At 57.3% G+C, this 102,517-nt stretch carries 84 protein-coding genes; 35 read left to right on the top strand and 49 right to left on the bottom strand.

Features of this window, described 5'->3' with window-relative positions; genetic code table 11:
• The 9 genes from AC1RDJ_RS15200 to tssB all read right to left on the bottom strand — a co-directional run.
• A partial coding sequence (locus tag AC1RDJ_RS15200; protein ID WP_493027927.1) for a type VI secretion system baseplate subunit TssG occupies positions 1 to 389 on the bottom strand: 389 nt, incomplete at its 3' end.
• Positions 377 to 2,140 (bottom strand): type VI secretion system baseplate subunit TssF, encoded by a 1,764-nt coding sequence (gene tssF / locus AC1RDJ_RS15195; RefSeq protein WP_493027936.1) that lies wholly within the window; start codon positions 2,138 to 2,140, stop codon positions 377 to 379. The genes tssF and AC1RDJ_RS15200, both read right to left, overlap by 13 nt.
• On the bottom strand, positions 2,137 to 2,598 hold the full coding sequence (gene tssE / locus AC1RDJ_RS15190) for a type VI secretion system baseplate subunit TssE (protein WP_071323908.1): 462 nt from the start codon (positions 2,596 to 2,598) through the stop codon (positions 2,137 to 2,139). Before tssE ends, tssF begins: the two co-directional genes overlap by 4 nt.
• Positions 2,599 to 2,775: 177 nt before the next feature.
• Positions 2,776 to 3,984 carry a hypothetical protein gene (locus tag AC1RDJ_RS15185; RefSeq protein ID WP_493027926.1) on the bottom strand — a complete coding sequence of 403 codons (1,209 nt, stop codon included), beginning with the start codon at positions 3,982 to 3,984 and terminating at the stop codon, positions 2,776 to 2,778.
• A gap of 125 nt (positions 3,985 to 4,109) precedes the next feature.
• Positions 4,110 to 4,634, bottom strand: coding sequence for a hypothetical protein (locus AC1RDJ_RS15180; RefSeq protein WP_493027925.1), 525 nt, complete (start codon positions 4,632 to 4,634; stop codon positions 4,110 to 4,112).
• 180 nt (positions 4,635 to 4,814) lie between these two features.
• Entirely contained in the window at positions 4,815 to 5,495 is a 681-nt protein-coding gene (locus AC1RDJ_RS15175) for a GIY-YIG nuclease family protein (RefSeq protein WP_493027924.1), read from the bottom strand.
• 186 nt (positions 5,496 to 5,681) lie between these two features.
• A complete protein-coding gene (locus AC1RDJ_RS15170) occupies positions 5,682 to 6,167 on the bottom strand; it encodes an Hcp family type VI secretion system effector (protein ID WP_071323912.1) in 486 nt (161 codons plus the stop codon).
• A gap of 76 nt (positions 6,168 to 6,243) precedes the next feature.
• Positions 6,244 to 7,731, bottom strand: a complete 1,488-nt coding sequence (tssC, locus tag AC1RDJ_RS15165; protein WP_071323913.1) for a type VI secretion system contractile sheath large subunit — start codon at positions 7,729 to 7,731, stop codon at positions 6,244 to 6,246.
• A 47-nt stretch (positions 7,732 to 7,778) separates the two neighbouring features.
• The gene (gene tssB, locus AC1RDJ_RS15160; RefSeq protein WP_071323914.1) at positions 7,779 to 8,336 is read right to left on the bottom strand and encodes a type VI secretion system contractile sheath small subunit; all 558 of its coding nucleotides are present in this window, start codon (positions 8,334 to 8,336) and stop codon (positions 7,779 to 7,781) included.
• A 381-nt stretch (positions 8,337 to 8,717) separates the two neighbouring features.
• Between tssB and AC1RDJ_RS15155 the strand changes: the two genes are divergently transcribed.
• Positions 8,718 to 11,987, top strand: coding sequence for an nSTAND1 domain-containing NTPase (locus tag AC1RDJ_RS15155; RefSeq protein WP_493027923.1), 3,270 nt, complete (start codon positions 8,718 to 8,720; stop codon positions 11,985 to 11,987).
• An 11-nt stretch (positions 11,988 to 11,998) separates the two neighbouring features.
• A complete protein-coding gene (locus tag AC1RDJ_RS15150) occupies positions 11,999 to 12,400 on the top strand; it encodes a hypothetical protein (RefSeq protein ID WP_071323916.1) in 402 nt (133 codons plus the stop codon).
• On the opposite strand, the gene AC1RDJ_RS15145 is transcribed toward AC1RDJ_RS15150, so the two are convergent.
• A complete protein-coding gene (locus tag AC1RDJ_RS15145; protein ID WP_493027921.1) occupies positions 12,361 to 13,101 on the bottom strand; it encodes a hypothetical protein in 741 nt (246 codons plus the stop codon). The genes AC1RDJ_RS15150 and AC1RDJ_RS15145 overlap by 40 nt on opposite strands.
• A 357-nt stretch (positions 13,102 to 13,458) precedes the next feature.
• Between AC1RDJ_RS15145 and AC1RDJ_RS15140 the strand changes: the two genes are divergently transcribed.
• Together AC1RDJ_RS15140 and AC1RDJ_RS15135 are read left to right on the top strand one after the other, a co-directional pair.
• A complete protein-coding gene (locus AC1RDJ_RS15140; RefSeq protein ID WP_071323917.1) occupies positions 13,459 to 15,336 on the top strand; it encodes a LodA/GoxA family CTQ-dependent oxidase in 1,878 nt (625 codons plus the stop codon).
• On the top strand, positions 15,333 to 16,433 hold the full coding sequence (locus AC1RDJ_RS15135) for a tryptophan 7-halogenase (protein ID WP_493027920.1): 1,101 nt from the start codon (positions 15,333 to 15,335) through the stop codon (positions 16,431 to 16,433). The genes AC1RDJ_RS15140 and AC1RDJ_RS15135 overlap by 4 nt, the downstream gene beginning before the upstream one ends.
• A gap of 18 nt (positions 16,434 to 16,451) precedes the next feature.
• Here the strand turns inward: AC1RDJ_RS15135 and AC1RDJ_RS15130 are convergent, their stop codons facing one another.
• The gene (locus AC1RDJ_RS15130) at positions 16,452 to 17,030 is read right to left on the bottom strand and encodes a TetR/AcrR family transcriptional regulator (protein ID WP_493027919.1); all 579 of its coding nucleotides are present in this window, start codon (positions 17,028 to 17,030) and stop codon (positions 16,452 to 16,454) included.
• Positions 17,031 to 17,141: 111 nt separating this feature from the next.
• Between AC1RDJ_RS15130 and AC1RDJ_RS15125 the strand changes: the two genes are divergently transcribed.
• Complete coding sequence (locus tag AC1RDJ_RS15125) at positions 17,142 to 17,990, top strand: siderophore-interacting protein (RefSeq protein WP_289887035.1); 849 nt, start codon at positions 17,142 to 17,144, stop codon at positions 17,988 to 17,990.
• A 22-nt stretch (positions 17,991 to 18,012) separates the two neighbouring features.
• Here the strand turns inward: AC1RDJ_RS15125 and AC1RDJ_RS15120 are convergent, their stop codons facing one another.
• Positions 18,013 to 18,642, bottom strand: coding sequence for a hypothetical protein (locus AC1RDJ_RS15120; protein ID WP_493027918.1), 630 nt, complete (start codon positions 18,640 to 18,642; stop codon positions 18,013 to 18,015).
• A gap of 453 nt (positions 18,643 to 19,095) precedes the next feature.
• Between AC1RDJ_RS15120 and AC1RDJ_RS15115 the strand changes: the two genes are divergently transcribed.
• On the top strand, positions 19,096 to 20,295 hold the full coding sequence (locus AC1RDJ_RS15115) for a YbfB/YjiJ family MFS transporter (protein WP_493027917.1): 1,200 nt from the start codon (positions 19,096 to 19,098) through the stop codon (positions 20,293 to 20,295).
• Between the two features lie 712 nt (positions 20,296 to 21,007).
• On the opposite strand, the gene AC1RDJ_RS15110 is transcribed toward AC1RDJ_RS15115, so the two are convergent.
• From AC1RDJ_RS15110 to AC1RDJ_RS15095, 4 genes are all read right to left on the bottom strand, one after another.
• Complete coding sequence (locus tag AC1RDJ_RS15110) at positions 21,008 to 24,853, bottom strand: P-loop NTPase family protein (protein ID WP_493027916.1); 3,846 nt, start codon at positions 24,851 to 24,853, stop codon at positions 21,008 to 21,010.
• A gap of 177 nt (positions 24,854 to 25,030) precedes the next feature.
• Complete coding sequence (locus AC1RDJ_RS15105) at positions 25,031 to 25,498, bottom strand: hypothetical protein (RefSeq protein WP_493027915.1); 468 nt, start codon at positions 25,496 to 25,498, stop codon at positions 25,031 to 25,033.
• A gap of 515 nt (positions 25,499 to 26,013) precedes the next feature.
• On the bottom strand, positions 26,014 to 26,538 hold the full coding sequence (locus AC1RDJ_RS15100; protein ID WP_493027914.1) for a hypothetical protein: 525 nt from the start codon (positions 26,536 to 26,538) through the stop codon (positions 26,014 to 26,016).
• Positions 26,539 to 26,684: 146 nt separating this feature from the next.
• Complete coding sequence (locus tag AC1RDJ_RS15095; RefSeq protein ID WP_493027913.1) at positions 26,685 to 27,005, bottom strand: H-NS histone family protein; 321 nt, start codon at positions 27,003 to 27,005, stop codon at positions 26,685 to 26,687.
• A 221-nt stretch (positions 27,006 to 27,226) separates the two neighbouring features.
• On the opposite strand from AC1RDJ_RS15095, the gene AC1RDJ_RS15090 reads away from it, so the two are divergent.
• From AC1RDJ_RS15090 to AC1RDJ_RS15075, 4 genes are all read left to right on the top strand, one after another.
• Entirely contained in the window at positions 27,227 to 28,120 is an 894-nt protein-coding gene (locus tag AC1RDJ_RS15090) for a site-specific integrase (protein WP_493027912.1), read from the top strand.
• A gap of 162 nt (positions 28,121 to 28,282) precedes the next feature.
• Positions 28,283 to 29,686, top strand: a complete 1,404-nt coding sequence (locus AC1RDJ_RS15085; protein WP_493027911.1) for a recombination directionality factor — start codon at positions 28,283 to 28,285, stop codon at positions 29,684 to 29,686.
• A gap of 2 nt (positions 29,687 to 29,688) precedes the next feature.
• The gene (locus AC1RDJ_RS15080; RefSeq protein ID WP_493027910.1) at positions 29,689 to 30,972 is read left to right on the top strand and encodes a metallophosphoesterase family protein; all 1,284 of its coding nucleotides are present in this window, start codon (positions 29,689 to 29,691) and stop codon (positions 30,970 to 30,972) included.
• Positions 30,973 to 31,032: 60 nt separating this feature from the next.
• Entirely contained in the window at positions 31,033 to 33,450 is a 2,418-nt protein-coding gene (locus tag AC1RDJ_RS15075) for a sbcc family protein (RefSeq protein WP_493027909.1), read from the top strand.
• 151 nt (positions 33,451 to 33,601) lie between these two features.
• On the opposite strand, the gene AC1RDJ_RS15070 is transcribed toward AC1RDJ_RS15075, so the two are convergent.
• The 3 genes from AC1RDJ_RS15070 to AC1RDJ_RS15060 all read right to left on the bottom strand — a co-directional run bounded on the left by AC1RDJ_RS15070 (position 33,602) and on the right by AC1RDJ_RS15060 (position 35,712).
• The gene (locus AC1RDJ_RS15070) at positions 33,602 to 34,006 is read right to left on the bottom strand and encodes a hypothetical protein (protein WP_493027908.1); all 405 of its coding nucleotides are present in this window, start codon (positions 34,004 to 34,006) and stop codon (positions 33,602 to 33,604) included.
• Positions 33,981 to 34,313 (bottom strand): hypothetical protein, encoded by a 333-nt coding sequence (locus AC1RDJ_RS15065; protein WP_493027906.1) that lies wholly within the window; start codon positions 34,311 to 34,313, stop codon positions 33,981 to 33,983. The genes AC1RDJ_RS15070 and AC1RDJ_RS15065 overlap by 26 nt, the downstream gene beginning before the upstream one ends.
• Positions 34,314 to 35,133: 820 nt before the next feature.
• The gene (locus AC1RDJ_RS15060) at positions 35,134 to 35,712 is read right to left on the bottom strand and encodes a hypothetical protein (protein WP_493027904.1); all 579 of its coding nucleotides are present in this window, start codon (positions 35,710 to 35,712) and stop codon (positions 35,134 to 35,136) included.
• 2,818 nt (positions 35,713 to 38,530) lie between these two features.
• On the opposite strand from AC1RDJ_RS15060, the gene AC1RDJ_RS15055 reads away from it, so the two are divergent.
• The 3 genes from AC1RDJ_RS15055 to AC1RDJ_RS15045 all read left to right on the top strand — a co-directional run bounded on the left by AC1RDJ_RS15055 (position 38,531) and on the right by AC1RDJ_RS15045 (position 47,845).
• Positions 38,531 to 45,406 carry an RHS repeat-associated core domain-containing protein gene (locus AC1RDJ_RS15055; protein ID WP_493027903.1) on the top strand — a complete coding sequence of 2,292 codons (6,876 nt, stop codon included), beginning with the start codon at positions 38,531 to 38,533 and terminating at the stop codon, positions 45,404 to 45,406.
• A 2-nt stretch (positions 45,407 to 45,408) separates the two neighbouring features.
• On the top strand, positions 45,409 to 45,882 hold the full coding sequence (locus AC1RDJ_RS15050; protein WP_493027902.1) for an Imm26 family immunity protein: 474 nt from the start codon (positions 45,409 to 45,411) through the stop codon (positions 45,880 to 45,882).
• Positions 45,883 to 47,296: 1,414 nt separating this feature from the next.
• Complete coding sequence (locus AC1RDJ_RS15045) at positions 47,297 to 47,845, top strand: hypothetical protein (RefSeq protein ID WP_493027901.1); 549 nt, start codon at positions 47,297 to 47,299, stop codon at positions 47,843 to 47,845.
• A gap of 18 nt (positions 47,846 to 47,863) precedes the next feature.
• On the opposite strand, the gene AC1RDJ_RS15040 is transcribed toward AC1RDJ_RS15045, so the two are convergent.
• The 14 genes from AC1RDJ_RS15040 to AC1RDJ_RS14975 all read right to left on the bottom strand — a co-directional run bounded on the left by AC1RDJ_RS15040 (position 47,864) and on the right by AC1RDJ_RS14975 (position 60,325).
• Entirely contained in the window at positions 47,864 to 48,304 is a 441-nt protein-coding gene (locus AC1RDJ_RS15040) for a hypothetical protein (RefSeq protein WP_493027900.1), read from the bottom strand.
• 83 nt (positions 48,305 to 48,387) lie between these two features.
• Entirely contained in the window at positions 48,388 to 49,188 is an 801-nt protein-coding gene (locus AC1RDJ_RS15035; protein WP_493027899.1) for a hypothetical protein, read from the bottom strand.
• Between the two features lie 10 nt (positions 49,189 to 49,198).
• Positions 49,199 to 50,893: a GspE/PulE family protein gene (locus AC1RDJ_RS15030; protein WP_493027898.1), complete on the bottom strand. Its 1,695-nt coding sequence runs from the start codon at positions 50,891 to 50,893 to the stop codon at positions 49,199 to 49,201.
• A gap of 3 nt (positions 50,894 to 50,896) precedes the next feature.
• Complete coding sequence (locus AC1RDJ_RS15025) at positions 50,897 to 52,093, bottom strand: type II secretion system F family protein (RefSeq protein ID WP_071323939.1); 1,197 nt, start codon at positions 52,091 to 52,093, stop codon at positions 50,897 to 50,899.
• A gap of 51 nt (positions 52,094 to 52,144) precedes the next feature.
• Positions 52,145 to 52,621, bottom strand: a complete 477-nt coding sequence (locus AC1RDJ_RS15020; protein WP_493027897.1) for a type II secretion system protein — start codon at positions 52,619 to 52,621, stop codon at positions 52,145 to 52,147.
• Positions 52,608 to 52,991 (bottom strand): type II secretion system protein, encoded by a 384-nt coding sequence (locus AC1RDJ_RS15015; RefSeq protein WP_493027896.1) that lies wholly within the window; start codon positions 52,989 to 52,991, stop codon positions 52,608 to 52,610. Before AC1RDJ_RS15015 ends, AC1RDJ_RS15020 begins: the two co-directional genes overlap by 14 nt.
• Positions 52,985 to 53,476, bottom strand: a complete 492-nt coding sequence (locus tag AC1RDJ_RS15010) for a type II secretion system protein (protein WP_493027895.1) — start codon at positions 53,474 to 53,476, stop codon at positions 52,985 to 52,987. The genes AC1RDJ_RS15015 and AC1RDJ_RS15010 overlap by 7 nt, the downstream gene beginning before the upstream one ends.
• A gap of 9 nt (positions 53,477 to 53,485) precedes the next feature.
• The gene (locus AC1RDJ_RS15005) at positions 53,486 to 55,810 is read right to left on the bottom strand and encodes a secretin GspD/PilQ domain-containing protein (RefSeq protein ID WP_493027894.1); all 2,325 of its coding nucleotides are present in this window, start codon (positions 55,808 to 55,810) and stop codon (positions 53,486 to 53,488) included.
• Between the two features lie 47 nt (positions 55,811 to 55,857).
• A complete protein-coding gene (locus tag AC1RDJ_RS15000) occupies positions 55,858 to 56,403 on the bottom strand; it encodes a hypothetical protein (protein ID WP_493027893.1) in 546 nt (181 codons plus the stop codon).
• Positions 56,400 to 56,918, bottom strand: a complete 519-nt coding sequence (locus AC1RDJ_RS14995) for a hypothetical protein (protein WP_493027892.1) — start codon at positions 56,916 to 56,918, stop codon at positions 56,400 to 56,402. The genes AC1RDJ_RS15000 and AC1RDJ_RS14995 overlap by 4 nt, the downstream gene beginning before the upstream one ends.
• 800 nt (positions 56,919 to 57,718) lie before the next feature.
• A complete protein-coding gene (locus AC1RDJ_RS14990; RefSeq protein WP_493027891.1) occupies positions 57,719 to 58,021 on the bottom strand; it encodes a hypothetical protein in 303 nt (100 codons plus the stop codon).
• Between the two features lie 170 nt (positions 58,022 to 58,191).
• On the bottom strand, positions 58,192 to 58,551 hold the full coding sequence (locus tag AC1RDJ_RS14985; protein WP_493027890.1) for a hypothetical protein: 360 nt from the start codon (positions 58,549 to 58,551) through the stop codon (positions 58,192 to 58,194).
• Positions 58,542 to 59,063 carry a restriction endonuclease gene (locus AC1RDJ_RS14980; RefSeq protein WP_493027935.1) on the bottom strand — a complete coding sequence of 174 codons (522 nt, stop codon included), beginning with the start codon at positions 59,061 to 59,063 and terminating at the stop codon, positions 58,542 to 58,544. Before AC1RDJ_RS14980 ends, AC1RDJ_RS14985 begins: the two co-directional genes overlap by 10 nt.
• 182 nt (positions 59,064 to 59,245) lie before the next feature.
• Positions 59,246 to 60,325: an integrase domain-containing protein gene (locus AC1RDJ_RS14975; RefSeq protein WP_493027889.1), complete on the bottom strand. Its 1,080-nt coding sequence runs from the start codon at positions 60,323 to 60,325 to the stop codon at positions 59,246 to 59,248.
• Between the two features lie 1,203 nt (positions 60,326 to 61,528).
• Between AC1RDJ_RS14975 and AC1RDJ_RS14970 the strand changes: the two genes are divergently transcribed.
• The 8 genes from AC1RDJ_RS14970 (at position 61,529) to AC1RDJ_RS14935 (ending at position 72,674) form a co-directional block, all read left to right on the top strand.
• Positions 61,529 to 62,581, top strand: coding sequence for a PRTRC system protein D (locus AC1RDJ_RS14970; protein WP_493027888.1), 1,053 nt, complete (start codon positions 61,529 to 61,531; stop codon positions 62,579 to 62,581).
• A 743-nt stretch (positions 62,582 to 63,324) separates the two neighbouring features.
• Positions 63,325 to 63,882 (top strand): PD-(D/E)XK nuclease family protein, encoded by a 558-nt coding sequence (locus tag AC1RDJ_RS14965; protein WP_493027887.1) that lies wholly within the window; start codon positions 63,325 to 63,327, stop codon positions 63,880 to 63,882.
• Between the two features lie 382 nt (positions 63,883 to 64,264).
• Complete coding sequence (locus tag AC1RDJ_RS14960) at positions 64,265 to 65,590, top strand: serine hydrolase domain-containing protein (RefSeq protein WP_493027886.1); 1,326 nt, start codon at positions 64,265 to 64,267, stop codon at positions 65,588 to 65,590.
• Between the two features lie 784 nt (positions 65,591 to 66,374).
• A complete protein-coding gene (imuA, locus tag AC1RDJ_RS14955) occupies positions 66,375 to 67,064 on the top strand; it encodes a translesion DNA synthesis-associated protein ImuA (RefSeq protein ID WP_493027885.1) in 690 nt (229 codons plus the stop codon).
• 16 nt (positions 67,065 to 67,080) lie between these two features.
• On the top strand, positions 67,081 to 68,466 hold the full coding sequence (locus tag AC1RDJ_RS14950; RefSeq protein ID WP_493027884.1) for a Y-family DNA polymerase: 1,386 nt from the start codon (positions 67,081 to 67,083) through the stop codon (positions 68,464 to 68,466).
• Between the two features lie 2 nt (positions 68,467 to 68,468).
• Complete coding sequence (locus AC1RDJ_RS14945; protein ID WP_493027883.1) at positions 68,469 to 71,618, top strand: error-prone DNA polymerase; 3,150 nt, start codon at positions 68,469 to 68,471, stop codon at positions 71,616 to 71,618.
• 238 nt (positions 71,619 to 71,856) lie between these two features.
• On the top strand, positions 71,857 to 72,087 hold the full coding sequence (locus tag AC1RDJ_RS14940; RefSeq protein ID WP_139248315.1) for a hypothetical protein: 231 nt from the start codon (positions 71,857 to 71,859) through the stop codon (positions 72,085 to 72,087).
• 8 nt (positions 72,088 to 72,095) lie between these two features.
• Positions 72,096 to 72,674, top strand: a complete 579-nt coding sequence (locus tag AC1RDJ_RS14935; RefSeq protein ID WP_493027882.1) for a hypothetical protein — start codon at positions 72,096 to 72,098, stop codon at positions 72,672 to 72,674.
• Between the two features lie 614 nt (positions 72,675 to 73,288).
• Here the strand turns inward: AC1RDJ_RS14935 and AC1RDJ_RS14930 are convergent.
• On the bottom strand, positions 73,289 to 73,810 hold the full coding sequence (locus tag AC1RDJ_RS14930; protein ID WP_493027881.1) for a hypothetical protein: 522 nt from the start codon (positions 73,808 to 73,810) through the stop codon (positions 73,289 to 73,291).
• Between the two features lie 648 nt (positions 73,811 to 74,458).
• On the opposite strand from AC1RDJ_RS14930, the gene AC1RDJ_RS14925 reads away from it, so the two are divergent.
• The 10 genes from AC1RDJ_RS14925 to AC1RDJ_RS14880 all read left to right on the top strand — a co-directional run bounded on the left by AC1RDJ_RS14925 (position 74,459) and on the right by AC1RDJ_RS14880 (position 80,199).
• On the top strand, positions 74,459 to 74,815 hold the full coding sequence (locus AC1RDJ_RS14925) for a hypothetical protein (protein WP_493027880.1): 357 nt from the start codon (positions 74,459 to 74,461) through the stop codon (positions 74,813 to 74,815).
• Positions 74,816 to 74,965: 150 nt separating this feature from the next.
• Positions 74,966 to 75,229: a hypothetical protein gene (locus AC1RDJ_RS14920; protein WP_099411750.1), complete on the top strand. Its 264-nt coding sequence runs from the start codon at positions 74,966 to 74,968 to the stop codon at positions 75,227 to 75,229.
• Between the two features lie 747 nt (positions 75,230 to 75,976).
• Complete coding sequence (locus AC1RDJ_RS14915) at positions 75,977 to 76,282, top strand: hypothetical protein (protein WP_493027879.1); 306 nt, start codon at positions 75,977 to 75,979, stop codon at positions 76,280 to 76,282.
• A gap of 74 nt (positions 76,283 to 76,356) precedes the next feature.
• Complete coding sequence (locus tag AC1RDJ_RS14910; protein ID WP_493027878.1) at positions 76,357 to 76,665, top strand: MafI2 family immunity protein; 309 nt, start codon at positions 76,357 to 76,359, stop codon at positions 76,663 to 76,665.
• 175 nt (positions 76,666 to 76,840) lie between these two features.
• On the top strand, positions 76,841 to 77,263 hold the full coding sequence (locus AC1RDJ_RS14905) for a hypothetical protein (RefSeq protein ID WP_070259160.1): 423 nt from the start codon (positions 76,841 to 76,843) through the stop codon (positions 77,261 to 77,263).
• A 115-nt stretch (positions 77,264 to 77,378) separates the two neighbouring features.
• Positions 77,379 to 77,600 carry a hypothetical protein gene (locus tag AC1RDJ_RS14900; RefSeq protein ID WP_493027877.1) on the top strand — a complete coding sequence of 74 codons (222 nt, stop codon included), beginning with the start codon at positions 77,379 to 77,381 and terminating at the stop codon, positions 77,598 to 77,600.
• Between the two features lie 838 nt (positions 77,601 to 78,438).
• Positions 78,439 to 79,056 (top strand): hypothetical protein, encoded by a 618-nt coding sequence (locus tag AC1RDJ_RS14895; RefSeq protein ID WP_086144832.1) that lies wholly within the window; start codon positions 78,439 to 78,441, stop codon positions 79,054 to 79,056.
• A gap of 40 nt (positions 79,057 to 79,096) precedes the next feature.
• The gene (locus AC1RDJ_RS14890; RefSeq protein ID WP_493027876.1) at positions 79,097 to 79,252 is read left to right on the top strand and encodes a hypothetical protein; all 156 of its coding nucleotides are present in this window, start codon (positions 79,097 to 79,099) and stop codon (positions 79,250 to 79,252) included.
• Between the two features lie 13 nt (positions 79,253 to 79,265).
• A complete protein-coding gene (locus AC1RDJ_RS14885) occupies positions 79,266 to 79,742 on the top strand; it encodes a hypothetical protein (protein WP_493027875.1) in 477 nt (158 codons plus the stop codon).
• Positions 79,743 to 79,794: 52 nt separating this feature from the next.
• Positions 79,795 to 80,199 (top strand): hypothetical protein, encoded by a 405-nt coding sequence (locus AC1RDJ_RS14880; RefSeq protein ID WP_493027874.1) that lies wholly within the window; start codon positions 79,795 to 79,797, stop codon positions 80,197 to 80,199.
• A gap of 242 nt (positions 80,200 to 80,441) precedes the next feature.
• Here AC1RDJ_RS14880 and AC1RDJ_RS14875 read toward each other — a convergent pair whose 3' ends face one another.
• The 4 genes from AC1RDJ_RS14875 to AC1RDJ_RS14860 form a co-directional block, all read right to left on the bottom strand.
• Complete coding sequence (locus AC1RDJ_RS14875) at positions 80,442 to 81,170, bottom strand: carboxymuconolactone decarboxylase family protein (RefSeq protein ID WP_493027872.1); 729 nt, start codon at positions 81,168 to 81,170, stop codon at positions 80,442 to 80,444.
• Between the two features lie 21 nt (positions 81,171 to 81,191).
• Positions 81,192 to 81,503, bottom strand: coding sequence for a putative quinol monooxygenase (locus AC1RDJ_RS14870; RefSeq protein ID WP_493027871.1), 312 nt, complete (start codon positions 81,501 to 81,503; stop codon positions 81,192 to 81,194).
• A 10-nt stretch (positions 81,504 to 81,513) separates the two neighbouring features.
• Entirely contained in the window at positions 81,514 to 82,287 is a 774-nt protein-coding gene (locus tag AC1RDJ_RS14865) for an SDR family oxidoreductase (RefSeq protein WP_092797981.1), read from the bottom strand.
• Between the two features lie 80 nt (positions 82,288 to 82,367).
• The gene (locus AC1RDJ_RS14860) at positions 82,368 to 83,348 is read right to left on the bottom strand and encodes an aldo/keto reductase (RefSeq protein WP_493027870.1); all 981 of its coding nucleotides are present in this window, start codon (positions 83,346 to 83,348) and stop codon (positions 82,368 to 82,370) included.
• Positions 83,349 to 83,478: 130 nt separating this feature from the next.
• Here AC1RDJ_RS14860 and AC1RDJ_RS14855 point away from each other — a divergent pair, with 130 nt between their 5' ends.
• Together AC1RDJ_RS14855 and AC1RDJ_RS14850 are read left to right on the top strand one after the other, a co-directional pair.
• Positions 83,479 to 84,375 (top strand): LysR family transcriptional regulator, encoded by an 897-nt coding sequence (locus AC1RDJ_RS14855; RefSeq protein WP_092797983.1) that lies wholly within the window; start codon positions 83,479 to 83,481, stop codon positions 84,373 to 84,375.
• A gap of 625 nt (positions 84,376 to 85,000) precedes the next feature.
• Entirely contained in the window at positions 85,001 to 85,396 is a 396-nt protein-coding gene (locus tag AC1RDJ_RS14850; RefSeq protein ID WP_092797984.1) for an ACT domain-containing protein, read from the top strand.
• Positions 85,397 to 85,693: 297 nt separating this feature from the next.
• On the opposite strand, the gene AC1RDJ_RS14845 is transcribed toward AC1RDJ_RS14850, so the two are convergent.
• From AC1RDJ_RS14845 to AC1RDJ_RS14820, 6 genes are all read right to left on the bottom strand, one after another.
• Entirely contained in the window at positions 85,694 to 85,957 is a 264-nt protein-coding gene (locus AC1RDJ_RS14845; RefSeq protein ID WP_493027934.1) for an HNH endonuclease, read from the bottom strand.
• A 346-nt stretch (positions 85,958 to 86,303) separates the two neighbouring features.
• Positions 86,304 to 86,708, bottom strand: a complete 405-nt coding sequence (locus AC1RDJ_RS14840; protein ID WP_493027869.1) for a copper-binding protein — start codon at positions 86,706 to 86,708, stop codon at positions 86,304 to 86,306.
• A 75-nt stretch (positions 86,709 to 86,783) separates the two neighbouring features.
• A complete protein-coding gene (locus AC1RDJ_RS14835; RefSeq protein WP_493027868.1) occupies positions 86,784 to 89,948 on the bottom strand; it encodes an efflux RND transporter permease subunit in 3,165 nt (1,054 codons plus the stop codon).
• Complete coding sequence (locus AC1RDJ_RS14830) at positions 89,945 to 91,465, bottom strand: efflux RND transporter periplasmic adaptor subunit (protein WP_493027867.1); 1,521 nt, start codon at positions 91,463 to 91,465, stop codon at positions 89,945 to 89,947. Before AC1RDJ_RS14830 ends, AC1RDJ_RS14835 begins: the two co-directional genes overlap by 4 nt.
• A complete protein-coding gene (locus AC1RDJ_RS14825) occupies positions 91,462 to 92,682 on the bottom strand; it encodes a TolC family protein (RefSeq protein ID WP_493027866.1) in 1,221 nt (406 codons plus the stop codon). Before AC1RDJ_RS14825 ends, AC1RDJ_RS14830 begins: the two co-directional genes overlap by 4 nt.
• Positions 92,683 to 92,852: 170 nt before the next feature.
• Entirely contained in the window at positions 92,853 to 93,242 is a 390-nt protein-coding gene (locus AC1RDJ_RS14820; RefSeq protein ID WP_493027865.1) for a hypothetical protein, read from the bottom strand.
• An 854-nt stretch (positions 93,243 to 94,096) separates the two neighbouring features.
• On the opposite strand from AC1RDJ_RS14820, the gene AC1RDJ_RS14815 reads away from it, so the two are divergent.
• Positions 94,097 to 94,483 carry a zinc-ribbon domain-containing protein gene (locus AC1RDJ_RS14815; RefSeq protein ID WP_493027864.1) on the top strand — a complete coding sequence of 129 codons (387 nt, stop codon included), beginning with the start codon at positions 94,097 to 94,099 and terminating at the stop codon, positions 94,481 to 94,483.
• 535 nt (positions 94,484 to 95,018) lie between these two features.
• The gene (locus AC1RDJ_RS14810; RefSeq protein ID WP_493027863.1) at positions 95,019 to 95,933 is read left to right on the top strand and encodes a hypothetical protein; all 915 of its coding nucleotides are present in this window, start codon (positions 95,019 to 95,021) and stop codon (positions 95,931 to 95,933) included.
• Positions 95,934 to 97,206: 1,273 nt separating this feature from the next.
• On the opposite strand, the gene AC1RDJ_RS14805 is transcribed toward AC1RDJ_RS14810, so the two are convergent.
• The 5 genes from AC1RDJ_RS14805 to AC1RDJ_RS14785 form a co-directional block, all read right to left on the bottom strand.
• The gene (locus AC1RDJ_RS14805; protein ID WP_493027862.1) at positions 97,207 to 98,145 is read right to left on the bottom strand and encodes a bacteriophage abortive infection AbiH family protein; all 939 of its coding nucleotides are present in this window, start codon (positions 98,143 to 98,145) and stop codon (positions 97,207 to 97,209) included.
• Positions 98,146 to 98,247: 102 nt separating this feature from the next.
• The gene (locus AC1RDJ_RS14800; RefSeq protein WP_493027861.1) at positions 98,248 to 99,474 is read right to left on the bottom strand and encodes an argonaute/piwi family protein; all 1,227 of its coding nucleotides are present in this window, start codon (positions 99,472 to 99,474) and stop codon (positions 98,248 to 98,250) included.
• Between the two features lie 221 nt (positions 99,475 to 99,695).
• Complete coding sequence (locus AC1RDJ_RS14795; protein WP_493027860.1) at positions 99,696 to 101,585, bottom strand: SIR2 family protein; 1,890 nt, start codon at positions 101,583 to 101,585, stop codon at positions 99,696 to 99,698.
• A gap of 237 nt (positions 101,586 to 101,822) precedes the next feature.
• A complete protein-coding gene (locus AC1RDJ_RS14790; protein ID WP_493027933.1) occupies positions 101,823 to 102,353 on the bottom strand; it encodes a transposase in 531 nt (176 codons plus the stop codon).
• On the bottom strand, positions 102,241 to 102,507 hold the full coding sequence (locus tag AC1RDJ_RS14785; protein WP_493027932.1) for a transposase: 267 nt from the start codon (positions 102,505 to 102,507) through the stop codon (positions 102,241 to 102,243). Before AC1RDJ_RS14785 ends, AC1RDJ_RS14790 begins: the two co-directional genes overlap by 113 nt.
• Between the last annotated feature and the right edge of the window lie 10 nt (positions 102,508 to 102,517).

The following is a 102,517-nucleotide window of genomic DNA, read 5'->3' as shown; positions in this document are numbered from 1 at the left end:
TGGTGCTTGCCGCGCCCCCGGTACCAGAAGCCCAGCAGGCGCTGGTTGAAGATGTCGAGGAAATCGAGGCCGGCGCCGTCGCGCTGGCGGCGCCCTGCCAGCAGCAGTTCCGTGAATGGCGCGGCCAGCGGGCCCTGCGCGCCGGCCAGCGACAGCGCCGCCGTGCGCAGGGTCAGGGCCGGTCCCGGGCGCGCGCTGTCGCCCAGGCTGGCGATGTCGCTGGGGGCAAACGCCATGTCCACGTGGGCGCCCAGGCGCAGCGCCTCGTCCAGGCCCTGGCCGTGGCCAACCTGTGCGCGCGCGGGCGCACTGCGTTCGAGCAGGCTGATGGCCTGGAACAGGTTGAAAGTGTGCGGCGCGCGGCGCAGCAGTGCGATCAGATCAGGCATTGTCGTCCCGTCATGGCAGGCCATTGCATCCAGGGTTCGCCGTGGCGCACGACGGACAGGCGCACGAAGGAATTGGCGGTCGTGTACAGGGCGAAGAAGCGCGCCAGCACGCCGGCCAGCACCAGCGGCGACGTGCCGGCGAAGGCGTCCGTGTCGAATTCGAGCACGATATCGGTGCCGCGGCAGTGGCCGCGCCAGCCCTCGCTGCCGACGCGGGCCGTACCGGCGCGGGCCGCCAGGCGCTTGATGCCGCGGATCTGCACCTGGTCGCGCGCGCTGCCGCCGGCAAACAGCAGCAACATGTCGCGCAGCGTATCGGCGCCCGTGCTGCCATCGACGAGCGAACGGTGGTTCAGGCGCAGCAGCGACACGAGCGACCACAGGGCGTGGTTGGCCATGGTGGGCGGGCGCTGCACGCTGGGCTGGTACAGCGCGCGGATGGTCGTCGAGGCGGCCACGCCGTCGCCGTAAAAGCGCGTGCCGGGACCGATCTGCTCGGCCAGCAGGCGGTTCGTGCACAGCAGGCGCGCATACGCGACCGGCTCGCTCAAGGCTTCCCGCACGTCGCCCCGGTCGACAAAGCCCAGGTACACATCGGTGCCGCTGATGCCCTTGCGCAGACTCGTTTCGCGGCGCATGGTCCAGGATAGCGCTGGCGCCTCCGCGTCAGCGCCCTCGCCGCCCGCCTGCGCAAACGCGCTGGGGATGTCCACGCTGCGTTCGCCGCGCGGGTCGGACACCGTCACGCCGAGGACCGAGTGCACTTCCATGACGGCGTCGCGCCGGCGGTCGGGCACGAGCAGGTATTCATAGTGGCGCCGGTCGAAGACGACGGGCTCGCTGGTGACGGGGAACAGATTGAGGGCCGGCACGCAGCCAAGCAGCACGTTGCCGGCGTCGAGCAGCGCCAGCACGGGCGCGCTGTGGCCGAACACGAGGCGCAGCGCGAAGCCGGCGCCGCTGCCCAGGCGCCCGCGCAGGCCGCTGACGTCGAAAAACTGGAACTTGCGGGGAAAGGCGAAATACTCCTGCAGCAGGCCGTACGCAGGATGCGCGTGGGCCGGGCCGCCCAGCATGGCCTCGTCCTCGGCGAAGCCCACCTCGGCCAGGTGGCGCGCCGCCAGCCGCTGCACGCCGCCGCTGGACACCACTTCCAGGTGATCGAGGCTGCTGATCAGCATTTCATGCAGCGGCATGGTGGTCAGCAGATCGCCCGACAGGTGCAGGCGCACGGTGTCGAGTTCCAGCTCGGCCACGTCGACGCCCTCGTCGCAGCGCACCTCGAGGCGCAGGGTGCGCGGATCTTCCTGCACGATGGCATGCACGCGCAACGGCCACAGGGTCGTCGCCCACGCCACCTGGAAGCGGCACTGCTCGCCCGTGGCGGCCGTGGCCGACAGCATGGTGCCGCGCGCCACCCGCGTGCCGGCCGTGACCTTGCCTTCCGTGGGGTCGAGCGTCATCTGCATCACCGTCATGGCCGGCACGGGCTGCGTCAGGCTGGGACACAGGTTATCGAGCATGGCCGCGGCCACGCTGGGGAAATCGCGGTCGAGCTCGCGGTGCACGCGAGCGTTCAGGAAGGCGACGGACTGGATCAGGTGTTCCGTGTGCGGGTCGGCCGTCTCGGCGCCCGTCAGTACCAGGCGCTGCGCCACCTTCGGGTAGCGGGCGGCGAAATCGGCCGACTGCGTGCGCAGGTAGGCCAGTTCGCGCCGGTAGTATTCGAGCAGCTCGTCCTGGGGATTCATGCGCATCGCGTCGCCCCCTGGGCGGCCCGGTCGTCGAGCACGACGTCGAACTGCACCTGGCACAGCTGGCGCCCCAGCATCGCCGTCGCCGCGATGGCCACGCGCGCCGCCGTCGGCTTGCCGGCATCCGGCGCGACCCGCACGCTGACGCGCGACAGCCGCGGCTCGTACAGGGCGATGGCGTGCGCCAGCACCTGCTGCCACAGGGCCAGGTCGGCGGCCGACTGCGGCGACAGCGCCAGGGTGTCGGGCAAGCCGTAGTCGAGCACCGTGGGCGCGTCGCCGAGGAACTGCGCGATGCTCATCCCGTTGCGCACATTGAACAGGCGCGCCAGATCGAGCTGCAGCGAGTGCCGCAAGCCATCCACGTCGAGCACCCTTCCATCGGCGGACGCATCCGGCTCGCCGCCGAGGCGGTCGAACAGGGGAACTAGCGAGCCGGCTGGCGTGGCGTGCATGGAAAACCCATTCAGGTGGTTGCTGGAAAGTCCGGCGCCCTGCCATGGCAAGGCGCGCCCGGGGAAACGGAGAGTGCGGATTGATGGTAGGACCGGGGGATGGCGTAACACAAGTAACAGGTGGGTATCAGGGACGGGAGTCGTTGCCGGGCGGATGGATCAAGGACAGCCGGGCGACTAGTCGAACAGATGCATGACTGCCGCCGCAACTTTCTTCATGTCGGCCAGCTTGAATGCATTCGACATTTTTGATGCAATCTCGGCCATCGCAGTCACCTTGCCCTTGCTGCCAAACGTGGTCTTGAATGCGGTGGGATCACGACGCCGCTGCGCTTCGATCGCCTTGCCCATCGAGGTCGGCATGGCACTGATCGTCACCGGGACAATATTCGGCGTGTGCCAGGCTTCGACCCTGTTGATCGTTACCTGTGGCGACGTCAGGGTATCCATGAAGACCACTTTCTGCCCCCACAATCCCAGCGCGTCCATGCCGCCGCTTTTCATGCCGACGTGCACCACGTCGCAGTCATAGAAGGTGGTCATGTAATTGAAAAAACCGTTCTCCTGGAATCGCCCCATGAAGCCTTCCCGCCGGCTGCGCTTCCAGAATGCGCCGAGATTGAAGACAAAGGGCAATGCCACGGTTTCCTCGTTAAAACCATCGCCCACGAGAAAAATGGCCTTCACGTTACAGAACGCGTACAGCGCGGCGCACAGCTGAAAATTGCCTGTTTCGGAGGAATCATAGTGCGGGTTGGCGCCGCCCAGTGCGCGCGACGGATTCGGCGCGCCGGACGTGCGGCCCCACATGCAGATGAACTTTTCGCGTCCGGTGGACCTGCCGAAACGGTCTATGTATTCCTGCATGAACGACATGCAGATGTCGTTGTAGGCCTTGGACTGCACTTGTTCCCCGCCGCGCACGATATCGGCCCAGACCGGACTCAAAGGCTGGCCCCTGGCCATCTGCTGCACCGCGTCTTTCGCATAGAACGTGGCGTCATACGGTGTGCGGGCATTGTCGAGATTTGCCACCGCCGACATACCCACCATCGCCCAGTTCTTCGTGAGCGGGTCCGTGTGGTACAGGGTAAACCGGTTGCCGACCTTGAGAATCGGCTGTATGGCGAAATGAATATCGTTGAACAGGCCTGCCGCGCCAAATTCTTCCGCCACCACGAGCAGTATCGCAAATGGCCTCGATGGATCGACCGAGAAATGGTGAATCGCCGCCGCGTAGATATGGCAAAAATCACCGGTTTGCCAGCTGCCGATGACGAAAACCGGGCCATCCCTGTGCGCCGCCAGGCAATCCTTGAAACGGTCACAGATGACCGCCCTGTCCTTGCGCTCGTCCGGGGTGAATGTGATGGGGATTTTATACATGGATGCAATTTAATCAATCAATGAGCAACCTGCCTGGGACGCCTGGACGGGAGCAGCACAGGCACCATGAACACATACCGGAACGCTTGCCGTGGCCCGCATCCGCTTGTTTTATCAGCGTGTAATCAGCGCGTAACAAGGCGCTGGCTGCGATGCGCACGCGCAGCACCGCCGTCACTCTCGTACGTGGGGGCACGAACGGCTGCCTTGCCGCCTTCATTGACCTGACTTGCGCCGGCATGGCCTTTGACACTGCAAAGTACCGTGCGCGTTGCCATGGCATATTGAAAGCGCAATACATATTGCAGGCCATGGCCGTTTTCAGATTGACAACCGTTCAATACTATCTTCCCTTGAAACGTGCTCTTCAAACCTTTGGACATGAGCAAATGTGCAAGCTGTTCTGGCGTCACCTGTCCGAAAAATTGCGCTGCCTGTAGCACGTCGGCAGGCACTCCCGCAGCGCCATGCGCATCGATGTACAGCGTGCCATCGTCATCTAGCGTATTGAGCAAGTGTGCTGGCGCCGTCTCCAGCTCAATCGACGTATTTTCTGACGCGTCAGGCAACGGGCATCGTCGCATGCCCTCGGCTGCTTGTTGCATCACGGCGTCTGCATGGCCGGCGACGACGAATAATTTGGCAACCATGTATCATTTCTCCAGTGTATGTCCATGAAGCGGCGAAGCCCGCTTCAGTGAAAGAAAGGGATGGACCGTTACCTCATCGCTTGCCTGCCAGCTTCCACCGCCCCCTTCACCGGGGTCAGACCCGGCATCCGGACATCCAGCCCGGGTCATGTCGGATGTTGGAACTGCGCCCACGAAGATTCAAAACGCGCCATGGGCTGGAATCGCAATACAGTAGTGGGCCGCCGGCACATTCACGACGGGACATGCCGCCCATTCCACCTGAACGATCAATTCATGGTTGGTCGGGTTGGTGAAGGGCCCCATGTAGATACCATTTGTAAACGTGCCGCCGACACCGATTGCCTGGCGAAAGAAGCGAATTAATAATGCTTCGACATTCACGTTGACTCCATCAATCGCAGTGATCACCTGGGGAGCCGCATAATTGATGGCACCGCCCATTGCCCCTATCACGGCGTTTGGCAGCGGTAGCGGTGCGCCGCCGGCATTTCTGATCACCTGGAAACCCATGGCGGCCGGAGCGACAGGTGCCACCAGGGTGTTGATCAAGGGCGCGGGTGCGCCCATGATGGGTGCGGGCGTGTTCCAGGTATCGACTTCCCCCCAGAAGACGCCGATATTCGCCAGATTTCCCTGGCTCAAACCGAATTCATTGACTGTCAGCATCCGGCCGTCAAAGCGCTGGCGCAGGTTCCCGGATTTGCCGATATAGCGGTTATCGTTGGCCTGGTTGTAAATCAGATAGAGTCCGCCATTGCCCGGCACACCCGCCGGCAATGCGCCGGCCAGGCCTGCCCCCGCCGATGCGAGCGTGTGCAGGCTTCCCGCATTGGATAGGTCAAAGTTGATGTAGCCCATGTGCACCCTTCATTATCCTGTCCCGGATAGCCGCGCCTGCCCGGCGCATGCCAAATGGCTGCCCACCCCCTCGGCACACCGGGGCATCTGGCACACGGATGGCGGGCCATGCTGGCCCTGCCGGATTGCCGGCCTGTGGAAAACAGGGTGCCAGCAGCACGATGGCCCTCTGTCGGCGACGCTTGATCAATCCGCCTTCATCGTCTCCAGGTTCCAGTTCCACGTGCCCGTGCCCTTGGACGTCGAATCCGTCTTCTGCTGCGTGAAGTCGGCCTTGATCTTGGTGAAATTGATCGAGAACGAATCGTTCGGGATGCCGCCGCCGCCGCTGCAGCTCATTTGCGAGATCATGGCGTTGTCCATGACGTAGGTCATGAAGTTCATGTAGACGCCGTTTTCCACGCGGCCGATGTTCAGCTTGGCCGGACCGATCTTGGTGCCCTGGGTGCAAGCCTTGAACAGTTCCGTGGTCGACAGGTCGGACGACTTGGAGAACGACATTTCCGACAGCACGGCACGGCCCATGGTGCGTTCCGTGTTGCCGGCGTCGTTGCCCATGGGCAGGTAGGCGTTGTGGGAAAACGAGCTGACGATGATCTTGTCGGCATAACCGGTGATGGTGCAGTTGCCCTTGATGGTGGCGCCCAGATCAAGGATGAGTACGTCTGACATGAATAGCTCCGTAAGGTGAGCGCAGCGGCAGCGGCGTCATGCCGCGGCCGTGCGGAGGTGCGTTAGGAAAGGACCATCAAGCGGCCGAGGCCGGCAATTCCGCCACCAGGCGTATCGAGGTGGTCAGCTCTTCCATCTGGAAGTGCGGCTTGAGGAACACGGTGGCCGAGTAGGCGCCCGGCTTGCCGGCCACTTCGGTCACGTCAACCCGCCCTTCGGACAGCGGGAAACGCGCCTTCTCGCCCTGCGAGGCATTGGAACTGAGCAGCACGTAGTCGCTGAGCCAGTTGTTGAGGAAGTTTTCCACGCTCGAACGCGTCTGGAAGCTGCCCACCTTGTCGCGCATGATCACCTTGATGTAGTGGGCGAAGCGCGAGGCGGCCAGCACATACGGCAGGCGCGAGGACAGCGCCGCGTTGGCATTGGCCGTGTCCAGGTTGTACAGCTTGGGCTTGTTGACGGACTGGCCGCCGAAGAAGGCCGCCATGTCCGACCCCTTGGAATTGACCACCGCGATGAAACCCAGGTCGTTGAGTTCCTTTTCGCGCCGGTCCGTGATCGCCACTTCCGTCGGGCACTTGAGCACCACGTCGCCATCGTCCGTCTTGAACGAGTGCGCCGTCAGGCCCGTGATCTTGCCGCCGCCCTCGACGCCGCGGATGGCCGTCGTCCAGCTGTGCTTGGCGAAGGAATCCGTGATGCGCAAGCCCAGCTGGTAGGCCGCGTTGGCCCACAGGTATTTGCCGTGGTCCTTGCCGTCGACGTCTTCCTCGTAGGCGAACGATTCGACCGGGTTGGTCTTGGCGCCGTACGGCAGGCGTGCCGCGTAACGGGGCAGCACCAGGGCCACGTAGCGCGAATCTTCCGTTTCGCGGAAGCCGCGCCAGGTGGTCAGCTCGGCGCTCTCGAAGATCTTCGACAGGTCGCGCGGCACGCCCAGCTCGGTAAACGAGGCCATGTCGAACAGCGACGGCGACGCGGCGGCGATGAACGGCGCGTGGGCGGCGGCCGCCACTTTCGACAGGCGCTGCAGCAGGGCCATGTCTTGCGGATCGCGGCCAAAATAATAATCGCCGATGAACAGCGAGTACGGGTGGCCGCCGAAGGTGCCGTATTCCTCTTCGTAGACTTTCTTGAAGAGCACGCTCATGTCGTGGTCGACGGCGCCTTCCAGGTCTTTCAGCAGTTCCTTTTTCGACACGTTGAGCAGGCGCAGTTTCAGCTTGCTGCCCGTTTCCGTGCCCATCACCATGTCGCGCAGGCCGCGCCAGGAGCCTTCCAGCGCCTGGAAGCGCTCGTCGTGCAGGATGGCGTTGAGCTGCTCGCTGAGGATGGTGTCGATCTGCGCCACGCGCTCGTTGATCATGGTGACGATGCCCTTGTCGGGCGCTTTTTTCATGCCTTCGTCGAGCACCTGGGTGGCGAATTGCCCCAGGAGCGTGCGCGCGTAGGCGTTTTGCGATGGCTCGACTGCCATTTTTCCTTCCTGGACGATGCGATCCAACAGGCTGAGTTCCTCGTTGGTAGTGCTTGCACCGGCCTGTACCGCTTGCTTGCTGGCCATGATGGTTTCTTTCTCTGAATGTGGGAGAAGACAGCGCGTGGGCGCTATCAGGATGCGGCGGGCTCGGTGCTCTCGGCAGCCGCTTCAGGTGCCGCGGCCGTGGCCGCCGGGGTGGCCGTGCCGCCTTCCGCCTGCAAGGTTTTGAGCTCTTCCGTGTTCTGCACGATATTTTCCAGCAAGGAATCGAGCTCGTCGTTGCCATCGAGCTTGCCCAGCAGGTCGCGCAGTTGCTGGCGCACTTCCAGCAGCTTGGCCAGCCGCGGGATTTGCCTGGTGATGGCTTCGGGATGGAAATCGTCGAATTGCTTGAAGTTCAGTTCGATCTTCAGGTTGCCATCCTTCTTGTAGGTATCGGGCACGGACAGGTCGAGGCGGGGCGCGATCTTCGCCATCACCTCGTTGAAATTGTCGCGGTCGATTTCCACCAGGCGGCGCGCCTTGAGTTTCGGTGGCGCCACCAGAGGCTGCCCGGACAGGTCGGCCAGCAGGCCCACCACCAGCGGCAATTCCTTTTTCTCGATGGCGCCCCCCACTTCCACGTCGTAGGTAATCTGGACGCGCGGCGGACGGTTCCGTCCCACCCATTTTTGCAAGCTGTCTGACATCACACCCTCACTAGAAATTTTATGCAGCGGAGAGACGGCCAGGTGGGTGGGTGAAGCGCCGCACAGCTTGCGCAAGCCCGGGCCAACCGTTGAAAACACCGTCCACACATGTTGTAAATCGGGTAGTTCGGAAATGATGGTAGGACTGCGCCGCGGCGTAACACAAGTATCAACGTGGTATCAGGCTCGGACCCATGTGTCGCCTGGGCGCCGTGTTACGCGCCGCTGTTACGCGAAACAGACAGCCGTCAAAAGACGTCCATTTCGCTGTTGCGGCCAAGAAAAATCGTGCTAAGATAGTAAAATTGCATTACAGAAACACATCATCATGTCTGCTTTGCGTGCCTCCGCCCTGCTTCCTTCACCGCACCCGGCCGCCGCATGAAAAACCGGTTTCGCTTTGGTGCCTGGTTCGTCCATCCCTCCACCAACAGCATCGAGAACGCGGACGAGCGGCGCCAGATGGAACCGCGCACGATGGATGTGCTGCTGGCGCTGTGCATGGCGAAGGGCGATATCGTCAGCGCGGACGAACTGCTGGAGCGGTGCTGGGGCAGCACCCTGTACGGCGACAGTCCCGTCCACAAGAATATCGCGCAACTGCGCCGCCTTCTCGGCGATCACGCCACGTCTCCCGTCTACATCGAGACGATACGCAAGCGCGGCTACCGTGCCCTGGCGCCGCTGGACTTCGACTTGCCGGGCAATACCGCGCGCAAGAGCTGGGGCGCCGGCTCGCCGTTTCGCGGCTTGCTGGCCTTCGATGAAAGCCACGCCGACGTGTTTTTCGGGCGCGACGAAAGCATCCGCCAGCTCAGCGACGCCGTGCAGGCACAGGTCAGCAGCGGCTTTGCCCTGATGCTGGTGCTGGGCCCCAGCGGCTCGGGCAAGACCTCGCTGATCCAGGCCGGCCTGCTGCCCGCCCTGTCGGGCGAACGCGCGGGCGCCGAGCTGCGCCTGCTGGCCAGCACTACCTTCGACTTGATCGACCAGGGCGAACAGACCCTGTTTACAGCGCTGGCGGGCGCGCTGCTGGATCTGCAATGGGAAGACCGCTGGGCGTTTCCTGGCGACAATGCCGTTTCCCTCGGCACGCGCCTGGAGCACGGCTGTGCCAGCGTCATCGCCGAGCTGGACGCCGCGCTGGCCGAACGGAAGCTGCCCGGCACGCGCTTCGCCATCTTCATCGACCGTTTCGAGGCCCTGTTCAATGTCACGCGCATCGGCGAGCCGGAGCGGCGCGCCTTCCTGCACACGCTGGAACAGCTGGCCCGCAGCAGCGCCGCCGTGCTGGTGCTGGCCTGCCGCAATGATTTCTATCCCAGCCTCGCCAGATACACCCTGCTGACGGAAGGCAAGCGCCACGGCGGCCATTTCGACCTGGGCCCGCCCGGCGTCAGCGATTTTGCGGAAATCATCCGCAAGCCGGCCGCGGCGGCCAAGCTGACGTTCGGCATCGACCTCGTCTCGCTGGCGCGGCTCGACGATGTGCTGTGCAAATGCGCGGCCGACAGTCCCGACGCCCTGCCCCTGCTGCAATATTGTTTGCAGGAACTGTATCGCATGCGCACGCAGGATGGCGAACTGAGCTTCGAAGCCTTCCATCAACTGGGCGACCTCGAAGGCGCCATCGGACTGCGCGCGGAACAGGTCGTGCTGGCCATGAGCGAGGCCCAGCAAGCGTTCCTGCCGCATATCATGTCCCTCGTCAGCGTGCTGTCGATCGATGAAGAGAACGTCACCAGCCAGCGCGCGCCGTGGTCGGCCCTGCGCGGCGAGGCGGCGCGCCAGGCGATGGACGCGCTGGTCGAGTCGCGCCTGTTCGTCAGCGACCTGGTCGGTGGCGTGCCCGTGTTCGGCATCGCCCACGATGCCATCCTGCGGCGCTGGCCGCGCATGACGGACTGGATCACGGCCCACCGCGGCGCGCTGCGGGCGCGCGGACGCCTGGCGCAGCAGGCGGGCCGCTGGCGCGACGAAGGCCGGCCCGTGGATTTTTTGTTGCCACAAGGGAAATTGCTCGACGAAGCGAAGGAATTGCGGCAAGCCGGCGTGCTGACGCTGACGGAACCGGAAAGCGAATTCATCCGCAGTTCCGAGCGGCGCGCGCGCCAGCGCGACCGCGTGCGCGTGCTGGCCCTGGCACTGATCGTCGTGCTGGCCTTGCTGGCGTCCATCCTCGGCCTGAGCGCGCTGGCGGCCAAGCGCACGGCGGAATTGCGCCGCAGCGAGGCCGAAAGCCTGATGGATTTCATGCTGGGCGACTTCGCCGACAAGCTCCGGCCACTGGGCCGGCTGGAGTTCCTCGAGTCGGTCAGCCTGAAGGCATTGCGCTACCTGAGCGGTTCGCAGGACGACGACCTGAGCCCGAACGCGCTGACCTTGCGCGCCAGAGGCTTGCAAGTGATTGGTGAAGTGAGCCGTTCACGCGGCGACTCGAAACACGCCATCGATGCTTTGCAACAAGCCAACACCATCCTGATGCGCCAGCACCGCATGGCGCCGCAAGATACGCAGGTGCTGAAGAACCTGGGCGCGAACGCCTACTGGGTGGGACAGATGCACAAGGACCAGAACAATTGGCAGGCGGCCGAAGACGCCTGGCGCGAATACCAGAAGTTCGCCGACCTGCTGCACCGGCTGGAGCCCGACAATGTCGAATGGTGGGTGGAACAGTCATATGCCCACAACAACCTGGGCGCGCTGGCGCAGACGCGCGGCATGCCGCAGCAGGCCGTGCCGCAGTTCCTGCAATCGATCGCCCTGAAGCGGCGCGCGCTGGAACACGCGCCCGATTCGCATAGCGTCGCCGCCGAGCTGGCCGACAGCTATTCCTGGCTGGCGTCGGCCAAGGAATCGCTGGGCGAGCTGGACGAGGCGCAACAGCTGTACGCGCACGAAATGCAGCTGGCGCTGGACTTGCGCGAGCGTTTCCCTGGCGAATCGATGTGGATCTACCGCCTGGTGCGCGCCTTGCAGCATCGGGCCATGCTGGGCGTGGCGCGCGGCATGGATGCCGATGCCCTGCGCGACTACGATGAAGCGAAACAGTTGTTTACGCAGATCGTGGGACAGGACCGCAACAACCGGGCCTGGCAGGGAGAGCTGACGAACCTGGAGCAGGAGCAACTGCGCGTGATCGCCCGCGGCACGCCGGCGGCCAAGGTATTGCCCAGGCTGACGGCCGTGCATGGACGGCTGCAAACGATGCTGGCCCTGGACCCGAAGAACGCCTCCTGGGCGCGCCGCGAGGCGCTGGCGCGCGCGCGCATGGGTGCGGCGCTGCGGGCGACGGGCAAGGCGGAAGCGGCGCGGCAGGAAATCGACAGGGCCAGCGCGGCGCTGCAGCAGCTATACGCCGGCAACCCATCCAGCCTGAGCGGCAGGCTGGCCCTGATCGAAACCTTGCTGCTGCTGGCGACGCTTCAGCAGGAACAAAAAGATTTCATATCATTAATGATGACATGTAAACAAGCGTATGGCATGATCGAAGAGGAAGGCGCCTTAACGATGAACCATCAAATCCTCGATCCCTGGGTACGCGTCAATGCCTGCCTGCAGAACGAGGAGGCAGTCCAGCTGGCGGCCGACCGTTTGAAGCAGATCGGTTATCGCGAACACTCGTATGTCCAATTCATCTCCACTCGTTAAGAAGGAATCGTATGGCATTTACTACACCGCAGCGTACCATCACCATCTCCATCATAGGCAACGATCAGAATGCGCAAGTGCGGTACAGCTACTGGTCGCCCATCACCGGCCTGACCTATCAGCAATCCCCGATTTGCGACCTGACCAGCAAGCAGGCGACCTATTGCCTGTTCCTCCTGGACTACGAGTCCACGCGCAATGGCTGGACCATTGTCAACACTTCGCCAAACGGCACGTCGCCCGTGCTGGCGCAGGTGGCGGGCGCGTACAACCTGTCGGTGATGACCATCAACCCCTACACCACGCTCGACACATACAACTTCTATATTAACTACCGCAACGCCTTGACCGGCATCGAAGTATCGTTCGATCCTCAGGAAGGCAACATCCCGCCTGGCCGTCCGGAAATGTAATGCTGCAGCTGGCCGCAAATTGCCGTGGCCAGCTCTTCCTGCATGGCCATGCCCAGCTCGCCCCGGCTGTCGAACTGCGATAGCCAGGCAATATGGCCGGCCGCCGCGTCGACCAGGCGCATGCACGCGCGCACGCGGCCCTGCTCGACGCGGATGCTGCCTTCGAGCCGCTGCGCGGGACGCAAGGCACCGGCCCCGGGCCAGGCCGGCGCCATGTCCGGCAACAGCACGCCACTGCCGAAAGCCTGGAACAAGCGGCAACCCAACTCTTCCTCCAGACCGCTGACAAAGACACTGCTGCTGCCATCGCAGGTAAGATTGCGTAACGACAACATTTGCAGCGGAGGTGGCTGGTCCAGGGACTGGAACGACGCCCTCCTTTGCGTGACTTGCGGGACATACTTTCCCAGCGGGATACTAATCTGCACCTCGGGCACGGCCGCCAGACTCTTGTAATAGGCCGCCAGCCGGCCGCGCAAGCGCCCTACCTGCACCCTGACGACGGGATCCAGGCTGGTGTCGTACAGATGCGCGTCGCGGCGAAACACTTCCAGGCCAATCGCATACTCGCTGATCTGATGCTCGAGCCCGCCGAGTTTTTTCTCCACCAGGAACGACAGCAAGCGGCACATGCGCGGCGCCTTGACGAACGTGGGACTGGCCAGCAATTGCCGTACCGACTGCCATACAGCATCTTGCATAAAAGAAACATCGCTGGCGTCTGCCGCCAGTTGGAGTCGAGCATTCATGAGAGATTCCGATGAGAAGTATTTTCCGCGATGCACTTGTTGCGTGCTGGAAATTACTCTAATGGAAGCCTGGAATTCTTACCTTACGATCACCTTACGGTGGGATTTCCCCGGGCCAGGCGCTTCGCAGATGCTGCAAAAAAACATTTTCCGCCGATCCAGTCCCTGCCCGGACAAGTTCAGGGGCTTGCGCCACGGGCGTGAAAATGTTCCGCGCGAAATGCCCGATGCGGTGACTATGTGCGTATTTGGACGAGATTTTATGCGGTATATTTTCCTTCCCTGTAATGCCACCTGGAAAGGAATATCATGTCCGGCCCCTCGCTTACTCCCCCTCAAGATACCCGCATCGTCAAGGCAGCCATCTATCCGCCCATCGGCATCGCGCGCGTCGGCAATAGCCCGACGGAATACTTTCTGGGACCGGAAGTACCGGAGCCGGCCCCCAGGCCGGCCGGCTATTACCGCGATGCGGCCGGAGCGATCAAGCGCCAGGCGGCGGGCTTCCGTATCTACGGCCTGAACGCGGCGGGCGTCGCGGTGGCCGAATTAAACGCCAGCAATGCCGACATCGAATGGTCGGTGACGCTGGCCAACACCAAGGCCGCCTGGTACCAGTTCCAGATCGCGCTCGACATTCCGGAAGCCAATGCCACCCAGCCCTCCTTCCTGCGCAACATGGCCGTCACCGACCGCGCGCTGCTGGCCATCACGCCGGGCGAGCGCAAGATCAGCGGCAGCGAACAGCCGGCCGTGGCCTTCGACAGCGGCAGCTTCATGGGCCAGCGCGTCTACCTGGGCGAATTGCGCACGGATGCCATGGGACGGCTGATCGTGCTGGGCGGCCACGGCAAGTCGGCTTCGTGGAATGGCGCGCGCGCCATCACCTTTGCCAACAATGAAGGCTGGCATGACGACACGGCAGACGGCCCCGTCTGCGCCAGCGTGCGTTACCAGGGCAGCGCCTTGCCCGTCGACATGGCCTGGGTGGTCGTCGCGCCGCCCGATTATGCGCCGCAGCAAAAATCGGTCCGCACGATGTGGGATTTGATGCGCGACCTGTTCGTTTCCGAAGGAAAGCTGGCGGCGCCCGCCGTTCCCTCATTCCAGGATGATATCCGCCCCATTTTCGAGCGCCTGTCCAACCTGCAATGGGTCAACGCCGGCTTCGCCGCCGCCTTCGGCTGGGATGGCAGCACGCCGTTCAGCCGCGACGAGTGGATGGCGCGCCTGGCCAGTCCGTCCGAGAACCGCAAGGAATGGCGCACGGTCATCTATAACCAGTTCCGCCAGTTTGAGCGCGACGCCTGGGCGCCATCGCCATGGCCGTGGCTGTATGGCGACGCGATGGCCATCCCGCCGGCAGACACGCCGCGCCAGAACTGCGCGCTGAGCAACTTGCAATTGCGTTTCCTTAAACAGTGGGCGGCCGGCGAGTTCACGGCCGACTATGCGCCCGGCAAGCTTCCGCCGCAAAGCCTGGCCGAGGTGGAACTGTCCCTGCAACCGGACACGCTGCTGCGCGCGGCCATGGAATTCTGCCTGGCCGACGCCTTCCACCCCGGTTGCGAAATGACCTGGCCCATGCGTCAGGCCAGCATGTACAGCGCCCCCTTCCGCCTGGCGCACCGTCCGCCTGGCTGGGTGGAGCCGGATTACGGCGCCGTCTTGACTCCAGACAATATCAGCAGCCCCTGCTCGGCACAGATCGCCGGCGGCGTCACGCGCTGGATGGCCGTGCCATGGCAGACCGACACGGCCAGCTGCCGCTCCGGCTACCAGTCCGACTACGATCCATACGTGCCCACGTTCTGGCCCGCGCGCGTGCCCAACCAGGTGATGAGCAAGCTGGCCTACGATACGCTGATGAACCGCGAAGTGCCCGCCGAGGAACGCCTGGCCGCGTTCGCCCGGCGCGCCGCGTGGATACGCCCGCTGGGCAACATCAGCTATGAAGAGCAGATCAACAACATGATCGCCGACCTGGCCCAGGTGGGCGTGGTGGAAGTGCGTCCCGGCCCCACGGACGTGAGCGGCTTCCCGGCCAGCGTGCAGGTCGAGAACTTGCCGCAGCCCATAGCCGGCAGGCACCAGCTGCGCGCCGCCGCGGCCATACCGGACGAGTTCGTCGACGTCGACCTGGAAGGGACGGAAAAAGCGCGCCACCTGCAGCGGCACCGTTTGTGACGGTGCTGCAGGCCGACGTGCTCGTCGTTGGCGCCGGCCCTGCCGGCGCCACGGCCGCGCTCAACCTGGCGGGCCGGCACAGGGTCTTGCTGGTCGACCGGCTGGCCGCGCCGTTGCCGCGCATCGGCGAATCGCTGCCGCCGGCCGCCGCGCGCCTGCTGCGGGACATGGGGTTGCTCGAACCCTTCCTGCGCCAGGGCCATGCGCCCTACCACGGCAACCGTGCCTGGTGGAACGGTGCGCAGACGGAGCACCACTTCCTCAGCGACCCTGACGGCCATGGCTGGCACCTGGCGCGCGGCACCTTCGATCTGTGGCTGCGCGAGGAGGCGCGCCAGCGCGGCGCCGCACTGCTGGCCTCGGCCAGTGTCGCGGCGATGACCGCCGGGGACGATGGCTGGCGCGTGCGGCTGAACACGCAAGGCGGCACGTGCGAGGCCATCGCGCGCATCGTCATCGACGCCACGGGGCGCAATGCACAGCTGGCGCGCAAGGCCGGCGCGCGGCGCCAGCGCAGCGACCGCTTAATATCCGTCTGGCAATATGGGCGCGACCTGGCGCCGTCGCAGCGCGGTTTTTCGCACATCGAGGCATGCGAGCACGGCTGGTGGTACAGCGCCCCCCTGCCCGGCCAGCGGCGCGTGCTGGCCCTGCATACGGACGCCGACTTGCTGCCGCGCGCAGCATTGCGCGACACCGGCTGGCTGGAAACGGCGGCGCGGCGCCTGCCGGGCTTGCAGGCGCTGCTGGCACAGCAAGACTATGCCTCCGATACGCGAGCCATGGCGACACCGGCCCACTCGGCAAGCCTCGACGCTGGCGCCGGACCAGGCTGGTTCGCCGTCGGCGACGCCGCCCTGAGCTTCGACCCCTTGTCGTCGCAGGGCATCTTCAACGCCCTGTACACGGGCCTGGCCGCCGCCGAGGCCGCTGACCGCACGCTGCATGGCGATGCCGGTGCTTTCCACCACTACAATGGGGAACTCGCGGCCATCGGCGCGGCTTACCGGCGCCACCTGGCATTCTGCTATGGCCAGGAAACACGCTGGCCCTCAGCGCCGTTCTGGAACCGGCGCCGGCAAGCGCGGACCGCCTGACATCCCGGCGCCAGTCGTTCAAGGCCATGCAATCGGCAGGGCAAGCGCGCCCACGATCAGCGCGCGCATGCCCAGGTCAAATTCGGCCTCGATCCCGGCCTCCTCCCCGTCCCATTCCTCGCCCGCCTGCGCATACACGGTGTCGGCCAGGGCCACGCAGTGCAAGGCCACCGTCGACAGCAGCCAGCGGGCGCGGGCCTTGGGCAGTGCGTAGGCATGCGCGACGTGTTCGTGGTGGGCATCGATCCTGGCCAGCATGGCGGGCGGCGTTGCCTTGCGGCGCAGCAGATACGGCGCCAGGCCCGGGTGCGCCTTGACAAGTGTCCGCAGCGAAGCACTGAAGCGCACCAGGTAGGCGTCCAGCCCATCGTCGCCGGCAGCCGGCATTTCCCAACGAACAAAAATTTCCTCGGCAACCAGCAGCTTGAGCGCCGCCAGATTCGCCACATGCTTGTAGAGCGCCATATGACTGACGCCGAGCAAGGCGGCGATGCCGACAAAAGTCAGGCTGGGCAAGCCCATCGCGATACCGGCGTCGGCGATGCGCTCGCGCGTGATGGTGCGGGGACGCCCGGGGCGCGGTCCGGGGCGTGTCACAGGCGTTGCAGTATTCATATGTATTTTTACGTGGCGGCAGCTGCGTTGTCGGTTTTGGATAATTAGTTTAGCATGATGAAACTAATTACCCAAGACTAAGGAGTCAGTACCATGGCAGAAATGTCGGAACAGCAACCCAGCGGCCAGCTGCGCAGCGCCGAGCATGACCGCAGCCTGCATGAAGTCACCGCCGCCGTCAGCGCCATCGCGCGCCCCGTTCCCAGCGTGCTGCGCGTCACGGCCAGCCTGGCCCGCTCGGGCGACGACGCCAACTGGTCGCTGCCCAACGTGGCCTTCCGCATCCATCTGGACGGCGCCGACCATGGTGGCGCATCGCGCATCTATACCGTGCGCAGCTATGACGCAGCCACGGCCGCGCTTACCTTCGATATCGTGCTGCATGCCCACACCAGCCCGATGATGCGCTGGGGCGCCGGCCTGCGCGTGGGCGACACCTTCCGGCTCACCGGGCCGCGCCCGCAGTTCACCGTGGCCGATGGCAACGGGCGCAAGGTCGCCCTCTTCCTCGACGAGACGGGCATACCCGCGCTGTACGCGATGCTGGAACAATGGCCCGCCAACGTTGCCGGCATCGGCTGGGTGGTGACGGATGATGCGGCGGCGTTTGACGAACTACCCGCCGTGCCCGGTCTGCAGCTGCAGCGCCTCGGCAGCGCGCATGTGGCGCCGGACGGCCCGCTGGCGGCCCAGGCAAGCAAGCTCGCCAACCCGCACGATTATGTGATCTGGGGCGCCGGCGAACGCGACGAAATGCGCGCGCTGCGCCAGCATTTCCGCATCAAGGCCGGCCTGGCCAAGGAACAGGTACTGGTGGCCGGCTACTGGAAGCGCGGCGTCAGCAATACCGAAATCGACGCGCGCCGGCGGGCGAGTTTCGACCGCCTGATCGCCAATGGCGGCACCCTGGCCGACTTCGACGACCTGGCGGTCGAGGTCTAAGCCGCCCCGGGGTGCCGGCGCCTTAGCTGGCGGCGAAGTCGAAGGTCCACAGGCCCTGGTTGCGGCTCAGCGCGACGTCCACTTCGGTGGCCGTGTCCGGCATCACGTACTGCGTCATGTCCGAGAAATTCTGCACGATGTAAGTCTGGCCCACCATGGGCGGCGTGGCCACCATGAAATAAAAATTGGGCAGGTACTCGAAGCTCACCGTCATGTTCGTATCGACATACGGCATGCTCACGACGGGCCTGCCGCTGACATACCAGTTGCTGTCGAACTGGATGTAGGGATTGGTCTGGTTGATCACACCGCACTGCTGCGGCGTCAGCTTGGTTTGTGCCAGCGACGTGGCGGCGGGCTGCAGCTGCGGCGACAAGCCGTTCGGGCTCACGACCGACAGCAGCTGCCCCGGCAAAACGTTCTTGCGGCCCGAGAAGATCTTGCTGTCGTTGACGTCGAGGCTGCTCACGTCGGTCGAGATCTGCGTCTCGTAATCGAACGATTCGGTAGCGCCGGCCGATCCCGTCAATACTTGCCAGGCGTGGATCTGGTAATTGCGCTGCGGCTGCTGCGGTTTCAAAAAGACCAGCACGGTCTTGCCTTGCAGCTCGTCCGCTGACACGTTGAAGTTGACGTTGAATCGGGTAGCCATCAATTGCTCCTTGCTCAGGACCTGCGCGGACTCGGGAAAAACAGCGCCGGAGGGACGAGTCCGCGATTTCCTCCAGCGCCGGTGCCTGCTGCATGCACATGCCCATGGAGCTGGCGTTCATGCGATGTCAGCCAGGGCGGGAATGTCACTGCCTTTAATTTCTCATTTGCAAGTATATGTTATTGCATGGCTTCAAAAGCAACAATATACAAGCGCATGAGCACCCGCCTGTCCCCGGCATAAAGTGCTCCATGGCGGCGCTACAACAGTCGAAAAGGCCAGCGGAGAGGCAGCCGGCAAATACTTGACTTCTAAATCAATATTCATTAACTTGATAGTAAAAAGGCATGCGCTGAACGTCGCACCGCGCTGCCCCATAGCCCCCCGCCTGCCGACATGCCGCACCTCGGCTTCGATTCCACCGCACGCGTACACACTGACAGGTCTCCAGGCATGCCGACACACGATCATTCCCCGGCCCATCCGCTGGCCACGGCGCTGGCACTCTCGCTGGGCGCGGCCGTCGCCCTCGGCCTGTCGCGCTTTTCCTATGGCTTGCTGCTGCCGCCCATGCGCGCCGACCTCGGCTGGTCCTACCTGCTGGCGGGCGCCATGAACACCTTCAATGCGCTCGGCTACTTTCTCGGCGCCCTGGCGACGCCCGCCCTGATGCGCCGCCTCGGAGTCTGGCGCTTGCTGGTCGCCGGTTCCGTGCTGGCCAGCATCTTCATGCTGCTGTCGGGCCTGGTCAGCGATACCACGGTCCTGTTCCTGCAGCGCGTGTGCGCGGGCGTGGCCAGCGCCTTCATGTTCATCGCCGGCGGCGTGCTGGCGGCGCGCCTCGGCTCCATGCATAGCCAGCATGCCGGCTTCTATATCGGTCTGTATTACGGCGGCACGGGCTTCGGCATCGCGCTATCGGCCCTGCTGGTGCCGGCTGCGCTGGCTGCCGCGCACGAGCATGGCGCCGCGCATGCCTGGCAATGGCCATGGCTGGCGCTCGGCATCGCCTGCCTGGCCGCCACCGCCATCATGGCCTTGCCAGCCAGGGCCATCGGCGAAGCGCCACGCACCCTGGACGCGAAGCAGCGCTTCGCCTGGCGCGATTTCGCCCCCAGCCTGGCCGGCTACTTCATGTTTGGCGTCGGCTACATCGGCTACATGACCTTCGTCATCGCCCTGCTCAAGCAGCAAGGCATGACACCCACCTTGATCACCGTGTTCTACACTGTATTGGGCCTGGCGGTGGTGGCGTCATCGCGCATCTGGGCGCGCATGCTGGACCGCTACCAGGGCGGCGAATCGCTGGCGATCTTGAATGGTGTGCTGGGCACGGTCACCATCCTGCCCGCATTGACGAGCTTTGTGCCCGTCGTGTTCATCTCCGGCCTGGTCTTCGGCGCCGTGTTCCTGTCGGTGGTGGCGTCGACCACGGCCCTGGTGCGGCATAATTTGCCGCAAGCATCCTGGACGGCAGGCATCAGCGCCTACACGACGGTGTTCGCGCTGGGCCAGATCGTCGGCCCCATCGTCGTCGGCTGGATCGCCGACGGCCCTGCCGGCCTGGAGCGCGGCCTGATCGCCTCGGCCATCGCCCTCTTCATCGGCGCGGCGCTGGCAGCGCGCCAGAAGGCGCTGGCAACGGCTGCATAAGCGACTTTTGCCTTATCTCGTGCTGGCGTAAAAAAACCCCTGATGAATCAGGGGCTTGGCAGGCACTTTGATCTGGCGTCACCTTATGATGCCGGATAAGAAATTATCCCCATTCAATTGTCAACGAGCTGGCTAAGCGCTTGATTTTTCAGTGTTTTCCAAACCATTCAGTTACCAATACCCTCAAAAATACCCTCAGCGGATCTATCTGCCATTGCCGGTTCGTCGCAGACGGAACGGAAGAGGAAAATCCGCTTGCTCAAACCGGTCACCAGATTCTTATGGGCGACGCCGCTTTCGTTTCAACACATCAGCAATCGCAGCGTTCCGATGCATGCAAAGCCCCCCCTGAGGCAGCAGCGCCGCGCGATCACACGCCCCTCACGCAACATCAGGCACCTTATACCGACAGGGGCGAGGCAATGGCACACGCTATTTTACCTAACGCTTTACCATGCCCCTCATCGCCGCCGCTTTTCACTTATCGAGCAGGACAGTCAACTAGGCCGTATCGGCATCGAATAAAGCGCAACTTGCTGCTGATCGAGACGGCCAACGCTGAGATCGTGTACGAATGGCGGACCGCCCCCTCCGGCCAAGCACATCGCAGCGACTTTTCATTAATATAAAAACAATAACAAAAGTTAATGATCGTTTTCATCATCAACGGCCCTCGGTTTTTTAAATAATCAGTCATTAAAGCAGACTTACTTCATTCGAACCGCTGTTCGCGCCCCTTATGCTCTCGTTGTTCACGCTCTTTTTCACGCTCGATTCGATTAGCAAGTTTTTCAGATATTGATTTTGCCGCTGCAGCAATCTTCACGTTCTTATGTTCAACCAACATGCCAATTGCAGCAGCTCTAGGTTTCATTGCGTTCGCCAAACCACCTGACCAAATTGAAGGTAATACGCGGTCAGCAATAGCATCCAAAACAGCCTCTGGATCGCTTGAAGCCTCCAACAGTTTCAGCGCTGAATCGGACAACTTAACCATCTCCATATCTCCCTGGTTAGACCAAACGGTGATACCTGCCGCAACAGATGCCCAAACGCTGCTATCGTTTCGGGCAATACACCATTCAATCAGCTCTTCGACATTAATTTGAGTGAGCGGTGGCTTATCAAGGCTGCCATTGCTAATAAACAACAATCGTAGATCTTGTTGCTTTTCAGTACCTTGGAAAGCGCGATCGAGGAACGCCTTTGGCATCAGTGCGATAGTCGCCTGAATGGCATTTTCAAACGCATAGACATAACCATAGCTCTCATCAATAACCGCGAAAATTGTATCAAGCCACAACAACTTTTCGGCCTCATTGCCATCGAAGCGCAACGCGGCACTTACGACGTTCTCCATGGCATAATCCACACTTCCGCCAAAATCATTTTGATCCCTTCTTAGCCTTTGGATCGCAGCTCGCAGTCCAACCAGCCGCAATTCGGGACCAAGAGTGTCCAATGCGGCATCTTTGTCATGCAACTTCATACTCAGCGCATCCAAAACCACATCATCGCCATTCGTTTTAGTCAGGAGTCGCTGCGCGAGATTGAGTACACGGCGCGCGGGCAAATTGGCATACCCGTCTTGCCAAAAAATTGGCCCGAACATCCCAAGGTAAGTGGCAGGATGATCTAGAAGCACCTCGCAACGGCTTAGGTCAGATTCTTTGAAATCGCGCTGCGGGTGCAAGCCGACCAATACCTGTCGAAGTTCTGGATGCTGTAAGCATTGGTCGAGCAACTCCTGTGCTAGAGCAGGATCGACAGAATTAGTCTCCTCGATAAAGCCGCCAAGGACCGCAAAATTCTTGCTGGCTTCGGTCTGCTGTTCCAGATGTTCAACGAGTTTTCGCCATCCCGCGCGCAGATCAAGTGCCCCCTTCGCCACCCCCCTCCCAAACGTGGCACGATAGGGCATCCAATCATTGGAAAACAAGTTGGATCCCAATTCATCAAGTTCATGGGCCGATATAGCAAAGTCTTCACCCAAGCGCAGTGACTTGGCTTGGAGCCGCCTCTCAGCTTCATCATAATTATTACCTCCATGACAAAAATCGGTATCCAGCGACCCGTAGCTGCCCTTAGTTAGCACATATGTCTTTATTGCCGATACCAAGTCGGTGGGTTTCAATTCTTTATCCAAGGCGGCGAGCTCTTCTGGTAAGCGATGGAAATTTTCCTTGCCTTGGCGATTGGAATAGTCGAAATTAATCGTTGATCGAACGGCTCTCCAACCCTCGCCAAATGGTTGGTAAGCATGCAATGTTCTGGCTGCATCGACGAGTTTCCCCCTCATTGCTTCTTGGCGCCACATCACCCGAAACGCATTCGCCAAAGTCCGCCGTGCGGGCCCCTCAAGATCAGTATCACCACATGTGCCCAATTTCACTGTGACGTCGACGAAGGCACTACGCCACTCCACGAGTTCTTTATGGTTTGGATGAAATCCAAAGTTTCTGGGACGAGCACCGAATTCGCTCATAACGCTTCCCGTCCACCGCGGCCCTCCTAAGGCCGCTGAAAGCATAGTGAAACCTAGCGACTTCCGTCCCGCCACTTCTGATGAAAAACACTCGTTTATGATCGTGATCCGCTGTCTTAATGAAGCATGTGTGCCAGATAAGTATGCTTGAAAAAAAGTACTGATCTTGGCTCGAACCGCGTCAAAGTTGTTGCTCTCATCTTCATAATCCGCCGCACGGATCAGCAGTCTAAGGCAACGGTCAAAAGCTTCTGCTTCGTATGCCAACAATCGCAATAAATTAAGAATCGTAGTCCGCTGCAACTTGTAACGGGGATGCATACCGTTGAAATCAGGCGCAGAAAGTTCTGCTTCTATCCTGTCAAGGAGAGCTTCAGGCGCAACTGGGCTGATATAGTCCAGAATTCGTAGTGACATCTCGTCCAACTCCGATATCTGCCCTAGCAGTCCATCAGACTGGAGCCAAGTCTCAACGATCTCCTTTGCTACCGGATGGTCGTGCAACAGACCTAACCTGTGTGCAAATGACATTAGTAATCGTTGATGACCCGGTCTTTCAAAGACTGCCCTGAGTTTATCAATCGGGATACTATCGAGTGCCGACGCCGCCAGTTTGTTCGCAATAGCATGCGGCAGGATGGCTCTCCAATGTCCCCGTTTTTGTACCACATGGCGTTCCGATAGCTTGTTTACGGATCTAAACAACTGGGTACGAGAATGGCCAGAGATCGAACCAAGTGTGTCCAGCTCCTGGTCACCAACCTCCCCGTTTGAAATCGAAAACGAATATACCAGCGACAATATCTCAGCCTGTTCCCGCAACTCGTTGTCCGGCTGATTGCGCTGTTCGAATAAGCGGTTGAACAACTGAGTGTCAGAAAGCTGAGCCAAGCTCTCGCCTGCCTCTACCCTCTCGGCGATTGCCAAGGATACTCTCGCGTTCCCATCTGCAAACTCTGCTATACGGCGAGCATTGTTCTGGCCAATACCCGGGAAGCGGCGGATCAGAAGCTGCTCCGCCATCTCGGGCCCGACTGCTTCAATGTGGATTACCTCGGTTGTCTGAGGCTTATCATCTCTGATGTCATACTCAACGGTGATAAGTCTCACTTCACCGCCTGCGGCTGATACCCTACTGGCAAGTAAAGAGTGCAATTCTGATGGGCAGTTATCCAGTATCAGAACGGCACGCCGGCGCTCGGCAACAAGCCTGTCCAGCATCGCCGTAGCCGAAGGGTCCGGATTCGCACCAGTATCGACGTAGACTGCCAATGTCCGATCGAGTGCGTTTTTGCCAACCGCCTCATCGAACAGTGCCTGCACGATCCTGGTCTTTCCTACGCCGGATAACCCAGTGATGCGAACCGCTTTAGCCGTAGTCCGGATGAGGTCTCTCATCGGTTCGATGGCATTTTCGAGGCTAAGCTTTTCATGCCTTTGCGAAGGCAACGTGACTGAGACGCCTGATGCCGAAATCAGTGTATCGTCAACACCTCGAGGCGGATTACTCCAAGCTCCGTATGCCTGCCAACCCGAGTTTCCTTGACCAAGTTGCCCCTTTAACCACAGCATAACTGAAGGGTGTTGTCGCACCCATTGAACTAGTTTCGAGCGGTCGTAAAAGTCCAAATGGATATTGACTTTGTTGGGATCGTCCTTCAAAGCATTGCGCATCGCTAAGATCCGTGCATTTTTCATCGGGGGAGAGCAATCATCGGCCAAACTAACAATGATGTAACTACCACCTTTCGCACCCTGCTCACTGATCGTTGATGACAAAACTCCACGCTTAACCATTTCGTTCGTCACGTCCCCCTTTGGCATCGAATGTTTCTTGGCCTGAAGGATAGTATCCGCCCTTTCAAGGAACCCTGTATTGAGTTTGTCCACAGGAAGCTGGACGCGAATATCAATTCCTTCATCCGGAGCATTGATCGAGCCTGACCAACTTACCCAAGCAGGGCTATGCCCGTGCGCTGCCACTTCTGCTTCGGCAAGGCGAGCAATGAAATTTTCCAGCTGTGTCTCCGACAAACGCAGTAGGTCGTCTTTTTCGATGTCAAAAATTGCCACTAATTCACCTCAATAAAACGGTTTATGAAGCAAACGTAGCCCCTGTAGTCCAAAAAGTACTGGAACGAGCAACCGATGCCGTAACTATTTCTTGCGAGACGTTATCACGAAGTTTAAGCATTGTTTTCATTTGTAATCTTGGTAGTTTGTCGTTCTGCCGTTCCACACTCCTTGCTGTCACCACCATACTCCCCTCAAACTGAAACGTGTCGCAATCGCCAGCGCAAAGTGGTCTGGCCCCGTCCGCTGAATGGAACGCGTATTCTGCCGCAGGCCCATTGCGGACAGATCAAGAACAATGGAGCGCAGCAGCTTGTGGCTGGCAGCCCCGCCTCGAGGCAAGAGCTCTACGAGATCTTCCTGATTCGTCTGTCCGAACGCGAGACAATAGATCATACGCTGCTCCCTGAGCTGGGTGAAACGCAACTCATCGCAGCCGAACGGGCGCTCAAACACATAGCACAGGATATCAGCACCATCGAGCACCCACCAGGATTGGAGCCCACTTAGACATTCGGCATGTCTCTCCAGGCTCATCCAAGGCGATCCGCGAGCAATTGCTGAGGCTTTAAATACAGGCTCGCGCAATCGCGGCGACAACTGACGCCGCTCCCAGCCAGGCAGACCGGTGAATTCAGCCGGCACGTTGCTCAAGTCCGAACGGGTTGGAAGTAATATCCCAATGCGCCACTCGGGAACATCAGGGGTGAAAATCAGGCCCCTCCTGGCCAACCGAAGTAGTGGTCAAGACGTGCAGCCCGAATGGTGTGTGTGTTGGAATTGCTACGAATTTCATCAGGACGTACCGGAGCAGCCTGGTGGATGTTCCTTGTCGCGTTGCTTACTGGCTCGGGCTCCGGCTCAGCACTACCAAACGGTATAGCAACGTCGCAACGCACGGTGATCTAGTGCGGATATCCTCCCGCGCGGTGAATTTCGATTATTGAGCTTTACTAGGGATATCAATAAACATTTGTCAGTGGTACCAGCAGCGAACTTATAAATAAGATCGATGAACACATCTCAAGGCGCCGACGATACAACTAAACTGTCGATATCTAGAGCGATAGTATCGCGTTAGCACAACAGTCAGGAAATTGAACGCGTACCAGCTTGAGATATACAGTTGCGCCGCACAGAAAGAATATCGAGCCACATAGTCAATTCATCAGTTTCGACTTATCACCATACAACGATTCGTACTCTAAGGTATAATTTAAAATAAGCAATTTTTCCATGACTATTAATTGCTCCGGACCTATTCCGGGGAATTCAATCGACGCAACAATATATTCTTGCCCTGGTGCAATAGCGGTACCAATCCCGGGTAGCCCGTGACGACGCACTGTGTGCTGGAAGGCTTGGCCAAGCATCCGCCTAATTAATTGGGGGACTATCTCATCGCCTTGCAGTTCGAATTTCTCTCCTTGATAAGTACAGGTCTGCCGCTTGACGATTGCCGGGCCAATACCAACGTTCGTAATCCTGAAATCAAGGGTGATCGAATTATCGTTCAATGATCGCCTACGCGACCATATTAGTAAAGGCGTGACACTGAGGCGGTTGTGATGACGTGTTACTTTTCCTTGCCAAATTGCGGTAATGAATGAACACAAGGCAATAACCGTCGCGGCACAAGCGATGATGTCAGCTGACTGTAAACTTGGCTCCATTGGCATTTGCATTTTCTCATTACATGACAAACCATAAATATTTAGCCGTACCAAACGGCTTCCTCACTCACGTCTGAGATATCTAATCCCAACAACTAATCTTCAGAATGACGAGGACCAATGAGACGGACTAAAGTCATGACAATCGGGAACTCAAACTAGATACGGATCCCATCAAGCGATTGATGCTTCCCCAGCCAAGACTTAACCCACAAAGGTTGGCGTCCGCGCCCACTCCACTGCTGTAGATGATTGTCGGGGTTGCGATACAAAGCAGCCACTGATTTTTTCTCCGCCTTCGCTGCATTTTTTGGTGCGCCAGCTATCAACTGTGTCAGCGGCACGCCGACACGCCGGGCAATCGCCAGCATTTCCGCACGGGCTTTTTCCAACTCGTCTTTTTGGCGGGACTGGATTTCTTGGATTGCTTGCGCTTCGAGCTTTTTTAACTCGGCCAGTGATAATGATGAGATATCCATATGAACTCCTTGAAAGTAGTACAAATATTGGGTGTCGCCTGTATGTGACTTGAGCACGCATGCCAAGTGCAAACCATTCTAAAACATTTCGTTCGTGCTTTAGCAGTCTTCTTTCTCCTTGTACCATCGAAACACCTTGTTTAAAGGGGCCATTTCGACTGGAGCCATGCAGCTAGCCCGACAACAATAGCAAAGATGTCCGTTGCCACGAAGGCAGAAACATGGAACCGCGTCCCCCGTCTTTCGCATCGACCTGGCTTCTGGCCATGCTCCAAGGACAGACCTATGACCAGATCGCAGCGCGGTTTCGTGTCACGAAGTCGACGGTGTCCAAATCGGTTGCTGATTTAGCGCGAGATCTACAATCCGTCGTAGGCGTGATCGGCATCGACGAACACAGTGCTCCCACTGCCCAGGTCATCCGCGCGCATGGGAAAGATTATCTGGAGGCATTGGAACATTTCGTGCCGCTGGCGAAACCTTCGGCCACAACCTCACCGCCGATCATTGCCCATACGCAGATTGAGCAGCTAGTGCTGCACACGGCACGGCATAGCCGCTGCAAACAGCGCGATATCGCCCTTCTCCTCATGCTTATCCATACCGGTGCACGCCCGAATGAGATCGCCAGGATGACCGTTGCCGACTACATCGATGCGCCGGGCCGGTGCCGCTCGCCACCATGGCTGCCAGCGCATGCCGCGTCGAATGGCATAGCACGCCCGCTTCTGCTTTGCGACCCAACAGCGTTGTACTGGCTTGACGCGTATTTGGCGTGGCGCGTGGCCGCTGGATACGGTGTCAGCGATCCGAGCGAATATCGGGGACTGCAGGGCGACAGTAGCCTATTTCTCAGCCGGACCGGTGAGTCGTTCACCTCGCCATGCGCGAAAGCCTCCTCCGAAAAGGGTTTACATGATGTCCTGCAACGTATCTTCCGCTACGCCAATCTGCCTGGTCTTGGTGTGCTGGGCGCGCGCCGCTCCGTCGCGCATCGCCTGCACGCCGACGGCTGCACTGCCAGGGAGATCGCGTTTTATCTTGGGACGCGAGCCGGTACGGTGCGCCGCCTGTTGTCGAAGAGTACCCAGAAACCACCACATCCGCGTATGTAGTCCCTACCTTCCCGCCCCTGAACGCATTCAGTCTTGCCGTTGCTCGGACCTCCCACGTGCGCTCGCGCCACGGGAAAGAGTCGGGACACGATAGCCGGGTTGACTCACTACAGACCAATGAGAGGATGGTTCATCGCTCATTTTCACGTAAAGGAGACCATCATGGACAAGGAAATCGTCAATCGCTCGCTTGCGCAAGGCGCTCCGCCAACGGTCCTTGGCGAACGGCCAGCCCGCATTCCCACCGGCGGCACGATCCGCGCCGGCATCAAAGTGCTCACCAAGGCGGCCGCAAGTAACCCGCAAGCCAAGGCGATCTACGAGCAAGGGCTGGCCTCAAACTCCTCGTTTGAAGAGATTGGACAAAAGATTGCCGAGGCTTTCCCAGATATCAAAACACCACTTGTTCCCAAAAATGTGGCCTGGTTCACCGTACGGCCGAATGACTTTCCCAACCCAGCCCTGGCAGCGCAGATTTTGGCGGCCTTTGGCGAGGATCGCGGCGACGGCGTCATCCGGCTGTATCGTTTTCCAGTCATTTTTCCGGCCGACACCTGGCAATTGGTCATGCCACATGAACTGGCCGCCTGGGCACGCAATGACAAACGCTACTGGAGCGAATATGCGTCGGATGGCCATACGCGCTACTGCAAAATGTATGCGCCAGTCCGTTTCGACGAGCGCAACCAACGCGTGGTGCGTACCTTCGGCGGGCGGCCAGTGCAACTACGGCCAGAAAACAATGGCGTCTGCGATCCAGAAAACTGCCCGGAATTTCAGAACCGGCAATGCAACCTGACCGGTAAATTCATTTTCTATATTCCCGGCATTGCCTCGATCGATGCTTTCGTCCTGCACACCAACAGTTTTTATGCCATGAGCCGCGCCATCGAGCGCTTTGAAACCATCTCGTTCATGCGCGGTGGCCGCCTGGCCGGTTTCCTCGATCAGCACCGCACACCCTTCTATTTCAGTAAAAAGCTGCGCGATGTCTCCCATATCGATCCGAAAACCGGGCAATCCGTGCGCAGCGCACACTGGATCATCGAACTGGAAGCACCAATCGATGTCTCTTCCCTCCTGATCCAGCATGACGATGAAAGCGCTCTGCACCTGGCGGATCAGGCCGCCCATATCCTGCAGGGCCAAAACGAACAACAAGACATTACCGCAGTGCAGCTCCGCCCCGATGAGGCACTTGACGTGCCATTGGAGCAACCCGCACAGAGTGAAGCATCCATGCAGCAGAAAGCGGCCTCTGGCTCCACGCCATTGACGCCACCTCAGCAGGGCAGCAACTGCGGCGAAGATGAAGCGATCAGCACCCTGTTTGACCTGGCCACGGCCTATGGCGTAGACCGGGATCGCTTTGGCCTCTTTGCTGACCGCCAGTGGGGAGCCGGCTGGCGGCGCAATCCGAACGGCCGTCAGCGCGTGCTGGAGGAACTGGAACGCTATCAGAATGATCCGGAAGGCTTCTGTGAAAAGGTCAACGCCCGCCTGCGCGCCTCGGACACGCCATCATCAGTGTCACGCGCGCCAACGGCGCCAGCCAAGGGAAAATAATCATGCGCATCGCTCATTTCTCCGATTTGCACTATGCAGTATCGACCTTACCCGAGGTCGATACGTGCTTCACCTATGCCGTGGACCAGGCGATCGCAAGACAGGCCGAGGTCGCCGTCATTACCGGCGATACCACCGATCATGCCCTGGATGCCCATTCGCCGGCATTGATGGCACTTGCGCGCCAGATCCGACGCCTGGCCGATCATTGCCCAGTCCTCATGCTGCAAGGTACGTTTTCACACGAACCACCCGGTACGCTGGATCTGTTTTCCCTGCTAGGGGGCCGTTATCCCATACACGTGGCCAACCGCCTGCAGCAGGTCATCCTCAACAGCCGGCGTGAATGGACGGCCTCCACACACTCGCGCTTCGATCCCGATGAATGGCGCGACGAAGACTGCACCCTCCTCTGCTCGTGCGTTCCGACCATGAACAAGGCTAATTTGGCCGCTAGTGTCGGTGTGGAACAAGCCGGACAGGCCATGGGGCACTATCTGGCCGACCTCCTGGCCGGTTACGCGCCGGGCAATCTGCTGGCGCGCCGGCGGGGCATACCCACGATCGGGCTCTCTCACGGTACCGTGAATGGCTGCATGACAGAACATGGGGTGCCGATGGCGGGACTAGACCATGAATTTACCGCAGGCGCGTTGTTTCAGGCACAGGCCAATGCCTTTATGTTGGGGCATATTCACCTGCATCAGGCGTGGGACCACAACGGACAGCTGATCGCCTACCCCGGCTCCATTGGACGCTTGCATTACGGCGAACAAGGCAATAAGGGTTTCCTGATGTGGGAAGTCACCGCGGACAGCGCTAGCTACGAACTCGTCGCGACGCCGGCTCGCCGCACGCTGGAGCTGGCGTTTGCCGGGCCGCCGGATATGCATGCACTGCACCAATACGTCGCTAGCCACGCCATCGAAGGTGCCTGGGTACGTATCCGCTGGCAGTGCCTTGAAGAGGAACGCGCCACCATCGACCGCGAAGCGATCACGGCACTGTTTCGTGGCGCGGCAGGCATCAAGTTCGAAGGCCGTGTGATCCCGATCACCCGTGCCAGAGCGGAGGGAATGGCACGCTGCCATCAACTTGAAGAACAAGTACGTACCTGGGCACACCAGGTCGATACGCCAGCAGCACCTCTATTGGCTTGTTTGGCCCAGTTAGCTACTCACTCACCCGCCGACATTGCTATGGCTGCGCTGTCACCAGAAACAGTTGCTGGCGACGCTTGGACAAGCCGATGCAATGCTGTGCGAAGCGGGGCTGTGCAGCCTTGAGGTGCGCGTACTCCGCGTCATGCTAAAGATCAACAGACACTTTGATCAGGAGAGATCACCATGCGCCCTCTTTCCCTCACCTTGACGGGTTTCATCGGCATTCGCGATGGGATGAACAGAGAAACATTGACGCTCGATTTCGAGCGCCTCACGGCCGGCGCCCAGCTAGTGGCCATCGTCGGCCCTAATGGACGGGGCAAAACCACCGTGTTAGACAATATGACGCCCTATGCAACCATGCCGTCCAAGGCAGGGGCCGACGGCCTTGGCAGCTTTTCCTACTATGACGAGGTGTATTTGCCGGTCAACCGCAAGGAACTCCTCTGGGAAATGGGGGAACAAAGATACCGTACACAGATCATCATTCGGCTCAACGGCAAACGCAGGAGCGAGGCCTACCTGCATCAGCTCCGCGCTGGCGCATGGCAACCCGTGCAACTGCCGGACGGCACCCTGTCCGATGGCCGGATGGAATCCTACCAACGCTGCATCGAAGATATCGTCGGGCCGGCAGCTACTTTCTTTACCACGGCATTTTCCGCGCAGAACAGGCGCCAACTGGCTCACTACCGCAACGCGGAAATCAAAGTGCTATTGGGTGACCTGCTCGGACTGGAGCGCGTGCGTACCAAGGGGCTACAGGCTGCGGAGACGGCCAAACTGCTGCGCTGCGGGCTTTTCGGATTGCAACAGGAACGGCGACTGTTACAGCAACAGATCGATGACAATCACGAGGTATCACGGCAATTGAGCATGCCCGACGGCGCGCTGGAGGCCTTACAACGCGGCAGGCAGGCAGCACTGGCAGCACTGGATGCGAAAAAAAACGCACTGGCCTCCCTCAAAGCCGAACAAACCGTCTCCGCAACCTACGTGAACCAGCGCCAGCAGCTCAACCATACACTGCAGCACCTGCGCGATCGCATGCTCACACGCAATCAGCAAATCGACGAACGAGAACACAACCTCATCGCTGTAGGCCAGGCCATGATCCAACAGATCTTGCAGTGGCGGCACGAGCATGCGCAGGAATATCAAGCTGCAGTCAGCCGGCATGCGAACCTGCGGTTGCTCAACGCCGATCACCGACGCGTGACCCGCGCCGTTCGCCGGCTGCCGATCCTGACACGCCTGCAGGAATACCGCAGCAATCATGCCGCAACCTGCCGTCAGTTGCATGATCGGCATACGGAGGCAACGTCCCAGCGCGCTGTAGCCCTGCAAAAGATCGATGGGTTCAACCGGGAAATCGGTGAGACGGTATGTCAAATCCGAACACTGCACCAGCGCCTCTCACTCATCTCCCTCGTTCCCTGCACGGGGACCGCGCTCCAGGGACAATGCCAGCTACTCGAACATGCCCGCTCAGCCCGTCCCATCATTCCCCAGCACGAACAATCGCTGCGCCGCCTGGAACACGCCCAGCGCCATCAAACCGAGGTGCTGTCACAGCTGAACGCGCAAATCGCAGCAATGCCGGACACGGCAGAGCGCTTGGCGCGCGCGCTACACCGCCTGGAACGCGCTAGGGAAAGATGCTCAGTCAGTCAGCAGCTTGCCGCACGCACCGGCGAGATGGCGCAAGCACGCGCCAGCATCGACGATGTGGCCCGCCGCATTAACCTGCTCGCACAGGCCGTCGACCATGAGACGGATACCGAAAAGCAGGAAAAAGCACGCATCGACAGGGAACTGGCGGCCATTGCCGATGAACGCGCCCGGGCCACACAGGATGCGCGCATAGAACGTGAACATATTGAACAGCAACTCTCCGCTCTTCCATTGCCGTTCGATCCGGCTCGCCTCGCGCAGGCCGATCGGGAAATCGGTCATTTCGCGATTAAGCTCGCAGAGTGTGAAGCACAACTGCACGGAGAGATCGGGCGCCAGCATCGCCTGACTGAGCTTCAACGCCAGCAACTGGGTCAACGTCAAGCGCTAACCGCCCTGGATGCCCGCATCGCTCATATTGAAGAACAAACTGCAACCTGGTCTTTGTTAGCCACATGCATGGGGAACAATGGAGTTATCGCCTTGGCCATTGACGACGCCGGTCCCACCCTGTCGATGCTCACGAACGATTTATTGCTGGCCTGCTATGGGGCACGCTTTACGGTATCCATTCGCACGCTGATCGACTCGAGTAAAGGGGAATCCAAGGAAGGGTTTGACATCATCGTGCACGACGCCAATACCGGCTTCGCAAAGAGCGTATCCAAAATGAGCGGAGGCGAACGCGTCTGGATCAACGAATGCCTCACGCGTGCCATGGCCTTGTATCTGGCCCAATCGAACGGCCGGCGCAGCGAAACGCTCTTCTCGGACGAGGCCGACGGGGCCTTTGATGCCGAGCACAAACGCATGTTCCTGGCGATGAAGCGTCAGGTCATGCAACTGGGTGGCTATCAACAAGAGTTTTTTATTTCCCATACGCCAGAATTATGTGATTTGGCTGACGCTACGCTCAACCTCATGTGAAGTGAACCACATGGTGGGAATAAGTCACTGTGCCAGATTTACCTGCGCTGGGCCAGCGCTCAGTCACTGAGATGCGAAATTGCGACGCGATCACCCCACTCGCAAAAAAAAAGCGCCTCTGATAGAGGCGCTAACTGTTTCCAGACAGGTATCAAGCACTGCCTTCACCAAGCGCAGCAAGGCTGGCCGCCCTACTTTGCCTTTCGCTCACAATGCATTGACGTCGCCCATCTCTCCAACAAACCCCGTCAATCCGTTGAGCACATGTACATTTCCAGCCACCGTGAGCACGACATAAGCGCATTTCTACTGCACTCCTGGCCAGTTGGTGCCCTTCCAGCCACAGCTGTTGCAAAAACTCGTTGAACAGAAATGTCATTGGCATGACTTGACGTCCTGCGAAGTAATCTTCGTAACCTAAGTGCAGAGCGGCCTGAAATGCTTCCCAATGTAGTAATTCGTTGCTATCCGGACGCCACCGCTCGGTCTCCTCCATGTATTGCTGAACCACGGCTAGGCCGTGCACCTCATCAGCGCCGTCCATCATCGCCTCCATGGCGTTCTGCCGCTTCGGCTGGCTCCAGCTGACGCTTCCTCCGCAACTCCATCAACTGCTCAACACTGTCACTGATCGCTGCCTGCGCAAAACCCATCAGCCAAGCATCCCGCAATCCGACCTCCTTATTAAACAAACGCGGCACTTGCTCATTTCCGCGCTTGTAATCGTCATACCCCATCTCCTCAGCGCGATATAACATCACGCTCATCAGGTCGTGCCGCCGCCGTTCATCGTAACGGATGCCGAGCGCGCGGCAATACTCCTGATAAATCAAGCCAATCGTTATGTTGATCACTTCGTTCATGACAATACTCCTCAATGCAAGTGCCCTGCCCCGTCCACGATGGAGCCTCCGTGTACATAGCAAAGGTCCTTTGCTGAACACAGATGTCCCGTCGCCAGGTCGCAAAAGCAAATGCACGTCCTGTTTGTGCGGATAAACTGTGCGCCGTCCCGGGTCACGACACGTGTACCGGAGGGCAGCGATTCCAGTTGCTCGATGAGCGGATCGACTTCGCCAGCCGGGCTGACGTTTGTCGCGCCTCTCCCCTTCAAGATGAATAAATAGTGTTTCATGGTGTCCTCCGTACTTGATGGGATGAATTCGTCATTGGAAATCTGGGCCGGTGTGTGGCGAAAATGCTGGCCAGCGGCTGACTGATGACTTGAAATCTGCCCGATGGATGCCTATCCTGAGCAACAGACGCATATGCGGAAAACGATCTGTGCTGGATGACGGATCTGATATGGGCTGCGATCGGAAAAATATGTTACAACTTGGTGTACATATCCGACTGACGTCGAGGGACGTCGAACGCTTGCGCTACATCACCGGCTTCGAACCGGTGGGTATCAAAAGGATCGCCGACCTCGACGCTTACATCGACCAATGTAAACAGTATTTACAGGGGCGAGCCGATGAGACACGGCTGCTGCACAGACTGATCGATGAAACGGTAGCCTCGTGCTGCTCGTCAACGCGTGCAGTCCATCACCGATAGATACTGGCGCGGATCGACAAGACGTACCAAGAGGCGCCGTCGGTAAAACATGATCGAAAGCACAAACCACTGACCATGACAAACGATGCGCGTCACCTACCGCTCATACCACCTCGATATGCATCAACGCCCCGTCCTGCCAGCGCGCCTTGTTGAGCGCTTTGCCACATCGGCATTGGCCAATTGAGCATCTGCTGCTACAACCTGCTCAGGTGTTGAATTGGCAGACTCGGACGGCGATACCCTCTGTCCACCATCCGGTTGACTTTCCTGATCAGAAGTCAACTTCCGTAGCTGAATGACTACGTTGTCGTCACGTTCGGGCAGACACGCCAGCAGGATCGTGCCCATTGACCTGAGCAACCGCAGCGTAAAGGCAAAGGGAACGCCAAACACCAGGTGAACCGCCCAACGAAGACTTGCACTGACCTTGCGAAGACGCACCTGACGTGCCTTTTCCCTTCTCAGTACGTGTTTGCATCGCAGATACAAGCCACTATGCTGGGTTCGCGTCTCCCCACTGTGTTCCATGTACGCCACCAGCTCCGCGGCAACTACGGGATCTACCGCGCGTCGATAAAGACCTAGCCAAACACGCTCTTCCTCGAGGTCGACTAACGAGCGACGCCGCTTCCCTGTCCTTATTTCTGAATCGTTGTGCATCATTTCCTCCACAACAAAAACAAAAGGGAACGCCGGCATCCTGTCGGATGCTGGTGCTCCCTCATCTCTACACGTCTCGCCCCTTGAACAAGACGACAAGACAACCTAGTTAGTATTCCCACTCATCTGGTAGCGAATAGCCACAGGCGGGGCAATACATGCTGCAGTGCTGATTAATCGCGCCAGACTCGGCGCTTTCCCAGCTGTGATATCTGGCCCGTTCATGTGAACACGCCGGGCACCCCGCTTCAAAACGCTCATTGTCGAGTTCCATCCCTCCAGGCTCGACACCCCTTCCGAATACCACTGTGCCCATGTTGTCCTCCTCAGCAAGCACCATGTTCAGAGTGTGAATGACGCCGGGCAATCGACTGCATCAGTTGGGCACACCGCAACCAGAGCCCAGTCGCGCAATGTACACTCGGTGCAAACAACGAGCCAGTCCGGGACTTCAAGTACCGGTACACACGACCAAGATAAGATCGGCAGAACACCAACGTGCCCACCGAAGCTGGCGTTACCAGCGCATCACGGGGGCTCGAGCGCAGCAGTGCGCACATGACCGGTACCTCACCGCCCACCTCATATAATCCGGTACCGCCGAGCAAAACGCAAAGCGGGTATTGCTGACCCTGAAGAAATTGTCGTTGGGACATGATAGCTCTCCAAAAAACAAAGGCACCATGGCCCCGTACGGGGACCGCGATGCCCCGCACACGAGAAGATATACCTACCTATCGTCGAAAATCGATAGTCAAGCGCAAGAAGGCCCACTATTCCTGAGAACAGGGGGCCCTAATCTGAGAAGTAGTGAATAAACGGTACTTCCACGACGCAAACGATCCTCTGCTTGCGCAAATCAGCCTGATAAATGACCAGGCAAAGATCGGTTGCCGAAGCAACGTGTCGAGGTCCTACTCGACAGGTAAATGACGGGTGACGACCGCAACGCTTACCACGCGAGTGGCAAGACCCTGTCAGAAACCCGCGATGGGTGAGGCAGGGGCAACGTGAGAGCGATTCTCACAGAAAGCATTCCCATTTTGTACAAAATAGTGAAATCTTCAAGCAAGCGGAAGCGACAAGTTCACCGAATTCTAGCTAGGTAATACACATCGACTCATTTGTAGGACAAAACGAGTGCAGCGGGCCTTGCATCAAAACGACGTTGTTGATGGGTCCGCCAATCGAGATCAATTCTCGCAGTGTGAACGTATGATGGGCTGGCTCTGATATTTGGAACGGCCTCAACTTTATCTGTAAAATCGGTTTTTTGGTTGGAAATCGTGGTAAAGACCGTTCCACAGGCGCCACACCATGCGCACATTATAAATGTGCCCGAAACCAATATGAATCCGAGGTTCACATATATAACAAGTTTACCACCGCTGTATGCCGCCCTCGCGTAAGCACCTGATCTTGCGAGGGAACATCCGTCAAAACTGTCCGATGCCCCGCAGTGTTTGCCTTCCAGTATCCATAATTGGGAAACGCATTCCTGTAAAGCTGAGCATGCTGTGCCACCAAGGCTTCGATAGCGCAGCCTACCCGAGACAGCGGCCTCGTCGCCAATGCGAAAGAAACAAAGCCCATCTCGTTGAGATTGAACAAATCCGTTTGCCCAGTATTTGAGCGCCATCGTCTATGCTCACCTATGACCGAATATCGACCGTTCGCAAATGGGACGGAACCACTGCGCAGCACCTCCCCTGCTCCTGTCAGTTCACCACATCTTTCGGAGATGGGCGTGATAAGGAATCTGCCTCGATTCGCAGCTGCTGACTTGGCTTAGGCGGTATCGTGGAAACCGGAGCTGGACCGCTCCGCATCGTAGCTATGGCTGCTTGGCCACCAAGCATAATTTCCGCGACCTTGCATGTGCTGTCACTGAAGTACAACGCAACCGTGCCACCGTAAAGATAAGCGACCAACAAGTCTGTCTTGATGCGATTAATGCCCGGATGTTCAGGATAAATAGAGGCGAAACTGCTTCCGTAACCGCTATTCGAAATACAGTTTGTCAGGGCGGGCGACAACTCGACGTTGACGCCACCATCCTGGGTTACTATAAGTGTTGTCACGACTGATCTACTGGACCAACCTGGACCTTCGGCCGCTACTGACATGGAAAATGCCAGCCCTGCCACCAAAGCAATTACGCGGCCATGCACCGGCCGAAAAGATGACTTCATGTATTCCTTTTACTTTGAATTTTATTAATGCAAGCCTTAACCACACACAATAGCTTACAAAGGGGCACGATAAATGTAAAATTTGCAGTGGTCAAGTCATTCCGGTACCGACGATATATTTCCGTATCACCACGCCCCTTTAAAGGATAGCCGGCGGCAGATCACCTCATACACCTTGATTCGCTGGGCATTGTAAAAACCGGTCAAATAGGCCCGGATGCAGCTCTTGATCATGGATATATTGGCATCTTGGTGATGCAGACGCGCCCCATCTTGACGTTCAGAATGCAGGGTTCAGGCGTGGCATTGCTCATACAATTGTCTTCGCGATGCATGTCGTCGACAACATCGAGCTTTTTTCCCCTCAGCCAAAAGCTGCTCTACCGACCACCTTGAGCGGTTTTTCTTGACAAATATTGAGAAAATCACTTCAATTTTCCATTCTTAACGACTGATTGCACGTATCAACTCAGAGAAACAGGTCTGTTTGACGCTTGCTCGATAATTATTCTATAAATAAATATCCGATCTTTATCAATATCCTTAAAATTGATATAAAATAATTGGTTAATTCAAACCGCGTGCGCTTGCATGGTACGCCGCAATCTCATTTATCCCCCCCCATTAATATTTACTGCATTCATGTGCATCAGGAGCATCGTTTCGTGTTTTTTGTTAAAAAGATCATTACCTCCCTGATGCACTTGTGTCTGGCGTTATTCCTCCTGTTGGCCATGCCCACCTTGCATGCTGCTCCTCCCGAACGGGAACCCATCGACGGGGCGCAGTTCATTTCGCAGAGCGTTCCGCTATCGATGGTTAGCGGGCAAAGCTATGCCGTGTCGATCACGATGAAAAACGTAGGCAATACCACTTGGACCAATCTTTATCGGCTCGTATCCGTCAATCCCGCAGACAATACAACGTGGCGGACGCATACGGTGGACGTCAATGCCGACGTTGCCCGGCGGGCTCAGTACACATTTACCTTTCATGTCACCGCCCCTCAAATTCCAGGCGACTATCATTTTCAATGGCAAATGCAGGGCGATCTGTCTTTTGGCGAGCCATCAACCGATCTGGTGATCCATGTGGCACCGTCGCAAAATACGCATCCGGACTTCACGAACCCACCCAGTCGAAGCGAGGCGGGGGTACTCCTGACCATGCTGAGTATGATGCTGGATGACGATACGCCGGAAGTGACGCCACCAACAACTCCTCCCCTGCCACCAACTCCGGACGGCTCGCCCGTCTGGATTGGCACCCTGGCACAACTCAATAACGCCGATACCGGCGCCCTGCCGGGTACCATGGGCGTCGGCAATGGCGCTGCCACTTACAACCTGCCAATCGCATTGCCGCCTGGCATGGCAGGTGTACAGCCGAGCTTGAGCCTCAATTACAGCAGCACCGACACTGGCGGCGTGGCGGGCCTGGGCTGGAGTGTGGCAGGCGTATCGAGCATCGACCGCTGCGGCCGTAGTTTCGCCATCAACAACACCACCGACGTGGCGCGTTTCCTGCCGGCCGACCGTTTATGTCTGGATGGCCAGCAATTGATCCTCATTAACGGCAACCACGATAACGACAGTGATTATTGGCGCGATAGCGCCGAGTACCGTACCGAGATCGACAATTTCAGCCGCATCCGCGCGACGCTCGCGAATGGCCACCGCAGCTTCACGGTGGAGACCAAGACTGGCCAGACATGGACCTACGGTGATCGTGCCGACACCTATTTGCTGGGCCAGGGCCGCTCCGACGGGCTGGCGCACCGCTGGTGGCTGTCGGGCAGCACGGACCGCTCGGGCAATACCATTGGCTATTGGTATAACCTCGATGCGGCAAGCGGCGAAAGCCGGCTGGCCCAGATCCGCTGGGGTGGCAACACGCGCTCCGGCCAGGCGATGTTCGTCAAGGCTGAACTGCAGTACGAAGCCCGGCCCGATGCGCAGGTGGCGTATGTGTCGGGCAGCCATTACGACGCACGCCTGCGCCTGAAAAGCATTATCACCAGCACCGAGACGCAAGCCGACGGTAGCGGCGGTACGTCGGCACTGCGCTATAACCTGACGTATGAACTCAGTGCCAGCAGCGGGCGCAGCCTGCTCAAGTCGGTGCAAGCCTGCGATGCCGGTGGCGTATGCTTGCCAGCCACGCAGTTCGACTGGGGCAAGAAAGATCCACGTGCGCCGCGCGCCTTTGTCAGCCTGGGCGGCGTGCGCCAGGGACCGAATTTGACGGCGATGGGCAGCGACGCCGCGTGGTTCAGCAATAGCCCGCAGGGCATGCTGGCGATCGGCGACTTCAACGGTGACGGCAAGACCGACATCATGGAGCGTTACCGCGTCGCCGCCAACGGCTACCAGCAACGCCTGTTCCTGTCGAATGCCGATGGCAACGGCTGGACGGTCTCGACGCCGATGGACAGTATTTCCGGCCATGTGATGGAAACCGGCGATTTCGATGGCGACGGCCAGCTTGACCTGCTCGTTGCCGATCAACCGCTCGGCCAGTACCGTATCAGCAACTGGCGCTTGTGTCATTCTCGCCTGAGTACCGGCGGCGGATTTGTCTGCAGTACCACGCTCAGTTTTCCTTCCGATGCTTTCAACATTTTCTCGCCACCGAAACCATCGCGCATGGTGGGCGACTTTAATGGCGACAACCGTGACGATCTGATGCTCTCGGCCGGTGACGTGTATGGCGACAAAAAATACAAATGCCTGTCGACGGGAGTCGCCTTTGACTGCAGAGCGGTGAACGGCACTAATGAGGACATGCTCCTGGGTGATGGCCTGAATCAAGGTGAAGGGCGCGTGGGTGCGCACCCGAATGCCGACATGGACGGCGACGGACGGACCGAACAGGTCATGCTACAAGGCTGCAGTTCTGAAGTTGATCCCCTGGGGCAGATACCGGTGGCGAAATGGGTTTGTCCAACGGACGGGGTAAATGTGTACACGCGCAGTGCTGTGGGCACGCACAATTATTCGTCTGCCTGGTTGCCGCTTACGCCCCTCAGTCCATCCCGCGTGCTGGAACCGGCGACATCGGGGATCTTGACAAGCGACTTGAACGCCGATGGACTGACCGACATGGTGTTTGCCACGGCACAGCTGAAAAGCAACAGTGAAATTACATCGACCAATGGTTACGTCTGTTATTCGAAAGGTAGCGTTGTAAATCCGAAACCTGACGAGACGGGGGCGGATTGTCGTGTCTTGCCCGCTTCCGGCACTGCTTATTCGCATGAGGTTGTGACGCTGGGAGACTTCGATGGCGATGGCGTGGTCGATGTCTTGCGGCCCGCGCATGACACCTGGAAAACCAACAATATCTCCGCTTACCAGCTGTGTCATCTGGGAGCTGATGCCAGCACGCATACCTGTGAAGCCTGGACGGGGCCCACGTTTTATACCCCTTCTGGCTACACCAAGGCCCATACAGAGTCCGCGAACGCGTATATCGCCAAGGTGGAGTCGCAATTTTTGGGCGACTTCAATGGCGATGGCAAGCAGGATATTGTCAGTTATCTGGGCGGCAGCAGCTGGGAAATCTCCGGCGCCGCCGACCAGGCCATGCCTGGTCAGGCCATCGATAAGCTGATCAGCGCCACGAATGGTCATGGATTCGTTGAAAAAGTGGAGTATGCCACCGTCAACGATGCCGCCGTCTACCAGGACGTGGCCTACGATGTCGGCGGCCAGGCGATCCTGTCGGCGTATCCGGTCAAGCGCGCACCGGTGACGCGCCAGTTGGTGAAAGCGCTCAGCCGCAGCAACGGGCAAGGCGGCTGGCTGACCTCGCACTATCGCTATGCGGGCAATGCCAATGACGGTTCCGGCCGGGGGAATCTCGGCTTCGCACGACAGGATGTGACCAATGCGCAGAGCGGACACGTCACGACCACCTGGTACCGCCAGGATTTCCCGTACAACGGTATGATCAGTGCCAGCCAGACCACCCAGTATGCGCAGGCCGCGCCGGTTGCGCCGGCAAATATCCTCAGCGACGTGCGCCAGACGCTGAGCCAGTACACCGTCACGCAGCCGAACAACAAGATCACCCGCTATCCGTACGTGCAAACGTCAAACGTGTTGCGCCGCGATCTCGATCAGAGCGACATGGGCAGCGTTACCACGACCAATGAGATTGGGGCCTATGGCAACATGCTTGCCACGACCGTGATCGCCACGGCGCCCGGCGGCGAGACGTTCACATCGAAAATCGAGAACACGTACGACAGCAATGAAGCCACCTGGCGCCTGGCCGATCTGAAGAAAACGACCGATACTCGCATCTCGCCGTCTTCGACGGTCACGCGTACCAAAGCATATACCTATGATGCGCAAGGTTTGCTGCTGACGGAAACGCAGCAGGAGAACGATGCCACACTCAAGATGATGACGTCCTATGATCGCCTGAGTAACTTGTCCGGTCTGGTCAACAAGGTGACGCAGAGCTGGTTCGATCCGGCCAGCAACACCGCGCAAACGCGCATTGTCTCGGAAGTGGACTATGACACGCGGCGCCGCTTCCCGATCTCGAAGAAGAATGCGCTGGGACAGGTCGAAACGTACCCATCTTACGATGCCGCCAGCGGCACGCTGAAGCAGCGCATCGATATGAACGGCCTGGTGTACAACCAGACGGTGGATGGTTTCGGGCGCAAGCGCATTGAAACCGCACCAGACGGCAACGAGACGCGCAGCTACGAGAAGGTGTGTGACGCCAGTTGTCCGGCCGGTGCGGTCGCGATCGGCATCACCGACTACATGAAAAATGGCCAGCGCATCGCCTTGCCCAAGCTGGTCTACAGCGATAGCGCCGGCCATGTACTTCGCACGCAAAGCTGGGGTTTCGACGGTACGGCGGTGGTGGCCGACAGTCGTTACGACGCGCGCGGCCGCCTGGCCGAAACGTATTGGCCGCGCGCCATTGGCGCGGCGCAGGTGTCGGCCAGTCAGTTGGCTTACGACGAGCTGGATCGTGTAACGCATACCGTGACCCGCAGCGATGCTGGCCAGGAATTAACGGCCACGACCGAGTACCAGGGGCTGCGCAGCGTACTGACCAACGCCAAGGGCCAGCGCAAGAGCGACACGCGCAATATGCAGGACAAGCTGGCCAGTAGTGTCGATGCGCTCGGTGGTACAACCACGTACGCTTATGATGGTTACGGCAATCTGCTACAGACCCGGGATCCGGCGGGCAATCTGGTCACGGTCAGCTACGATGCGCTGGGACGCCGGATCGCACTGAATGACCCTGACTTGGGCAAGATCGCCTATGGCGTTGACCCGCTGGGCCAGGTCTGGAAACAGGTCAGTCCACTGCAGTCGGCCGCCGGAACGGCGACGACGCTGCGCTACGATGCATTGGGCCGCATGGTGCAACGCAGCGAGCCCGATTTGATCAGTTACTGGGTTTATGATGTCCCCCCCGGCCAGAGCAATTGCGCGGCGCTGAAAAGCTGCGGCCAGCTGGTACAGGCGTATACGACGGATCTCACGGGCAAGGTCGATTATCGGCGCCAGCACAGTTTTGATGCACTGGGCCGGCCTGTCACCACGACGACCCGCCTGGACCAGGTACAGTCCGCGACCTATACCGCCACGACCGGCTATGATACCTGGGGCCGTTTGCTGACCCAGTCCTACCAGCGCGGCAGCGATACGGCGAAGGTGTTTACGCAGCGGTATAACGAACGTGGCTATTTGGAAAGCATCGGGCGCGGCTCGCTGTTGCTGTGGCAGGCGACTGCCCAGGATGCCGCGCACCGCGTGACAGGCGCCTTGCTGGGCAACGGCTTGAAGATGACCCGCGAGTACAACCCGAATACTGGCTACCTGTCGTTTGGCACCTTGAACAATGCGCAGAACCAGGGGCAACTGAGCGAATCATATAACTATGACGCGCTGGGCAACGTGAAGCAGCGCGCGCAATACTGGCCGGGCGCCGGGCTCGTGGGCTTCACGGAAGAGTTCAGTTACGATGGTCTGAACCGTCTGACCAGCGCCACGGTGGCGGGCCAGCCTGTGCAAAGCTTCCGCTACGATGGTATCGGCAACCTGCTAGCTAAGACCGGTGTCGGCACGGGCGACTACGTATATGCGCCGGCGGGTGGCCGTCTGCCACATGCGGTCAAGGCGATTTCCGGCATCGGCACGCTCGATTACGACATCAATGGCAACCTGCTCTCAGGCGCCGGGCGCGCGCTCAGCTGGACCAGCTTTGACATGCCGCGTTCGATCAGCAAGGGCAGTGAGAACAGCATCTTCATGTATGGGCCAGAACACCAGCGTGCGCGCCAGGAGCGCAACGATGGTACGACGACGTACTACGCGGGCGCCATGGAAGTGGAAGTCAAGGACGGCGCGCCAACTGTCAAGACCTACTGGCCGATGGGGCTGGGGGTGGAGATCGACAAGCCAACGGGCAGTACAGAGCTGAACTGGACGCATCTGGATCGCTTGGGCAGCGTGGTGGCGATCAGCAATGCGGCCGGTGTAGTCAAGGAGCAGCTGGCCTATGACAGCTGGGGCAAGCGCCGCAAGGTTACTGGTGACGGGATTCCGGACTGCCTCAATTGCTTGACGGATAACCGCGGCTATACGGGCCATGAAATGCTCGACAAGCTCGACCTGGTGCACATGAACGGGCGCATCTACGATCCCTTGCTGGCGCGCTTCATGAGCGCCGACCCGCTGATCCAAGATCCGACGCATAGCCAGAGCTACAACCGCTATACTTATGTGTGGAACAACCCGACCAATCTGACGGATCCCACCGGGTTTGCGGCAAAAAGTGAGTCGGGGAATAACACTGAGGATATCGCGACCAGACTAATGCGTGAGCGTGCGGAACGATGTGAGAAGGTCGGCGGAAATTGTACGTTAGTTGGAAATCGTGGTAACGACAAGGCATCGAGTAGTAAGGAGAATACAAGTAACGAGGGTGCTGATAAAGTATCGGCAAAAAGTGCAGGTGCGGCGGCGGGAGCGGCCGCTAGACTTGCTGCTGCTGGTGGCGCAACGTTACCTGGTGTTGCTGGGGGAGCACCGGTAGCTGGGGGCCTTGTGGCTGAAGCCGCCGCCCTCGCAGGAGGTGCTGCAATCATTGGCACGGTTATGGTGAGTGGCAGCGAAGCACGTGCTGAAGATAAATATCTTTATGTGACCTACACGCGACTTAACCCGGATACTGGAGAGGTTTATTCTGGTCGTACCAGTGGGATCGGCGACCCGAATACAATTGTGGCGGCACGAGGAAAGCAGCAGGACCATTTGAATAAGGAGGGGTTTGGACCTCCTGTTGTCGATAAATGGTCTGAAAGTCGCATCCCAATTCGGGGACGAGAACAGCAACTCATTGATTTCTATGGGGGAGCAAGAAGCGTTGGCGGCACTGCACGTAACATGATTAACGGCGTTGCCGACTTCAACCCAAATAGAATACTTTATATGGGCGCAGCCATTGGAACGTTTGGCCCAATGCCGGACAATTCTCCTGCGCGCATGAGACTAGGACCATAAAAGTGAATACTAAAACGAGAAGAAGTTTGGTGCCAGGGGATGTCTACGCGATCCATCTGAAGTCTGGTGTGTACGCGTTCGGACTCGTCTGTAATAGGATCGATTTTGCGTTTTTTAATTTCCAATCGGAGTCTCCAGTTCTTCCCGATAAATTGCAAGATCTCCCGTTGGCATTTAGGGTGGCTGTGGCTAAAGACGCCCCCTCCATAGGTGGGTGGAAGATGGTTGGTAGCGTGGATTTGAAAGGCGAATACGCACAGCCAGCTAAATATTTGCATAAGCCTGTGGGCAGCGAGCAGTACTACATTTACAGCGCGGGTGAGGAAGCACCGGCGGACAAGGAGGATTGCCGGGGCTTGGAGATTATGTCGACTTGGTTCTCAAATCATATCGAAGGTCGGCTTGAGGATTACTTTGCCGGACGAGAGAATAAATTTATCGCCGCTATTAAAAAGCAGTTAGGTATTGATGTTTAGGTATTGTATCTCGAGCTCTTGAGTGGTTGCCAAGCCATGCGCGCGTCTTGGGCGCATGGCATAGTTCGGATGGTACCGGCGTTGACTGGCGCCGACGAGCAATACGATGTATTCAAGGTGAAAGCCTCGCAAGTAGCCTTTGACGTGATGGCTATTAAGTCGGGTGCAATGACAAGCCTTGGGATACCGTTAAATAGCGTGATGTATCGAGGACATAGCTTTACAACAGAGCCTGGTGCTGTATGGAGTACAACCAAATTGGTCTCCGCGCTGAAGGCTGCTGGCGTAGGGTTTGACTACACGAGGTCGCCGTTGCCATGATGTTTCAACTGAAAGAGTATGAACATGAGTAATATGGAGTTGCGCGAAATCAGGAATGCGGTGGAGGCGTTAGTAGGACGCAGTAAGAAGCGTATGCACTCAGCGCCAAGATGTCTTGATCACCTGCCACGCCCAATGGGATGGCCAAGTCAAAGTAGTGCGGATGCTGGCAGGCGGATTCCAGCGATACGATGTCAGTGGTGCTAGCCGGTGGCATATCCGGCATGGTGAAATTTTCGGCAATAGTTTGAAATCTGCTGCAATTAAGTGAAATTACCTGCATTCCTTTGCAACTTAATGAAATTGTTCGGTTCGGCATTTCGGAAAAAGTTTAAGAAAGTGAAAGCCTACTGGGTTGGTCCCAATGCTCAAATGCTCCTTGAGGCTGGCACGAGGTTAACAATTGCCGTTCAATCGCCTTCTCACTTTGATTTGGCGCCCGAGTAAGGGCAAATAGTAGTCCGGCAAAGTCGATATAGGCCGGGCCTGACATTCAGGTACCACCGGACAAGGTATTTAGCCGTTGGGCAGCCCACGCAATGATTAGTATTCTGTTCATATTCGGCAAACAATGGGACTGTTGCTCAAACAGTGGCTGCGGCAAGTCGTTCAAACATTCCAGGGGCCAAAGACGCTATTCCAAAAGAAGGTGAGGCGATAAACGTCGGCGTCAACGTGATTTTAGCGGCAGAGGGAGGGGTTGGTATTGCCCGAGCTGCACCGGGCCTTTGGGCCAAGTTTATGGCACTCACAGGCAAAGAGGCAGCGCCAGAGTCTGGGCAGGCCCTGTACCACTAAGTGAAATATTTAATGACAAATAACCCGGCGGCTTTAAAGGCGACACCAACACCGACTTTGCGGGCGGAATTGGCTGAAAATATTTTAGAACTTGGCAGGAAGTGACTTATTTATGAAACATGATCAATGTGAGTCGAGCATATTAATTTGTAATGATAATGGCAATCTTTCGCATATTGCAATTGAGCCGTGGGGGGGGAGAAGTCTCTCTTCAACCAGGTGATCAGCTAAGCTTAGTAGCGCGTGGGCCAAAGGACGCGGGAGTTCTGAAACTGGAATAGGAGTGCCGGCTTAAATGAAATATGAAATCTCTGATCAGATGTGGGTACTTCAAACATTAAGACTTATCCAATCCCTATTGGGCGCTATTTCGTCGAACTTTCGATTGGTAGGTCTGTCACATGATGGGGAAGACTGGATTTTAATTTTCTTTTTATATGATGAAAATGACGAAGATCGGGTTCAAAGCTTCTGGTTTGAGTATTGCCTTATAGCGCTCCGTCGCCCCGTCAAGGTCAACAACCCCAGCCCCGCAGCGTACGGCACCCTATTTGGGTACCGTACCGCTACATCTCGAAATTCCACTTTCGTAATCGGTATCGTTCGCCGAGGTTTTGCGCCAATAACCTTGGCTGCGGCGCGCGGGCTTTTTACATTTGCGGGAGATCCCGCACCCCGTTTGAAGCACACATATGACGCACGCGAAACGTGCCCTGTTTGTCATGCGCAAGCGATTGAATTGACAGGGGAAATTGGTACTTACATGTTCCCCTTGGCTGTGCACAAAATTGATGCGGATGGACAAGACGGATTGGGCCGTATTTTGCTCCCCTTCTTCTCATGAAGTCTGACTGCGACGGACTTACTTATTCAATACAGTTCCCCTCATCGTTTGAGGGGAACTTTGCAGCTGAATTTGATATGTCGTCAAATACCACTGGCCGCGTGCGCTCCCCTCCCCTCCCTCATTGAGCGCATCGACAAAATGTACCAGGCCATGGGTTTCAAGTGCCTCAAGCATGATCTGGGTCTGTCCTGTCGCTTGTTCATGTGAGAGCGTTATTATGGCGACTTCGTTCGAATCGGCCTGTTCTATGGTGGAGAAGACGCGAGTCCATGGATAACGCAATGCTGCAATGATCTTTTCCTGCTCTTTCTGGCGCCGCTGCGTTTCCGGGTCACTTTTGGCCAGCTGCTTCTGCGCGGCCTGGCGCCGCTCATGGAGCCTCTGTTCCAGTTGGCCGACTCGTTGCATATCGCGTAACGCCACTTTCCGCAAGGTGATCGATTCGGCCAGCAGCATAGTCCCCCAGCCAAGCGCGCAGCTCATGCAAAACAAAGCCAGCCAGGGAATGGGGCGACGCCGGATGAATTCGAGCCGCAGCCTCACGCTGCCACCTGGGTAGGTGTCTGGAACAACAAGTCGCGGAAATCGGCATACAGTATCGGTTGCAGGTAATCGTCCCGCTGTAGCACTTTTTCAGCATGTAGCTGCGCCAGCGGCAGGATCTCGCCTGCCACCGCCAGGCGAATAGAATGCTGCGCATTCTCATCCAACGAATATGTCATACGCCTGATTTCACGCTTGATGACATCGGCCTCTCGACGATGTACCATGGTACTCATCGCTTTCATCGTGCCATTCCTTTCAATCACAATCGTGAAAGCATCAGTTTCCACCATCATCAGTGCCCTGTCGCCGTCCGAGATAGTAGCCAGTGAGCCGGGCCGTTGTTGCATGGCATTCCATATGCCAACGACATACGGCCGCAATGACATTAGCCGCAAGCCGCGCTCTCTCGCCAACTGGCGTAGCCGCACTCCGATATCGGCGCGCAATGCGCAGACCACCACCTTGCCACGCGCCGCCGGCAAATGGTCCAAGGTATATTCCCACTGCCCGGGACTCAAGCCCAGTTGATGCTGCATCTGGGCCCGTGCGGCCAACTGCTCCTCTTGCTCATTCTGCAGGCCAGACGGTAGTTCGAGCATCATGAATTTGCTCAGCGCCGAACCGACATGCACGACCAGCGTCGCATACCGGCGCTTGCGCAACACTAAGTTCTCGAAAGTCAGACTATCAGGCAATCCAGCATTCCACTGCCAGCGCGCGAGCTCCTCGACGCGTCGCCAGTGCCCCCATCCTGTTTGCCGGCGTACACGTACCTCACTGGCGGTCAGATACATATGGTATGCATCAATCATGTTCCACCACCCGGTCGATTTCCTCGATGGTCGTAGCGCCGCAAGCCACCAGATCAAGCGCTCGCACATTCAGTGGTCGTACGCCAAGTGATTGCGCATAACGCTTGATTTCGGTGACGTCGGCACGGTTGAGTATCAGGGTGCGTAATTTATCGTCGAATGGTAGCACTTCTGCCAGCGCATGCCGCCCCTTGTATCCAGTGTTGCGGCAGTGATCGCAGCCGCGGCCTCGTGCCGGGGTTATCTGGCTCGGATTCAGATCGGTCACTTTCAACCGCTCGCTCAATTCCTGGCTGACCAACTCCGGTTCGCTGCAGGCAGGACAGTTCGAGCGAATTAGGCGCTGAGCTACCACGCCATTGAGCGCCGACATGAGGCTGTACAAATCGATATCCATGTGCGCAAAGCGGCTGATCACGTCAAACACGCTATTCGCATGCACCGTAGTAAACACCAGGTGACCGGTCAACGCAGCTTGCACGGCAATTTCTGCAGTTTCAGCGTCGCGGATCTCTCCGACCAATATCTTGTCGGGATCATGACGCAAAATTGAACGCAAGCCTTGAGAAAAGGTCAGGCCCTTTTTTTCGTTGACAGGGATTTGCAACACCCCAGGCAATTCATACTCCACCGGATCTTCGATAGTGATAATTTTTTCCTGCCCGGTCTGAATCTCCGTCAGTGCCGCATATAACGTCGTGGTCTTGCCACTGCCAGTGGGGCCCGTCACCAGCAGCATGCCATGTGGTTTCTTGGCCAGGCGACGGATACGCTCGATGGCATCGGCGTCCAGTCCCAGACTGACCAGTGAAATGGCATGGGCATCTCCACGTAGTTGAGTTTTGTCGAGCAGCCGTACGACGGCGTCTTCGCCAAAAATGCTGGGCATAATGGAGACCCGAAAATCGAGCTCACGTGAACCTAGCTCGATACGGAAACGTCCATCCTGCGGCACTCGGCGTTCGGCGATATCGAGCTGCGCCAGCACCTTGATGCGCGAGATGACTTCCTCCGCACGGACCCGGTCCGTCAATTCAGACGCCGGTACCAACACACCATCGAGACGTAGCTTGACCTTCACGCCGTTACGGTCGCACTCGAAATGGATGTCGCTGGCACCGGCTTTCCAGGCATCATAAATAGCGGCATCGACGAAGCGCACGATAGGGCTGGTGCTGCGTTCGATGGTTTCAATCGAAATCACGTTGCCTGCATGATCCTCGAAAGCGCTACGCTGTTCGGGTGCACCGCCGGACAGGCTGCTTGACGCCTTGATGCAATGCTGAGCCTGGTCCAGTGCGGCCAAGATATCTGTCTTATCGCCCCACGCCAGCACAGGGTAGCCTCCAGCTTTGTTGGCCAGCCATTGCAGCGTGTGGTCATCCCATGGATCTGCCACCACGAAACTATCGCCGTCCGCTAGGCGCAGTGGATAAATCACGCGCTTGACACAGTCTGTATAGCTCAGCAGCGAGAAATTAGGAACGCAGGCCAGCATGGCGGCTTGGGGGTAGTATGCAATATCCAGTTGGGCAAGAGCTGCCGCGCCAATATCAGCCACCCCGCACCCCGCCAGGGCAGCTAGTTCCGTTGTCAGTGCCAGGCCGCTTTCACGCGCAAGCACGCGCGCTTGCGCCAGCAAGGTGTTTAACGGCGGCACGCAGGATAAAACAGAATCGCTGTGCATGTATCAAATTCCTCCAGCCAGATCGAATACCGGCATGTACATCAAAATAATAATCGCACCAATCATGATACCGACGGCCATCAGCAGGATCGGCTCCGCGACACGGGTAGCCCGATCAATGAATAAGGTGAATTCCTGCCGGTAAGTCTGCGCAATGATGTCCATAATGCGGGCCAGGTTGCCAGATCTCTCGCCGACCCGTAGCAGGCGCTCAGTCACACTGTCCGTCAAACCGTTCTCGGCAAAGGCTGTCGACAAGCGCTTACCATCCTGGATGACGCTCCGCGCACGCACAATTTGGTCCTGTAATTTTTTTTCAAAGGCCAAGTTTTGCGCCAGCGGTATTGCGTCGCTCAGCGTATAGCCGCCCTTGAGTAGCATGGACATGGTTTGATAGATGCGCGCCAGCTGGTACAGACGCAGGTAATACTGAACGAATTTGAAACGCCCTAGTGCGCGTAAAAGGCAAATCTTCAGCTTGCCGTTGCGGTAACCAATCACCGCCAGCACGACCAGCCCCGCCAGTGCGGCCAGGATCAGGCCCAGATAATCACTGGAAATCTGCCCGATTTTCATCAGTATCACCGTCGAGAAACTCAGTTTCTGCGAAAAATCGTCATATACTTTGCCAAAACGGGGCACCACATATGAGATCATGAATAAACACACCAGCATGCCAAAACCGACCACCAGGCTGGGATAGATCGCGGCACTAATTACCTTGCGGCCCAGATCCTGTCCCACCTTTTCATAAGCCACATACTCTTCCAACGCTTCATCGAGGCGGCTGGTGCGCTCGCTGGCGCGGATGGATGCGATCAACAGCGGAGGGAATCCAAATCGGTTCAGTTCCAAGGCAGACGACAGTGGTTTGCCCTCCAAGAGCATCTGCCTGATCTCCAAAAGCACTGTATGCTTGGCATTGTCATTATCTTTGCTGCATAAGGTGTCGATGGCTTCTACTAACGACATACCGGAATACAACAGTGTCCGCAGCTCGTCGCAGAACAACACCGGATTGAAACTGCGGAGACCGGAAACGCCGCTCGTACGAACGCGGCGGCCCTGCGCGGCGACGGACAATACTGTGTATCCCTGCTGCTCCACCATCTGCGTCACGGCAGCCGCGTCCTCCCCATCCACTGTGCATTCGGCGATGTCGCCGCTGACGGCGTGAAATGTGCGTATCTTAAATTGCATCAATGTTGAATCCATTCTGCGGAACAGCCGTTGGCGTGCCGATGGTGCCCATCATGGCGCCGCCACATAAACAAATTTCCAGTCGGTATAGTGGCCACCGGTCACCGGCGCGCTGCCCGACAGGAGCAACGGTTGCCGCCGCAAGGTTGCTTTTTCGCTCAAGCTGTATACGCCAGCGATGCCGCCATCAGCTGCCTTGACCAACCCCCACTCCGCTCCCTTGCCCACTGGATCCAGATAGATTTTGCGTAGATGACGCCGCACGCCGACAAAGCGCTTGTCCTCGACCAGGTCCTGCAGAGTGGGTGGATACGATTTCGCAGTTCCGGGCGCTTGCGCATAATAAGTCCCGATGGCGCGCACGTAGGCTTGGCCGATCTGGATTAACTCCTCTTCCCGTTCGCGCTGACTGGCGGCGCTCCACGCTTCACCGACAGCGGCTAGGCCGATGCCGAACATTGCCAGCGCGAACAGCATGGCGACGTAGGTAAAACCGCCTTGGGCTGCAGACACATCACCACGTGGCATATTCGCTCCCGTCGCGTGCGCGGCCTGTCGCACCGCTCCTGACATCAAACACGGCGCCCATATCCTTCTTTTCCGGCGCCACAATGATCCAGCTGTCGAGACGATCGGTGATCGGGTCAACCGGCATCTTGCGCAGGTAGTGGCGCGCCACGATTTCTTCGAGCGAATCTGGATAGTGGCCGTTGTCACCAAAGTACTTGTCGATCGCGTCACGCGTCTGCGCCAGGTTTTGCCGCAGCACCGACTCCTTCGCCTTGTCGACATTGCCGAAATAACGGGGCACCGACAGCGACAGCAACATGCCGATCAGCGCCATGACCACCAGCAGTTCAATGAGGGTAAAGCCGCGCCGCAGGATATGGTTTACCATAAACGGTACGCGATGCCGTTCATACCCACCTTATCCGAAGTCGAATAGACGTCGAACACGTCCGCGCCCTCCTTCGGTTCTTCCGGCGGCGACTGATAGCTGCGCAAGCCCCATGACATTTCAGCCTTTACATCAGCCGGGGCAAACGGGTCTTTCGGAATCCGCCGCAGCAAATACATCGTTTGACCACCGGCCGCTCGATCCGGCACTCCCTGCACCAATACCGACAGCGAGGGTGGGTAGCCGCTATCTTGACCGCCTTTAACGATACGCCCGGTATCGTAGGCCTGTTTGTAGCCGTCGATAGCGCGACGAATCTCCCAGAGTGATTGCTTCAGCTCACGTTCCTTGTTACGTGTTGCCGTCAACTCGACCAGCGGCATGGCGGCTGTGGCGAGGATACCCAGTACGGCCATCACCACCAGTAGTTCGACTGTGGTATAGCCTGCGCGCAGCGCATGATCAGACTTGTGCAGCTTAAGCATGGCCCGCATTCATTTCACCATCACGCGCAGCGACGCGGGTAATGTTTCGGCGTCGATTGGTGTCGAGGAAATCGCCTTGGCCGACAACACATGAATCTCGGTGGGGCCAGCGGCCAGGGCCTTGAACTTGAAGCTCATCATCGTCCCCTCCCCCTTGATGCCAGCGGCCCCGGTACGCAACACCGCCATCGTCACCATTCCTTTGGCCTGCTCTATCGACTTGCTCGCGCTAGCCGTGGCGCCATCCTGGGTAAAAAAGGCACCTTCATCCGCATCGATCACTTGCAGGGCCTGCGGCGAGAACTGCAGCTTCAACGGCATGCCGCGCAAGGCGGTTGCAGCCTTGACATTGACATGTACTGTAAACGTATCCCCGGCCTTCACTCCTTGCGGCCCCACCAGTGCCACGGCCACTTGCGGTGTGACTGCCGCAGGTGATCCGGCGTCGTGCTGCAACAGCGGCATCGGCATCCCACCCGCCGGCGCACCCGAGGGGACGGGCAACAGCGCCGCCCCTGGTAAACCAGGGCCCGGAGGCATGCCTTTGGCGGTAACGGGCTTCTCCACTGCTGGCAGGGCCAAAGGCCGGCTGCGCAAATCGTTTTCAGTACCCGACCAAAACTCGGCCTGGTTCAGGTCCGGACGACGGATATTGCGCACGATGCGCGGCGTAATTGACAGTACGATCTCCGTACGCTGGCCATCGTCGCGCTGTGATGAGAACAAGCGCCCCACCACTGGTACGTCACCAATGCCAGGTACGCGGTTAGCACTCATGCGCTCTTCGTTACTGATCAAGCCCGCCAGCAACTGCGTTTCACCATCGCGCAGGCGTAGCACGGTACTGGCGGTACGCGTGCCGATCTGGTAGACCAGCGAGCCAGCGGCTGTCTTGATCTCACGCACCAGCGAGCTCACTTCCAGCCCCACCTTGATCGCCACTTCATCGTCCAGATAAATATTCGGTTCAACGTCGAGCTTCAGGCCAACATCGACGTATTGCACCGATTCGGCAATGTAGCCGTTATTGTTGGAACTGCCAGTTGTGGTCACCACCGGTAGCTTGTCGCCAATCAATATCTTGGCTTTTTCCCGGTTGCGCGCACGAATCTTGGGATTCGCCAGGATATTCACGTCGCCCACGTCGCGGTGCAGGTTGATGCGTACATCGGGCAAATTGATGCCGATGGAATCTCGGTTCAGGCTTTTCAAGTTACCCAGCGTGAAACCGTCCGAACCGGCAGGCGCAATTGGCGTCAGATTGAAACCGTCAGGATACTTGATGCCCAATTCTGTCAAGCTGGAGCGCTTGATCTCCAGCACCTCCACTTCCATCATGACTTCCGGTTCGGACAAGTCGTGTAGTGCGATCAGACGTTCGGCCAGGCGTATTGTCTCCGGTGTCTCGCGCACCATGATCAAGTTCAGCTTTTCGTCGATGAAAGGTTCGCGTATCTTCAGCATGGTTTTCAGCAGTAAGGCAGTCTGCTTGACGTCCGCACTGGACAGATAGAAAGCACGGATCACCAGATCTTGATATTCCTTAGCCTTTTCTGGTGTCTTCGGGTAAATGAGCACAGTGGCCGAATCGAGCACCTTATAGGTCAGCTGGCTGGTCGATGTCAGTAATTCCAGTGCATCGTCGATGCGTGTCTGGCGCAGGAACACCGTAGCACGCAAATCCTGGCGCACGTCCTTGTCGAGCACAAAATTGATGCCACTATTGCGCGTCAGGGCTTCAAGCACCATGCGCAGATTGCCATCACGAAAGTCAAGGGAAATGGGACGCGACTCCGCCAAGCGTGCCACGCTCAGTTCTGACTGTTTGCTGGCCAGTTCCAGTTGCCGCTGCAGGCCGAGCAATTCTGTATTTTTGGGTGTGTCTTTCAGAGCCGCCTCGATCACCAGCGTGGCGCGCTCGCGCAGGCCTTTTTCAATCAGCTCGCGGGCGCTGGCCACGGCGGCTTTTTGCCGGGCATCTCGTTCAATTTCTAGCAGCATCGCCCTGGTACGGTCATCATTGGGCTGTATCGCCAACGCACGCTGCAGGATTTCCTGCGCCTGCGCCTCATTGCCGCGCGAACGCGCCGCCGTCGCAGCCGTCAACAGGCGCGCCAGGATGGTATCGCGCGCGGCGAGCTGCCCCGTGCGCAGCATGACGCTTTCCGGATCGTTTTGTAAGGCTGTATCGTAGGCCTGCAATGCTTCCTCATACTTACCGGCGCCTATCTGGCGCTGCGCACCATCGCGTATGTATTGCGTGCCGCATCCCGCCAGCAGGACGACGCTGCATACCGCGCCGGCCCAACCCAAATAATTTCCCTTGTCACGCAATGCCCTACTCCCTGTTATGCATAATCGTCCTGCCAGCGCCATACCATTTAATGGGCGGTCTGCACGGCGATCATTATTTTTTCTTCCATTGGCACATACGTCACCACAATCTGCGTCTCTGTCACGGCATCGATGCGGTATGTATTATCCAGCAACTGACCTGCCTGGATGGGAATAAGTGTGTCGCTGCGCGTTAAATAAGTGACCGTCTTGCCATTGACGTCGACCATGCGCCCAAAATACTGATAGGGGAATGCAGGAGCACTCGGTTTTGGCGCGGGGGCAGCTGGCGGTGGGGACAAGGCTTTCGGTGCTGGTGGCTGAAAACTGACGAAACGGAACAGATCCGTCGTTGATTCCACCAATGGGTCGCGCTCTAGCAGCCCTTCAGGTTCGCTGCTAGCAAGCAGCTTCCCGACCTCTGGCACTGTAGGGGGCACTGCCTGGCGACGCGGCTCACCGTGCTCGGCCGAACCAACCACCTCATTCTGGTCGCGCCATGCAGTCGAAGCGCACAAGATTAGTGTCAGTAACGCAGCTGCCCACAGCACCTGCCGTCGTTTTGGCGCTGCCACCATTGACATCGCCATCAAGCCGGCTTCCTGTAAAAATACGTGAACCGCAGATCGATGTCTGCCACGATATCGGTGGGCCGCGCGCGTCGCAGTGACAGTGATTCCAGTGCCAGGCCGGGATGCGCGGCCAGTAAGGTAGCGACGGTTTTCTTTAGCGGCAAGTACCCACCTTTGGCGCGGGCGCTGACCTCAATGCGTCCAATGTCCGTGCGGGCTTCACCGTCGGCAGCAGGTTTAAAGGTGGCATCAGACATCAGCAAACCATTTCGCATGGCCAGCGACTGCAGATCGGCGGTCACCTGTGACAGGCTATCGAAGCTCGCCAATTGCGTCGACAGATTTTGCGGCGAGGCGGCTGCGATAGCAGCATGTGCTTGCAACTGCGTTTCCAAAAGCTGCACCTTGTCAGCAACGATCGTGTTGTTCTCGCGTTGCGCTGGCAACTCCAAGAAAAACAGCCAGACCGAACCGCACAGTACGGCACCGGCTACCAGCCATGGCCAGTGGCGGCGTATGACAAAGCGCAAGCTCAAACGACTCTCAGAAAATGGCATAAGAACTTGAAAAGTATACAATACTAATTTTTAATTCGTGAAAAAAGCATTCAGAATCATCACGATAAGAATGCATGCAAAAAAGATGAAGAAATCGCTAAAAATGAGATTTCTAACTGTTGTGTTGTATCCTAAGCTCTCAAAGTATCCTTAATTTCATTATCTTGACCATCCCATCTGCTCATTATTTCACTTCTGGGTTTTTTAATCCATAACTTGCTGAGTCATATCCAACGCTCAGTGGAATAAAACCGAATCCACCGCAGTGGCGCCGCGATAAGAATCGGATGAGGGCGACGGCCGCTGTCGTTGGACATGATAGCTCTCCAAAAAAGAAAGGCACCATGGCCCCGTACGGGGACCGCGATGCCCCGTACACGAGAAGATATGCCTGCCTATCGTCAAAAACCGATAGTCAGGCGAACGAAGCCCACCATTCCTGAGAACAGGGGGCCCAATCTGAGAAGTAGTGAATGAACGGTACTTCCATGACGCCAACGATCCTCTGCTTGCGCAAATCAGCCTGATAAGTGACCAGGCAAAGATCGGTTGCCGAAGCAACGTGTCGAGGTCCTACTCGACAGGTGAACGACGGGTGACGACCGCAACGCTCACCACGCGAGTGGCAAGACCCTGTCAGAAACCCGCGATGGGTGAGGCAGGGGCAACGTGAGAGCGATTCTCACAGAAAGCATTCCCACTTTGTACAAAACAGTGAAATCTTCAAGCAAGCGGAAGCGGCAAGTTCACCGAATTCTAGCTGGCTAAGACACACCGACTCATTTGCCAGACAAAACAAGTGCAGCGGGTCTTGCATCAAAGCGACGTTGTTGATTAGTCCGCCAATCGGGATCAACGCTCGCAACTAGTTGGTCCACATCTTTCATCAGGTTCGGTTTTGGGCAATCCAGAAGATTGGCCGCGATGATTGCACTATCAGCCAAACCATAACCGTATTTTTGCACCAGCAATGCTGCCAGTTCCGGTGTCTCGGCACCTCGATCCACATCGTTTCTTCGACTCTCTGCATAGCGATACAGCTCATTACGAAGTAGCCGAAGGAAATCATCTAACATAAACATGATATTTCTCCTATGTCTCTAATGAAAACACAGCGAAAAATTAGCCCAACTGAGTTGCAACTGGCACCTTGTTATCTCATGGTTACCTTTCACCTAATATGACATAAAAAATTGACCGATTCACATCTGTGTGTACATCACTGCTGGCACCATCAATAGGTACGATGGAATCAATTTCCTTGCGGATATAGATCGTCTTCCATGGGTCCCAGGCTCCTGAAACGCTCATGAACCAATCGATTAAAACAGCGCATGAATTCCCCACCATCGTCACAACTTGCAATCACATGCTTTTCCAGGCGCCCACATCGCGAAACGCGGCGCGTGTCAGCAATCACGCATGATGTGTGAATAAAATTGCATAAAACAAACGGCCGTCCCTCCACCGGCGCATCAAAATAGGCTTGTGCTGCGAGATGGGCATCGGCCACCTCAATACCCTTGCACCCGCTTTTCTCGATCACCGTATAGGTTGATCCGGCTGTCCGACATGCTCGTAACAATTGACGGCTCTCCGCATTCAACTCCATCCCTCCTCCCCCGCACGCCTTCCGAGCACCAGTTGTACAAGACTAGCGCCGCTGACCAACACCACCTTACTTTTCGTCAAATGGGTATACACGGCCGCGCCGCTGCGTCCAGTATGCAAAAATAGTCCCGCGCCAAAGCCAAGATGACGAATGGCCTCGCCAAAGGCTGCCACATGGTGATGATTCACATGGCCGCCGTAGCGCTTCGACTGCACCGCATACCAACCATGTCCAGGCAGCCACACCTTGCCGTCAATCCCACCATCACCAGAATACCTCTGGTTACGCAGCACCATTAGCCCGGCGTCCTCCAGAGCGGAAAGCACGACCTCTTCGAACACCAGAGGATCGACACTGCGCAGATAGGCCAGGCACCGCGCGGCATACCCCTCCCCCTTGAACTGCCGCACAGCCCGCAACACTGCGCGCGATTGACCAACACGCCTGCGATGCTCAGGCAGCCGGCGCATGCGCATCGCATTGAACAGCTGCGACGCACAACGCACCAGCATGCCGCTCACACCCCGCGACCGGGCCAGCACAACTTCGTAGCGCTCGCGCGGCGGAACCGATCCGCGTGGACCGCCAGGTCTTCTTTCTGCGCTTCTATCACCTCCACCATCGCTGACCATTGCGCGCTGGCCCAAGCGCGCATGCGAATCTCCCGACGACCAACGCTGCCAATGTCCCCGTTTCATGATGCCGCTCCCATTAATTCCGCTTTGTCACTGTGCCGGCCCACCGGCGAACCCAGATATGCATTGCTGATCTGCCTTCGATGGTGGCCCAGCTGTTCGGCTACCTGCCGATAAGCGTCCGCCATGACCTCACGATCGATCAACAGCTCGCCGCCACGTACAGGCGGCTGCACCTGCGTGATGTCAAAGTACAGATCACCGGCGAACTGGTGCCGCAAGCCGTGTGGCGTCACACCCAGGTCATTCTTGGTCAGCCCGACTGCACGCACCACATTCGAAAACAGGTCCAGCGATTGTTTCAAGGACAGCCCAGGATGCCCAATATGCCCCCAGTCCTGTCGGGCAAGGCAACCCGCGCGCGCCAGTGCTTGCCGCTGCTGAGGCGTGCGCACTGCCGCATAGCGCAGCCGGCCGCCCTTCGTCCCGCGCTTGATGCGCAAAAAACTAATATAGTGATCGGATCGAGGATGCTGGGACGGCAAGGCATACGCCGGTACTTCGGCGGCGCGCGGGCAGAACATCACGGCTTCCTTGCGGCGCAGGCCAAAAGCGATCATCATCGCAAGCTGCCCTCCCACGTGGCTGTCCACCGCATCGACGGCGGCAATGACCTCGTCGACAGCAAGACCATGGCTCTCCCACCCCTTGTCGATCAGCGCCCCATAGGAGCGGCGTACCAGCGCCGGATCGCTCACATAGCTCTCGGCACTGCGCACCAGGCCCGGCTTGCCGATCCATCTAGCGAAGACCCGGATAAAGCTCATTTGCTGCTGAATGTAGGCCGCGCTGCAGGGATACGCCCGGCGCGGTATGCTCATCGGCATGTCGAGCAACACATCTGCCGGAAACGGCTGCGCCGTCCAATACGCCATCAGCGCGCGCACATGCCGTTCCGCCAGGTTTTCCGGTATGGGTTTAAAGCCCAATGTGCGCAGCAAAGCGAAAATGCGGTACAAACCCTGGCTGCGCGCCTGTCTGGTGCTATGCGAAATCCCCTTCCCTGCGCTGGCATGCTTTTCATTAAACGCCTCCAGCACCGCATCGAGCTGCCCCCTCCATTGTGTGTTGTGGGTCATGACTTCTCCCTCCCGAAACTCAGGATTGTCGATTTGGCATGCTGCACTGTCCGGCGCGCATACCTCCGGTGTGGCCTTCAACTGGCATCGGCGCCCGGCCTGCTGCGCCAACGAGGGAGATGTACTCTAGACATTCCAACGCGCTGTCCCTATCTCAGCGTCGATGGCGGATTTTCTGTTTGCCCGAAGGCGCGGTGTCTTAAAAATGCTCATGCGAATAACCAGCGAATTTCTCCTTCTGTGTTAGTCCCCGCGTCTTGCGCGAGCAGTGCGGCGCTGACGCCACAAAGACATTTAGGTGCCCCGGCCACTCTCAATTGAACCAGGACCTTGCCCCTCTTCCCTCACGGTCATCCCATCAGCCCTACCACCAGGCCGCTTCGTGATTGCGCACTAACCAGGTTGATCGAAGCTTCTCCGGCAACGTCACAACAAGGCACCGCGATAGCTCTTCGTACAGCAGGAAGATTGAATAGGTGATAAATCACTCTCCTGCGGTTCGCGGCCGCAGGCGATACATCGACACTACCAGGATCGTAAATTAGCGACGGAGCGCCGCAAGGCCCTCTCCGATTTGACAAGCGTCTCTTGACGAGAAATCACGCGCGAGCAGTTACCCCCGGCAGGGGCAGCCCGACCTACTTCTTCACTGACATACCACTCAATTCGACCGCAGGGCGCGGCCGATCAACTTCGCTTCGATAGACAGGTTACGACTGCAACGGCATACCACGCTTGCCAGCGCCACATTCGGAACGCGATGTTCCTGGAAGTGGGTCCAGACAGTCGTCACAGAATATGATCAGTTTTTTCGAATGTCAAGCCGATTTTCGGCGCTGAAAATTTGTGATTGAGGTCGAATTTATTTGGTAAGTGCATCTGGCGAGGATTTCTCCCTATGAAGAATGCCGCGTGGCCATTCCTCTGATTGTAAATGGTTTTGAACATGGGAACGGACTGAGCCAGGTACACAAATGCGCAATCAAAATACGTCCGCGGTGCGGCGCAAGTCCAGCGCAGATGCGATGCGATCTCACGCCAGCCTGCACCAATTTAGCTGCGCCACAGCGCGACTCCAGTCGCTCCCCAGCACGTCTAGATTGGCACTCACTACAAATTCTGCCCAAAAAGACGGGCATTTCCTATGGAGTACGTACCACCCCACTATTACTGTTGATCACTTGCAGCAAACAGGAGGGCGAAGTGGAACCCATCGTACGAGCCGTGGACGTTGGCCGGGGAAACACCAAATTCATTGCAGCGGTCAGCGCTGGTGACGTGCGTTGCGCGATGTTCCCGTCGCAGGCCCACCCATGTGAAACGGTCTATGAGCAGGAAACCTGGGGAACTAAACGCCGTACCGTCTGCGTCCCGGTCGACGATTTGAACTACGAAGTCGGGCCCGATGCTCACCTGGCTTCCGACATCTTCAATGCTAATGTGCTGCAGCACGACAGCTACAGTGCAACGCCTGAGTATCTGGCTTTGCTACTCGGGGCACTGCATTACATGCGTCTGGACCGGATCGATCTCCTGGTACTTGGCCTACCCGTGGCCACGTATAAGCTCAAGAAGCAGGTAGCGGCGTTGGAACGCCGCGTGACCGGTGAACACATCTTGGCGGAAGGCAGAAAGATCATGGTCGCACGCGTCAAAGCAATTGCGCAGCCATCCGGAGCCTTGATGTACTGCGGGCTGACCCATGGGCGCCTTGCACAGATGCGCAAGGAGCGCAATCTGATCATTGATCCAGGTCGGCGGACGTTTGACTGGCTTGTGACGCAAGGTATGCAGCAAATTGACAAGCGCAGCCATTCGGTACCGCGTGGGATGTTTGATGTGCTCCACTCGATCATCGAAGGAATCAGCCGATCCACCGGGTCTCACTACCGGGAATATGACGCGATCGATTTGGCGCTGCGGACGGGAAAGAAACCGGTCATCTTTCAAAAAGAATACGACATTACCCAACACCTGCCACTCGCGCAGAAGATCCCGGAGCAGGCTGTCGCCGAGATGCTGCACTACGTGGGCGACGCTGCCGACATCAAAAATATTATTTTGGTCGGCGGTGGCGCCTTCTTCTATCGCAAAGCACTGAAAACCGCATTCCCGCATCACGAGCTGCAGGAACTCAAGGATCCGATCTTTGCTAACGTCAAAGGTTTTCAGTATGCCGGCACAGAGCTAGCCAAGCAGGCCGACGTGTCATCGACTCGGACAGATGGCACAGATCCGCTAAACATGACGACCTAAACCATGGGCACACCTCTTACCATCCGCTTGAGTGTCGAACTGGAACGCGCGGACAACCCTCCCCTGTATGACGATCTCATCAAGTTCCCAAAAGGGCCACGCCGTGTGAATCGCCTGCGTACACTGGCCTATGCCGGCCTGGTAGTACAGCAATGCGAACAAACCACCTCGTCCATAGAGGCGCAGTGGCCCACCAAACCACGTACTGAACCAAACAGGCCGGGGCAGGATACCGTCGCCGCCTTGGCATCGATGGAACTTTTTGGCCCGTCAAGAAATGAATAGGAGTTGAACATGGAAAACGAAGAGCTACCTCGTATCAGTGCTAGCCAACTGGCCGAAATGGGGTACTGCGAACGCAAGATCGTTTTGGCCGACAGATTTGGCCCACGCTGTGCACCCAAGCGTGAAGAGGCCCGAGAAAATGGCGAGCTGCAACACGTACGGTTCTTCATCGAAACGTTGGAAGTGAATACCATGCCGTTAGCGACCACAAGTTTGCGAGAACAGTCGTGCATCCAAGCCAATGCATCGTCTAAACGAACGACCAGACGCCAAATAGAGTGGTACAAAATGCGCCCAAAATGGCTATCCACGATGCATCAGAGGAGCTGCCAGGTGGCGCGATCTGCCCGAGCAAGGTTTGTACAATTATGCGATCGACTGTACCGGTCGCGACGGAAACAAGTGGAGATGAGGCGTCGGCGGCGTCTTCACCTTGTCGCACGTTCCACCGAAAAAAGATGAGCATGTCGACTTTTCTATCGGCGCTTTTGCATATAGGTGGGGTACTTCTGCTGCTCTGTCTGATACGGGGAGTAAGAAGACATGCGATGTCTCGAACGCGACCGTGCTGGTTCCCGGAGGAACTGCGATACGCCAGCCTGGCTTACGCAGAGCAAACTTTCTCAATCGATCACCCCATCAAACTCATCGCGCGAGTTGATCGAGCCTATCGCTACAAAGGAAAACTCACGTTGATGGAGTACAAAATCCGACGTGTGGAGCGTGTGTTCATGTCGGACGTGATCGAACTCTCTGTCCAAAAGATGATTCTGGAATTAGCAAGCGGAGCCAAGGTAAACGATTATGGGTTTGTCGTTGTTGAGCGCCCGGATCTACCTGGACGTAGAGCCTTCAAGGTTTTCTTGCTAAAACACAAACAAATCATCGCGTTTTATCACCGCAGAATGGCTTTATTGAGTCAAACGATAACTGCCGACCACGCGGAGTCATCATCGCAGTGTCGCCGATGTGAATTCTTGACGGAATGCAAAAAGTATCCTGAAAGTACGGTGTAGGCCATATGGCGCTCAGAGAATATCCTCTATGAATTCCCCACGTGATGGTGCTTTTACTGGACAGTCAGAGTTTCTTGCGAGCGATAATTTTTGTTGGCAATCCTAGCGCCGCGTAGAGATTTTGGTGAAAACAAACGGCCTAGACCAAGCTTTCCACCGTCCGTCGCAAAGTTAGGGAACCTAGCATAACGCTCGATAAGATTAGCCCATCCAATTAATGAAAGGGAAACTTATGCGCAGTCGTCTATGGCTATTGCCAGTCCATGCTTCAGGCCACGCGCTACACCTGGGAGCCCTACTGGGAGTGGCGGCATGTAGCGGCCCCGCCCATGCGGGCGAGTCCGACATAGCCGCGCGTATCGCCGCCGGGCTCCGGCAGCGGGTGGACATCGCAGGCGAGCCGACGCAAACCTTCGATATCCAGCAGCGCCTGCGCCGCTATAAGGTCTCCAGCGTGAGCGTGGCGGTCATCCGCGACGGCAAGATCGCTTGGGCTGGCGTCTACCGGCAACCGTCCGCACCTGCGGCCGACACCGACACGCTGTATCAGGCCGCGTCCATCAGCAAGGGCGTGACCGGCGTGCTGGCGCAACGGCTGGCGGGCAGCAACAAGCTCCAGCTCGATAGTCCGGTGGACACCTGTCTGCGGCCGTGGCCCCTACCCGCCGGACAGCAAAGCCCCGAGCATCCGGTGACCTTGCGCAATTTGCTCAGCCACACCGCAGGGGCGACCGTATCCGGATTCCCCGGCTATCCACCGTCGCAGGCGATCCCTACGGACCTTCAGGTAATCAAGGGCGAGCCGCCGTCGCTCACGTCGGCGGTCGCCATCCAGACCATCCCGGGCGCCGCCTATGCGTATTCCGGCGGCGGCTACACCATCGCCCAAGTCGCCATGCAGCAATGTCTGCGCACGCCTTTTGCGGAGTTGATGCGCCAGCAAGTACTGCAGCCGCTGCGGATGCAGCGCAGCACATTCGCGCAGCCATTGCCGGCGGCAGAACACAACCGCGCGCGCGGCCACTACGCCGACGGCAGCGAAGTCGAAGGCGGGGCCTTCATCTATCCCGAACTGGCGGCCGCCGGCCTGTGGACTACGGCTAGCGACCTGGCGCGCTTCGCCATCGGTGTCCAGCGGTCGTGGAAAATCGGCACGGCCTTTCTGAGCACCACCGAGGCGCGCAATCTGCTGACGCCGGCGCTGAACAATTATGCGCAGGGCTTCTTCGTGGTCGGCGATGGCGAGCACAAACGCTTCATGCATTCCGGCGGCAACACCGGCTTCAAGAGCACCTATGCGATGTATCTCGACAGCGGCAACGGCGTTGTAGTCATGACCGACGGCGACAACGGTACCTATCTTGGCGGCGAGATCGTCAAGGCGGTGGCATCCGCCTACGACTGGCCCGACTTCAAACCTCGCCTGGCCCAAGCGGCGCCCCTGGACTTAGCAACGGCCACGCGCCACGTCGGCATCTACCAGCTCTACAACTTCGAGGGCCGTTTCACCAACCGCTACGAACTGCGCTTCGACGGCAAGGACTGGACGATGGTGATGCCTGACATTGGCGCCACCCGGCTGGTGCCGACCGGCAAATCCAGCCTGGTATCTCCCGAGACCGGCGACATCATCGAACTGACTCAGGATGGCGCCCAAGACCTGCTCTTAATCGGGGGGCGCAAGGCCCACCGCAGCCCGGATAGCTGAATCGGCAACGGTAGCGCCAACTCGGCAAGAGCGTGCGAGGGGGTGCTGGCAAGCTGCGATCACGACGTGCATCCAGACCTGCGCGCAGTGGTCGCCATGGTCGATGGCTGCATCGTAGCCAAGCGTTAGTACAACGGCGAGACCGCCGGCCCGTGGCATGACATCCGCCGTGTTGAGTTGAGCGTGGAGTTGCCAGATGATGGGACACCCCACCGCGAAACGGCGTGTTTCAGTCCGTTGGAATCTGCACGGAGATGATGTGCCAGTGCAGGAATTCATTGCCTTACTGGCTAGGCCTGAGGGCGACACCGGCCGCCGTTCGTGCAAATAGAATCAGCGGCCCCATAAAAATATCAAAGTGACACCATTGCAGATGCTTTAGGTAAGCTACAGTGCCAAACCATGGAGACACAACATGCTCAAATTTGCCAGGCCGGTTCAAGGCGCGTGAGTCTCAATTAGCTCTACTATCGCCCTATTTTTGTCGAGCTGTATTAGACGGTCGCAGAGAGCTAGCGAGGTCGCGAGAGCGAATGGCGTTCGTCCAATAGAACTGACATACCTAGATGTTCCTCAATGACGCGTCTCTCTTCGCACTTTCGTACCACTGTCTCTGTTAATTTTGACAACTCAAGAAATTCATGGACCTTGCAGTTTTTGATGTCCTCAGCATATACTGTGTTTATATACAGTAGTTTTGAAAATTATCAACGACCTCTAGCCAGACGCCATGCTTTTACCCTCCCTTCAACGTACCAGCTCTACCGCATTGGCTAACAGCCCCATGCTGCGTGACGTCTGGCGGGCAAGTGAACTGAGCCGAGGAACAACCAGCACGGTTACTACCGGTCATAGCATCTTGGATGGTGAGCTTCCTGGCAACGGTTGGCCTCAATCGACCTTCACGGAGTTGCTAGTTCAGCAAGCGGGTATCGGGGAAATGCACTTGTTGCGGCCAGTGCTGGCACAACTGTCGCAACATCGCCGGATCGCCCTGGTGCAGCCGCCGTACTTGCCCAACTCCGCCGCCTGCAAATTCATGGACCTGAGCTGCCCGAACCTGCTCTGGATACGCGCCCCCAGCACCGCCGATGCTCTCTGGTCCACCGAGCAGATCCTGCGCAACGGCAGTTGCGGTGCGGTATTGCTGTGGCAGACGAATATCCGCGACGAAGCACTGCGGCGCCTCAATCTGGCGGCGCAGACAACCGAAACGTTCTTCTGGCTGGTCCGGCCGATGAGTGCTGCGGCCGATGCGTCACCAGCGCCATTACGCCTGGCATTGCGCCCCGCCGCCGGCGGCATTTCCACTCACATCATTAAACGGCGTGGCCCACATCATGAGGCGCCACTCTTTATACCGCTGGCTGACATGCCGGCACGTCAACGATTTTTGGACGATCAAAATGCGGTTCTGGTTCAGCGTACACCTCCCACTGTTGCCTCTCGAATGCCTCAGGCCGCGCTGGTGTGAACCGGGGTCGTATGCGGTGGTCGAGAAGGGCAGCATCATTGCGGTCTCGCAGCATGCCTATGCCGAAGGGGTACGTATCGGCATGCGCCCTGGCGGCGTGGCGGCCGTCTCGCCAGATACCGTGATCCTGGAGCGCAGCCTTGAGCGCGAACTGATCATGAGCAATGCCGTCGCGCTCGCCCTCCTCCAGTTCACCCCGGAAGTGGCGCATGCCGGCGACTTCAGCCTGCTGCTGGACGTGACCGCCAGCTTGCGCCTATTTAACGGGCGAGCCGCCATCAGCCGATGCATTCGCGCTGCCCTACAAGCGCTTGGGGTGACCTCGCAGCTCGGCACGGCACCGACGGCCATGGGGGCCTGGCTACTCTCGCGCTGGCAACCGGCGAAACGCCAGATCATTCTGCGGCGCACCGTGCACATGCGCTCGCTAGAACGCCAGCTCGACCGCATGCCCTGCGTCTATCTGCCCAGCACGGCGAACCACCTGGAATGGCTAACAGACATTGGTGCGGATCATCTGGCGGCGCTACGACGCCTGCCCCGCCCTGGCATCCAGCGCAGGATGAACAGGCAAGTGCTCGATGAGCTCGACCGCGCCTATGGGCTCGCTCCTGAACTGTTTGAATGGATCGCCATTCCCGAAACTTTTTCAGCGCGCATCGAAACTTTTGACCGGATCGAACACGCCGATGCCCTGCTGGACGGCGCCACTGGCCTGCTGCAGCAATTTGTCGGATGGCTGGTCGCGCGTCAGCAGGCCGTGAGTGTTTTTGTTCTGCTGCTGGAGCACGAGCGCGGCAAGACCGCGATCCCGCCCACGCCGATCGAGATCGGATTGGCAGAGCCGACCTGGCGCGATGAACATCTGATTCGGCTACTGAAGGAGCGCCTGGCGCGCACGGAACTGGTTGCCCCGGTCATCGCCCTGCGCCTGGAAGCGCGCTTGCTCACCGCGATGGCGCCACCGACGCAAGATCTGTTTCCCGAACCAGGCGGCACCCCAGCCGACTACAAGCGTCTGCTGGAATTACTCAGTGCCCGTCTTGGCAGCGACAACGTCCTCTGCCCTGTCGAGCATCACGACCATCGGCCGGAGGAAAGCAATGCTTGGGCTGCCGCCACCGGAAAACACAAGGCGGCCAGCTCCGAGGATGAGGCTTTTGAGCGCCCGTTCTGGCTGCTACCTAAACCAATCCCGCTGCTGCTGCGCGGCGAACGTCCCTTCTATGGTTCCCCCCTAAAAGTGCTCAAGGGGCCGGAACGCATTGAGGCCGGCTGGTGGAACGATCAAATCGCGGCCCGCGACTATTACATCGCTCAAGGAAGCGATGCGACTTGCTACTGGATCTACCTGGAGCGTGTCGTTGACGGCCGCTGGTTTCTGCACGGGATGTTCGGCTGATCATGGTCCAGCCGCCAGTTTCCACGCTGCCGGACTATGCCGAGCTGCAGTGCATGAGCCATTACTCCTTTCTGCACGGCGCCTCTCCACCCGACCAGCTGGTGGCACGCGCGGCTCAGCTGGGATACCAGGCCATCGCCATGGCTGACGAATGTTCCCTGGCCGGCGTGGTCAAGGCGCATGTGGCGGCGAGGGAGTGGAACATCCACCTCATCATTGGCAGCCAGATGAGGGTGACACCGGAGGACGGCACCCCATCCTTCACTGTGCTGATCCTGGCCATGGACCGCGACGGCTATGGCAACTTGAGCGAACTCATTACCGCTGCGCGCACGCGCGCCGACAAGGGAAGTTACCTGGTGTGGCCACGCGACATTGCCAACCCCACCGCCCCTCTCGCCCACTTAAAAGGGCTGCCGGGCTGCCAGCTCATCCTGTGCCCCAAATATAACGCCCCCTATGAAGAGATCGAGCGGCAAGCCGAATGGCTGGTGCGTAGCGCACCGGGGCGCGCGCGCGTCGCCTTGACGTTGCACCACCGGGCCAAGGATGACCGGCACCGCGCCATGGTCGAAGCCATCGGCGCCGAATTCAGCCTGCCGGTAGTGGCCACGGGCGACGTCGTCATGCACCTGCGCTCAATGAAAATCATCCAGGACACCATGACCGCGATTCGTCTGAATACGTCGGTGGCGCAGTGCGGCTATCAGCTTGCGTCGAATGCCGAAGCGCATCTGCGCTCGCGCCTACGGCTGGGCAACCTGTATCCGCGCGACGCCCTGGATGAAACCCTGCGCGTGGCGCAGCGCTGCACTTTTTCGCTCGATGAGCTGCGCTATGAATATCCAGGCGAGATTGTGCCAGAGGGACAGACCCCGGCCAGCTACCTGCGCGAGCAGGCGTATATCGGGGCGCACTGGCGCTACCCGCACGCCATTCCGGACAACGTGCAGGCCCAGCTGGAATATGAGCTGGAACTCATTGGCGACATGCAATATGAACCCTATTTTCTGACGGTATTCGACATCGTGCGCTTCGCCCGCTCGCAAAAAATCCTCTGCCAGGGGCGCGGATCGGCGGCCAATTCGGCCGTGTGCTACTGCCTCGGCATCACCGAAGTCGATCCCTCGCGCGGCACCCTCCTTTTCGAGCGCTTTATCTCGCGCGAGCGCGATGAGCCGCCCGACATCGATGTCGACTTCGAGCACCAGCGCCGCGAGGAGGTGATTCAATACATCTATCGCAAGTATGGCCGCATGCGTGCCGCCTTAACGGCCGTCGTCATTTCCTACCGCCCGCGCAGTGTCTTGCGCGATGTGGGTCGGGCGCTGGGTGTGGATTTATCGGTAATCGACAAGGTTGCCAAAGCCTCGCATAGCTGGGGTGGGCGGGCCGATCTGCAGCAGCGCCTTATTACCTGCGGACTCGATCCGCACTCCCCCATCGCCGAGAAGTGGGCGGCAATTGCCGAGCGCCTGATGCGTTTTCCACGTCATCTTTCCCAGCACCCGGGCGGCTTCGTCATTTCGCGCGGCCCCCTCTCCCGCCTGGTACCCATTGAAAACGCCGCCATGCCCGAGCGCACCGTGATTCAATGGGATAAGGATGACATCGATGAACTGGGCCTGCTAAAAATCGACATCCTGGCGCTGGGCATGCTGTCGTGTATCGCCCGCGCACTGGCTTTGATCTCGGAGCAGCGTGGCGAACGTTTTGAATTGGGCGATATCCCCCACGAGGATGCCGCCACTTACCAGATGATCTCTCAAGCGGACACCGTCGGCGTGTTTCAGATCGAATCGCGAGCGCAGATGTCCATGCTGCCGCGCATGCAGCCGCGCGAGTTCTATGACCTGGTCATTGAGGTGGCCATCATCCGGCCAGGCCCCATCCAGGGCGGCATGATCAATCCGTATTTGCGCCGGCGCCAGGGCCTGGAGGCAGTGACGTATCCCAGCCCCGAGATCGAGGCGGTGCTGCGGCGCACGCTGGGGGTACCGATCTTCCAGGAGCAAGTCATGTCGATCGCCATGACGGCGGCAGGTTTTACGGCCGGTGAAGCGGACCGCCTGCGCCGCGCCATGGCCGCCTGGAAAAGAAAAGGTGGCCTGGAGCAGTTTGAAGACCAGCTCATGAGCGGCATGGCCGAGCGTGGCTACAGCATCGAGTTTGCCACCTCCATTGTTGGGCAGATACGCGGTTTTGCCGAATATGGTTTTCCGGAATCCCATGCGCACAGCTTTGCCCTGCTGGCCTATGCCAGCAGCTGGCTCAAGTGCCATCATCCCGCCGAGTTCCTGGCCGCCCTGCTCAACAGCCAGCCCATGGGGTTTTATAGCCGCTCCTCTCTGGTGCAGGACGCGCGCCGGCATGACGTCGAGGTAAGACCCGTCAATGTCTGTACGAGCGGATGGGAAGCATCCCTGGAGCCGATGGCGGACGGCAGACTGGCGGTACGCCTCGGTTTAAACAATATCAACGGGATGGTGAAAGAGGCGGCCTGGCGCATTGAAGAAGCCCGCGCTGCAGCCCCCTTCAAAAACACACGCGATGTTGCCATGCGCGCGCAACTCGATGCGGGGGATATGAAGGCGCTGGCGTCAGCCAACGCCCTGGTAACGCTGACGGGCAACCGGCGCATGGCCATGTGGGATGCCGCGGCGAGCGTGCCGGAGAAGGATTTGATGCGCGCGACGACCATTGCCGAACCCGTGCTGGAGCTGGCGCCGCCCACGGAAGCCGATGACATCGTGGCGGACTACCGGCATGTCGGCCTGACACTGGGCCGTCATCCACTCGCTCTCCTGCGTGAACGGCTCAACAAGATGCGCTTTGTACCGTCGGATATCTTGAACACCTTCAGCGACGGCCAGTTAGCCAGGGGCTGCGGCATCGTCACGGTAAGACAGCGGCCGGAGACGGCCAAAGGGGTGATCTTCCTCACCCTGGAAGACGAATTTGGCACCATCAACATCATTGTCTGGCCCACGCTGGTGGAAAAGCAGCGCGCCGAACTGATGAATGCCTCACTCTTGGGGGTGTACGGTATTTGGCAATCAAAGAGTGGCGTGCGCAACTTGATCGCCAAGCGGCTGGTGGATTGCTCGCATCTGCTCGGCCAGCTTGATACGAAGAGTAGGAATTTCCACTAGTAACCCATCAGTTGAGCCGAACGTGTACAGGAGGGAGCTACCATGCAACGCCCCAACAGGGCCTGCAAACCGGTGGCCTATCTAGTTACTTTGTGTGCAATGGCTCTAAGGCCACGATGCACTCATGAAGCATGGATGAGTGCGATGATCTCGTTAAGTCTTGTAACCGCTCAAGAACCGGTATGTCTTACGTGCTATGCTGTCAGGATTAAGTAGTAGGTAACCAAGGAGGTAAGCTATGCGACATACTTTTGTTTTTAGTGCTGCGGATGCCCAGCATATCAACAAGAAATTAATGGAGCAATGTGCCGACACGGATATTTCTTCACAATCTGGCCCTGCCGCTGTCAAGAGTGGTGTACTCGTTTCTGGTGCTGCCGCAAGGCAAGCCAGAGGGACTTCTCTCACATTCTCGGCCAAAGAAATGAACGAAGCAATGACTAAAGCACGCAAGCTTCTAGCTGCTTGAGTTAGGCCGTGGCGATGTACGTATACGATCAGCTCGTGACAGGCCCCAATGATTTTATTGGGGCCTTGGCATATTCACTCTACAAACAAACGAAAGTGGAGTGGATCATTAATTTAAAAGCTGCCAATGGTGGACTAGAGCCAACGGCGGCAGAAAGCATGATGTTTCATGATTTCAATGTATTGCCGGCACAATTGCAGGGTTACAAGGATCGCGCGGCGGCTCTCGCCGCCACATTCCTGAATGTGGCTACCCAGGAACGGTTAGATGATCTTAGCGCTGATACCTTGCAATCAACGCTGGCCACCAAATTTGATTCTACACATCAAGCGGTTGCGACCGAGTTAGCATCGTTCAGTGCGGAATTGGCATCACGGCGCGGAATTTACGGCTGGATGGCCGAGGTCGGTGCCGCACTCATCACCAATTTCCTCACGATTATCCTGGTTGCTCTCATTGCATATGGGTATGGGAAATTCAATGCCATAAATTCTGCGGTTGATGCAAAGTTGAATCAAGCGCTTCCTTCGACCTCTGGCCAGCCCAGCGAGAGAAAACCAGACAATCAGTCGAAGGCACGGGAATAGCTTTGACGTGCCATCACCGGTTCTCTCGAGATGCCTGAAATAGTGTCGACAGGTTTACCCTGCTGGCTAAGATGGGTGTTTTACCGATGAAGTAGCCGGCCAGCTTACCTTTCAGTACGCCCCCCCCTTTTTTTTGCTGCGGATCCTGCAAGATTGGCTTGCCCAGGCTTTGCTTATTCATAGAGTGCAATAGAAAACCTGTATTTTCAAAGAGTTAGTTGACGACGTTACATGCCATCAAACTCGCCGCCACGTTCCAATAGGACGCGGGACTTCGACAGGCACCACTGAAAGTAAGTGCCTGTTGCCCTGAAAAGGAGGACGACAGGCTTACTGCAAAGTATCATGTTTCGCGCCAAATTTAACCTAATCGTGTAAGTTGAGTTTTTACATAGGCATGAAATTGTGCATGGGTTAGGTAAGTTGCGTTTAATTTTGATTTGAGCTCAACCCCCATTACGACCAAGGTCTTCCTATTTTCAATTGATTGTGATTTTTCAACTTTGCGCAAATGATAATTTAACTCGTGCTCTTGAGAAAAATTTACATACTCGTGATCGCTTAAGGACATTTTTAATTCTCCTTTGTGTTGATTTTTGGCAAGTTGCCAAAAATTAAATATGGCCTTTAGTTGGTAATTCAACCCCTCTTTCGAAGTGAATTTTATTTGCATTTGAATCGCCACCAGCAGCTTGGATTCTCCTGGTCCATGGTTCTTGAAAGGTGAAAACCGATAGATCGTGTTGGGGCCCGGGCGTCCTGCCAGGCACTTGGTGTGCGATCTCGTAGCCGCCTGATCCAACGACGAGATCGAGGCCGACCTGCCAATCCCCTGCCCTATAGGGACTCTTGCCGCGCTGAAGCCATAGTTGCTTGAGCTTCGGTGGATTCCACCATGAACTCTTTCGTGGCAAAACCTCTTGCAGCGTTAATCCCTGGATTTGCGTGTCGCGGTGCAATCGATTCGAGTTATCTTTCGCATCATTTCCACTCTGCAATGATGCATTTAAGTTAAAGTGTTGCATTGATCGATTGAGTTCGCAAACGGGAGCGGCCATTCGATAATTTCCAAGGAACGCGATGACCGAAGATCTGTGTCTCAGGATTGCTGAGAAATATTTGTCGTCAAATGCCATTGAGTACATCCTTCCTGGCCGGATTGGCCGCAAAGAGCCGAGCAGGTGGGAGGCGATTTACGTCGTTCCAGCAGTAACGGACCCCACGGTGGCAGTTGTCGATCCTCCAGATGTACGAGTTTGGGTCACACTTCTTGACGGTCAAGTGGAATGGATACACCAAATGTGAACGGCTGCCTTGGGGCGGCATCCGCCAACGACGGCAACCGGCCAGAAGCGGACGACTGACGTTACCCTTCATTACTCAATTTAAGTATGCCAAGTTACGTAAAAAGACACTGGGACGAGACTAGAGGTGACAGGTACGATGCATGGGGCACGTCCTGGTGGTACTTTGAAGTCGATGGTGCAGGCTGGGTTACCCGACAAATTGAACAGTACGATTCTGGTCCGCTGCTTTGCTATAGTGCCGAGCATGAGCGCGACGAATTTGGCAGGATTTCAGAAAAGCCTCTCGATTTATCGGAGTCAGGGTACAGTGCGATTTCCCATCAAGAGTTCGAATCAATTTGGAGAGCCGCATAGTGCTTCCGTTTTCGGCCAGAAGCAGACGGACTACTGGACGTCGATATCATCTCAACTGTAGTGGAGGCGAGAATTCAAAGCTATCTATTCGCATCGTCAAACGAACCAAGTGCAACAGCGTCGTTGTCGATTGAAGCCTTAATGGCGGCGGCCTGTGCCGAGCTTTTCTCGGTTACGCTCGCCAGTGACGACGAATTGGAGTTGCTGATGGGTTTGCTCGGCATTGAACCATTGTGCTCAATATCGTTGCGGTCTAACACTGAGTTCCTTGCGCTCTTCGACTATTCCGACAAGTTTTTACCTCAAATGACTCAGGAAGACTTTGAAGTATTTTATGAGAAATGGCTACGCTTAACTCACCGAGATTCAAATATGGATGAGTATGGACAGCTGTTATTTCTTCAAGGGCGGGCTGCTAGCTGGAACCAGATGGCGAGCAGGTTCATACTCCGCGAAGTCCCAATGACATCAGCAGAGTGACTCCAACCGGCCACAAGCGGTCATTCGCGGCAGCGTGACAATTTGTGAGTTTTTCTGCTTAGCAATCCGCTATGCTCTGGTGCCGCTACCGGCCAAGAGCGGACGGCCCTTGGCACGAAATGCATCTGTACTGATGATGGAATCATTGAAATGCAACATAAAATTCGAATTGCAGCCGCTGGAAACACGCTTGCTCCTGCGTTGGGAGTCTTGCACAAACTTGGCTATGCGGTAACTCGAGACAAGACGGCTGAACAACAATATCAAGCGGAAGATGACACGTGTATTTTTGTCGCTGATGACCCATTGACTCTACTGGGGCTTGTAAAGATTTACGAGGAACGTGGTGCTGACTGGCAGCCGAGCGATGAAGAAGTGCAGCGTTTGCTTTTGCTCGACGAATGTGAGGAATAACGGCCGAGTTCGGCCAAAGACAGACGCCGATGAGCATATTTTTCGATTCACGGAGGGCAATATCAAAACACTTGCACGCGCCATAATATTCGCCACACAATATATAGATAGTCGAGCCGGCGACGCCTCGGACGAAGATGTCGCGGCACTCGAAGAGATTTCAGCGGAGTTGAAAAAATGTTCCGTCGAGGAAAAAAACTGCCTTATCCAAGCCGCAAAAGAGCTCGGAGTTGAATCTTGGCTGGATGAAATGGGCATTGATTAAGTGCGCAGAAAAGGATATTGGAAGGCTGCTGTCGGCCAGAAGCAGACGGTGCTCAATCGGAAATAACACAATGGAAAAGCACAGCGTTCGAGTCCAAATTGATTTCAAGGCTCATCGAGAGGGCGGCCGTGCAACTGCGACTGACCTTTGTTCAGGCATTTATCGTCCGCATCTTCGTGTCGGGCAGGGCGAATATTTGGGAGTCGCGATGTTCAATGGTCCCCGAGACTTTGTTATGCCTGGCGCTTCTGCGTGCGCTGACGCGGTCTTGATGTATCAGTCCAATGTAGACTATTCACCCCTCATCTGTGGGGTAGTATTTGAAGTATTGGAGGGCGCGCAGGTTGTCGGCACAGGAAAAGTTATTTCTGAGTAGATGGCTACCTTCAAGACTGCAATCGGCCAAAAGCGGACCGAGTCAATTAAAATAAGGAGTTGGTGTGTCAGTCGCAAATGAGTTTTGCAAGGCACTGGATAGGGGGATGGCCGAACTCAGCGATGATGAGTGGTCTGTCACGAAGATCAGAGAGCGCGCGCTTATTGGCCTGGCCCCAAACGACGCATTCGGTAGCATTTCCGGGGTTTTGAATTTAGCAGGCAAGCAGTCAAACGAATATGCTTTCGTATCCTGCTGTTGGTTTGCGATGGATTTGGTAAGACGCAGTGATACGACCGAGCCTCCATCGGGAGTGGCGGAAGTGCTGATTTCGCTGCAACCAGCAGCAGAGAAATTTGGGGCTGCTAACGAGTTAAAAAATATCGCTAACTGGTATCGGCTGACAATTTGAAGCAACATCAATAGGCCACTACCGGCCAAAAAGCGGGCTATCACATTGAAACGTCGCGCCCTACATTGGACCAGATGAACACCGAATCCACCAACGATGTTTGGGCAGTGCAAACGTTGCGCCTAGTCCAAGCCCTGCTCGGAGCAATCTCCCGAAACTTCCGCATGGTAGCCATCGCTCATGACCTAAATTTGTGGAAACTCATGTTTGTTTTAGAGGAAGATCTAGTCGAAGACAGAGAGGAAATTGAAGACATCGCCGTCGAGTTCGAAGCTCTGCAAGAGAAGCCAATCGCATATGAAGTTGCCGTGTCTGTAAGCAAGAACCCGATGGAGTGGCCACCACTATCTGTTCGGGTCGTTTATCGGCGACGAGAAGCTTAGGCACCGATGACTTAATCTGTCGCTCGACTATGTCTGCTTTGGGGCGAATCCAGCCGGCCGACGCTGCAGCTAGATTTTCATACTGACAACCTGCTATGCTGGGCTGAAACGGCCGGGTTCGGCCAGAAGCGGACAGTCGGCAATTGATCAATTAAGCTTTACTCAGAAAGTCAGCATGTCTCACCGTGATCCTTTTGATGTTATTTCATCCACCGTTGATCTGGATGATCCGGTAGAGCACGGTGATGCTCAACGCTTTATGGTTAACGCCCTGGCTCGGGTGATCGAATGTCTACCCGTTACCGCGCAGTCTTCTGTTTTGGCTGCTAAACGATATCTTGAGGGCGCGGCAACGGATAGCGAGGCCTTAGCTGTCCGGGTGAGGCTTTGGGAGACCATCCGAGGACGCGATATGTCGGATGACCCTGAGGTGTTGCGTATCAGAACCACGATTTGTGCGCTGCACGGCATGGACGCTGAAGCACCTTACGACAAGTTGGAGTACTTTCTGTTTTTTTGGGAGCGCAGCGGCTTAAGCATGGTCGAGCTAGCTGGAGCTATGTTCGACACATACGGCGTTGTTTATCACGACGCTTAATCTGCTGCGGTGGCATATGTCGAATGCGTCAGATCTATGTCTGCTTCGGGGCGTAACCGACCAACGACGGCAACCGGCCAGAAGCGGCCGTTCATTTGAAAGCGAGGTAATAGAAATGAAGCTCAGAAATTTTCACCGCTGGATGCTTGGCGTCGTCGGGGTAGCGGCTTTGCTGTGGGTAGCATTTGGCTACTTCTTTAATCGCATGATGGCATTGAAGTATTATCCGCAGCTTTGGACGGGTTTTAGCTTGTACGATTCTCTCATCACCGTATTGGCGAGCTACTTCATACTTACTTCGTTATCTGGTAGATGGGCATTATGGCTTGGCCGATGACGGCCAACAGCGGACATTTAGGAATAGCATGAATTTTAAAGTACGCCCTCGATATGCGAGCGTCCCGGCGCTTGCTTTCGCAGCAGGATGTGTCCCCGTCTCCAAAATCGCGCTGATGTACTGGCAGTACCGGCTGCCGTGGCCCTTCCCTGAATTTATTGAGCCAATTTCCCTCTTTCTGGCACTGGGTGCTGCAGTTCTCACCGTAAGCTATTTTTCCTATTCTTTGGTGAAGAAACTGCTTTGGGTTGTGGCCGTTAGCGTTTGGTCTTGCTTAGCGTACCTTATTGTTTCATTTGTACCTGGCTGTATGTGGGCACCTGCGTGCCTCTAAGGTCCGCATCGGCCAGATCGAAATTGTCCGCTTCGGGGCGGAACCTACCGACGATTGCAACCGGCCAGAAGCAGCCATTTAGAGCAGAGTGACAATGTGTGAGAATTTCTGCTTGGCAATCCGCTATGCTCTGCTGCCGCTATCGGCCAGAAGCGGACGTTTAACGAAGAGCAGCTCCCCCCATAGCGGGCCTTCGCACCAGCATGTGACAATGTGTGAGTTTTTCCGATTGGCAACTTGTTATGCTCTTGGGCGCAAAACGGCTAGAAACAGCCCTTCGCAACATCGGTTTTGATATTTCTAGGATACAGAAAAGGAATGATGGAGACTTTGGATAATACTTTAAGCATTCTCGATGAAGAGGACGGCATGGAGCGTTGGCGCCCCGCCTGTTTATAGGGGCGCGCGATCAAGCTTGCGTCAACGCGAGCCATGCCGCGGCTCCCGCTTCCAGGAGCCACCAGTAACCATAACGAACGCGGTATCGTTCGCACCAGGAAAAGAATGAGTATTAACACCAAACTGAAAAAACTCGAAGACAAGGCCATGGCCAAAGGCGAGTATGCGGTCGCCGCAGCCGCAGCCCATCTGTTGCAAGATATTGGCTGCGTGGACAAGCAGATTAACCTGGTCGGTGCGCTGCACGAAGTTGGCTACCTGCAAAATTCGTTTTCTCCATACTGGAAAGAATTCAGAACTGATGAATCGGCATGGATAGAACGCTGTTTGGCCAGGCTTGTCACGGCTGATCATGATTATTGGGCGCTTGCCTCGCTTCTGGGCTGCAATGGCCCAACGACCATCAGCATCGCCATTGGCCAGGGTTTCAAATCCGCTGCAACAAGGCTTTACGAACGTTTTGACAAACCCAAGGTCCATGTCGATACTTTATATTTGACAGCTAATGGAGAAGTGCTGCATCCCGTATTGGAAGTCGGCTATGACATCAAAGACATGAAAACTGTCGACATGGGAAGAGCACGGGCACTTAGTCTGAAGAATAAACAATGGAAGCCAGGCGATCGTATGGGTGACGGCGGACTGTCACTTTCCATGCAGGCCAAACTTCCGCATGGCGCATGGCGCTCGGTATGGACGGCTTTTAAAACATGGGATGCATGACGACATGATGAATTGCAGGACAGTCAATGCATGACTGGAAATGGCGCAAGACGATGAGGTGTTAATTGATGCCGACGACATCAATCGCGAAGCAATGGGAAACATGTGGAGCTTTTCACCCACGGCCGAGGAAACGGCGGAGATTCATGCGGCCGATACCGGCCAAAAGCAGACCGACGTACTACCCGGAATTTAGTGAGAAAGACTTAATGAGCGAACGCGCCTTTATGGTTCCAGCCGAACGGTATGACCTCTCGGCACTTTTGTCGGAATGGACCTGGCTGGTCCCCGAGCGGGATACTCCTCTTTTCCTGACAGTAATGGCCGACTGGGTATTTGGCTCCCCTGATGGAGCAATCTGGCGACTGTCTGCGCTGGAGGGGGATTACGTGCAAATTGCCAAAAATGCCGAGCAATACAATTGTATGAAAAGGTCGGAGGAATGGCTGAGCGAAGAGTTTTGCGCCGACTGGCAACCTATTGCCGCTGGAAGTAACTTACTGCCAGACGAGGCCGAATGCTTAGGTTGGAGAGTGCATCCTTACTTGGGCGGCGATATGAAGGTCGGGAACTTGCAGGTATTCTCCATGCTGGTCTACCAAAGCTTGATGGGGCAATTACACCGCCAGCTTAGAGCTCGCCCAGCCACAGCCCCTGCGAAGAAGCCTAGCTGGAAATTTTGGTGACTGATTCCGGCCAGGAGCAGACCTACCCCTTCACAAATGTTGAGAATGACAAATGACGTACCGCCCGGCATCTGATCCAAAAATTCATGAGCTTGTATCCGCTCTGTACACGGAAAGATGGGCGAGTTCGGCCAGCATGATTGAACAACTGGTGGCAATTTCCGACGCCTGGAAAATCTGCGAGCTTCTCACTTCCAGTGAAGGATGGAGGGAGCGGGTCGTCGCAGCAAAAATTATTGCCGCATTCGATTTCGTTGATCTCATCACACCCTTGATCAGTACATTCATCGGCCGTGCCGAGTCGAACACCCTTCACTCCTTTGTCAAGCTGATCATTACTACTGCAATGCCGGACACCAAGCACAAACTCCTTGAGGAACTTCGTGCTTGCTGTCCCGATACATCGTATGGCAGACACATGATCAAGGTGATTGACGATGCTTCCGATGCAGTTTAGAACTTTGCAGCTACCAAGCTTTGTCGCAAGATCGAACGACCGCTTCGGGGCGGAAGCGGACGGTGCCATTGGGGTCTTAGATACTCCTGATCCATAGTTCTTGAAAGATGAGGAATCGATGGATCGTGTTGGAGCCCGGGCGTTCTGCCAGGTACCAGGGCTGCAATTTCGTAGTGCCTGATCCTCCAACGAAATCGGGTCTGGCCTGTCTATCTCCCCTGCCCTGCAGCGGCTATGCATGATTACTGCACACGCTTCTCGAACACTTCTTTCATGACTGGCACCGACGAGAACGCATTCGGCCAGCCAGCATAGAACGCCAGGTGCGTGATCGCTTCGGACGCCTGGGGCTGGGTCAAGCCGTTATCCATCGCGCGATTCAGGTGGTAGGCGATTTGGGGGAAATGCCCTGACGCGATGAGCGCGCTGACGGTAGCTAAGCTGCGGTCACGCGGCGCCAATCCTGGGCGCAGCCAAAGGTCCTTAAAAAGAGTATCTGTGGTGAACTGCACTAGCCCCGGTGCGACCTTGCCAGCACTTTGCTCCGCCATTGCCGCGCGCTGCGCTTCCGCAATCTCGTCGATCTTCAGGAAAGTAACTGCCGCACCTGGTAACGACCCCGGAGCCACAGAGCGTCGCTCAAAGATCGGTTGCGCGATGGTGACCGCCGACATGGCTGTGCCCCAACCGGAATAGAAAGCCAGATGCGTAATGATTTCGGAGATTTCCTCTGCGTTCACGCCGTTGTCGAGCGCGAGATTCAGATAGAAGCCAACCTCCGCAGTGTGGTTGCGTGCGATCATGGCCGATAGCGTAACGATGCTGCGATCACGTTTCGACAGGTCCGGCCGTTCCCATAAGTTTCCGAACAAGACATTGTCGCTGTAGCTGTCAAGTGCTGGTGAAATGGCCTGCGTGGCTTGCCGCGCTTCCGACGCTGCGGCGTTCGTTTGTTGATTCAGGTCTGTCATGGAATGCCTTTCAATGAATGATTAATCGCTGGTGCGCGTGGCCAATGTAATGGACGGTCCGAAAGTCAACAGCGGTCCAAGTTCTTTCATCACGTCGGCAACATGGGGATGCGTCGCGTGACTGTTGACCGCCGCCTCATCGACCCAACCGTCCAGGATGAAGAAGGTGTTCGGCGTGTCGAGCCGCTGGTACAGGTCGTAATACAGACACCCCGGCTCTGCACGTGCCGGCTCCACGAATCGCAGAATCAGGTCGCGTACGCGCTCGCGGTCCTTCGAGTCGCAGCGCAGTTCGCAAATGATGTGGCGTTCGTTTGATTTAGCATTGTTCATGGCTCGCCTTTCAGTTCTTGCCAGCGTAGACGCGCGTCATGCCGCCGTCGACGATTAGGTCGATGCCGCGAATGTAGTTGTTCGCATCGGACGCCAGGAACACGACGGCATTACCGATGTCGCGCGTGGTGCCGACCCGTCCCGCCGGGATCTCCGTGGACACACGGGCCACGTAATCGGCCACGTCCTGGTCGCTCATTTTCTGTTCCTTACCGTAACCCTCGGTGGGAACAACGCCGGGGCTGACGGTGTTGACGCGGATGTCGCGGTCGCGCAAGTCTGTGGTCCAGCTGCGAGCGAGCGAGCGTACTGCCGCCTTGGTCGCGGCGTAGACACTGAAGCCTTTCAGGCCCATATCGGCGGTGATGGAGGCGTTCAGGATGACGGATGCACCGTCGCGCAGCACCGACAAGGCAGTTTGCATCGTCAGCACGACGCCTTTGACGTTGATCGACAGCTCGCTGTCGATCTGCTCTTCCGTCAGTTCCACCAGTGGTGTGGCGTGTCCGCCGCCTGCGTTGGCGAACAGAATGTCGAGCTGGCCATGCGCCTGCTTGATGGTGTCGGCCACGCGCTGCATATCCGCCTTGACCGACGCATCGGCCTGGACGCCGACGGCGCCCTTGCCCAGCTTTGCCACGGCGGAGTCGAGCACTTCGCGGCGACGACCGGTGATGTAGACGGTGGCGCCAGCTTCGAGTAGGCATTGGGCCGCGCCAAAGCCGATGCCCGTCGTGCCGCCAGTGACGAGCGCGATGCGCCCGTTGAGGGTATTTGTAACCATGATATTTCCCAGAGTGGAAGAGAGCGGTGCGCGCCCTGCGGTGACTACTGTCAGGCCAGACGCGCGGTAAATGGGACTGCTTAGCGGTTGATGGACTTCATCATCTGCGCGTTGTAGCGCTCGCCTTGTACCGGCACCCTTGCAAGCACGTCTGCCAGCGCCTTGAGGTCTTCCGGGGTGAGAACAACATCGGCGCCGCCGACGTTCTCTTCTAGGCGGTGCAGCTTGGTTGTGCCAGGAATCGGCGCAATCCACGGCTTCTGGGCCAGCAGCCAAGCCAGGGCTACCTGTGCCGGCGTAGCATTCTTGCGTGCGGCGACTTCCCCGATAAGGGTCACGAGATTATGGTTGGCCTCGCGGGCTTCATCGGCAAAGCGCGGCAAGTTGTTGCGCACGTCGCCTGTTGCAAAGGTCGTGCCGGCATCGATCTTGCCGGTCAGGAAGCCTTTCCCGAGCGGGCTGAATGGAATGAAGCCAATACCCAGCTTTTCCAGCAGCGGCAGGATTTCGTGCTCTGGCTCACGAGTGAACATCGAGTATTCGCTCTGCAGGGCCGATACCGGCTGCACGGCATGGGCACGGCTGATGGCATCCACGCCGGCTTCGCACATACCGAAATACTTGACCTTGCCCGCGGCGATCAGGTCGCGTACGGCGCCAGCCACATCTTCCATCGGCACGTTTGGATCGACACGGTGCTGGTAGAACAGGTCGATGCAGTCCGTTTTCAGGCGCTTGAGCGACTCTTCGGCGACCTGCCGGATACGTTCGGGGCGGCTGTCAAGGCCTGCGGCAGGGTTGCCGTCCTTGAAGCCAAACTTCGTGGCGATCATGACCTTGTCGCGGAACGGCGCGACTGCTTCGCCGACCATCTCTTCGTTGGCCTGGCCATACGCTTCGGCGGAATCGAACAAGGTCACGCCGCGCTCGTAAGCAGCACGGATCAAAGCGATGCCATCACTTTTATCGGTGGCCGGGCCGTAACCAAACGTCAAACCCATGCAACCGAGTCCGATCGCCGACACTTCCAAACCACTATTTCCCAATTTACGTTGTTGCATGCCGTACTCCTGAAAGTGCCGGCTAAGGAGGTGTGGAGGTAGCCGGCAGAACCTATGAACGAACTATAAGCTTGCACGATCCCTGCGAGAAGCCATATACTTCGATTGCTGATATGCAAAATTTCGATAAATGGAACGAATTAATCTCAACAATGTGGCAGCGTTTGTCGTCGTTGCGCGGGAGCGCAGCTTTACCCGGGCGGCCGCCCAGCTCGGTCTATCTCAGTCGTCCTTGAGCCATACGATCAGCGCGCTGGAAGCGAAGATGGGGATGCGTTTACTGACCCGGACGACGCGCGGTGTGTCACCCACCGAGGCTGGGGAGCGCCTGTTGGCTAGCGTCGGCCCCTACTGCGAAGCCATCGAGTCCGAGCTGGCTTCACTGAGTGAGGAGCGCGACAAGCCGGCTGGCACGATCAGGATCAGTTCGCACGATCATGCGGTTCGAACGATCCTCTGGCCGAAGCTATCCAAACTGCTCCCCGCTTATCCAGACCTAAAAGTCGAGTTTTCGATACACTACGGGCTGATCGACATCGTTGCCGAACGATTCGATGCAGGTGTGCGAGTAGGCGACCAGGTAGCCAAGGACATGATCGCTATGCGGATCAGCCCGGATTTCAATATGACCGTGGTCGGCTCGCCTTCTTATTTTTTGGCGCGAAAACCGCCGTTGGCCCCACAAGACCTGACGGAACACAGTTGCATCAACTTGCGCCTACCGACACATGGTGGGCTGTTTGCATGGGAGTTCGAGAAAGCAGGTAAGGAGCTGAACGTTCACGTGCAAGGCCAGATCATCCTGAATACGTCGCCGGAAATCGTGACAGCTGCGCTGGAAGGGTATGGCTTGGCCTATATACCGCAGGATGTTGCTGACCGGCACATCGCATCTGGCCACCTGTTGCAGGTGCTGGAAGACTGGCGTCCGACCTATCCCGGCTACCATTTGTACTATCCGAGCCGGCGCAATGCGTCGCAGGCGTTTTTGCTTGTGCTAGACGCGCTGCGTTTGAAGGCCAAATAAGCAGAAGTGGCGAACGACCGCTACCGGGTGGAAGCGGACGGTGCCATTAGGGTAAAACGCCATCGGTCGCTTGGACTCTCCTGATCCATAGGTCTTGAGCGTTGAAAAACCGATGAATCGTGTTTGGAGCCTGGGTGTCCTACCAGACTCCTGGCGCGCGATCTCCTAGCTGCCTGATCCAACGGCGAGATCGGGGCTGAGTCTATCTCCCCTGCCCTGCAGACACTCCTACCGCGCGCTAGCAAAAGCAGGCCTTCCCTAGCCATAACTGCCGGCGAAGGATGGCATAGCTGGCCGAGGCAACAGCAGAGCGCCTGCTTCTGAGCGCTACCTCGGCACAGTTGGCTACGATAGACTAGCCCGTCATTAGCTTCGTGCGCTCGGCCAGATCGGGGACTTTGCACGCTGGCAGTTGAGTTGCGCTCATGGCCAGCGCGACATGGCACCAGACGGTGTCACGCCAAAACAGAAGCTTGCCTTGGCCGCTTAACCTCTACTTTTAGTCCAATCTAAAAATGGGGGGATTACCATCAGAGTCGTGAATGGATGATTAAAACTATTCACTACAAGAGGCCACCCGATCGTATATGCTGGCTTCAACATCATTCCAGGGGCAAAGATTAATATGCATCAGATAACACTCGAACAAGATCCATACTCCTATGCAGTCAGCCGCCTCGCGCATGATTCGGTAATTCCCGATTGGGTCGACGGAAAAGGCTTTGTCACCATCAGCCGCTCGCGCCAGGAGCTATCGATCGTCTGCAGGGCCGACCGCGTACCCGCAGGCATTCAGTCCGAACAGGATTGGGTATGTTGGCGTTTCGTCGGTCCGTTCGCTTTCGGCGCCACGGGCATTGTCTTGTCAGTTATCGAGCCGCTCTCGCGCGGCGGGATCGGCATCTTCGTTGTATCAACCTTCGACGGCGATCATCTATTGCTTCAGAGACGCGATCTCGAACGTGCGTTACCGCTGCTGACCGCAGCAGGACATCGATTCATAACCTATGACGAAAAATAGCGTGTGCACAGAATCGCACGGGATCACAAACTGAGCCCAGCCCTCGCCCGTATCACCGAAGCCGAAGTGCCGGCACCTTGAACGTAGCCACAGCACTCGTCAAACAGTCCAACTTGCGGAAAGCATTTCGAGACGCATGTGCACAGTGCGGGGGGGGCTGATATCCAAAGCGCGCTGATGCCGCGAAACACCTCGATCTCCCATTTTGCTTAACAGGGCTTTCATTCACACGTTGGTGCTTCTTTGCCGCACCAACGCCTCTGCGCGCCGCAACAACGAATGTCGATTTCATCCCAACTAACAACTTCCCACGAAAATTGATCTCCACGGCTTTTTCCCGTAGTGTCGTTGACGATGACAATTTGGACATAACGCTAGTGCATTTTCGGGCATGTCGTCGCCATGTTCTGCGAGTGGGACAATGTGATGAACTTCTAGGTATGGCTCCCCATTCGCCTTTTTAATAAATGGCGCCAATGCCCCACAGCCTTCACATTTACCGCATGCGCGCTCTAAAACTTCGGCGACTACGTCAGGATCTCGATCAAATACTATTGTCATCACATAGCGAACGTCTGGCTTCCGGATCTTCTTTGCAGCTAACCGAGTTCGTCGAGCATCGCGATCATCGCTCATCACTTTTCGAGTTCGCTTTTCAAAATCGTCACGAATGACTGCGGCTTCATCGCAGGGTGCATCCGGCTCACAACGCTGACACAAGCGATTGAACGATACCTGCCCTGGTACATTTTCTTTTACCCAGTTCGTGATCGCCTCATGGTTCAAAGAGCAGAGTTTGGTTATACGGGGGCAAGATCACATCGTTTCGGATCATCTCGTCGCAATCGATATATAGACATTGTTAAAGGAGGTGCTACCTCGTATCGAGATCACCTCCTACCGGATCTTATCTTACTCCGACAACAACATATTCAGCACCTTCTTTCTTGATGTCGACATGTACTTGCTTCCCCACCTTCAGTTTGCCAAACAGAGCCAGATCTTTTACTGTGAAACCCATCGTCATTGGTGGCCAGTTCAGGCTTTGAATCGCTTCATGTGCCAAGATCACCTTGCCCTTGGCCGCATCGACCTCCTTGACGGTGGCGACGGCGCTATGGGTGATTGTAGGACGGTGACTGGCGTCGGTAGTGGCCATCATTTCTGTGCAATCTTTGGTCGCCATGCCCTTCATAGCCTGGCAACCTGGCCGTTCCATTTTTCCGTCTTTCACTGCCATTGGCGCTTGTGCAAACACCGGACCGGCAATACACATGACCAGTAGCAAAGGGAGTTGTAAAGTGTTTTTCATGATGGTTCCTTTGAGTAACTAAAAAATAGATTTCCTCCCACAAGCTCTCTCAAGCTGCGAGCACCTTGCGCCTGCCTAGTAAGCAACATCTGTAGACAACCGCTTGCCCATTGCAGACCGCATCGCCTTACGACGAATCAACAGGTAGACCGCTGGCACGACGAACATCGACAGCAGCGGCGCCGTGATCATGCCGCCCACCATCGGTGCGGCGATGCGCTGCATCACTTCCGATCCTGTTCCCGTCCCAAGCATCACCGGCACCAGCCCGGCAATGATGACGGCCACCGTCATGGCTTTCGGCCGCACGCGCAACACAGCGCCTTCGCGAATGGCGTTCAGCAAGGCCGCCTCGCCGTGCGCGCCCTGCGCCTGTTTCGCCTCCCATGCCTGTTTCAGGTACAGCAGCATGATCACGCCAAATTCTGCCGACACTCCCGCAAGTGCGATGAAGCCCACGCCGCTGGCCACCGAAAGGTGGTAGCCCAGCAGCCACAGCAGCCAGATGCCGCCCGCCAGCGCAAACGGCAAGGTCGCCATGATCAGTGCGGCTTCGTCGACGCGGCCGAAGGTCAGGTACAGCAGCACGAAAATGATCAGCAAGGTGGCGGGCACGACGATTTTCAACTTCGCCGTGGCCCGTTCCAGGTATTCGAACTGCCCCGACCACGACACCGAATAACCGGGCGGCAACTTGACCTGCGCAGCGACCGCGCGCTGCATCTCCCGCACGGCCGAACTCAGGTCGCGCCCATGGATATCCACGTACACCCAGCCAGACAAGCGCGCGTTCTCGCTTTTCAGCATGGGCGGACCATCGGCGATGCGAATGGAGGCCACGTCGCCCAGGCGTATCTGCGCGCCCCGCTCCGTCAGCACGGGCAGCTCGCGCAGTTTCTCGACGGAATCGCGCAGCTCGCGCGGGTAGCGCACGCTGATGGGAAAGCGCTGCAAGCCTTCCACCGTTTCGCCGACGTTCTCACCGCCGATGGCGCTGGCGACGATACTTTGCACATCAGCAATATTCAAGCTATAGCGGGCCGCCGCGTCGCGGTCTATCTTGATGTCGACATAGCGCCCGCCGTTCAGGCGCTCGGCCAGCGCCGAGGACACGCCGGGCACCTGCTTGACGACATGCTCGATGCCGGCCGTGATGCGGTCGATTTCCTGCAAGCTGGCGCCCGCCACCTTGATGCCGACGGGGCTCTTGATGCCCGTGGCCAGCATGTCGATGCGATTGCGGATGGGCGGCACCCAGATATTCGTCAGGCCCGGCACGTGCACGGCGCGGTCCAGCACCTCGACCAGCTTGTCGGGCGTCATGCCGGCCCGCCACTGCGCGCGCGGCTTGAACTGTATCGTCGTTTCGAACATTTCCATCGGTGCCGGGTCCGTGGCCGTCTCGGCACGGCCCGCCTTGCCGAACACCGTCAGCACTTCCGGTACAGTCTTGATCAGGCGATCCGTCTGCTGCAGCAGTTCGGCCACCTTTCCCGCTCCCAAGCCGGGCAAGGCCGATGGCATGTACAAGAGGTCGCCTTCGTCGAGCGGCGGCATGAATTCACCGCCCAGGCGCGACATCGGCCACGCCGTCAGCAGCACAGTCAGGCCCGCCAGCAGCAAGGTAGTTTTCGGACGCCGTAACACCCTGTCCAGCAAAGGGCGGTACAACGCGATCAGCCACCGGTTGAGCGGATTGCTGTGCTCAGCAGGGATGCGGCCGCGGATCAGATAACCCATGAGTACCGGGATCAGGGTGACGGCTAGGCCGGCGGCGGCCGCCATGGCATAGGTCTTGGTGAACGCCAGCGGGGCGAAGAGTCTCCCTTCCTGCGCTTCCAGGCTAAACACAGGAATGAACGACAACACGATAATCAGCAAGGAGAAGAACAAGGCGGGGCCCACCTCGGCGGCAGCGTCGCCGATCACGTTCCAGTGCGTTTCACCCTGCAACTGCTGTCCTGGGTGCGCGTCGTGCCAGGCTTCGATATGCTTGTGTGCGTTTTCAATCATGACAACGGCCGCGTCAACCATGGCGCCGATCGCGATAGCGATGCCGCCCAGTGACATGATGTTGGCATTAACGCCTTGGTAATGCATGACGATGTAGGCGATCAGGATACCCAGCGGCAGCGAGACGATGGCCACCAGCGCCGAGCGCAAGTGAAACAGGAACACGGCGCAGACAAGGGCCACGACGATGAATTCCTCGATCAGCTTTTGCTGCAAATTGCCCACGGCGCGCTGGATCAGGCTGGATCGGTCATACACGGACACAATCTCCACGCCGGGCGGTAAGCCCGCTTTCAGTACGGCCAGCTTGGCTTTCACAGCGGCAATGGTTTCCAGCGCATTCTTGCCCGAGCGCATAATGATCACGCCACCCGCCACTTCGCCCTCGCCGTTCAGTTCCGCAATGCCGCGCCGCATTTCTGGCCCCAGCTGCACCGTGGCCACGTCGCCCAGGCGTACTGACACGCCCGCGTCCGTCGTTGCCAGAGGAATCTTGCGGAAATCATCGAGCGACTGCAGATAGCCCGAGGCACGTACCATGTATTCCGCCTCGCCCAGTTCCAGCACGGCACCACCCGTTTCCTGGTTGGCGCGCTGCACGGCGGCAATCACCTTCCCGTGTGGAATGCCGTAGGCGCGCAGCTTGTCTGGATCCAGCACGATCTGGTACTGGCGCACCATGCCGCCAATGCTGGCCACTTCCGACACGTTCGGCAGCGCCTTGAGCTCGAACTTGAGGAACCAGTCCTGCAGAGCGCGCAGTTGCGACAGGTCCTGCTTGGCGCTGCGGTCGACCAGCGCATACTCGTAGATCCAGCCCACGCCCGTGGCATCCGGTCCCAGCGCCGTCTTCGCCTGCGCCGGCAGACGCGACTGCACTTGACTCAGATATTCCAGGACGCGCGACCTTGCCCAGTACGGGTCCGTGCCATCCTCGAACAGGATGTAGACGAAGGAATCGCCGAAAAAGGAATAGCCGCGCACGCTTTTTGCGCCCGGTACCGATAGCATCGTGGTCGTCAACGGATACGTGACCTGGTTTTCGACGATCTGTGGCGCCTGTCCCGGATAGCTGGTGCGCACAATGACTTGCGTGTCGGACAGGTCGGGGATCGCGTCGAGCGGCGTGTGCGCCAACGACCAGGCGCCCCAGGCCGCCAGGAAAATAGTCGCCAGCAGGACGAGGAAGCGGTTGCCTATGGACCAGCGTATCAGCTTGGCAATCATGGCTTGCCTCCCGGCATCGCCATGCTGCCCATGGATGCGGCGGCGGGCCGGATGGCTGTGATGACGAAGCCGCCCTGCGCGCCCTTGCTGAAAGCAAAGTCCACCTTGTCTCCCACGCGGAGCTGCGCCGGCAAACCACCCGACGGCAGCTTGAACGCCATCGTCATTGGTCCCCATTGCAGCGACGCGACAGGGCCGTGGGAAATGGTGATGTCTTGCGGGCCGACCTGCTCCACCGTGCCCGCCGCGTGATGTTGCGCCACGGCGGGCGTCGCGTCGGCCGCAGGCATGCCGCCCATGCGCGTGATGGTGCCCTTCAGGCTGGCTTCGGAATCGACGAGGAACTGGCCCGATACCACCACTTTCTGCCCGGCAGCCAACCCTGTACGGATTTCCGTCATGCCATTGCCCTCGGCACCGGTTTGCACCTCGATCGGAGTAAAGCGGCCGCCCTCCCCGGCCAGCATGACGACCTTGCGCGTACCCGTCTGAATTACAGCTTCCGAGGGCAGCAGCAGAACGTCGGTAGCCGCCCCAGGCGCGAAATTGAGCGTTGTAAACATGCCGGGCAGCAACTGGCTGCCAGGATTGGCCAACTCGATGCGGGCCGTCACGGTGCGGGTAGCTGCGTTCACTTCAGGCAAGATCACGCTGACCTTGCCATGGAAAACCTTGCCGGGCAGCGCCTGCGCGCGTGCTTCGACCGGCGTGCCTGGACGCACCGTGGCCGCAGCGCTCTCGGGCAGTTCGGCGTTAACCCACACGTTGGCCAGGCCGTTGATGCGGAACAACGGTGCGCCGGCGGTGACCGTCATGCCTTCGCGGGCCGCCAGCTCGGCAATGACGCCGCCGATGGGTGCCATCACCGTCAGCCGCGCGTGTACGGTGCCGCTCGTTTCCACCAGGCGGATCTGCGCCTCGTCCATGCCTGCCAGGCGCATGCGCTGGCGGGCTGCATCAGCCAGGCCAGCCGCACCATCGCCCCGCATGCGGCGGGCGGCGAGGAATTCTTCTTGCGCGGCGATCCAGTCCGGTACATACAGTTCAGCCAAAGCCTGGCCTTTGCGCACGGGGTCGAACGGCGCGCGCACGGCCAGGCGCTCAAGGAAGCCGCCGCTGCGCGCCTGCACGACGGCCACGTCACGCTCGTTGTAGGCCACGTTGCCGACGGCCGCCAGCGGTACGGACAGTGCGCCCGAAGTGACGAGCACCGTACGCACGCCCAAATTTTGCTGCACGCGGGGATCGATGCGGATGCTGCGGCTGTCATCGTTGGCGGCATCGCTGTCTGCATAGACAGGAACCAGCTGCATGTCCATGAACGGTGATTTGCCTGGCTTGTCGAACTTCTGGCCCGGCACCATGGGGTCGTGCCAGTACAGCGGCGTCCTGCTGCTGGCAACTGCCGGTGCAGCGTGGGTGCCGTTGGCAGCGCCGAACTGATAGGCGGAGTAGCCGACGGCGGCAAAGCTGGCTGCCAGCACGGTGACGATGGCGAGTGTTTTTTTATTGCTCATTGCGGGTGCTCCAGGTCTTGCTGGGTGTCAGGAAAGAGGAAACGCAGTTGCGCCCAGCGCTGGGCAGTGTCCATCTGCAGTCGTACCAATTCAATACGTGCATCCATCGTGCCGCGCCGGGCGGCCAGCACGTCGGCCAGCGTGCCCTTTCCACCCCGGTAGGCTGCCAGGGCAGCTTCGCTGCGCTGTTCCAGCACGGGCAGCAGTTGCCGCGTGTAGCGCTCGGTACGTTCACGCCCATTCTTCCAGGCGATGAGTAAGGCATGGGTGGTGGCGGCATCGTCGCGCATGGCTTCTTCGCGCTCATCCTTCGCCTGCTCGGCCAAGGCCAGTTTCGCCGCCAGGTCGCGGTCCTGGCGTTGCGGACGGTCCCACTGCAGGGGGAGCGACAGGCCCACGGAAAGCATGTTGCCGTAGGCGCTGCCGCGTTGCTGGAAGGCTACCTCGACGCTCCAGTCCGCATGGCGGTTCGCCTGCGCCAGGTGCACATCAGCTTGCGCTGCCTCTTCCTGCCGCGCCAGCACGGCGATCTGCGGGCGGCGCGCGCTTTGGGCGTCGAGTATGGCCGGATCGAGGCCGATGTTGTCCAGGTCCGGCAAGTCGGATTCTGCCAATTCGCTTTCGTATCCCGTCCAGCGGGCCAGCACATTGGCGGCCACGTCGAGGTCACGCCGGGACTGACTGCCGCGGTCTTCCAGCACAAACAGGGCGGCGCGCGCGGCCAACAGATCGGCCTGGCTGCCGCGCCCGCCGCGATAAGCGGCCTCGGCAGCGTCGATTTCCTGGCGCGACAGCTCCAGCTGCTTGGCCAGCACGGTGGCCACCTTCCGGTTGTAATACACGTTCAGCCAGGCGATTGCTGTCTCGCGCTCGATGGCGGCCAGGGCCACCTGCTTCTGTGCCTGTGCCTTGCCCGCTTCGCGTTCCTGGCGGACAGCGCGCCAGTGCAATTTATCGGTGCTGGTCAGTTCCTGCGCGATGCCGATGCGCCGCATGGTCATGGCATCGCTATTCAAATTAAAACGGTCGTGGCCGCTCAGCGGAAGGTTGTCGATGCCAGCCTTGAGGACGGGATCGGGCCGCTGCCCAACCGCGATGGCCATTTGCTGCGCGGCGGTCACCGCTTGGTCTTGCGCAGGCAGCTGCCGCGAGCGGGCGACGGCCTGCCGCAGCGCCTCGTTGAAAGTCAGTGGATGCGGCGCGGCCGCTGCCAGCAAGGGCAATGCCAGGGCGAATGCAAGCGCCGTCTTTCGCCAAGGGCGAAGACGCGCTGCGCGTGCGTGCGTCTGCACGCAGTACGAGAGTGACATGGGATCTCCAGAATGCAATGGACAATAGCGTCACACCAAAGATGGCGAGACGGCAACGTTCTAGGCAATCTGCAGTGTCAAATGCGGAAACAGCAATGGCGGATGGCAATGGGCGGTGCGGTGGAGCGCGCCAAGGCCACATCCAAGGGCGGACGGACTTCCGGCAGGATGGGTACGTCAAGAACCACCCACAACAGCGGCACGACAATGGCGACGAAAGACGGCAGGTCGGCGCCAGGTATCTTGTCCAGGGATTGTCTGGCGGCGTCGCCATGCGAGTAGACATGGCACAGGGTCGATTGGTCCGTATCCATGCCGGTGCAACCGGGCATGTCCGGCATGGCCATCATCATTGCATGCATGGATGCAGTCTGATTACTCCCCGCCTGCGGCGCGCCCGGACACAGGTACGCTGCTGCAGCATGCTGCATGAACAGCATGCTGAGTATCGCGACGAACATCGTCAATAAGCGCGTGGAGCGAGTAGTCTTCATCAACGTTTTAAAGGAATGCAGCCAACCTGGTTGAGATACGAGTCGAAAATTATGAGTCCTTTTCCATATTCACACTGTAATCGTTCCAATGGCGGGAAGGTCAAGCTTTTTCTGTCTACCGCTACATGTCTTGGGCATACCAGTACATTCAAGTGTAGCCGGCGAGCCGGGAAGATGTTGGCACCGCATAGCCAGTAGCTGCTGGACGGTAACTTTCGGCGCATTTCTTTGAGCCGGATCCAACACAAATGCCGCTGTTGGTCCATTTTTGCCGGAAAGGAGACGTTCACGTTTTGGGGCGGTCACCCACCAGAGCAACTACGAAAGGGTACGTTGCTGCGCAGTTTGTCGAACGGATAGCGTGCGATCTCGTAGCTGGCTGATCCAATGACGAGATCGGGTCTGACCTGTCGATCTCCCCTGCCCTGCAGCGACTCATGCCGCGCGCTAGCAAAAGCTGGCCGTCCCTAGCCATAACTGCCGGCGAAGGATGGCTTATCTGATCGAGGCAGCAGCAGAACGCCTGCTTTTGCGCGCTTCAGCGGCACAGTTGGCTACGATAAACTAGCCCATCATCAGTTTCGTGCGCTGGGCCACGCGCTGGTGGTGGACGGGCCATCAGGAGCCGCCCAACCCGCCCAATTGCGAAAAGCAGTATTTGGAGCGTCTGAAGAGCGTCTAGCGAACTCGTGGCGATTCACTATGAAGATTCTAAGACTGGTTTGAGAATTACGCAAAGTGACAATTGAATAGATTCAGCAAGATCGATTTCCCTATAATTCCTGCGCGATAAGGCACGCAAAGATGCCTCTAGAGTGAGGAAGTATATGGCCCTACAAGCTTGCCATGAATGTGGCGCGCAGGTCAGTAGCGAGGCAAAGACCTGCCCTAAATGCGGAGTTACCCCTAAGAATAAAGCAAACATGCTTTCGCAGGTGCTCGGGGCTGTGTTTGCCATTGGCATCGTCTGGTATTACTTCGGTGGCGGACTTGAAAAACAGGCTGCCAAGAACATGAGCAGTATCGAGGCCCAAGTCGCCACCGATGCTGTAAAGCAGTACAACATTGCCAAGGCGTCAGGAGCGCAGATGGATGTGTGCGTACAAGCAAGCATGGTTTCGGCAGCGTATCTGCAGGCTAAAGATGACAGCAACTATGCCAAGTGGAAGCAACTTGAGGCTGCTGATTGTTCAGTTGCTGGAATTTCACAATGAGCACGCTACCTTAATCGTTTGCATACTGACCAGCCTTGACGGTGGCCTGACTCGCGGAGCTGCCGAATCCAACGACGAGATCGGGTTTTACCTGTCTATCCCCCTGCCCTGCTGTGACCAAGCAAAAGCTGGCCTTCCTTCGCTATAACGGATGGCGAAGGATAGAGTATCCGACAGATACAGCCTGTCATATGCTTGTGGCTCTCGATGTGACCTCGGATTTTGCTCGCTGGTTGCGGGGCTGTGGTTATGACTCATCTAACATGGCACTTTGTGGCGCCGTGCCAAAATTGAAGATTGTCTTGGCCAGGTAACCTCTACTTTTATCGCGCACTAAAAATGATGAAATTTGCAACCAGAGGGGGATATTTCATTTCCACTTAAAGAAATATTGACTCGCTCGTGGAACTTGGTGTAAACAGGTCTGAATGGGACGCTGATCAGGAATCGGCCGGAGTAAATATTTTTCAATATATCATTCATTTTCAAGCTTTCAAACCTTCCGTGTTTAAATTATTCTTAATTTTGGATATCAATGGACGAAATCCTCTCGAAACAGCATTACCGTAGAACTTTTTTTGGTTTTGTGTTGCTCATACTCCTGTTGGCGCTTAGTGCACGTTTTTTTGTCTTGCCTTACTTCGATCCAAAACTGTTACTCACCATTACTTCATTGTTTGGCTCCTTGCTTGATAATCTCGTCGTTTCCCTATTTCTAGCAGTATTCATAGGTGCTTTTGTCTTTTGGTTAACGCCTAGCATTGTCAAGCGCTCGGTAATTGAAGTCGTGGCGCCAAAGCAAATTAATCCACTTCTCAAGACCGCTGCAAATGGAACACGTTCCTGGATTTATAAAGGAGCATGTGGCCGGTACACGCGGGCTACAACTATTCCAAAACTAGCTGAAGCGGCAAGAATTGAGGGAATTGGAAGGGATATTACAATTTGCATTTTAAATCCGAAGAACGATGAACTCTGCACTGCCTATGCGACTTATAGAAGGAGCTTGAAATCCGGGAAGTCAGGTACTGCGTGGACCTGTCAGGTCGTACAAGAAGAAATACTTGCAACTGCAATTACTGCTCTCAAATTTCAGTTCTCCGAACCGCAACTACGTATTCGTCTATTTTTCGTAGATCACTTTTCCGCCTTTCGGTTGGATATTTCTGATCTTTACGTTGTAGTCACCAAGGAAGACAAGGAAGCGTCTGCACTAAGGGCAGACGTAGGGACGTACTTCTATGATTCTTATAAAGACGAAGTTCGTCTAACGGAACGACAGTCAAAAGAAATGATGTGCTGTGGAAAACTGGAGTTTGCCGATGTACTGGACGAGGCTAAACTGCGAGAAGCAATTAATTGTGCGAATATTTTCGATGAGGTAAATCTTGCGAATCTAAATGTCGCCAGGTTGCTTGCGTGTATAAACTCTCCAAATGATCCTTATTAAATAAATGACGTTCTCGATAAAAAAGATTGAAAGCCTCCTGAATCGGAATCAGATTGGACTCGTTGAATTGTTTTCACTTCGTCGTGAACTTGGCGTGCCATTTAAGATGCATCCACTAGGCTTCATCGCGTGCACGCTTCTTATTGAAGGTCCCCGTAAGCTTCGCCTACACTATTGGCCGGTGGTCGGTGGTGCTCAACAATCCGCTGAATGTCAAATTCATGATCACCTCTTTGAATTTAGAAGTTGGATACTTGCTGGTGCGGTGACAAATGTTGAGTATAAAATTTCCCGCAATGGACCTGAGTTTTCTACTTATCGCACTGAATATTCAGATGAACGATCTATACTGGTGAAAACGGACGTAAAGCTTAGGCTGGAGGAGTGTAGTCGCGTCACATACAACATTGGTTCATCATACGATGTCCAAACCGGCGTTTTACATGAAACAGTACGAGTTGGTGAGCAACCAGCGTGTACCGTCCTCTTGACGCATGATGTCTCAGATTCGGCTCCACTGGTGCTTGGACCCTTATCTGGTAGTGCACGCTATATTTACGAGCGAAGGTCTATTGAGGAATCTGTGTTAGCGCAGATACTACCTTCCGTATTAGTTCCAGACTAACATCGTCTAACAAAATGTCGCCCAGAGAAACAAACGGCCCCGATTGTAATACCTACGAATAGATAGTCTCTGGGCATACGCTTTTTCCCCAGGAAATAAGGCGTTAAGGGAGAGCTGGTCGTGTCCATAGATGTTTAGTTTCGTGCGATCATATTCCTCGTCTCAGCATGGCCCTGTTTCGCGCCAGAGCTGTGCTTGACGAGTTGATCGGCGGTTTGCCACCGAGATCGTCCCACCGGTTGCAGCACATCGCATAAACTTCAGTCCATGAGCTCACGCATTCATCCCCAAGCCTGCCCCCTCCCCGAACATCCGCTAGCAAATCAAGGACTCCGACCTGTCCCGCTAGGCCGCCAAGGATGCCGACAAGGCCTATGCTTCGCGTGCCCATCGGGCCTGGTTGCGCTGCCATGGCATCGCTCCAGCCATAGCCCGCTACGACATCGAGTCGCGCGCCCCCTGGATAAATGGTGCTTGGTGGTCGAACACACACTGGGCTGGCTGCACTGCTTCCGCCGATTACGCTTCCGCTACGAACTCCGTGCCGATATCCACCAGGCGCTTCTCTCGCCTGCCTGCATACTCATCTGCAGGAGATACATTCAGCGGTTTTGTTAGGCGTTCTTAAACGCCCGTGCCTTCGCCCGATTAGCAATAATCTATCCACAGGTCAGCCACCGCATTTTTGGCGCCTACCCCCAACTGAATCAATCGTTCACGCTTATCTAATTTCTCATGCGCTTTGCGGCAGGCAACATGCCAGTCTGCTGACGCGACTTTCGGGCTCTTCAGCAAGACTTGGAAATAAGGAAGATCGACGTCTGATAGTGAGTGTCCAAGCACATACACCGAGCTCACCTCATCGAGGTAATCAAAAAAAGATCGATGTTGCTGAATTAACTGCTCTGAAGGCTTAAATGTCCGCAAAAAATGGCCGTCTAAGATAGAGTGTACTTCCATCAACCTCGTGTCAATTTCATCAATATCATCACGGTCATTAAGAGATTTGTGCTGCGCAGGATTCCATGCATGACCAAGGATTAACTCGCTGTCCGGCATTCTTGCTTCACCATGAATGTGCAGCACATGCGACTCAGGCACGTCGTAGAGGTTCTGAAGTGTTGAAGTGTAATTAAAGGTCAAAAATGCCGCATTCGTATCAATGCGTTTAAGGAGATTTAGTGCGGTCGTAGGGGTTGGGATCGGCAGACTCCTTATCCACTCACCAAAACGCGCTCTAAGCTGGGTTGAAAGCCGCTCAACAACTTGCTCAACTTCATATTGGAAATCGTGATGCCCAGAATCGCTCCAGTTATCGTCACCGTAGGATGACATGAAGTGGCTGTTGTCATCGATGATGTTCACAACATCGATTTCGGCTAGTGCAGTCTCAAGAGACCACCATTCATCCCCTGCAGGAAGATAGTTTTCGACAGCTTGAAATAAATCTCGGTCACGCAGGCGCACATATTCCTTGAAGTGCTCATATCCAGAGGGTATATCGTGCCACAAGTCAAAACCATTTCCGATGATGTAAAGACTGCTCGGCTTTCCATCCCCATCAGGTTTTCGCTCTTTAAAGTTCATCTGCACCTTTCGATTCAATGTTAATAAACTCTACCAAAGTTTTTTCGGTAGTATGGAAGCTTTTAAGCTACACAAAGTAATCGCACCGTACCCTCTCTCTTTTTACATAAAAAGTCGATAAGGATAAACATTACCTGGCAAATCCGGGACGTTCGCAATGGTTCGCGCGAGTCGCTGGGAATACCGGATACTGACAGGGACAGGGTCGTATAAGGCGTCGTTATTCCAATCCATTTTCGTCAAAGCCAACGCCTCGTGAGCGATAAGCTCGAGCGGTCCGCTGCCTGCATGCCGAATAATTTGAATGGGTTTGGGAATGCTTTTCTTTCCTTGGTAGTAGTCACCTTTGCTCGAGACCTGAGGTGCATTGCCAGCAACCCATACGAGCGCCGAATTGCCCGAGCGGATAACCATAGTCCCGCGCGGAACAGGGTAGCCCGAAGGCTTTGTTGGAGGCTGCAGCTGGTTATTCTGGATCAGCCAGACACCTCTCCAGCAGGATGCAGCGCCTATCTCGACACATTCGATCTCCGGCACACCTGCCAGTGCATCGAAAGCCCCGTCGATTTCGCATTGCTTGAACGCCGTGGTCTTGTGGATCACCAGCCGCTTAGGCAAGCCTCCCCCATTTCGCCCTTGGTATAGCTCTAGGCTTCGAGCAAGAACCGCACGCATATCGTCACGGCTCAGAAACGGATTCCTCCTGGCCTCCGCGACATTCAATACCGGATCACGAGCCTCAAAGGCCACGAATTGCATACCCCCACCATCCATATCAAAAACTTGTGAGCAACAAGTCACAAAGTGCGCATCACGTTGATCGCCGCGCAGCGCATAAGCAAGGCCAATATAGGCGGTATCGGTAGGCACTCCTTTTAGCGGCGCTAACTTCCAAGGTGTCCCTGCCGCCTTCACGTAAAGTGCCGTTGCTAGGCGCCAGGCAAGTGATGCCTTGTGCGCGAACGTAAACGCTCGATCATTGAGCACCTGGGTAGGGATGCTGTACTTTGCCCCGAGCGCTTTGAGCGCATCGTGCGCGTCGAAGAGCTTACCTCGCGTCGCGGGGGCCCAGCTATCTGGAAAGTGCACCAGCACAACGTCGAATTCGTTGCGTACGGTATCTAAGCGACGCAGAGCGCTGTCCATGGCTTGAAACAGCCTTGCCTGCGGGTCTCCCTCACCAGGAAGCTGGCTCAGGGAATCAGGCCACTTGATGTGCGCGCCGACTGCAGCATCGATCTTCACATGAAAGAGCGCTTCAAAACCAGGATACAGTGGCACGTATTCTGAGCGGTCGCTAGCTTGATACGATGCACGAAGAGATGCCATCAGTTGGCCGCGGCGCTTGAATGCGCTTTCCGGTCCAACGGTAGCAATCCGTATCCGTGAGGTGTACCCACCAAAGGAGCCTTTCGAATATGGCCCAAAGTTGGCGAGCCCCCTCAACGGGTGTACGTCTACCTGGCTAGGATCGGATGGAGAAAAGGTAAGTAACGGCTCTTCTAACAATGAATATGGCGGGAGCATAGAGGCCTGAGCTGAGCTGGCCATCATTTGCTCCTATCAAAGTATGTGTGATGGTGACTAGGTCTACTCCACCCCGTGAACCTCGAAATCTTGAACATTGCATCAATACCTGCACCTTCATCTAACCCAAAGGCGTGTACTGTATCGTCTTGACTTGTCGTCAACAGCTTCGTCCACGCATCAATAATCGCCGCCCAGTTCCTGTTGTACTTTTGCGCCCAGCGCTCTCTACGCCAGTCACCTGCAGGGTCGCCACCCCGGCGTTCCCGAGATAAGTCCAATGCAATGTGTTCGACACCTGCCGTCTCTCTTTGTAGAGAAAGCTCAGATGTCTGCGCTCTGGGTATGTCCACAAAGGTGTACGGTTCAAAGCCGCACCACCAGCGATCCTCAATCAGCTCTAATTTCAGAAAAATTCCCTCTTGGAATGGGAAGTCGAGACCTGGAACTATACCGGTCAAGGGACTTCCATACGCGGCCCGAAGTTCGGCTAGTCCTTGGGCACGCCTTACCGCGCGCTCCTCCTTTTCGTTGTCTCGAGGTGCCGCGACGACAAGCGAGTGACCTGAACGTTTGAGTCGTGGAGCGAGTGGACGATATCTCGACAAAGCTCTGACCAAAGCGTCATACAGAAGTCCGTGCGCCCAGCTATCTTTGGTTGCATCCAGCTCCACGGTTCCCGCTATCGTGGCGCCCATAGACGCGAGCGAGGCCAAAACATCTTGATCGTTCCCAAATACCGCTAGCTCATGACCATTCGCGGCGACAGCCGCCCTGCACTGGTGCTCCTTAAGTAGTGCTCTCACCTCGGGTGAGGTCGTGGATTGCGTGAGCGTCATTCGCCGTGCCTTTGTTGGAAGCGACTCGACCAGGAGCGCCGAGTAGCGAAGCACAGGAAACTTTCTCGCCTGCGCATCAGGAAGTACAACTGGCACCAAGCGTGGAGTGGCTCGCCCCTTCATCACGTGATCCATCAGCGGCTGAGGTAGGTCAACATGCTTAATGACTTCAGCTGCCAGTTCATCAAACGTCTTGCACTCGACAACAGCCACATCCACACCAGCGAGATGTGCATGCTCAAGAAACTCAGTGACCGCAGGTAATAGCCGAGATGCCGATGAAGCCACCCAGTAAAGGCCGTTAGGGAACGGCGCAGGTTCCCTCAGGACAGACGCCAAAGTATCCATGACCGAAGCATCTCGGCCGCTATAGCCGACAAATACCATTCCAAAACGCTTGCTGGCCTCGACCAGCACGTGTCGCATCCGCTCGTCCTGCTTCTCCAGTTCGGAACCTGTGTTTTTGATGGCGACAGATTGATAGTCGCCGTGGAGCTTCGCAACCAGGGGCCAGTCCGACTCATTCAAGCACCGCATAGCGCGCTCGCCCGAGTCGATGGCCGCTACTATCGGTCTCGCCTGCTCCATAGCCGGCAGCAGCGTATTAGCTGAACCCACGGACTCTTCAACCAGAGGATCGAAGTTTGTCGTGAACACACAATCGACCTTACGAGCGGCAATCAAGCTGCCCAGTACTCGGTGCCCGAAGCATGGCTTACCCTTCGCGATGGCATCGTCAACGTACTGTCTGCGGTGTCTTGGGTGAGGATAAACCGCCTCGAATGCTGCGGCATATTCGGTGGGATCACCGTCCGGAGGAAGGATCGAGGTGCGTCTAAAGAAATCGTCGATTCGGTCAATCCACACCTGATCGCCAACGTCAATTTCCCGCTTAGTGAGATTGTTTTCTCGACAGAATATCTGCGTTTTGAAGTCACGGATCATATTGTAGCCGGTTGAAATTCCAGAGGCTGCAGATGCTCCAGCGCCCAAGAACCAGGCTACCAAGTTAGGCCTTAAGGCTAAAGCAGTTGAAAACTGTGCTGCTGAGACAATCGGAAATGAACTAGGCACCGTACTCCTTTACTTTCTTCTATTATCGTTTGTCCTACCCACGTCAACGCAATTTCCAAGATAGCTCTATTATCTAGATAATATCATTATTACTCAATTGAAAAACTCACAAATTATCACCTGAGCCATACTTCCTAAAAATCGACCATCTCGATTTCTTCCGCAATTTTCAGTTCGCCTATCCTTCACGCTATAAACATTAAGTCAAACTTTTAGACAGTGAAAATGGAAAATTACTTAGAACGCTAACAAAACCGCTGAATGAATCGTCTGGTGGATATCGGCACGGAGTTCGAAGTGGATGCGTAATTGGCGGAAGCGGTGCAACCAGCCCCGCGTGCGTTCGACCAGCCAGCGCCATTTACCCAGGCGATCGCGCGACTCGATGCCGTAACGGACTCTGTGTGGAGCGATGCCACGGCTGCGCAACCAAGTCCGATGGGCATGCGAGGCATAGGCCTTGTCGGCATGCAGTTTGGCCGGACGTTTGCGTGGTCGGCCCGCAAGGCCGGCTATTGAAGGGACTGCGTCAAGCAGTGGGATCAACATCCGTGAGTCTTGTACCTGAGCCCCCGATATGCTCGCCACCAGAGGCAGGCCGCGTTGATAGACGAGCAGATGGTGCTTGCATCCGAGCTTGCCGCAGTCGGAGGGATTAGGGTCGGTATTCCGTCCGCCGAGGGGGCGATGACACGCTGACCGAGTCGACACTGGCGGGTACCCATTGAACCTGGTCGTATTCCAGCAAGTGCTGCAGCATGGCGTCATGGATGCGTTGCCACACACCGGCCTGTTGCCATGCATGCAGGCGCCGCCAGCAACTCATGCCGCTGCCGCAGCCCAGTTCACGGGGAAGATATTCCCAATGCAAGCCTGTCTTGAGGACGAACAGGATGTCGGTCAAAGCGGCGCGGTCGTCAATGCGAGGACGT

It is taken from the genome of Janthinobacterium sp. GW822-FHT07H10 (assembly GCF_058798675.1).
This window is presented reverse-complemented; position numbering and strand designations above follow the sequence as displayed.

Coding starts and splice junctions, on each gene's coding strand:
- tssF (WP_493027936.1), bottom strand. CDS start 2,140: ATGAATCCCCAGGACGAGCTGCTCGAATACTACCGGCGCGAACTGGCC.
- tssE (WP_071323908.1), bottom strand. CDS start 2,598: ATGCACGCCACGCCAGCCGGCTCGCTAGTTCCCCTGTTCGACCGCCTC.
- AC1RDJ_RS15185 (WP_493027926.1), bottom strand. CDS start 3,984: ATGTATAAAATCCCCATCACATTCACCCCGGACGAGCGCAAGGACAGG.
- AC1RDJ_RS15180 (WP_493027925.1), bottom strand. CDS start 4,634: ATGGTTGCCAAATTATTCGTCGTCGCCGGCCATGCAGACGCCGTGATG.
- AC1RDJ_RS15175 (WP_493027924.1), bottom strand. CDS start 5,495: ATGGGCTACATCAACTTTGACCTATCCAATGCGGGAAGCCTGCACACG.
- AC1RDJ_RS15170 (WP_071323912.1), bottom strand. CDS start 6,167: ATGTCAGACGTACTCATCCTTGATCTGGGCGCCACCATCAAGGGCAAC.
- tssC (WP_071323913.1), bottom strand. CDS start 7,731: ATGGCCAGCAAGCAAGCGGTACAGGCCGGTGCAAGCACTACCAACGAG.
- tssB (WP_071323914.1), bottom strand. CDS start 8,336: ATGTCAGACAGCTTGCAAAAATGGGTGGGACGGAACCGTCCGCCGCGC.
- AC1RDJ_RS15155 (WP_493027923.1), top strand. CDS start 8,718: ATGAAAAACCGGTTTCGCTTTGGTGCCTGGTTCGTCCATCCCTCCACC.
- AC1RDJ_RS15150 (WP_071323916.1), top strand. CDS start 11,999: ATGGCATTTACTACACCGCAGCGTACCATCACCATCTCCATCATAGGC.
- AC1RDJ_RS15145 (WP_493027921.1), bottom strand. CDS start 13,101: ATGCAAGATGCTGTATGGCAGTCGGTACGGCAATTGCTGGCCAGTCCC.
- AC1RDJ_RS15140 (WP_071323917.1), top strand. CDS start 13,459: ATGTCCGGCCCCTCGCTTACTCCCCCTCAAGATACCCGCATCGTCAAG.
- AC1RDJ_RS15125 (WP_289887035.1), top strand. CDS start 17,142: ATGGCAGAAATGTCGGAACAGCAACCCAGCGGCCAGCTGCGCAGCGCC.
- AC1RDJ_RS15120 (WP_493027918.1), bottom strand. CDS start 18,642: ATGGCTACCCGATTCAACGTCAACTTCAACGTGTCAGCGGACGAGCTG.
- AC1RDJ_RS15115 (WP_493027917.1), top strand. CDS start 19,096: ATGCCGACACACGATCATTCCCCGGCCCATCCGCTGGCCACGGCGCTG.
- AC1RDJ_RS15100 (WP_493027914.1), bottom strand. CDS start 26,538: ATGCAAATGCCAATGGAGCCAAGTTTACAGTCAGCTGACATCATCGCT.
- AC1RDJ_RS15095 (WP_493027913.1), bottom strand. CDS start 27,005: ATGGATATCTCATCATTATCACTGGCCGAGTTAAAAAAGCTCGAAGCG.
- AC1RDJ_RS15090 (WP_493027912.1), top strand. CDS start 27,227: ATGGAACCGCGTCCCCCGTCTTTCGCATCGACCTGGCTTCTGGCCATG.
- AC1RDJ_RS15085 (WP_493027911.1), top strand. CDS start 28,283: ATGGACAAGGAAATCGTCAATCGCTCGCTTGCGCAAGGCGCTCCGCCA.
- AC1RDJ_RS15080 (WP_493027910.1), top strand. CDS start 29,689: ATGCGCATCGCTCATTTCTCCGATTTGCACTATGCAGTATCGACCTTA.
- AC1RDJ_RS15075 (WP_493027909.1), top strand. CDS start 31,033: ATGCGCCCTCTTTCCCTCACCTTGACGGGTTTCATCGGCATTCGCGAT.
- AC1RDJ_RS15070 (WP_493027908.1), bottom strand. CDS start 34,006: ATGGAGGCGATGATGGACGGCGCTGATGAGGTGCACGGCCTAGCCGTG.
- AC1RDJ_RS15065 (WP_493027906.1), bottom strand. CDS start 34,313: ATGAACGAAGTGATCAACATAACGATTGGCTTGATTTATCAGGAGTAT.
- AC1RDJ_RS15060 (WP_493027904.1), bottom strand. CDS start 35,712: ATGCCGGCGTTCCCTTTTGTTTTTGTTGTGGAGGAAATGATGCACAAC.
- AC1RDJ_RS15045 (WP_493027901.1), top strand. CDS start 47,297: ATGAAATATGAAATCTCTGATCAGATGTGGGTACTTCAAACATTAAGA.
- AC1RDJ_RS15040 (WP_493027900.1), bottom strand. CDS start 48,304: ATGCTGCTGGCCGAATCGATCACCTTGCGGAAAGTGGCGTTACGCGAT.
- AC1RDJ_RS15035 (WP_493027899.1), bottom strand. CDS start 49,188: ATGTATCTGACCGCCAGTGAGGTACGTGTACGCCGGCAAACAGGATGG.
- AC1RDJ_RS15030 (WP_493027898.1), bottom strand. CDS start 50,893: ATGCACAGCGATTCTGTTTTATCCTGCGTGCCGCCGTTAAACACCTTG.
- AC1RDJ_RS15025 (WP_071323939.1), bottom strand. CDS start 52,093: ATGCAATTTAAGATACGCACATTTCACGCCGTCAGCGGCGACATCGCC.
- AC1RDJ_RS15020 (WP_493027897.1), bottom strand. CDS start 52,621: ATGCCACGTGGTGATGTGTCTGCAGCCCAAGGCGGTTTTACCTACGTC.
- AC1RDJ_RS15015 (WP_493027896.1), bottom strand. CDS start 52,991: ATGGTAAACCATATCCTGCGGCGCGGCTTTACCCTCATTGAACTGCTG.
- AC1RDJ_RS15010 (WP_493027895.1), bottom strand. CDS start 53,476: ATGCTTAAGCTGCACAAGTCTGATCATGCGCTGCGCGCAGGCTATACC.
- AC1RDJ_RS14990 (WP_493027891.1), bottom strand. CDS start 58,021: ATGTTTATGTTAGATGATTTCCTTCGGCTACTTCGTAATGAGCTGTAT.
- AC1RDJ_RS14985 (WP_493027890.1), bottom strand. CDS start 58,551: ATGGAGTTGAATGCGGAGAGCCGTCAATTGTTACGAGCATGTCGGACA.
- AC1RDJ_RS14980 (WP_493027935.1), bottom strand. CDS start 59,063: ATGCTGGTGCGTTGTGCGTCGCAGCTGTTCAATGCGATGCGCATGCGC.
- AC1RDJ_RS14975 (WP_493027889.1), bottom strand. CDS start 60,325: ATGACCCACAACACACAATGGAGGGGGCAGCTCGATGCGGTGCTGGAG.
- AC1RDJ_RS14965 (WP_493027887.1), top strand. CDS start 63,325: ATGAGCATGTCGACTTTTCTATCGGCGCTTTTGCATATAGGTGGGGTA.
- imuA (WP_493027885.1), top strand. CDS start 66,375: ATGCTGCGTGACGTCTGGCGGGCAAGTGAACTGAGCCGAGGAACAACC.
- AC1RDJ_RS14945 (WP_493027883.1), top strand. CDS start 68,469: ATGGTCCAGCCGCCAGTTTCCACGCTGCCGGACTATGCCGAGCTGCAG.
- AC1RDJ_RS14940 (WP_139248315.1), top strand. CDS start 71,857: ATGCGACATACTTTTGTTTTTAGTGCTGCGGATGCCCAGCATATCAAC.
- AC1RDJ_RS14930 (WP_493027881.1), bottom strand. CDS start 73,810: ATGGCATTTGACGACAAATATTTCTCAGCAATCCTGAGACACAGATCT.
- AC1RDJ_RS14920 (WP_099411750.1), top strand. CDS start 74,966: ATGCAACATAAAATTCGAATTGCAGCCGCTGGAAACACGCTTGCTCCT.
- AC1RDJ_RS14915 (WP_493027879.1), top strand. CDS start 75,977: ATGGCCGAACTCAGCGATGATGAGTGGTCTGTCACGAAGATCAGAGAG.
- AC1RDJ_RS14910 (WP_493027878.1), top strand. CDS start 76,357: ATGAACACCGAATCCACCAACGATGTTTGGGCAGTGCAAACGTTGCGC.
- AC1RDJ_RS14905 (WP_070259160.1), top strand. CDS start 76,841: ATGTCTCACCGTGATCCTTTTGATGTTATTTCATCCACCGTTGATCTG.
- AC1RDJ_RS14900 (WP_493027877.1), top strand. CDS start 77,379: ATGAAGCTCAGAAATTTTCACCGCTGGATGCTTGGCGTCGTCGGGGTA.
- AC1RDJ_RS14895 (WP_086144832.1), top strand. CDS start 78,439: ATGAGTATTAACACCAAACTGAAAAAACTCGAAGACAAGGCCATGGCC.
- AC1RDJ_RS14890 (WP_493027876.1), top strand. CDS start 79,097: ATGGCGCAAGACGATGAGGTGTTAATTGATGCCGACGACATCAATCGC.
- AC1RDJ_RS14885 (WP_493027875.1), top strand. CDS start 79,266: ATGAGCGAACGCGCCTTTATGGTTCCAGCCGAACGGTATGACCTCTCG.
- AC1RDJ_RS14880 (WP_493027874.1), top strand. CDS start 79,795: ATGACGTACCGCCCGGCATCTGATCCAAAAATTCATGAGCTTGTATCC.
- AC1RDJ_RS14875 (WP_493027872.1), bottom strand. CDS start 81,170: ATGACAGACCTGAATCAACAAACGAACGCCGCAGCGTCGGAAGCGCGG.
- AC1RDJ_RS14870 (WP_493027871.1), bottom strand. CDS start 81,503: ATGAACAATGCTAAATCAAACGAACGCCACATCATTTGCGAACTGCGC.
- AC1RDJ_RS14865 (WP_092797981.1), bottom strand. CDS start 82,287: ATGGTTACAAATACCCTCAACGGGCGCATCGCGCTCGTCACTGGCGGC.
- AC1RDJ_RS14860 (WP_493027870.1), bottom strand. CDS start 83,348: ATGCAACAACGTAAATTGGGAAATAGTGGTTTGGAAGTGTCGGCGATC.
- AC1RDJ_RS14855 (WP_092797983.1), top strand. CDS start 83,479: ATGGAACGAATTAATCTCAACAATGTGGCAGCGTTTGTCGTCGTTGCG.
- AC1RDJ_RS14850 (WP_092797984.1), top strand. CDS start 85,001: ATGCATCAGATAACACTCGAACAAGATCCATACTCCTATGCAGTCAGC.
- AC1RDJ_RS14845 (WP_493027934.1), bottom strand. CDS start 85,957: ATGACAATAGTATTTGATCGAGATCCTGACGTAGTCGCCGAAGTTTTA.
- AC1RDJ_RS14840 (WP_493027869.1), bottom strand. CDS start 86,708: ATGAAAAACACTTTACAACTCCCTTTGCTACTGGTCATGTGTATTGCC.
- AC1RDJ_RS14835 (WP_493027868.1), bottom strand. CDS start 89,948: ATGATTGCCAAGCTGATACGCTGGTCCATAGGCAACCGCTTCCTCGTC.
- AC1RDJ_RS14830 (WP_493027867.1), bottom strand. CDS start 91,465: ATGAGCAATAAAAAAACACTCGCCATCGTCACCGTGCTGGCAGCCAGC.
- AC1RDJ_RS14815 (WP_493027864.1), top strand. CDS start 94,097: ATGGCCCTACAAGCTTGCCATGAATGTGGCGCGCAGGTCAGTAGCGAG.
- AC1RDJ_RS14810 (WP_493027863.1), top strand. CDS start 95,019: ATGGACGAAATCCTCTCGAAACAGCATTACCGTAGAACTTTTTTTGGT.
- AC1RDJ_RS14805 (WP_493027862.1), bottom strand. CDS start 98,145: ATGAACTTTAAAGAGCGAAAACCTGATGGGGATGGAAAGCCGAGCAGT.
- AC1RDJ_RS14800 (WP_493027861.1), bottom strand. CDS start 99,474: ATGGCATCTCTTCGTGCATCGTATCAAGCTAGCGACCGCTCAGAATAC.
- AC1RDJ_RS14790 (WP_493027933.1), bottom strand. CDS start 102,353: ATGACGCCATGCTGCAGCACTTGCTGGAATACGACCAGGTTCAATGGG.